The sequence below is a fragment of the Flavobacterium sp. LC2016-23 genome, assembly GCF_009674775.1.
In the GTDB taxonomy this organism is placed as follows: domain Bacteria; phylum Bacteroidota; class Bacteroidia; order Flavobacteriales; family Flavobacteriaceae; genus Flavobacterium.
In genome coordinates this window covers 1-115343 of sequence record NZ_WKKE01000018.1, presented here as the reverse complement: position 1 = coordinate 115343, position 115343 = coordinate 1, and the positions used below count along the sequence as shown (strand labels likewise).

Genomic DNA, 115343 nt, shown 5'->3' with positions numbered 1-115343 from the left:
TTGGTAAGGCTGTTGGAACGTCTTTCATGGAGTGAACAGCAATGTCAACGTCTCCATTAATCATGGCAATGTCCAGCGTTTTGGTAAAAATTCCTGTAATTCCAAGTTCGTAGAGCGGTTTGTCCAGAATAATATCACCTGTTGATTTTACAGCTATAATTTCGGTTTTATATCCTAAATCGTTTAACTTTTTTTCGACAGTATGAGCCTGCCAAAGTGCTAATTCGCTATCGCGAGTTCCTATTCTAATAACTTTTTGAACCATATTATTTTTGAAATCCCGGAAATGAAGGAACTTTATTTTAAACTATTTATGACAGATTGATTTTATATTTTTCTTCGACTGGTGAAGGAGTATTTTTGGGCGCAAGCTGTCCTATTTGAAATACTTTTTCAATAAACTCAATACTTTCATCTAATGAAGTATTTTCATTTTTTAAGTGACTTGCAAAGTGATTTGTTATTTTCTGAATGATTCTGGAGCTTATTAAATCAGCCTGAGCCTCATCAAAATTAGTTGTTTTCTTTTTTTGAAAAGCCAGTTCACCGGCTACAATATCATTTAGTTTTGCTTTTAAAGCATGAATAGTAGGGGCATATTTTCGACCATTTACCCAGGTATTCAATTCTAATTTCATATCCTCAATAATAGCTTCGGCAGCAGGAATATGCTGTTTTCTTCTTTCAAGGGTGTCATCTGTAATTTGAGACAAATAATCCAGATGTATTAAAGTGACTCCCGGTATTTGTTCTACATCGGGATTTACATTTCTTGGAATGGATAAATCCAAAATCAGTAAAGGTTTCTTTAAATTCAGTAATGTTTTGTCGATCGTTGGATTTTGGGCTCCTGTAGCTACGACCAATATATCTGCCTGCTGTATTTCTTCCTGTAAATTGGCGTAATCTTTTACAATAACATTTAATTTTCCGGCCAATTTTTCGGCTTTGTTTTTTGTTCTGTTAATAAGAGTGATATGGCCGTTTTTGGTATGTTTTACTAAATTTTCGCAGGTATTTCTGCCTATTTTTCCTGTTCCGAATAATAAGATGTTTTTGTTTCCAATGTCTTCTACATTTCGGATAATATATTGAACTGATGCAAACGAAACGGATGTTGCACCAGAAGAAATTTCAGTATCTGTTTTGATTTTTTTGCTCGCCTGAATCACGGAGTTTACTAAACGATCCAGGAAAGTATTTACTAAACCTTCTAATTTGCTGTGATTAAAAGCGTTTTTAATCTGGCTGATGATTTCAAAATCACCGAGGATCTGGCTGTCTAAACCTGTTCCTACGCGAAACATGTGGTTGATAGCTTCCTGATTTTTGTATATGTAGGCAACTTCTCTAAATTCTTCTACGGAACCATTGCTGTTTTCGCAAAGCAATTTGATTAATTCATATGGATGATTGGCAAAACCATAAATTTCAGTTCTGTTACAAGTAGAAGTTACAATTAATGATTCGATACCTTCCGATTTGGCTTGTACCAATAAATCAGATTGTGCCTTTGTATCTAAACTAAATTTTCCTCTAATAGTGGCATCTGCTTTTTTATAACTTAAACCTAATGCGTAAAAAGTGGTGGTTCTGGACATGTTAAAATTTTCCATATTATGCTTTCCTTAAAAAGTTCAACAAAATTATTACTAACTAATTTATAAAAACAACGCTAGAGGTACTTTTTATATCGCTATGGAATAAATTGATTCAAAATGGCATTCTAAATAGTATTTTTCGCCATTAATAATGATATCAAGCATTCAATAATATCTTATATATACTTATTCTAAATAATAACCTTGTTTTTGTCTGAAACGATATCAGAAAAAATATCGCTATGGGTTCGGTTTATGCAATCGTGATTATAAATGATTCACTTTCATATTATTAATAAGTGTATTTATAATCAGGTATGGCATATTAAATAAAAACGCTACCCGGAACAGGTAGCGTTTTTGAGAAGAAATTATTTTTGAACAATTGGAGTTCTCAATGATTCTAAAACAGCAACAATATCAGTATAAAGTTCTGTATTAGAAGCAACACCATTTGCATTGGCTGCAGCGCCTACGTAACCTTCGAATTTTGTATAATCCGCACTGCTTGATTTTGTTCCCATACGAGGGTTTGTTGCAGGATTATGTGCCGCTGTCATACTCAAACCGGAATATGTATTTACAGCATTTGTACCTCCCGTGTTAAACGAAAAGAAATCAGTCAGATTGTCTGATAATTTAGCAATATTAGTTGCCTGGGTATTCCCTGTTTCTGCTAATAAAGGAGCAAAATGTGCTTGCAGATTTCCTGCAGCATTAGACTGAACGTCAGCAACAATTAATCCTATAGTTGAATTGACTACTTTACGGAAACTTAAACGTCCCTGTTCGATCATCTGACCTGAGTTATCAGGGTCGGCAACCATTTTAGTTCCGCCCAGGCGCTCATAAATTGATGCTTTTACAACCGGTGGTGCCGGAGCGTCATCGTCATTGCTACTGCAGGAAGTCAGAGTTGCTGATGCAACGAGTAATACACTAAGTGTAATTTTAGAATAAATTTTCATAATACTAATATTAAAGGGTTAATTAAAAAATTGATTTATTTTCTGAGATAATTTGTAGCTCAAACTATTTTGGTCCATAGGACAAACTTCTTTATTCGCTAAATCGGCGGGTAAAATATAACGCTGTGCGTCGTAAGGTCTTTTCGCCATTAGCTGGTCATATACTTTTTTAGAACTAGTGACTTTATTGTTATGGAAGTAAACAACCACATTTCTTTTAACGATTATGGAATCTGAGGTTAATCCTTTAATAGATCTTAAATCAGAACAAATTTGTCTGGCCTGAACAGAATCTATATTTGTTTTAAAGTCAATCCGGCTTACTTGCAGATTTGGAGTTTCGTAAACAGCAGGTTTAGCCGTAATAATGTGGAAAAGAAGAATGGCGAAAAATAAGACAGTAATTATCAATCCCATCCAAAGTCCTTTTTTTATTATTTTGTTGATTTTCATAAAGCTGATTTTTAAAATGATTGGATTTTAAAAACTATATACGGGTACTCTTTTGGCTTGGTTTTATTTAAAAGCAGTAAAACGTTAGTTTAGAATAATTTTAAATAACTAAAACGTTGTAAACTGAAGTAATTTTAGAATACTCTGGCCAGATTAAACCCGAAAAAAACATCTCCTTTTGTCCAGTCTCCGGTTGTTCTTCCAAGATATCCGGCTTCATCAATTGCCTGAGAACTTGTAAAATGCATTTGAAAAACGTGTCCGCCGGTTTCTAAATCAAAACCAATAGATAATGGGTTTTTGTAAAGAGAATTTGCTGCCCTGTTTAAGTGTGCGGCATAATCAATATTTAACGACCAGCGTTTCGCAAATTTATATCTCCCTCCGAAGCCTACGGCGTATTGGGAATTACTTTGCTCGGTGTCTTCAACAAAATTTTCATGAAAAAATGTGGGAACGATTTCCAAAGAGAGTCTTTCAGAAAATTTTCTGGAAATTAACAGTTGCGCCACATAAGTCAGCCTGTTTTCAAATTTAAGCTTTGGATAAAGGCTTTCTTTTAGTGTGTTGTTAATAGACAGAGCGTTAAAACCGGCAATAGCAACAGGAAAACCGTCTTTTATCTGAGGAAACAAAGTGTATTTTGTTGCAAAGTCATAAGCAAATTCACTTCTGGCTGCACTTACGTTAAGTCCGTTGGTTAATCCGTAGATGAATTTTATTTGAGTATTGGCATTATCCAGTCCGTAGAAGCCTTCGAAACCATCTTTTACAGAACCAAAGCGGTGCGCAACAACAAAATACAAATCTCCTTTTGCCGCCAGTTTTGTAGATTCCAGATTAACAATTTTCAGGGCTTTAAAGGCAGATGTTACCTTTTCTTTTGTAACGGGCGTCTCTACTCCGGACAATAAATCGTCCTGGGAATAGGTTAATAATGGAAATAAAAATAATAATAGAATTAGCTTTTTCATGAGGTTAGTTTTAAATTGTTATTTGTTTTTTAGTGTACAATTGAAGATTGATCTATTTTAAATTCCTGCAACAGTTCATCATATCCTAAAAAACGTCCTTTGATTTTTAGCATTTTACCAGATGTAACATCTTTTGGCAAACGGTTTTTGAATGTTGCAAATATTTTTCCGCCCAAAACAATTCCATTACCAGTGGTATCAATAGTGGTTACTTGTGCGGTCAGTTCAATCGTTTTGTCCTGGTATTTGAGGTAAGCCAGGCTATCATTCGAGGTAAATTCTTTTTCGAGTCCGGAAACGGTCACTACATAATCTGCAGTTTCTGATTCGATATCCCGGTGCCCTTTGTACGTGTAGACGTAAACCGAAATTCCAAGTAAAAGGAAAAGGGAGATTGCTAGAAGTATTTTTTTTGTCATGGCAGTTTTTTTTAGTGCTTGAGTTTATCTACGTTAAAAAATACCTATTGGATTTAAATGATCAAATATGCCCTCTCAAAAATCTAGATCATTCATTTCAACGTATATGTTTTCGAAATGATTCTATGAACTGTAAAATCATTATTCTTTATAAACTAAAAAACCAATCATTATGAATTTAAAAACACTCTTCGTCGGTTTATCATTAGCTTCAGTTCTTGTGAGCTGTACGGATGATAATCCAAGTACTTTAATTGACACTGCTCCAATTAAAGGTTTGGCCACATACAATCAGAATGTGAAATCTATTATTGACAACAACTGTGTGGTATGTCATGCAACAGTTCCTAAAAATGGAGCCCCTATGTCTTTGGTTACCTATGACCAGGTGAAAAATGCAGTTTTAAATCGTGGCTTGCTTACCCGGATTTCTTTAGAAAACGGCAATAGTTCGTTAATGCCACAAGGCGGACCGAGATTGCCACAAACGACCATAGATGTCATTGCAAAGTGGCAACAGGATGGATTATTAGAACAATGATCTATAATAAAAACATGAAAAAAATCACACTGATACCAATGTTATTGGCTTCATTCATCGTCTTTTCGCAGGAAAAAATGTTAACAAAATCAGGGACAATAACTTTTGAAGCTTCAGTCCCTTCTTTTCAGCCAGTTGTGGGGACCAATAGTAACGTAACTTTTGTTTTAAATCCGGTAACAGGAGAAATTGCAAGCCTGGCTTTAATGAAGGGATTTCAGTTTGAAATGGCCTTGATGGAAGAACATTTTAATGAAAATTATATGGAAACAGATAAATATCCCAAAGCCATTTTTAGAGGACAAATAGAAGGATTTGATGCTAATAAGCTGACGGAAGATTATAAAGATTATACCATAACAGGAAAATTGGAACTTCATGGTAAATCTAAAGATGTAAATGCTACTGCAAAAATTACCAAAACGAGTTCCCGAATTACCATTATCTCAGATTTCGGAGTAAATGCCAGTGATTTTAGTATTCCTATTCCATCGCTTATTAAGTATAAACTTGATGATAAAGTCAAAGTTCAGATGATTGCTGTTTTAAAACAGGGCTAAAACAATTAGATTTTAAAAACAAATCCAATTAATTGTAAATGTTCCTGAGGATAAGTAAAACTTGAGGTTTCAATCCGGATAGCCTGGAAATAAAGCGATTGTAGCTCATGCCGTTGAAATGAATAAAATGTCTGAAAAGAATTTAAAATTAAAAACATGAAAAAAATCATACTCATAGGAATGCTATATGTTTCTGCAATTGGCTTTTCACAGCAAAAAATGATCAGTAAATCCGGAAAGATTACTTTTGAAGGCTCCGTTCCTTCTTTTGAAGAAGTTAAGGCAACAAATTCTTCCGTTACATTTGTTCTGAATCCTGCAACGGGAGAAATTGCAAGCCTTGCTCTGATGAAAGGATTTCGATTCAAAGTCGCTTTGATGGAAGAACATTTTAATGAAAATTATGTTGAAAGCGACCAATATCCAAAAGCAACATTTAAAGGGAAAATAGAAGGATTTGATTTAAACAGTTTAGCAGCAAATCCTAAAGATTTTACTATAAAAGGAAAATTAGAACTTCATGGAAAATCTAAGGATATTACGACTACAGCAAGAATAAGCAAGTCGGCATCGGGAATCAGTATTACGTCTGATTTTAGTGTGAATGCCAGCGATTTTAATATTGCAATACCATCTCTGGTTAAAAGCAAGGTTTCTAATAAGATAAATATTCAAATTGATGCGGTTTTGAAATAAGGCCTCAAAACAATAAAGATTTTATAAATTTAGGAGCAAGTAAACAATAAACCATCAAAAAGATTTAATTTTGAAAGGTAATTATTCGTTTTAGTAAAAAACGACACTAGTAACCTGAATAAATTAAATCAAAAATGGAGGAAGAAATAAAAATTGAAGACGACTTTACGCTGATCCGTTTTCAAAACGACAGTTCAGAACCTTTTTTTGCTCAGCGTGAAGTGGGTAGTGGTTTAATACAGTTTCATTTCGGACTAAAAGGCAATGCCAAATTTTTGTTTAATCAGGGCAATTATGCTTTAGAGCTGAAGGAGGAAAAATCACTTCTTTTGTACAATCCACAAAAAGAGCTGCCGCTTAATTTAGAATTAACCCCAAATTCCTGGGTGATTTCAGTTATTGTATCAATCAAAAAATTTCACGCATTGTTTTCTGCAGAAGCCGATTACATTACATTTTTAAGTGCCGACAATAAAGATAAAAAGTATTATAACGAAGGGAATATCAGTCCTTCAATGTCTATTGTACTGAGTCAGTTGTTTCATTATAACCTGCATCCGTCTATAAAAAACCTCTATTATAAAGGAAAAGGATATGAATTGCTGAGTTTGTACTTTAACAGAACCGAAGATCCGAACGCAGAACAATGTCCGTTTCTAATTGATGAAGACAATGTTTTGAAAATCAGAAAAGCCAAAGAAATCATTATCGCCAATATGGCTGAACCGCCTGGTTTACAGGAATTGGCTGATGAAATTGGCCTGAATCTGAAGAAACTGAAAATGGGTTTCAAACAAATTTATGGCGATACGGTTTATGGTTTCTTGTTTGATTACAAAATGGATTTCGCCAGAAAATTACTCGACAGCGGTTCTTATAATGTAAATGAAGTGGGATTGAAAATAGGGTATAGCACCGGAAGCCACTTCATTGCGGCATTCAAGAAAAAATTTGCCACCACTCCAAAAAAATACCTGATGTCGATTAATACGAATGTTTAGTATTTTTATAAATAATATTTTGTTTCTCGCAGATTTTGCAGATCGAGCAGATTTATTGTAGAATACATTATAAATAAACGGTGATCTATTCAGCTTGATTTTTTAAAATCTGCTTTATCTGCAAAATCTGCGGGCTAATTTTTAAACCAACTATTCATTCTTTAGTAATAACAGATGTAAAGCCTATGAAATCAATTTTTGATATGCAGCAATAAGTAAAAAGTAATAATTATCATATTTCCAAAACGTATTATCAAATACTTTTGGCGAAAATTAACCTAACAAATGCTTAAAGCCTAAAGCTTAAAGCCTAAAGCAAAAAAATAATGAAAGGCGTACTATTAGTAAATTTAGGATCTCCCGAAAGTCCAACCCCAAAAGACGTAAAACCGTATTTAGATGAATTTTTAATGGATAAATACGTGATCGACGTTCCGTATTTATTGCGGGCTTTATTAGTTCGAGGGATCATTCTGAGAAAAAGACCGGAAGAATCCGCACATGCTTATGCAAAAATCTGGTGGGACGAAGGCTCTCCGCTAGTCGTTCTTTCTGAAAGAATGCAGAAAAAAGTACAGCCTTTGGTAAATGTACCGGTGGCACTGGCCATGCGTTACGGAAGTATGACCATCGAAAAAGGGCTTCAGGAATTACATGATAAAGGAGTTACAGAAGTAATGCTTTTCCCTTTATATCCGCAATATGCCATGGCTTCTACTTTGACTATTCTGGTGAAGGCTGAAGAAATCAGAAAGAAGAAATTTCCACAAATGACTTTTACGGATGTTCCAGCCTTTTACAACAAACCGGATTATATTAAGAACCTGGCCGATTCCATTCAGAAACATTTAACCGGATATGAATACGATCATTTATTGTTTTCGTATCACGGAATTCCCGAACGCCATATTCGTAAAACAGATATAACCAAATCGCATTGTAAGATTGACGGTTCTTGTTGTAATACGCCATCTCCCGCACATGATTTTTGTTACCGTCACCAATGTTACGAAACCACAAAACAAGTGGTAAAGTTATTAGGACTTCCGGCTGATAAATACAGTCTGACTTTTCAATCCAGATTAGCAGGAGATAAATGGCTGGAGCCTTATACCGATATTGAAATTGATAAGATGCCGGCAAAAGGAATCAAAAAACTGGCAGTTGTAACACCGGCTTTCGTTTCGGATTGTCTGGAAACACTGGAAGAAATTGCTATGCGCGCCAAAGAAGATTTTGAGGCAAACGGAGGCGAAGAGTTCCTGGCTGTTCCATGTCTGAATGACGACGACGAATGGTGCCAGACCGTTAGTAACTGGATCAACGACTGGGCTAAATAAGAAGAAAGAAGAAAGAAGAAAGAGAAAAGAGAAAAGAGTAAAGAGTAAAGAAGAAAGAATCACTTGATGGAATATTATAACTACTTAAAATCACTGCATCTTATTTTTGTAATCACCTGGTTTGCAGGGTTATTTTATATAGTGCGTTTGTTTGTGTACCAAATTGAAGCCAGTGAAAAACCATCACCGGAAAAAGAAATTTTACAGGCGCAATACAAAATAATGACATATCGTTTGTGGTATATTATTACCTGGCCATCCGCAATTTTAGCGAGTATCTTTGCTTTCTGGATGCTGTTTTTTACTGACCTTGGAAACGCATGGCTTAAAATGCCCTGGATGCACGTAAAATTGTGTTTCGTGTTTTTGCTGTATTTGTACCATGCAAAGTGCCATCAGATTTTCAGGCAATTACAAAAGGATGAGGTGAAATATTCCAACAATTTTATGCGTTTATGGAATGAAGGCGCCACGATAATATTATTTGCAGTTGTTTTTTTAGTAGTCTTAAAAAGCGCCATCAACTGGATTTTCGGCGTAATTGGAATCTTTTTGTTCTCCATTATCATTATGCTGGGTTTTAAATTTTATAAAAGAATTAGAGAGAAAAAATAGTTTTCAGTCGCAGTTTTCAGTCTCAGTTTCCAAGCTGTTGCTGAAAACTGCGACTGCGACTGAAAACTAAAATATATGTTAAACAACTTCAAAATGTCGATGCTTTCCTTGCGTACCAGGATTTTCCTGTCGATGATTGTATTGATTGTTGTGGCATCTTTTTTACTGGCTTCCATTTCGATTATTCAATTTAAAAACGAAGCCAAAGAATACCATCAGGAACGACTCGAGCGTAAGGAAAATGCGGTAAAAGAACACATTAACTACGTGCTTTCCACTACAACATATCCGCTGAAAACCGGAAATCTGGATTTGATTTTTAAAGATAAAATCCATGAGTTGGCCCAGATTCATAAAATTGAAATTAATATTTACAGCCTTGACGGTAAGCTCCTTAAATCTTCTAAGGAATCTTTTGCCGTCGACAAAGCGCCGCCGCCCATTCCGGAGTATATCCTGAAACTGGTGCGGTCATCCATCGAAAAACGTTTTGTAGATATTAAAACGATCGACGGTGTTAAAAACAGGTCTTCCTATAGTCTGATTAAAGATGAAAAGTTCAAGCCGCTTGGAATTTTAAATCTCCCGTATTTGGAAGATGACGGTTATTATGACAACGAATTGAATACGTTTTTAATCCGTTTAAGTCAGGTGTATTCCTTCATGCTTCTGGTTGCCTTTGCGTTGGCTTATTTTCTGTCGACGTACATCACCAAATCCTTAAAAACAATTTCAGACCGACTCGAAGAAACCAATCTGGATCAGAAAAATGAGAAGATTGTTCTCGAAGCCAATAGTAAAGAAGTAAACTTCCTGATTAAAGCCTACAACGGAATGGTGGATAAGCTGGAAACCAGTGCGGTCAAACTAGCCCAAAGCGAACGTGAAGAAGCGTGGCGGGAAATGGCGAAACAAGTAGCCCACGAAATTAAAAATCCGCTTACCCCAATGCGTCTGACGGTGCAGAGTTTTCAGCGAAAATTTGATCCGACTGCTCCCGATGTAAAACAGAAACTAAATGATTATTCCGAAACATTAATCCAGCAGATTGATACGATGACAGCGGTCGCTTCGGCATTTTCGAATTTTGCCTCGATGCCCGCCCAGCAAAATGAAACCTTAAATGTGGTTGAAGTTGTCGAACTTTCATTGGATATTTTCAATGAAGATTATATTGTTTTTGAAAGCGAAGAAGAAAATATCATCTCCAAAATGGATCGTACACAATTGATCCGTATTATTACCAATCTGGTTAAAAATGCCACTCAGGCCATTCCCGAAAGCCAGTTTCATAAATCGATTGTCGTGACGGTAAAACGCAGAAACAATAATGTCGAGATTGCTGTAAAAGACAATGGCATCGGAATTCAGAAACTGGATACAAGCCGGATTTTTGAGCCAAAATTTACCACCAAAACCAGTGGAATGGGCCTTGGACTCGGAATTATAAAAAACATTATCGAAAATTACAAAGGAACAATTACCTTTGAATCAACTTACGGAAAAGGAACCACATTCAGGGTTTCCTTACCGATCACAAACTCTTAAATTCAGCGTCATGAACTACGAAAATCTTTTAATCTCAATCGAAGAAAAAATTGCAACCGTAACAATAAACCGACCTACTAAACTAAATGCTTTAAACAAAGCCACAATCAGCGACCTGAGTAAAGCCGTAAAATTGTTGGCGAAAAATGATGACGTTCGTGTGATTATCATTACCGGAAGTGGTGAAAAAGCATTTGTGGCCGGAGCTGATATTTCAGAATTTGCCAATTATACCATTGTTGAAGGAGCACAATTAGCAGCTGAAGGACAAGAAACATTATTTGACTTTATTGAAAATTTAAAGAAACCCGTAATTGCTGCCGTTAATGGTTTTGCATTAGGCGGCGGATTAGAACTGGCAATGGCCTGTCATTTCAGGGTAGCTTCAGACAACGCTAAAATGGGATTGCCGGAAGTAACTTTAGGATTGATTCCGGGGTACGGAGGAACACAGCGTCTGCCTCAGTTAGTGGGTAAAGGCCGTGCGATGGAAATGATTATGACCGCAGCGATGATTTCGGCAGAAGAAGCCAAACAATACGGTTTGGTGAACTACGTGGTACCTCAGACCGAACTTTTGGAATTTACGAAAGGAATTGCCCAAAAAATCATTAAAAATGCCCCGTTCGCGATCAGCAGAGCGATAAAAGCCATTAATGCCAACTACAAAGACGGAAAGGATGGTTTTGATACGGAAATAAAATCTTTCGGAAAATGTTTCGGAACACAGGATTTTAAAGAAGGAACAACAGCCTTCTTAGAAAAACGTAAAGCTGAATTTACAGGAAAATAAAGTTTATACCACAGAGTTACACAAAGATTTCACAGAGATTCACAAAGGAAAAATTTTAATACAAAGCTTTGTGTAACTTTGCGAAATCTTTGCGCAACTTTGCGGTACAACAACCCAGGCTGCTCAAGATTAAAAAACTTAGAACCTTAGCATCTCAGAACCTTAGAACTTTAAAAAATGTACGAACCTATATTTGCTCTTTTTTGCGAACGCGTCAGAGAAAGCATTCAAGCCGGCACTTTTGCCAAACTCACTCTGGCAAAAACCATTGGTGATACCGAGATTAAAAATATCTATTTTCGTTTGGTATTAAATGAAGACAATACTTATTCAATTTCACTCACGACTCGTTATAAAACCGAAGAAATAGAAAGTATTCACACTTTAGACGAAGCGCTATTGGTGTTGGGAACTTACATTAAAAATCCGTTTTTGACCGCTTTGTTGTTTACCACAGATAATGATGTGACTTTTAAAGTAAACAAAAAAAACGCAGGAAGTATTATCGAACAAGAGCCGACATTTAAAAATGCTTCGCCAGTAATGCTGGAAATGATAGAGAAGGGGATTGTTTAATATCAGGGATTGGTTGTAGGAGCTAATCCCGCTATCCGTTACAATCTTTTGTGGCGAACCCCGCCACAAAAGGATTTCCACTGCTATCGGGGCTAGAATGCACCTGGTTTGTCAGGCTGAGCGAAGTCGAAGTCCGGCGAAGTAACTCCACAAAGCTGCATTCGACTTCGCTCAGTCTGACAAAAAAATAAAATATTCGTGATTCTCTGTGTAATACTTCGCGAATTTCCGTGAAACAACCCTCTAAACCAGCTTCACAAACAAATTTGAAGCGATTTTATTAGAAATAGACAGTTCTCTGCTGTCCACTTTTATTCGTAACGATAAATCGAAAGATTCCTTAGAAATAAATTCGATTTTTGATCCCAAAGCAATTTCCTGTTTGTCCAGGTATTTCAAAAACTCAGAAGAGGTATCTTTTACACCCACACAAACTCCGGTTTGTCCTTCGTTTAATTCAGAAAGCAGGTATTTTTCGATTTTCACAATGCGTCCGTTCGCATCCGGAATCGGGTCACCGTGCGGATCTTCGGTAGGATTGCCCAGAAAATCATCCAAACGGTTAATCAGTTGTTCCGATTTAATGTGTTCGAGCTGTTCCGCAATATCGTGAACCTCGTCCCAGGAGAAATTTAGTTTTTCAACCAGAAAGACTTCCCATAAACGATGCTTTCGAACAATCATTTTTGCAGCCAGTTTGCCATTTTCTGTCAAAGACACCCCTTGGTACTTTTTATAATGAACCAAATCTTTCTCCGCCAGCTTTTTAAGCATATCCGTAACCGAGGAAGCTTTCGTTTCCATCATTTCGGCAATAGCGTTCGTACTCACTTCCGAATCATTAGAAGTAGTAAGGTGATATATCGATTTTAGATAATTTTCTTCTGAAAAAGTCATTTTGTGAGGTTCTAAGGTTCTGAGTGACTAAGGTTCTAAGATAAAGCAGCAAAGGAAAAAACCTCAGCAACTTAGTAACTCAGAGCCTTAGCCCCTATTTTTTAACAATCAACAAAGGTATCGAAATTTTATGTCTCAATTTATCTACCGTTGTTCCAAATAAAATATCTTTTAGTCCGGTGTGGCCGTGGGTTCCCATGACCAATACATCAAAATTACCGGCATTGATAATCTTCGGAATCACGGTGTTGGGTTTTCCAAAACCGAGTTCTGTTTTGATCGTGAAGCCTTTCTGCGAAAGCATTTCTTGATATTCTAATAATAATTTTTCATCGATAGTAGTTTCATGATCGTCGACATGACCTCCGTACATTAAAGCACCAACAGTCTCTACAATATGAATTAAGGTATACTGTGCCTCAATTCCGCCCAATTCAAAGGCATTGTTTAGTGCCGCTTCATCGGCTTTGGAAAAATCTACCAAAATAGCGATGTTTTTCTTAGTGTAAGTTTCTCTTGGGGCATATTTTAATTTTAAATGGTGAGGGGAATGATTCTCGATATTGGATTTGGCCCTGGCGATAAAAGGTTTTGCAATAATATATAACAGCAAAGCTAAGAAGCCAAAAGCAAGCGGAACCACCGTAAACCAAAGAATCAGCGGATGACTGGAGCTTTCCAGCCAGGAAGTAATTTCGTCATACACTAACTTTGCATTCAGGGAAACAATGATAAGAGCAATAATCCAGGCTGCGATCTGGGTAATTCTTGAAATATGGAAACCTTTCATTTTGGTTTTATCGCTCACAAAATGGATCAGCGGAATAATCGCAAACCCCAGTTGTAAACTCAAAATAACCTGACTCAGGATCAATAATTTTCCGGTTACGCTTTCCCCATAAATCAAAATCACGATAACCGCAGGTACAATGGCGATTAAACGGGTGATGATTCTTCGCACCCATGGCTGAATCCGTAAATTCAGATACCCTTCCATAACAATTTGTCCGGCAAGAGTTCCTGTCACTGTCGAACTTTGTCCTGCCGCAATTAAGGCCACCGCAAATAAAACCGGCGCCCATTTCGTTCCGAGCAAAGGTTCTAGAAACTGATGTGCATCCTGTATTTCGGCAACTTCAAACATTCCGTTTCTGTAAAAAGTGGCTGCGGCCAGAATCAAAATAGCGGCGTTGACAAAAAAGGCAAGGTTTAAAGCAATAGTGGAATCTATAAAATTGTATTTCAAAGCTTGTTTGATTCCCGCGGGAGTTCGGTCGAATTTGCGGGTTTGCACTAGTGAAGAGTGCAGGTATAAGTTGTGAGGCATTACCGTTGCACCAATAATCCCGATAGCGATATACAAAGCAGCGGAATTTGGCATGGATGGAATAAGTCCGTAGAGCACTTTGTCAAGCTCCGGTTCTGCAAAAATCATTTCAAAAATGAATGAAAATCCAATAATCGCGACCAGAACAATTATAAAAGCTTCCATTTTACGGATGCCTTTGTTAATCAGGAAGAGTAATAAAAAAGTGTCCAAAACCGTAATCAAAACACCTTCAATCAGCGGAATATCAAAAAGAAGATTGATTCCGATGGCCATTCCTAAAACTTCAGCCAGATCACAGGCCGCAATTGCAATTTCGGCAAGAAAGTATAAAATGTAATTGATAAACTTCGAATACGTTTCCCGCGAAGCCTGTGCTAAATCCCTTTGCGTTACAATTCCCAGACGGGCGCTTAAACTTTGAAGCAATAAAGCCATTAAATTACTCATCAGCAAAACCCATAGTAAGGAGTAACCAAACTGGCTTCCTCCCGCAATGTCTGTGGCCCAGTTTCCGGGATCCATGTATCCTACGCTTACTAAATAGGCCGGACCTAAAAAGGCTAATATTTTTCTGAATCCTGTTTTTTTATGCTCTGTTGCAACCGATTGGTGAACTTCTTCTAAAGATTTGGTCATTGTAGAAATGTTGTTTGAACAAATATAACGATAAATTGCATTCGCACAACAATATTTTTAGGCAAGTCTAAAACTTAAATGTTAGAATTTAAACAATTCGGGCACAAACCTGAAAGCGTAAAATTGATGTCGTTAACTTTATAATTATGAGGAATAATATAACTCGGCTTTACACTTTCCAGACAAGTTATCTCATGACAATTTTCACAACTGAAGTGGGCATGATTATGCATCGTTACCGGATGCGAATGATGGCATTTTGCGTACTTAACAGTGCCGTCAAGATCTACAATTTTATGTACGATATCGTCAGTTACTAATCGATCTAAGATTCTGTAAATCGTGACGCGATCGCATAAATCAGCTGTTAATTTATGTATTTCGGAGTGCGAAAGCGCTGTTTTAGATTTGCTGAGAATCTCTGTAACGGCCGTCTTTGCTGTAGTATTTCTTGTAACTTTCATGTTAAATGAATTAAATTTTATTATTGCAACAAAGTTGCAATTGAATTTTTTATGTATATTTGCAACAAAACTGCATTAAGCAAATATACATGATATGAAGAAAACGGCAACATCCCTTTATGATATTTTAGGAATTTCAAGCGCGACCATTTGTCTCTTGCATTGTTTGGTTTTTCCATTGCTTACCGTTCTTCCTTTAGGTATAAGTCATAATCCGTTTATTGATTTGATTTTTGCCATTATCGGAGTATTTGCAATTCTCAAAAGTATTAAAAAATCAAATCTGTTAGTGATAAGTATTATGATCATTTCAATGGCATTGATCTGGATGAGTGTTTTGAGTGAACTTTTCCTGGAAATTCATTTGAATCTAATATGGGCAGGAGGTGCAGGAATGATCATTGGACATTTTTTAAATTATAAATCACATAAAAAATAGAGATTATGACAGAGCAGACAAATTTTGAAGTTATCATTATCGGCGGAAGTTACAGCGGACTTTCGGCAGCAATGAGTCTCGGGCGTTCTTTACGCAACGTTTTGGTTATTGACAGTAGTTTGCCCTGTAACAGACAAACGCCTCATTCTCATAATTTTATTACACAGGATGGTGAAGAACCTGCCGTTATTTCGGCGAAAGCCAAAGTGCAGGTTAATTTTTACGACACCGTTCAATTTTACAGCGGATTGGCAGTAAGCGCGACTAAGACTGAAAACGGATTTACAATTGAAACAGCGTCCGGAAAAATCTTCACTTCTAAAAAACTATTGTTCGCAACAGGTGTAAAAGATCTGCTTCCGGAAATTGATGGTTTTGCGGAATGTTGGGGAATTTCCATTATACATTGCCCGTATTGTCATGGCTATGAAGTAAAAGCCGAAAAAACTGCTGTTGTTGCCAATGGCGATATAGGTTTTGAATATGTCAAGATGATTTCGAACTGGACCAAAGATCTGTGGCTGATCACAAATGGTAAATCAACATTGACATCTGCACAAACAGATACTCTGAAGAAACATAAAATTGAAATTATCGAAGAAGAAATCGCTGCTGTAGAACATACGAAGGGGAATATTGAGCAAATTATCTTTAAAAATCAATCAAAAATTAAAGTCAAAGCGCTGTATTTCAGAGCCCCTTTTAAACAACATTGCCTTCTACCGGAATCTTTAGGCTGCGAATTAACGGAACAGGGTTTATTGAAAGTCGACGGTTTTCAGAAAACTACCATTTCAGGAGTATTTGCCAGCGGTGATTGCCACATTCAGGCAAGATCTGTAGCGATGGCGGTTTCTTTCGGTTCTTTTGCCGGAGCGATGATCAATAAAGAGCTTATTGACGAGGTTTTTAATATTTCAATCTGTCCGGTTTAGTAACCCTTTTTGTATAGCCCATAGCTTCAGCTAGGGGAAACTTTTTGTATACCCCCTAGCTTCAGCTAGGGGAAACGGTGAATTGTGAAAAGGGCTTTAGCCAAATCTGCAAAATTTGCTAAGGACTTTTTGTTTTCGATTTTATTTTCATCCCGCTGGAGCTGGACATTATTCAACCTTAGAAAAATAGGAATATAACATATTGATTTAAATAGAATTAAAAATTATAGTTTTAAAATAATTATTTGTCAAATTTAATTTTTAGTTTTGTCTAAATTTAATTTTAAAATAATGAAAAAACTATTTTTGATATTGCTGTTGTTTGTTTTGCAATATTCGTTTGCACAGGAAACCGCTGTTATTTCAGGATATATCTCAGGTGAAGGTCAGAAATTGCAGTTGGCAAACATTCACTTAACAGGAACAAAACATAAAACAGTTACAGATAGTTTAGGATATTACAAATTAGAAAATATTGCTGCCGGAAGTTATACTATCCAGATTTCTCAAATGGGTTTTCAGACCCTGAAAAAGAAGATAGAGGTGCTGAAAGATTCTATTCAATCGTACGATTTTGAATTGACGGATAATGAAAATCAGCTGAACGAAGTGGTGGTTTCCGGAACGCTGAAAGCCGTAAAACGATTGGAAAGTGCTGTTCCGGTTGAGGTTTATTCGCCGGTTTTCTTTAAGAAAAACCCAACGCCAAGTATTTATGAAGCGCTTCAAAACATCAATGGTGTCCGGCCTCAGCTCAATTGTGGTGTTTGCAACACGGGTGATATTCATATTAACGGACTCGAAGGCCCTTATACGTTGGTTTTAATTGATGGAATGCCGATTGTGAGCAGCCTTTCAACGGTGTATGGATTGTCGGGAATTCCGAATTCTCTGGTCGAACGCATCGAAATCGTAAAAGGCCCGGCATCTTCTTTGTACGGAAGTGAAGCGGTGGGCGGCCTGATCAATATTATTACCAAAAATCCAACGAATGCGCCGCTGTTTTCTGCTGATGTTTTTTCTACAAGTTATCTGGAAACAAATGTTGATTTGGGAATGAAATTCAATCCCACGAAAAAAGCGACCACACTTTTGGGGATTAATTACTTTGATTACAATCAGGTTGTAGATAAAGATAAAGATGGTTTTACGGATGTAACACTGTCGGAAAGAATTTCGGTTTTTAATAAATGGAGTTTTTTACGCGAGAATAATCGTTTGTTTACCATCGCAGCCCGCGGAATGTACGAAGATCGCTGGGGTGGAGACGTGCGCTGGAAAAAAAAGTACCGTGGCGGGGATGAGATTTATGGCGAAAGTATTTATACTAAAAGAGGGGAACTGATTGGGAGTTATCAATTGCCTTTTGAAGAAAAACTGATGCTGTCGTTTTCCGGAAACGTGCATTATCAGGACAGTCGTTATGGAGCTACTTCCTATATCGCCAATCAAAAGATAGGTTTCCTGCAACTGACCTGGGATAAAAAGATAGGCCGAAATGATTTTCTTGCCGGAATGGCTAATCGATATTCCTATTACGATGATAATACTACCGCTACAAAAGAAGCCGAAAGTACCTGGCTGCCGGGAATTTTTGTTCAGGATGAAATTACATTTTCTCCCAAAAGTCAGGTGTTGCTGGGAATGCGTTACGATTACAATTCCATTCATGGTTCTATTTTAACACCACGAGTGGCGTACCGTTGGAAAAAGAGTGATAATACCATTTTCCGCTTAAATGCAGGAACAGGATTTCGTGTAGTGAATTTATTTACCGAAGATCATGCAGCGCTTACGGGTTCGAGAGATGTGGTGATTAAAAGTGATTTAAAACCGGAACAATCGGTGAACGCGAATCTGAATTATATTCAGAAAATAAACTTTACCAACGGAACTTTTATCGGAATTGAAACGACGGCCTTTTATACGCGATTCAGTAACAAAATTATATCCGATTATGAAACAGACCCGAATAAAATCATTTACGACAACATTAAGGGTTATGCGTTAAGTCAGGGAATCAGCACCAATGTTGATCTTAATTTTCCTTCGGGATTGAAGTTTATTGTCGGAGCAACTGTTCTGGACAACAAAAATGTGGAAAACGGAGTTTCCCAAACGCCTTTTTTAACCGAGAAATTCACTGCAACCTGGAGTGTGTCATACAAGATAGAGTCGATGAATTTATTATTGGACTATACCGGTAATGTTTATAGCCCGATGAAGCTGCCTTTATTGAGCGATTTAGATCCAAGAAGCCCGAAATCACCCTGGTACAGTATTCAGAATATTCAGTTTACATATTTCGGTTGGAAGAATTTTGAACTTTATGGCGGAGTGAAGAATCTTTTAAACTTTACACCCAAACAAAACAATCCGTTTCTGATTTCCAGAACCAATGACCCTTTTGACAAAAACGTGCAGATTTCGGATGGGACGGCTATTGGCATGAAGGGTAATGTAGTTCCAAAAGGCCAAATCGTCGATACTCCGGATAATCCGTATGGTTTGACTTTTGACACGACTTACGTTTATGGTCAAAATCAGACCATTCGTGGGTTTTTTGGATTGCGATATACTTTGAGATAAATATTTTTTGCCACAGATTACGCTGATTAAACGGATTTTGTTTAAGTTTTTGATAAAGATTTGTCAGGCTGAGCGGAGTCGAAGCCCCCCGTTCCAATTTACAAGCCTTCGACTTCGCTCCCGATGACATCGGGTTTATATCATTGAAAGTAGTGGTAAAAACAAATAAACAACGAATGAAAAAACTAACCTTAATACTCTTCTTTTTAGGAATTTCGGCAACAGGATTCTGCCAGCTCAAAGCGCGATCTTTTGAGGAAGTCGATAGCTTGCAGCACATTCAAAAGAAAAAAACAATCGTTTTCATCCATACCGACTGGTGTCAGTTTTGCCAGAGAATGAAAAATACCACTTTCAAAAATCAGGAAATCATAGAAAAACTGAATCAGGATTTTTATTTTGTGGATTTGAATGCTGAGGAAAAGCGAATTATTACTTTTCATAATCAGACCTTTAATTATCGGCCATCGGGCAATAATGTTGGTGTTCATGAATTGGCTTTGCAATTAGGAACGATGAACAGTCAAATTGTATATCCGGTTTTATGTGTTTTGAATGAGAAAAACGAGATCATTTTGCAGTACAGCAATTATCTCGAACCTAAAGATTTTAATCTTCTTTTAGAAAAATTGAAAGAATAAAATTTGTTATTTTTGAAAATGCAATCCTCACAAATCAAACATTTCAATTATATTTTCACCGGAACAGGTTTAGCTGCATTGATGACGGTTTATAAAATGGCAGTGTCCGGAAAATTTTCCGATAAATCTATTTTACTATTAGACGAAGATCCGAAAAAGACCAATAACAGAACCTGGTGTTTTTGGGATCAGCAAGAATCACTTTGGAATTCGATAATCTCTAAAAAATGGGATTCGGCTTTATTTGTCAATGAAGATTTTAAACGCGATTTAATTTTGAAGCCTTACCGTTACAACCAAATTCGTGGACTCGACTTTTATAATTTTGTTTTCGAAACGATTTCAAAGCAATCCAATATTACTTTCCTTAACGAAAAAGTAACCGATATCAACGAACTCGAAACCCATGTTTTTGTGGGAACGGAAGCGAACCGTTATACTTGTGATTCTTTATTCAACAGCATTTATACCAAAGGTTTTGCATTAAATCAAATCAAATATCCAGTCTTGCAGCAGCACTTTGTCGGCTGGTTTGTAAAAAGTAAATCCGAAATCTTTCATCCGGAACAAGCTACTTTTATGGATTTTTCGGTAGAACAAAGAGGAAATACACGTTTTATGTATGTTTTGCCCATTTCTAAAACAGAAGCCTTAGTAGAATATACGCTGTTTTCTGAAAATCTTCTTCCCGTAGCAGAATACGAAAATGAGATTCAGATCTATTTGAGAAACCTCGGAGCTGATCAATATGAAATTACCGAAAAGGAGCAGGGCAGTATTCCCATGACCTGTTATCCTTTCTGGAGGAAAAACACCAAACGCGTTTTAAATATCGGTACAGCGGGTGGCTGGACCAAAGCGAGTACGGGTTATACGTTTAAAAATTCTGATAAAAAATCATCAGCATTAGTCGAATTCCTGCAAAATAATCTTTCCCCAAAAATGGCTTCATTTCATCAAAAAAGCAGGTTTTGGTTTTATGATTTGTTGCTTTTGGATATTCTGTACCGACATAATGAATTAGGTAGCCGCATTTTTTCATCTTTATTCAAAAAAGGAAATCCTCAATTGATTTTTAAGTTTTTAGATGAAGAAACGAATTTATCGGAGGATTTTCTGGTGATTTTAAAATGTCCTAAAATCCCTTTTATTAAGGCATTGTTTCGGGTATTATTCAAATAAAAAATCTATTTCGCGCAGATTTGCAGGATTAAGCGAATTATAATTTATTAGCATCTGAGTCAAAAAAACGGCGCAATCTACCAAATTTGAGCCCGAAATTTTCGACAATTATATTATCAATCATACTATAACAAAACTTTATACTTCAAATTAAGTAGTTGCGAGTAAACTTTGTAACTTTGCAGTTCAAAAGTAAAATTTAAAAATAAAGAAATATGTATCCAGAAGAAATGGTAAAACCAATGCAAGCTGAATTGACTGCTGCAGGTTTTCAAGATTTACATAGTGCTGACGCCGTAGATAACGCTATCAAAGCTGAAGGTACCACTTTGGTTGTTGTAAACTCTGTTTGTGGTTGTGCTGCAAGAAACGCACGTCCGGGAGCAAAAATGAGTTTAGAAGGCGCTAAAAAACCAGATCACTTAATTACAGTTTTTGCTGGAGTTGACAAAGAAGCGGTTGATGCTGCAAGACAACATATGTTCCCTTTTCCTCCATCATCGCCTTCTATGGCTTTGTTCAAAAACGGAGAATTGGTTCACATGCTAGAGCGTCACCACATCGAAGGCCGCCCTGCAGAATTGATTGCTGAGAACTTGCAGGATGCTTTTAATGAGTATTGCTAATAAGGTACAAAGAGGCAAAGGTACAGAGGTACAAAGATTTTAAAAAGCACTATTAATTTAGTGCTTTTTTTGTTTTTAATACTATCGTACTTAAAACCTTTGAACCTTTGTTACTCTGTCCCTTTGTACCTTTGTACCTAAGAAAACCTTTGCAACTCAGAACCTTTTTCATACCTTTGCACCTCAAAAAATATTTTCTTAACTTAAATTAGTTTATAGCATGCAACTGTATAACACTTTAAGCGCAGAAGAAAGAGCCATCATGATCGATGATGCCGGTAAACAACGACTAACGTTGTCTTTCTATGCGTATGCCAAAATTCAAGATCCCAAAAAATTTCGCGATGATTTATTTGTAGTCTGGAATGCACTCGATGCTTTAGGCCGAATTTACGTGGCCAAAGAAGGAATAAATGCTCAGATGAGTATTCCTGAAGAAAATTTGGAAGCCTTTAGGGAAACTCTTGAAGTGTATGATTTCATGAAAGGCATACGACTAAATGAAGCGGTAGAACATGATGACCATTCCTTTTTAAAACTCACCATTAAAGTGCGTGATAAAATCGTTGCTGACGGTTTAAACGACGAAACTTTTGATGTAACCGACATAGGCGTTCACCTGAAAGCCAGGGAATTCAACCAAATACTTGACGATCCAAACACGATTGTTGTTGATTTTAGAAACCACTACGAAAGTGAAGTGGGACATTTTAAAAACGCGATTACTCCGGATGTTGAAACGTTCAGGGAGAGTTTGCCCATCATCAACGAACAGCTTCAAAATCATAAAGAAGACAAAAACCTGGTGATGTATTGCACGGGTGGAATTCGTTGCGAGAAAGCAAGTGCTTATTTCAAACATCAGGGCTTTAAGAATGTTTATCAGTTAGAAGGCGGAATTATTAATTACGCCAAACAACTAAAAGAAGAAGGTCTGGAAAGCAAATTCATCGGGAAAAACTTTGTATTTGATAATCGTCTTGGCGAAAGAATTACCGAAGATATCATTTCGCAATGCCACCAATGCGGAAAAGCTTGTGACAACCACACCAATTGCGAAAACGACGGATGCCATTTGTTGTTTATTCAATGTGATGAATGTAAAGCAGCTATGGAAAACTGCTGTTCTACAGAATGTCTGGATATTATTCACCTGCCTTTGGTGGATCAGGTTCGTCTGAGAACCGGAAAACAAGTGGGGAATAAGGTCTTTAGAAAAGGAAAATCTGAAAATCTAAAATTCAAACATTCCGGGGAATTAGCGGATACAGTTTTGGCTGCAGCTGAAAAGAGCGAAGCTAAACCAGCTGATATCCGTCAGAAGATAAAAGTAAAGAAAGCCTTGCTTGGAAAAGCGGAGCATTATTACGTAAAAGCAAAAGTGGGTCAATTTACAGTTGAAAACCAGACGCTGCAAATTGGCGATAAAATTTTAATTTCCGGACCAACAACTGGTGAGCAGGAATTGATTTTAGGCAAAATGATTGTCAACGGGGCTGAAACCACCATAGCAAATATTGGTGACAAAGTAACTTTTGAAGTTCCTTTTCGTATTCGTTTGTCAGATAAGTTGTATAAAATTGTAAATTAGCAGAAATTTTGCTAATTTATTTATTTTATGTCACAATCCTTTACCAAATTATGGATTCATGCAATTTGGGCAACGAAACATCGTCAAGAATTAATTGATTTTTCAATTGAGAAGAGGATGTACGATTTTATTTGGCAAGAGTTAACTGAACTCGGATGTCCAGTTAGAATCATAAATGGAATGCCAGATCATGTGCATGTTTTGTTTTTACAAAATCCACAAAAAACTATCTCAGATATCGTGAAGCAAATAAAAGGAAGTTCTTCTCATTTTATAAATAGAGAAGAACTTATCCTTGAAAAATTTGCATGGCAAACTGGCTATGCTGCTTTTTCTGTTAGCGAGTCTCAGTTGGATGCTGTTTACTATTATATTAAAAATCAAAAACAACATCATCTAAAGAAAAATGGTCAAGATGAATTTGATGATTTTGTACAATTGCATGGTTTGGGTAATAAATGATTGCTCATTGACACGTTTCCCGTGGTTGAAACCACGGGCTACATTTCAAACATTGCTAGAGAAAAACATTGCCTTCGGTTTCAACCGCAGGACGACAAGTATCTCTATTAGTATTATAGGTTTGGTAAGGGGATTATTAAAAATGCCAATTGACACGTTTCCCGTGGTTGAAACCACGGGCTATATTCTAAAAACATTGCTGGAGAATAACATTGCCTGCAGTTTCAACCGGAGGACGAAAAGATATCCATTAGGATTATAGGTTTGGTAAGGGGATTATTAAAAATACCAATTGACACGTTTCCCGTGGTTGAAACCACGGGCTATATTTCAAACATTGCTTGCGGTTTCAACCGCAGGACGAAAAGATATCCATTAGTATTATAGGTTTGGTAACTGGATTATTAAAAATGCCAATTGACACGTTTCCCATGGTTGAAACCACGGGCTATATTTCAAACATTGCTAGAGAAAAACATTGCCTTCGGTTTCAACCGTTGGAACACAATATCAATAAAAATGACAAGAGCCAACAAAATTGAACTCATGGCTCCCGCAGGGAACTTTGAGTCGCTTCAGGCTGCACTTGATAATGGTGCAGATTCCATTTACTTTGGAGTAGAACAACTCAACATGCGTGCCCGTTCGACAGTAAATTTCACCATGGATGATTTACCTGAAATCGCCAGTCGCTGTGAAGCTAAAAACGTAAGAAGTTATTTAACACTGAACACTATAATTTACGATCATGATTTATCTGTCGTAAAAATCCTTTTAAACAAAGCCAAAGAAGCCAATATTACCGCAGTGATTGCTTCTGATCAGGCTGTAATTGCAATGGCAAGGAATATTTCGATGGAAGTTCACATTTCAACACAACTGAATATAACGAACATCGAAACCATAAAATTCTATAGTTTATTTGCCGACACAATGGTTTTAAGTCGGGAATTGAGCTTGCGTCAGGTAAAGAAAATCACCGGTCAAATTGAGAAAGAACAAATAAAAGGTCCGAATGGGAATTTAATTGAAATCGAAATTTTTGGTCATGGTGCTTTGTGTATGGCAGTTTCCGGGAAATGTTATTTGAGTCTGCATTCGCATAACTCCTCTGCAAATCGTGGCGCTTGCAAACAAAATTGCCGTAAAAAGTATACTGTAATCGATCAGGAGACTGGTTTTGAAATCGAATTGGATAATGAATATATGATGTCTCCAAAAGATTTATGTACGCTCGATTTTCTGGATCAGGTTATCGATTCCGGAATTCAGGTTTTGAAAATTGAAGGTCGTGGCCGTGCTCCGGAATATGTAGCAACAGTTATAAAAACGTACAGAGAAGCAATTGATTGCTATTATGATAAATTATTCACCAAAGAAAAAGTCGAAGTTTGGATGGAAGCATTAAGTACTGTTTACAATCGTGGCTTTTGGTCGGGATATTATTTAGGACAGGAATTGGGAGAGTGGAGTGATATTCCGGGTTCTGCTGCAACTCAAAAGAAAGTTTACGTTGGAAAAGGGACGCATTACTTTCCAAAAGCTGAAGTGGGGCAATTCAAAATTGAAGCTTATGATATTAAAGTCGGTGATAAAATCCTCGTAACTGGTCCAAGTACCGGCGCTCAGGAAATGGTTATAGAAGAAATGTTTGTTGGAGATGTGTGGGTTGACAAAGCAACAAAAGGAGATGATTGTACCTTCAAATTGCCTTTTCGAATAAGGATGTCTGATAAATTATATAAAATTGTAGAAGCGTAATGGTAATCGTAACACTGCAAAGAGATAAATGTATTGGTTGTAATTATTGTGTCGAAATGGATCCGGTACATTTTCAAATGTCCAAAAAAGATGGAAAATCGGTTTTGATTCATTCGCAAAATGCAAAAGGTTTTTATACATTAAAATCTCCCAATCATATTACTGTCGAAAGTTTTGAATTGGCCGCAAAGGCATGTCCGGTGAAGATTATTACGGTCAAGGAGACTTAGCAATAAAAAAAGAAACCCTGTTTTGTATCATTACAAAATAGGGTTTTACTTTCTCTCTAAAACTTGTTTGGTTATTAAATACCAAATTTGGCATCAATGTTATGCTTTTCGGCATAAGCTTTTGCAACATTCATCAATTTTGTAAACTTGGCATCAATATCGTTTTGAGTGGAGGCATCAAAATCTGCTATTGCTTTTTGTATTTGTTCAGTTGAGGCCTTTTCGTCTTTCATTTTGGCAATCGGCAAATATCCTTCTTTTTCTTTAGCAATCGCATAAGTGAATAGATCCTTCGATGCCTGAAGAAGCGCTCTATTATCATCATTTTCCTCTATTTCTTTAATTTTGTTCAATTGAGTTTCTAAATTGGTGATATCAAATTTAAAGTAATCATAATAAGAAGAAGCAACCATGTTTTTTTTGCTCTCCTCATAGATCTGAGGTTCAGAATCCAGTTTAAAATTGATGTCCTTACTGCCAAAGCGTGATAATAAATTAGAATTTAAAGCAGCTATATCAAAAGTTTTTTCGGGCGAATGGTCTGTACAGGAAATAGAAACCATACTTGTGGTGATTACTATTAAAAGTAGCGTAACGGTATTTAAGATTTTTTTCATTTTTAAGTTTGTTTGTTATTTATCCTTTTAAGATTTTACTTTTCTCAGCATCAAATTCTTCTGCTGTCAAAATTCCGGCATCTAATAACTCTTTAAGATCCAGTAAGGCTTTTTTCTTTGCCTCCATTGAATTTGAAGTATCGGCTTTTGGTGCGTCTGTTTGAGAAGTTGTATGTATTGGATTCACAACTGTTCCTGAAGGCGCAAATTTCAGAATCAGCTCTGTAATCTCATTAAAACCTTTTACATTTGAATAATCAATTGCTTTTTGCTCTTTTACGTTTACAATGGAAGCATCGGCTTTATTTTCAAGTAAATATTTTACAACATCTTTTTTTCCGTTTGCCGCGCTGTAATGCAAGGGTGTATTTCCGGATTCGTCCTGTATGTTGATATGGGCACCAGATTCGATAAGCAGTTTTACCATGCTTAAATTGCCTTTTTTAGTAGCCACATGCAAAAGGCTTTCGCCGCCATAAGTATAACTGCTGTTCAGCGTAAAACCGGATTCGTTAGAAATGTTGGAGGCACTTAACACCCAGTCCAGATAATCATTCATAGATGAGGTATCGCCGGCCACTGGCTTACTGTAATTTACATCGACGCCGTTTTCTAAAAACAAAGCCACAATTTCCTTTTGGTTATTCGCGCAGGCGTACCAAATTGGAGAATAGCCATTGTTGTTGGATGTAAACACAGCTGCACCTCTCTCAACCAAAAGTTTGGCCAGCATTCGATTGGTTTCGTAGCAGGCAATCAAAAGAGCATTTTCGCCAGCGTGATTTGCATGGTTGATGTCGGCACCATTATCCAAAAGCAGGGTCACCATTGGAATCGATTTGGTGTAGCAGGCGTAAAGCAAAGGTGTGTTTCCTTGTTTATCGGTTACATTAATATCTGCTCCTTTATCTAACAGCAATTGAATAATTTCCCGGTTTAATTTCGCTGAAGCCAATAATAGCGGACTTTCTCCATTGTTATTCAAAAGATTAACATCGATACCTTCTTCAAGCAACTTTGTTGCAATTTCAATTTGAGCAGTTTGAACAACCAAATGTAAAAGACTGTTTCCGTATTTATCATTTTTGGTAATTTCTGCACCATTTTCCAATAAGTGCAATGCCGTTTGTTTCTGTTTTTGCAGACAGGCAAAGTACAAAGGGGTTTCTCCCTCATGATCTTCGTAGTTAATATCGGCACCATCTTCAGTTAATATCTTTACAATGTCCAGGTATCCTCTGTGGGCGGCATAATGAAGTGCAGTTCTCCCTTTTTCATCGGTATATTTTACATCGACTTCTTTATTTTGAAGAAGTAGTTCGGCTATTTTTCGGTTGCCGTTTTCGCAGGCAATTATAAATGACATTGACATAGAATCTTGATTTTATATAAGTTTAGGCTTTCATTAAAAGTTCAACAGTCTTAATTTTCAGATTATCTGCAGAAGCGAGTGTAATAGCATTTTCGTCTTTATCATTGGTGATATCTTTGTCTGCACCATTTTCCAAAAGTAATTTTACCTTTTTGTAGATTTCTTTTGCGGCTTCGGCATCGTAATTTACATTGTAAGCGCAGACTTTATGCAAAATGGTATTTCCCTGATTGTCCTGCTCGTTAACATCAATAGATCCGCTGTCCAATACCGATTTTAGAATACCTGATTTTTTCTCCGCAATATAATCCAGGCCTGATTTTGGATTTCCGTAATAGTGCGCACAGTGATTTAAGTCGGCACCATCTGACAATAATCTCTGAAGTGCATTCAGATCATTGTCTGAATCAGACATCATTCGGATAAATTCGGTCAGCAAGGTTCTTCCGTCTTTATTGATAGTATTGAAATTGGCTGATGAAGATGCTGCCAAAAGTTCATACATCGGAATAGAAAACTGTTCGCCAACTGCATAATAAAAGGAACTGTTTTGCTGATTGTCTGTTTCGTTAGGGTCAGCTCCATTTTCTAACAGCAATGGAATATATTCCTTTTTGTTTCTTTTAACGGCATACATCAATGGTGTAGTGCCTACCACATTTTTTTCATTAATGTCAACACCGTTTTCCAGTAGTATTTTAATATATTCCTCTCCTTTTTCGGCATTTAGGGAATAGTTGTTTACGATTTTATGAATGAAATTCTCCTGTGCGTTGTTTTTATATGTAGCATTACAGCCAAAATCTTCTATTAAGCTTTTAATTACTTCCGGAACAGCTTCTTTTTCGATACAATATCCCAATAAAGTCTGATCGCTGATTTCATCGTTACTATTGTCAACTTTCGACATTATTTCTTTGAAAAAGGAAATAGATGCTGCATCATTTTTTATATTTCTCGAAAGAGAGTTGAATATTGATTTGTCAAAACTGTCCAGTTCGTAAATATCAGTCTCGATAAAACCCGCTTTTATCAGTCTGTCAATGAAATCCATTTCTTTGGCTTCAATAATTTTGGCTGTGATTTGAGAAAAATTATTTTGAAGATATTGCCCGTTAAAGTTTTCGCCGTTATTCAGGGATTCTCTGGCCTCGTCAAATTTTCCCTGAAAAAGGAAATTTTCAATCTGGTTTTGTGTTTGCATTTGCATTTGATATTTAAAAATGATGATAATAGTTTGCTTTGTAATTATTGACTTCACAAACGATGCTGTAAGACAAAACATAAAATTCGTAAATATATTTCAGGATAAAAATTAAAAATCACAGTTTAAGTGGTAAAAGCAACAGAATAAGTTTTTAGACATTAAAATTTCCTAATTATGCTACTGTCGAAAGTTTTGAATTGGCCGCAAAGGCATGTCCGGTGAAGATTATTAGGTAAAAGAGACTTAGAAATTGTGTTCTGAAATATGATTAGAAAGCCTGTTTTGCAAAATGTAAGACAGGTTTTTTTATTTAACACCCCTTTAGTTTTAATCGTTAAATAGCAAACTAAAAAAAATACTATCTTTACCGATCAAACGTTTATGAACTTAAGTCGCTTTTTTGCGACACTACATATAGAATTATGGCATGTACAAGTTGTTCAACCTCAGATGGTGGTGCACCAAAAGGTTGTAAAAATAATGGGACTTGCGGCACCGATAGCTGCAATAAACTGACGGTTTTTGACTGGCTCGCAAACATGAGTCCGTCTAATGGAGAGGCAATTTTTGATTGTGTTGAGGTACGTTTCAAGAACGGACGAAAAGAATTTTTCAGAAATTCAGAGAAATTAACCTTAAGTATCGGTGATATTGTAGCAACTGTTGCATCACCGGGACATGATATTGGAATCGTTACTTTGACAGGCGAATTGGTAAAAATTCAAATGAAGAAAAAAGGCGTGAATCACGAAAGTAATGAAGTGCCGAAAATCTATAGAAAAGCTTCCCAAAAAGATATTGATATCTGGTCTGTGGCGCGTGAACGTGAAGAACCGATGAAGGTTCGTGCCCGTGAACTGGCCATTCAGCACAAACTGGAAATGAAAATCTCCGATATCGAGTTTCAGGGAGACGGATCAAAAGCAACTTTTTACTACACCGCAAACGACAGGGTCGATTTCAGGCTTTTGATTAAGGATTTTGCAAAAGAATTCAGTACAAGAGTCGAGATGAAACAAGTTGGTTTCCGTCAGGAAGCGGCACGTCTGGGCGGAATTGGTTCTTGCGGAAGAGAACTTTGCTGTTCAACCTGGTTAACCGATTTCAGAAGCGTTAATACTTCAGCGGCACGTTACCAGCAGCTTTCACTGAACCCTCAGAAATTAGCGGGACAATGCGGAAAATTAAAGTGCTGTCTGAATTATGAGCTTGATACTTATATGGATGCCCTGAAAGATTTTCCGGATTACGATACCAAATTAGTAACCGAAAAAGGAGATGCCATCTGTCAGAAACAGGATATTTTCAAAGGTTTGATGTGGTTTGCGTACACGAATAATTTTGCAAACTGGCATGTGTTGAAAATTGATCAGGTCAAAGAAATTATGGCTGAAAACAAACTGAAAAATAAAGTTTCTTCTCTGGAAGATTTTGCTATAGAGGTTATCTTAGAACCTGAAAAAGATTTTAATAACGCGATGGGTCAGGAAAGTCTAACCCGTTTTGATCAGCCAAAAAGAAAGAAAAAACCAAACCGCAAACGCAAACCAAATGCTGAAGCTGCGATTGTGGCAACTCCAAACAAACCTCAGGCAACTCCAAACCAAAACAAGCCTGCCGGAGGAAATTCAAATAAAGGAAATAATCCAAACAAAGGAAACAGGCCGAATAATAACAAGCCAAATCAATCGAATAAAGCTAATAATTCGAATGACAATAAGCCGGCAGAACCTAGAAAACCTATAATTATTACTAAAAATGAGAATAAAAAATAGCGGAATTCTTATTTTGGCAGCGATACTTCTTTTTTCCTGTGATAAAAAAAGAGTATTTGATGAATACAAATCTGTTGGCAGTGCCTGGCACAAAGACAGTGTTGTTACTTTCGACCTGCCAGTTCTGGATTCTACGAAAAAGTACAATTTGTTTGTAAATTTGAGAGACAATAACAATTATCCGTTCAATAATTTGTTTTTGATTGTAGCTATTGAGACACCAAGCGGATTTACGAAAGTGGATACCTTAGAATACCAGATGGCAAATCCGGACGGGACGTTGTTAGGAAACGGTTTTACAGACATAAAAGAAAGTAAACTGTATTACAAAGAAGATGTAAAGTTTAGAGGGAAATATAAAGTACACATCAAACAAGCCGTCAGGGAATCAGGTAAGATTCCGGGTGTTCAGGCTTTGGAAGGTATTACAGACGTAGGTTTTAGAATAGAACAAAAAGATTAGACGAATATATTTATGGCTACTAAAAAAAACAATCAAACCAATAGTGTTAAAGACATTAACTACTATAAAAATAAATTCTGGCGAATTTTTGCTTATACGTTATTAGGCATTTTAGCTTTCTTTTTATTTGCTTCATGGGGATTATTCGGTTCCATGCCTTCTTTTGAAGATTTAGAGAATCCGGATTCTAATTTAGCTACAGAAATCATCTCTTCAGACGGAGTGGTGATCGGTAAATATTTCAAGACCAACAGATCGCAGCTTAAATATTCAGATCTGCCAAAAAGTTTGGTCGAGGCGTTGGTTGCTACCGAAGATGCCCGTTTTTACGAGCATTCAGGAATTGACGGACGCGGAACTTTAAGAGCTGTTTTTACCTTAGGAACAAATGGAGGAGCAAGTACCTTAACACAGCAGTTAGCAAAACAATTGTTTCATGGAGAAGGATCTAAATTTCTTCCTTTCAGGATTGTACAAAAAATAAAAGAATGGATTATTGCAATTCGTCTGGAAAGACAATATACAAAAAATGAAATTCTGGCGATGTACTGCAACGTCTATGATTTCGGAAATTATTCAGTTGGAGTAAGTTCTGCCGCACAAACCTATTTTTCGAAAGACCCGAAAGATTTAACAATGGACGAATCGGCTATTTTGGTTGGAATGTTCAAAAATTCAGGATTATACAATCCTGTTAGAAATCCGGAAGGGGTGAAGAACCGCCGTAATGTGGTACTTTCTCAGATGGAAAAAGCAAAAATGATTTCTTCTGCTGAAAAATTAAGATTGCAGGCTTTGCCAATTGCCTTAAAATTTAAACTGGAGAGTCATCGTGAAGGAACAGCTACCTATTTCAGAGAATACCTTCGTGATTACATGAAAAAATGGGTTGCTGAAAATAAAAAACCCGATGGTTCGGATTATGATATCTACAAAGATGGTTTAAAAATTTACACAACTATCGATTCCAGAATGCAGCAATATGCTGAAGAAGCCGTTTCTGCACACATGAAAAACCTGCAGCAGCAGTTTTTTATTGAAATGAAAAACAATAAAAATGCTCCCTTCGTAAACATTACCAAAGCAGAAACAGATCGTATTATGATGCAGGCCATGAAGAATTCTACGCGCTGGGCAATCATGAAGGATATGGATAAAAGTGAGGATGATATTATCAATTCATTCAAAGTAAAAACGAAAATGCGCATATTTACGTGGAAAGGCGAACGCGATACTACGATGACTCCACTGGATTCCATTCGTTATTACAAACACTTTTTACAATCAGGTTTAATGGCGATGGAGCCTCAAACCGGAAATATAAAAGCCTGGGTTGGGGGAATCAATTATAAATATTTCCAGTACGATCACGTGGGTCAGGGAGCAAGACAGGTTGGTTCTACTTTTAAGCCGTTTGTGTACGCTACTGCAATCGAACAATTGAATATGTCTCCTTGTGATTCAATACTTGACGGACCGTTTATGATTCATAAAGGACGTCACCACGTAACGGAAGACTGGGAACCAAGAAACTCGGACAACAGATACCGTGGAATGGTTACCTTAAAACAAGGTTTGGCCAATTCTATCAATACCGTTTCTGCAAAATTAATTGACAGAACAGGTCCTGAGGCTGTTGTTGAATTAACAAAGAAATTAGGAGTAAAAACAGAAATCCCGGTACAGCCTTCAATTGCATTAGGTGCTGTTGATATTACGGTTGAAGACATGGTTGCTGCTTACAGCACATTTGCAAACCAGGGTGTGTATGTAAAACCGCAATTTTTAAGCCGTATCGAAAACAAAAGCGGAGAGGTTATTTATGAACCGATTCCGGAATCACACGACGTTCTGAATAAAGACATTGCTTTTGCAGTAATCAAATTACTTCAGGGGGTAACGGAAACAGGCTCAGGTGCACGTTTACGTACACAGGGCGGAGGAAGCGGTGATAATCGCTGGACAGGATATCCGTACATGTTTACCAACCCGATTGCAGGTAAAACAGGAACAACACAAAACCAGTCAGACGGTTGGTTTATGGGAATGGTTCCGAATCTGGTAACGGGTGTTTGGGTAGGTTGTGAAGACCGTTCCGCACGTTTCAAAAGTTTGACGTACGGACAGGGAGCAACAGCTGCATTACCGGTTTGGGCTTACTTTATGAAACTTTGCTATGCCGATCCGACACTTCAGGTTTCAAAAGCTGAGTTCGAGCGCCCGGCTAATCTTTCTATAAAAGTAGATTGTTATACCAGACCTGCGGTTGTAAAAGATACGACACAAACAGAACAAAACACAGACGAATTCGAACTCTAGTTTAATTTCGTTTCTCCAATAAAAATCCTTTTGCACCTCCTGAATCCGGAAGAACAAAAGGATTTTTTTGTGATCTATGATGAGCTGTTCTGTGATTACTTTAGCAAGATCGAACTAAATTTGCCTGGGAAACAATAATCACGCAAAATCGCCAAGGAATATAACTTTGCGACTCTGCGTCTTTGCGTGAACCAAAAAATCTGTAATTGGTTTAATGAAGTCATGCTAAATATAAATCCAAAGATAGTTCACACAAAATAGCCAAGCAATCAACTCTGCGACTTTGCGTGAACCAAAAATCTCCCAGATCTGCTAAATCTGCGAGAGTTTTTCCTTGTGCGTAAATTAGTCTTTCCCAAGTTACGTTCTAATGAATAGATGAGGTTATTTTATTTCTTACGAAATCGTTATAATTTAATCTAAAAATCTTATTTTTATCAAAAATATACGATAATAAAGACCATTTGTTATGATTACAAAAAAAGTAAATAACGTTCAGGAAGCCATAGCAGGAATCGAAAGCGGAATGACTATAATGTTTGGTGGTTTTGGACTTTGCGGGATTCCCGAAAATACAATAGCAGCCTTAGTAAATACACCTATTTCTGATTTAACCTGTATCTCGAATAATGCAGGAGTGGATGATTTTGGACTTGGACTGCTTTTGCAAAAGAAACAAATCAAAAAAATGATTTCTTCTTATGTAGGAGAAAATGCCGAGTTCGAACGTCAGATGCTTTCGGGAGAACTGGATGTAGAACTGACACCACAAGGAACTTTGGCGGAACGTTGCCGTGCAGCACAGGCCGGAATTCCCGCTTTCTTTACACCAGCCGGTTACGGAACGGAAGTGGCTGAAGGAAAAGAAGCACGCGAATTCAACGGAAAAATGCACATTATGGAAGAAGCTTTCAAAGCAGATTTTGCCATTGTAAAAGCATGGAAAGGGGACGAAGCCGGAAATCTTATTTTTAAAGGAACCGCCAGAAACTTTAACGCCTGTATGGCCGGAGCAGGAAAAATTACTATTGCTGAGGTTGAAGAACTGGTGCCGGTGGGATCATTAGATCCTAATCAGATCCATATTCCGGGAATTATGGTACAGCGTATCTTTCAGGGAGAAAAATTCGAAAAGAGAATTGAGCAAAGAACGGTGAGAACAAGGAATTAGATAATTGAGATAATGAGGCAATTAGATAATGTTTAAAATTATCTAATTATCAAATGCTCTAATTGACACATTAAAAAATATGGGACTTAGTAAAGAAGATATAGCAAAGCGAATTGAGCAAAGAACGGTGAGAACAAGGAATTAGATAATTGAGATAATGAGGCAATTAGATAATGTTTAAAATTATCTAATTATCAAATGCTCTAATTGACACATTATAAAATATGGGACTTAGTAAAGAAGATATAGCAAAACGAATTGCGAAAGAAGTAAAAGACAGGTATTTTGTCAATCTTGGTATCGGGATTCCGACTTTGGTGGCGAATTATGTGAGACACGATATTGCGGTGGAATTCCAAAGTGAAAATGGGGTTCTGGGTATGGGACCTTTTCCTTTTGAAGGAGAAGAAGATGCCGATATCATTAATGCAGGAAAACAAACGATAACAACACTTCCGGGAGCCAGTTTCTTTGATTCTGCTTTTAGTTTCGGAATGATTCGAAGCCAGAAAGTAGATTTAACTATTTTGGGTGCCATGGAAGTTTCTGAAAACGGAGATATCGCCAACTGGAAAATTCCGGGTAAAATGGTAAAAGGAATGGGAGGCGCAATGGATCTGGTGGCTTCGGCTGAAAATATCATTGTAGCCATGATGCATGTAAACAAGGCCGGAGAATCTAAAATCCTGAAAAAATGTACTTTGCCATTAACAGGAGTAGGATGCGTTAAAAAGGTAGTAACGGAGCTTGCGGTTCTCGAAGTGACAGAAAAAGGTTTTAAGCTCTTAGAAAGAGCGCCAGGCGTTTCTGTAGAGCATATTATTGCTTCAACTGAAGCAGATTTAATAATTGAGGGAGAAATACCGGAAATGGTCCTTTAAATAAATACTTTGCTAAAATAAAAAACCGCCTGATTTCAGGCGGTTTTTGTTATTTATAAAGTTTTGTGACTTTGCATTTTGCACGAAACAAACCTTATAGAACCCTGAGGTTTAATTTTACAAATTAAAAGAAGCTCCTAAACTAAAAGTAGCCTGATTGTTTAAGTGGTAAAAAGGATCGTCGTTGTTTCCGTATTTTGCAATAGGAAATCCAAGCTCTGTGAAAACGCCAAATCCGTCCGTAAAGAAGTAACGACCTCCAACATGACCTCCGAAATTGTGTAACCCTATACTTAATCCAGGATATACATCTAATTGCTCAACGCCAATTACGCTTGATAAATTGGCATTAATTCTTGCTTTAGCATCAAAACGATCTTTGAAGTCTGCTCTAGAATCATTGTATACAGCTGTATTACCACGGTAAAAACCGGAAAAGTTGTCTACGCCCAATAAATAATTAGCAACAAAACCAAATGAGAAGTTTTCTCCTAATCCAAAATCCACAGAACCCTGAATTCCGGAACCACCATCTTGCAGATTAGCACCAACATTAACTTTCACATCACCTTTTCCTGTAAAAGCTTTTTGTGCTTGTGTGATTCCAAATGTTACTAAAAACAATAGTGTAATTACCTTTTTCATAAATTTTTTAAATTTTTAATTATTTCTAAAGTGCAAAAATAACTTTTTAGAAATCAATTCCTACCTCTTTCGTTAGAATACAGTTCGTTCAAAGGATCGCTTTGCCAAAATTCCTTGGTATCAACGTTCATAATCGTCAACGGACCTTTGAAGGCAGCGCCCGTATCCACATTCCAGACACAGGCTTTTTGTACCGGAACCGTTTTACCGATTCGGGTGACCGGTGTATGGCCAATATAAACTTCTTTGTAAACGGTCAAACGTTTTGGATAGTACAGATCGTCGGGTTTTAAATTCGGATCCAAAGCTAGTGCTGACTCCCAAAGGGTTCTGTCCCAGTAGAATAATTTAGAAAAGAATTCGTAGGTTACACCACTTAGATTTGTAAATCCGGCGTGGACAAATAAACGGTTCTGATCGTCCAGGTGATAATCCTGTAAAGATTCCAAAAAGGCAATGTGTTCTTTCTTTTTTTCTTCAGAAAGTTTGGAGTATCCTTCAACAGTAGCTTTTCCGCCATGTTTGTACCACATTTCTTCATCAAAGTCTTCATGTCTGTTTTCCAGCCAGTCCATTGCCAGCTGATCGTGATTTCCCCTGATGCAAATGCAGTTTTGTTTGCTTTTAAGGTCAATTAAAAAATCAATCACCTGCGTCGAATGACTCCAGCCGTCAACATAATCGCCTAAAAATATAAGAGTATCTTTTTCGGTAACATTCGCTTTCTCCAGCACTTGCTCAAGTGCTAGTAATCCCCCGTGTATGTCACCTATAACAAATGTTCGCATTTTGTATTATTTCGTGTAGGCAAAAATAAAGAAAATGATTTGTTTTACCCATTAAGTTAAGAATCTTTATAAATGTCAGAAAAAATCCTTTTTCGAAGTTTAATCTAAGTTTTGCTTTACAAAAAATACAGTCTTGAAGATAATTCCCGCTTTTTTCGCTTGAAATTTCAATTTAAAATGGGTCAGTTTTCGCTTTCGCACAGTAAAAAAAGGTCAAAAAAGTTATTTTTTTATATAAAATGTTAGTTTTCAGTACTGTAGTTGTTTAATCTGTAAGGCATTGTCAAACCTGAGATTTCTTGTTATTTTTAAGTGTTTTTACCCGTCTAAATGTTGTATTTTATCGATAAAAGGTAAATTTATCCGTTTAATTAACAAAATTTATATATTTTTATCACTCAAATAAAGTATTTACTTACATAATTTATTTGATGATTTTTAACCCCTTTTTAACTAACCAAAATTCAAAATTGCTTATGAAAAGTACATTACCCAGAATTGTAACAACAACGGTTGCTGCATTTGCATTTTCATTATCTGCATTCGCTCAGGAAACAGATAAAAGAATAAGTCAGAAAAGTTTATCTGAAAACGGAGAGCCAAGTTTAATTACTTTCAGTGACAAATCAACCTATAAAGGCTCTGATTATGATAAAGTATTTAAAGAACAATTGGCCCTGAAAGACAACCAGTCTTTTTCGAAAATTAAAAGCGAATCAGATCGCGAGGGTTTTACCCATGAAAAATTTCAGTTGTATGAACAAGGAATTAAAGTAGAATTTGCCAATTATACTTTGCATTCAAAAAATGGAAAACTACAGTCGATGAATGGCGAGTTTTACAAAATTGTAAATGCGAAAGTAAAACCGGCCCTTTCTGCACAGGAAGCTTTCAACAGGGCAGTCGCCCTTACCGGCGCTAAAACCTATCTTTGGGATTCGCCACAGGATGCTGCCGCAATGGATTATGCAAAGCCGAAAGGAGAATTGGTTTTCTTACCGGATATGGAAAACCAGGGCAAAGAACGAACTACTGATAAAGTTCGTTTGGCATATAAATTTGATATTTATGCCACCAATCCTTTAAGCCGTGGTGATTTGTATATCGATGCTGTTACAGGACAAGCCCTGTTTTATAATGCAACGATCAAACACCTTGGCGAAAACGTTCATGGAAAATCAAAAGCTGCTGCGAATGAAAACAGTGTAAATGCAAAAATGGCGGTTGTGGCTGCTAATGCGGCAACACGTTACAGCGGAACACAAACTATACAGACGACACTAAGCGGATCTTCTTATATTTTATCAGACGGAACGCGTGGAAATGGAATCCAGACGTACAACTCTGCGAGAACAGCAACGTATCCTACAACCAATTTTACCGATGCCGATAATAACTGGATCGAATACAATAACACCAATAAAGACAATGGGGCACTTGATGCACATTGGGGTGCTGAAATGACTTACGATTACTGGTCAGCAGTTCATGGCAGAAACAGTTATGATGACGCCGGAGCTAAAATTAAAAGTTATGTGCATTATAATCTAGTAGCTGCAGGTTACCCGAATAACAATAATGCCTTCTGGAACGGAAGTGTTATGACGTACGGTGACGGAACCGGAACCGGAGGATTTGATATCTTAACGGCTATGGACGTTGCAGGTCACGAAATCGGTCATGCGGTTTGTACGTATACCGCAAATTTGGCCTATCAAAAAGAATCGGGTGCGATGAATGAAGGTTTTTCTGATATTTGGGGAGCTTGTATCGAATACCGTGCTGCGCCTACAAAATCAACCTGGCTGGTTGGTGAAGATATCGAAAGAAGATCAGGACATTTGGCTTTGCGCTCTATGAGTGATCCAAATTCTGAAGGTCAGCCGGACACTTACGGAGGAACCTATTGGGTAAATGTAAATTGTACGCCGACTAACAATAATGACCAATGTGGAGTGCATACCAATTCGGGAGTATTAAATCACTGGTTTTATATTCTTTCAGTAGGTAAATCAGGAACAAATGATCTTGGAAATGCCTATAATGTTACAGGGATCACAATTGATAAAGCAGCAAAAATTGCGTATCGTTTAGAAAGCAACTACTTATCTGCGAACTCTACTTATGCGACTGCCAGAACTTACGGAATTCAGTCTGCTATCGATTTATACGGAGCAGGTTCAGCTGAGGTTATCGCAACAACCAATGCCTTTTACGCCGTTGGTGTCGGAGCAGCGTATTCAGGCGGATCAGGAGATACAACTGCGCCATCAGCACCGTCTTCTTTAGCAGCTTCAGGAACTACCGGAACAACGACCAATTTAACGTGGACTGCCGCTACAGATAATGTTGCCGTAACCGGATACGATGTTTATCAGGGAACTACTCTAAAAGGCACGGTTACCACAACAAGTTATACTGTAACAGGACTTACAGCTTCAACAGCTTATACCTTTTCTGTAAAAGCGAAAGATGCCGCTGGAAATGTTTCTGCAGCCAGTAACACTGTAAATGTGACAACATTGGCAGGTTCGGTGACCTATTGTACTTCAAAAGGGAACAGTGCTTCTGATGAACGAATTGGTAAAGTAGTATTTGGTACGATCAACAATACTTCTACAGGAACAACGGGTTACGAGAATCTGACAGCCATTTCTACAAATGCAGGAAGAGGAACAGCTTATACCATTACTATTACACCATCATGGACTTCTTCTGTGTACAGTGAAGGATATGCCGTATTTATTGATTACAACCAGGATGGAGATTTCTCTGACAGCGGAGAAACGGTTTGGACAAAAAGTGCGTCAACAACAACTCCGGTTTCGGGATCGATTACAATTCCTGCAACGGCAACACTTGGAACAACAAGGTTGAGAGTTTCGATGAAATACAATGGTATTCCAACAGCTTGTGAGAGTTTTTCTTATGGACAGGTAGAAGATTATTCCGTAAACATTACAGCTTCAGGAATAGTAGAAGTGAATGAAATCGCCATAGCTGATAAACTAAGTTCCGATATTACCTTGTATCCAAATCCTGTTGACAATGAATTGAATATTTCACTATCCGATAAAACGGGATCAGACTTTACAATCACAAACGCTTTAGGTCAAAGGGTAAGTTCAGGTCACTTATCTGAAAATCCAATTGATGTAAGCAAATTAAATACCGGAATCTATTTTATTGAATTCAATGGTGCTCAAAAAAGAGTTACCAAGAAGTTTATCAAAAAATAAGTTCTGTTTTTAAAATACTAAAGGCCTCGCAATTGCGGGGCTTTTTTTGTACCTAAAGTTTATAAAACTGCTTAAATTTGTACTATGTCTGAAACCCCTCCATATAGAAAAATTATCCATATAGATATGGATGCTTTTTATGCTTCGGTAGAGCAAATGGATAATCCTGCTTTACGCGGGAAACCTGTTGCAGTTGGAGGATCAGAGAATAGAGGAGTAGTTGCGGCAGCAAGTTATGAGGCCCGAAAGTTTGGTGTTCGCAGTGCCCTAAGCGGTGTTCTGGCCAAAAGATATTGTCCCGAAATTATCTTTGTCAGGCCACGTTTTGATCGATACAAGGAGATTTCGGGTAAAATTCATGAAATTTTTCATGACTATACCGATCTGGTCGAACCGCTTTCGCTGGACGAGGCGTATCTGGATGTCACCCAAAATAAAAAAGGAAATCCCAGCGCAAGTCTACTGGCCCAGGAAATCAGACTAAGAATTCTGAATGAAGTAGGTCTTACGGCTTCGGCGGGGATTTCGGTCAATAAATTTGTGGCTAAAATTGCGAGCGATATTAACAAACCAAACGGACAGAAAACAGTAAACCCAGACGAGATTCCGGCCTTCCTGGAAGAATTGCCCATTCGGAAGTTTTATGGAGTTGGGAAAGTAACCACCGAAAAAATGTACCAACTGGGTATTTTTACCGGAAATGATCTGAAAAGTAAATCGCAGGAGTTCCTGGAGAAACATTTCGGGAAATCCGGAACCTTTTATTATAAAGTGGTTCGCGGCATTCATAACAGCGAAGTTAAACCGTATCGGATAACCAAGTCTGTAGCGGCGGAACATACTTTTGATGTCAATTTATCGTCGGAAATTTTTATGTTAGAACAGCTCGAACGGATCGCTGTTTCCTTAGAAAAACGTCTGAAGAAACATAAGATTTCCGGAAAAACGGTTACGCTTAAAATCAAATACAGCGATTTTACACAACAAACCCGCAGCAAAACCTTACCTTATTTTATTTCAGACAAAAGTCTGATTATGGAAATAGTGGAGGAACTTTTATATCAGGAAAGAATGAAAGATTCCGTACGTTTGCTGGGAATTTCAATGAACAACCTGAACACAGAGGAGAAAAAGGCTGTTGTCGTTCAGTTGAAATTTGAATTTTGATACATTTAAAGAGCGTTAAATAGATTAGTTTTTTGTTTTGTGATGAAATTTCTCTCTACCTTTAGAGAAGACTTGTAGTCGCTATTAAATTATTGAGCATGAAAAAAGCCAAATTAGAAGAAATGTCCAATCATAATTCAGTTCCTATCATGGCGTGGGATTTTCATTATGAATATCTGAATGAATTGAAAGTTACTTTTACCGATTTAAAAAAAGTAAAAGAAATTTCGTCTCATTTTGCGTGGGATGAAGAGAACCTGAATATAGGCGAACGTCTTAAAGAAGAAGTTGTAGTGATTACGGACGTTAATATGAAGATTGTTTTCGCTTCCAGCGGCATAAAAAAGATGACAGGATATACTGAAAGTGAAGTCCTGGGAAAAACACCAAAGATGTTTCAGGGAGCAGCAACTTCTAAAACGGATTTAAAAGAAATAAGAAAAGCAATTGAACTGGAAATTCCATTTGAGAAAACCATCAAAAATTACAAGAAAAACGGTAAAATCTATATCTGCAGGATTTACGGTTCTCCGGTCTTCAACTTAAAAGGAAAACTATCGCATTATATCGCTTTCGAGAAGGAAGAATTAAGTGCGTGAGGGAGAAAAGTGATGAGTTATGAGTTTTAAGTTATGAGTAAAACGTGATTAGAAAATCAATACTTTTCAAAGATTAAAACAATAAAACCGCCTTTTGGGCGGTTTTATTGTTTTAATCTTTGCGAACCTAGCGTAAAGCCTTGCTACCTTGCGGTTAATAAAAACTATAAATTCTCAAAGAAATCATTCCCCTTATCATCCGTAATGATAAAAGCAGGAAAATCTTTTACCGTGATTTTACGAACAGCTTCCATTCCTAATTCTTCAAAATCAACTACTTCTACCTTCAGAATGTTATCCTGCGCCAAAATAGCCGCCGGACCTCCAATAGAACCCAGATAGAATCCACCATAGGTTTTGCAGGCTGTAGTAACCTGTTTAGATCTGTTTCCTTTTGCCAGCATAATCATACTTCCGCCATGTTTTTGAAATTCATCTACATAAACGTCCATACGACCGGCTGTTGTGGGTCCGAAACTTCCTGATGCCATTCCTTCAGGAGTTTTGGCAGGACCTGCATAGTAAACCGGGTGATTTTTGAAATACTCCGGCATTGGCTGACCGGATTCTAATAATTCCATGATTTTGGCATGCGCGATATCACGGGCTACAATTACAGTTCCATTTAGTTTTAAACGGGTTTTGATTGGATATTGCGTTAGTTTGGCTAAAATATCTGCCATTGGCATATTCAGGTCAATTTCAACCGGTGCTTCTAAATGTGGTGCTGTTTCCGGTAAGAACTGTTTTGGATTTACCTCTAATTGCTCCACGAATATGCCGTCTTTTGTAATTTTTCCTTTGATATTTCGGTCAGCAGAACAGGAAACTCCCAATCCAACCGGGCAGGACGCGGCATGACGCGGAAGACGAATGACACGCACGTCGTGCGTAAAGTATTTCCCGCCAAACTGAGCTCCGATAGCGCTTTCCTGGCAAATTTTCTGTACACGTTCTTCCCATTCTAGATCACGAAAAGCCTGACCGGCCATGTTTCCTGAAGTAGGCAAATGATCGTAGTACCCTGCAGAAGCTTTTTTAACGGCCCCTAAATTGGCTTCCGCCGAAGTTCCGCCAATTACCAAAGCCAAATGGTACGGAGGACAGGCTGAAGTACCTAAATCTTTTATTTTTTCGCGGATGAACTCATCCATTGCTTTATCGTTTAAAAGCGATTTTGTTTTTTGGTATAAAAAGGTTTTGTTGGCAGAGCCTCCTCCTTTCGCCATAAACAAGAACTCGTAAGAAGCTCCTTTTTTAGCATAAATATCAATTTGCGCCGGAAGATTCGAACCGGAATTCTTTTCTTCAAACATCGAAATTGGAACAATTTGCGAATAGCGTAAGTTACGTTTTTGGTAGGTATTAAAAATTCCTTTACTCAGCCATTCTGCGTCGTCGACACCGGTAAAGATGCTTTCTCCTTTTTTGGCCATTACGATGGCCGTTCCGGTATCCTGGCAGCTTGGCAGCTGACCTTCAGCGGCTACAGTAGCATTTTGCAGTAAGTTGTACGCCACAAAACGGTCGTTATCGGTCGCTTCGGGATCGTCTAAAATGTTACGGAGTTTTTGTAAATGCGTTGTTCTCAGCATAAACGAAACGTCAGTTAAAGCTTCTTCGGCTAATAATTCCAGACCTTTTGGGTCAACCGTCAGAATTTCGCGTTCTCCGAATTGTTCTACTTTTACAAAATCGGAAGTGATTTTGCGGTATTGGGTGTCATCCTTTAAGATGGGATAAGGATCCTGGTATATAAAATCAATCATTGCTTGTTTTTCTACAAAGTTAAAAATTATTTATTTTAGAAAGGATTTGAATAAGACCTCACTACATGTTATTGTATCTTGTGAAATTCATTAAAAGACATTTTTTTCTCAAAATAGGTTTTGCCTTCTGCGGTTAACAATTGTTTTGTCCAGTGCTGGTTTTTAAATTGAAAAACGATGGAATCAGAGTGTGTGGCGGTTCCCATGTCCTCATTGTCATCTTCAGGTTCAAATGCAACTCTTTTGCAATAGAAAGAATTGGTCTCTGATTTCCCGGTTGGAGCAGTGAATTCGACCCAGCTTCCCCAGCCGCTATCTGACATTGTATCCCATTCATATACCAGTTGGAGGCCTTTGTTTTTTAGATAATACAAGTAATTATTTTGTGTATAACCACAGGCAGGATAGCCGAAACTAACATGAATAAAAGAAGATTTTTTGTCTGCAGTGGAAGACAATCCGTACGATGCTCCCCATTCTGATCCTTTTTGATATCCTTCGATAGTTATTTTAGAAGAAACCGTTTTGGCTTGATCCTGATAAAAATCAAGCTGATACTGTTGGGTTATAATACTATCCTTATCTGCTTTTTGATTTAAAAGATGTGCAAGCATATAATTGTTTTTGGAAGTTTCGTCCCCTTCAGAAATTGAAATGGTATCTGTTTTTAAGAATTTCTCTTCCTTAACCAGCATAATTTCCGTTTTCTTTTCCGGGGCTATAACAGTTGCTTCAGTTGGTGTTTTCTCTTTTTGACAACCTGCCAGTAAAGCTAAAACAAATAGATATTTAACTTTCATGACTATTTAACACTAATCAGGTTAATGTCAAAAACAAGTACAGAACCACCCGGGATGCCTCCATAATCAAAGCTGCCGTATCCTAAACGGGCCGGTACGATCAGAACACCCTTTCCGCCTTCCTTAAAGAAAGGAATTCCTTCCGTCCATCCTTGTATTACTTGTTGTAAGCCAAATGTAGTGCCGGTATCAGGGCTCTGGTCAAAACCTTTTTTGGTTGTATAATAGCCTTTGTAAACAACGGTGACCGTTGAAGTTGCTGTTGGTTGTTTGCCTGTTCCGGGCTCAGTAATGATATAATACAAACCGGTAGCGGTTTTTTGGGCAGTCAGATTATTGTCAGCCAGATACTTTAGTATTTCGGCTTCATTTTTTTCGGTATAATCAATCGGAACTATTGGTTTATCGTCAATTTCGTTACTAACACAAGAAACAAAAAGGGTAAGGATTAGAGCAAATAAAGAATATTTCATTTTGGGTTATATTGTTTTTAAAAGGTTTGAATTAGTTCAGGATATGATGTTTAGAAAAACCAGCTGGCCACAAAAATGGCAGTAATCACACAAATTACGTCTACCAAAAGCATGGTGCCCAAAGCATAACGAGTGTTTTTAATATTTACTGAACCAAAATAAACGGCAATGACATAAAAAGTACTTTCGGCGCTACATTGAAAAATGCTGCTCAATCTACCCGTTAGGGAATCTGCCCCAAATGTATTCATAGAGTCAATTAAAAATCCTCTCGATCCTGCAGAACTAAAAGGGCGAAGCATGGCGACCGGCAAAGCATCCGTAATTTGTTTGTTGACACCCATATTCGAGAATACAAAAGCAATTCCATCACTGATAATTTCAAACAAACCGCTGTTTCTGAATAAGGAAATAGCCACCAGCATTCCCAAAACATAAGGGAAAATCGTAACTCCGGTTTTCACTCCGTTATTCGCACCTACCACAAACGCATCAAAAACGGTAGTACTGGCCTCGGTAAATTTCTTTTCATGACGCCATGAAAAGATTAATGTAAAAGCAATGATCGCGAATAAGATCAAACCGGAAAGATTAGAAGTAAAATAGTTTTTCCCAATTAAATCCAAATGATTCACGTACATCAGTAATCCAACAATAGCCGCGATTAATACCATTAAGGCAATAACCAGCGAAGCACTTTTGAAATTAATTTTCTGTCTGATTCCCACAATTAAGAAAGCGGCAATGGTACCAATAAACGAAGTAATAATACACGGCAGCATTACATCTGCCGGATTGCTGGCGTTGGCAGCAGCACGATAACCAATAATTGAAGTGGCGATTAAGGTAAGGCCTGAAGCATGTAAACACATAAACATGATCTGCGCATCACTGGCCCTGTCTTTGTCGGGGTTGATTTCCTGTAGACTTTCCATGGCTTTCAAACCAAACGGAGTCGCAGCAGAATCTAATCCTAAGAAATTTGCGGCAAAGTTCAACGTCATATAGGATATCGACGGGTGGTTTTTAGGAATACTCGGAAATACTTTTACAAACACCGGACTCAGTGCTTTGGCCAGTTTTCCCGAAGCTCCGGAAATGATTAAAAGTTCCATTAACCCGCAAAAGAAAGCCAGATAGGCAATAAGCGGCAGAATTAAATCGACCAAAGTGCTTTTACAGGTGGGTAATAAACCATCCGATTTTTGAAGACCGCTGTAGATTTTTACGGTTTTGTTTTTATAAACATAAGTGGTGTCGGCATTTAGCGTATCGCGGTTGATAATGATCGTTTGATCCGGTGCTTTTTTAATGCTGTCTTTGATAAAAGCAGGAAGTTGTTCGGCGTATTTTTCTGAAACCAGAATCGGATCGTCTTTTTTACCATTCAGAACATAATCAATAGTATACGTATTGGAGGTAAACAAACTGATTACAATAAAGGCAATCGACGAAATAAATATAGCTAACCAAAATCTACTTAATACCATAATTATATTTTTTTGTAAATGTAATTATTTAGCCATAATATGCGCAAAGATTTTAGTGCTGAAACACGAAGTATTTCTCAGAAACGCTAATCTTTTACTGAAAATTCAATTTATTCAATAATGATTTTGGTTTCCAGATACTTTTCGAAAGCGCTAAGGCCTTCCCATAAAATGGCTTTTTTATGATTTTCGGTTTCGTTAAAGAACTGTGTTTCTATTTTTGCATGGTCTTTTTTGATTGTTCTTTTCCAGGTTCCGATGGCTTTGCTGTTTTCCAGAATGACCGGTTTAAAAATTCCGTTATTCGTAAAAGCTTTCGACTGATGTTCCGGTAAAATCGAAGCTTGACGGGTCTTATAGGAAATCAGGATTTCATCAAAAGCGGGTAGAAAGTGTACACTTTCGCTGAAGCTGCTTTTAAGAGAAAGATGAGTTCCAAACCAGTACGTCTGATGATCAATTTCAACTGAGTTTAATTCTGATGCAATGGAGTTGAGTGCCAGTTTACAGGTTGTCTGTGGAAAACCGGACCACCAGGAAAAATCTGGCAGTGTTGCCGGACCGTGACTTTCAAAATAACGTTTCGCTAATTTTGCCAGACCTTCCTCTTTCGTCAATTTTGTTGTCGGTTTTGGGGCTTTCTCACTCAGTAAAGCATACGTCATTTGTTTTCCTTTCATTTTTCCGTTGCAGACCAAGCCTTCTAATTCTGCATACATCATGATGAGGACACCGCTTAAATAATAGTCACCGGAAACCTTTTTAAGATCAAGTTCCTGCATAATTTCATCCCGCGTTAAGTGATTGTTTCCGGCCAGTAATTTTTCGATAGCCGAATTAATCTTGTCGAACTCTTTTTCACCATAACCGTGCTTTTTGGTTTCCGCAAGAATAATACGTTTGACTTGTGGTCCCGAAACGTTCAGCATCCAGTAGATATCATCGGCAGAAACAAAATGCCAGGTTGGCCTGAGAATGTGTGTCCGGATGATTTTACCGGAATTAATGGCTTCTTCGATTTGTTTTTCAGTAGCATCACATCGCGAACCTATGGCCCATTTCGCCATGGCATAATCCTGCGCCTGCATAGCACCCAGATGATGCACAATTTGTTGCGGAGTATTTGCGCTTGTTTCTAAAAGCTTTTGCGAAGCAAGCCTGTAATGGGATATTTCCTGATGTGTCATTTTTTAAACCATATAAGTTATTGAAGTTCATTTAAGCTTTGTCCCTTTACAACTCTGCACCTTTGTCCCTTAGAATCTTAGCACCTCAGCACCTTAGAAACTAAAAAAGAACTAAACATGAATAATTTCATCGTCAATCAATAAATCTTCACGAAGTAAGCGCAGGAAAATCTGAGCAACGGCTATGGTATCTTTTTCGCAATAGGTCACAATCCGGTCAATGTCTTTTTCTACGTAAAATACATGAGCCACCTGACTGCCGTCGATATCACCTTTTGGCGAAGGAATCCCCAGTATTTTGGTTAATAGTTTTAAAGAAGTAAAATGCTTGTAATCACCAAACTTCCATAATTCCAGGGTGTCCAGATGGGGAACTTCCCAGGGCTTTTTTCCAAATAAATTAAGCTTGTTCGGAATCGCAATCTGATTGATAATCATGCGCCGCGCTATAAATGGGAGATCAAACTCTTTGGCATTATGACCGCACAGCAAATGCTGAGGCTGATTGAAGTGATTGTTCAGCAGATTATTGAAATCATGAAGAATCTTTTTTTCTTCCCCGAAAAAAGAAGTGACCCTGAAATTCCGGATATCGCCTTTGATGGTGAAATAACCCACGGAAATGCAGACGATTTTACCAAACTCCGCCCAGATGCCGGCGCGGTCGTAAAATTCTTCCGGAGTGAATTCCTCTTTTCGCTGATATTGGGTTTTATGATCCCAAAGAGATTGCATTTCGGCATCAAGCGAATTGAAATGCTCTTCTTCCGGAACCGTTTCTATATCCAGAAATAAAATATTGTTGAGGTTTATTTTTTCAATCATAATTTTTAACCACTAATTCCACTAATTTATTTTTATGAAGATACATAAATTTGATTTAAAAAGAAGGAAATATAGTACAATTTAAATCATTTCGGCTAATTTATGAAATAATATTTTTAAAACAGACTTTGTTGCTGGGTTGGGTTTTCATGTTCCAAAAGCCATTTTTTACGCCATATTCCTCCGGCATAACCCGTGAGCGAACCATTGGTGCCAATGACCCTGTGGCACGGCACTACAATCCAAAGCGGATTTTTACCATTTGCCGACGCAACGGCACGAATCGCTTTAATATCACCAAGCTTTTTGGTCTGGTCCATGTAACTGACTGTTTTTCCGTATGGAATTTCGAGCAGTGATTTCCATACTTTTTGCTGGAATTCCGTTCCTTTTGGATTTAGTTTGAAAGTAAAATCAGTTCTTTTGCCTTCAAAATATTCCTGTAACTGCCGAACGGCCTCTTGCAGCACTTCCGGAATTTCAGCAGAAAGTTCGCCTTCTTTTGTGACCGAAATAACCGATACGCCATTTACATCACCAATGATAGTTGTGATTCCGAGCGGAGATTCGATGTAAGCTGTCTGTTCCATTTTAGAGTAAAAGCATAAAGGCTTTCACAAAGTTCGCAAAGTTTTTGTTTTGAATCCTATAAGTGAGGCTAATAATTTTTCAGATCAAATTGATATGTTAAACTGGTTTCAATTTTTTCGCCTGAAATGGTCTTTTTAATCTGAGATTGCTCCGGGCTGAACTTGGGTAAAGGCAGGTTTAAAGCGATTGCTTTTCCGGTATAATAAATTTCACGGCTAGGATGGAAGGGCGCCACAGCATTAAAAACTTCTCCCCATTTTGACTGACGGATGATTTCGTAAATCAAACAAATACAATCCGTTTGATGAATTAAATTGACAGGAGCGTCCGGATTTTCAAGATTTTCTTTTCCCGATAAACTTTTCACAGGATGACGATCCTCACCGATTAAGCCTCCAAAGCGGATAATGGTAGTTTCGAAGTCCTGATTGTGTTGTAAAAGCGCTTCCGCCAAAAGCAATTGTTTGCCGCTTTCGGTATCGGGATTTGGGGTAGTTTGTTCCGTGACGATTTCATTTTCATTGCCATAAACCGAAGTGGAACTCACAAAAAGTACCTTTTTTACGGTAGATTGTTCGATAAACGGAATCAGGTTTTTGATTTTGGCGACAAAAACTTTCTTTTCCGTATCTGCATTGTTTCCGCGCAATTTTGGCGGAATGTCTATAATCAGCATTTCGCTTTTGGCTAAAAAACCAGTGATACTTTCAGAAATGCTTTCGCTTTCGAGTGTCACTAAAAAAGGATTTATCCCGCTTTCTGTCAGGATGGAAAGCTTGTTTTCTGAAGTGGTGGATCCGTTAACCGAATGTCCTTTTTCGATTAATTTTTTCGCCAGGGGCAAACCCAGCCAGCCGCAGCCTAAAATACTAATTTGTGTCATTTTTTTTTGAGGTACAAAGGGGCAAAGGTTCAGAGGGGCAGAGGAAAAGCTAAACTGAAAGCAGTCTTTTCTTCTTGTCTCTTTTCTTTGCGAAATTAAATTTCTACAAATTTAAGGTAAAACGAACTTTGTCTTTTCCTTTTCCGCCGATTCTGTGATAGAATTTAATGGCTCTTTCGTTAAATTGTGGTGTTTGCCATTGTATATTGGTGCAGTTTTTCTCTTTTCCGATTTGTTGCAGCTTTTCAATTAAAACTTGCCCGATTCCAAAGCTTCTGGCTTGTTCTTCCAGAAACAGACAATCCATATAGATAAAATCTGCGGCATCCCAGGTTGAATAATCAAAAGTATACGAAACGTAACCAATGATTATTTCGTTTATTGCAACTACGAGGCAATAAAGTTTAGGGTTTTCTGCGAAGATTGCTTTTTCTAATGCTTCTGCTTTTCCTTCGGGAGAAAAATCTGCTTTTTCAAATTCCGCGTGTTTTTGACATAAAACGATTAATTGGGGCAAATCTGTACGTTCGCAATTCCTTATTGAATATTCCATTGCAGGTTGATTTCGGTTTGTAAAAAGGTAATAAAATGATGAAAATAGTCCGGATAGTTTTCGTTTTCGCGGATCGCAATAAAATGCTTTCTCTTTAAGCCGTTTTTACCAATTTTAATGGCTTTTATCGGACTGGTCTTAAGATGGGGCAGCAAAGCCCATTTTGCCATCGACATGACGCCCATATCGGCTTTGACCATTTCGAGAGAAGCTTCTGTCAGAGGTAAGGGCGTAATTTTTTTCGGTGTTACTTTGGCCGGAGCCAGGAAAAACTGATGTATCGTAACCGTTTCCATAGGAAGGGAATGAATCAAAAGATGTTCAGTGACAAAATCTTCGGGAACCACATATTTTTTATAGGCCCACGGATGGTTTTCCGAGACTGCCATTACCATTTCGTCCTGAAAAAGCTCCAGGTATTTGATATTATTGTCTTTGATGGGATCGCTAATAATCGCAATGTCAATCGTATTGGCCAGTAAATTCTGGAGCGGAATATGAGTTGCTTCCGTCACGATTTTCAATTCGACATTCGGGTATAAAAGATGAAATTGCTTTAAAACCGACGGAAGCCAGTGGTAACTTGAAAAACATTCGGTACTAATCCTGATTTCACCGTGTTCGCCAAAAACCATTTGTTTGATCTGGGTTTCAGTTTGCGATAGTTTGTCGAGGATTTCATTGGCGATCTCATAGATTTTTTCTCCGGCTTTGGTTAGAACCAGTTTTTTATTCATCCTGAAAAATATGGGCGTGCCCAACTGATATTCAGCTTCCTTGAGCTGGTGGCTCAGTGCCGATTGTGTCAGATGAAGTTTATCGATTGCTTTGGTGATGCTTCCTTCTTCGACAATTGCTTTGATCAGTCGTAAATGACGTATTTCCATTTTTAGCGAATTTGTATACAAAGGAACAAAATTTTAAGATGGGTTTTCCATGAAAAAAAGTAATCAAGTTGATGAATTCTTTTCGTTTTTATGGTCTTCGTACTTCAGCTACTTTTGAAAAAATAAATCATTAAAACCTGAAAAAATGGAAACGCAGATTAAACATTATGAAAATAAACTAGCCTTCGAAATGGATCCTTCCGATTTGTTTGATGCCCTGAATAACGGTGAAAAAGTTATGGTAATTGATGCCCGAAAAGCATTTGGTTTCGAAGCAGAGCATATTCCTGGTGCAATTAATATTCCGCATCGTGAAATGAATGCTGAAAGTACCAGGCATCTGGACAAAGAAATTTTGTATGTCACCTATTGCGACGGAATTGGCTGTAATGCCTCCACAAAAGGAGCGCTGAATATGACGAAACTGGGTTTTAAGGTAAAAGAACTGATCGGTGGAATCGAGTGGTGGAAATTTGACGGTTATGCTACCGAAGGGACCAACGGTAAAAATTCAGGACTGAAAATAGAATGTGCCTGTTAAACAAAAAGGACAAACTTTAATTTTTAAAGTTTGTCCTTTTGCCTTTTTTTGCTAATTATAATTGAAGAAACGTTCTTATTCAGGTTTAACTACCGGTGTTAAAGTGTCTTTTGCAACAATGATACTGTCTTTTACCGGGGCAGGATCAATGGGTTTCAAAGGAGCGGTATATCTTTTTATTTTCTGTTGAATCAAAACAGCATCATTCAGCACAAAAGGTGTCGGCATCATCCAGTCACTTCTTGGTTTGATATTAAACAACGGATTAGTCATTAAATCAAACGAACTTTCAATAAGATCCATATCGAAAATAGAAGATTTATTGATGTAGAATTCTAAAACAAGCGGTTCGTTGCCTACCACGTAATAACATAAAATTTTGCTGTCATCACGTTCTAAACGATTTCCGGTTTGTCCTGAAGTCGAAACGCCATTGGCTTTAAAGTTGTAAAACGTCATTTTGGTGTTGGCATAAATGTCGTAACGGTTTACTTTTCGGTTGGGCGTTATTTTTATTTTTAAATACCTGTTATTGCCCACCACACTGTCTTTGATGAACGTTACCGTTGGTTTTGGCACTGCCACATTTGGAGCGATGGCACTGTAGGTAAATGCTGAATTGTATTTGCTGGTAATCGGAAGTGAATTTAAACCCACTGCTTTTTGATTGGTCTCTCCCAGATAGCTTTTGGTCCAGTCGTCTAAGTTGACATCATAAGTCGTCCATAGGGCCGAATTGGTGTTGGCGTTATAAACATACAATAAACTATTTGATTTTGCTTTCCCTTTTTCATAATCCGAGTGAATCCCTGCGTAAACGAAAAAGCCAATGGATATTCCAAAAAAGAGCATCGTCCAGATTCCTTTTTTCGAAAAAGCACCAAATATCGGGAGTAATAATCCAAATAATAAAACGGTGAGCACAGCACTTCCGTATAGTATTTTTAATCCTAAACCTACCGGAAACATTATTATAAAAGGCGCCACAATGGCTAAGGCCGGAATAGAAAATAATAAATTCAGTCCTAAACTGTAATGTTGTGTGATGACAAAAATTCCAAAAAGAAGAACTCCGAAATATACCGGAATAATCAGGAATCCGGCTCCTGTGAGGCTGTTGGCCAGAAAAGCATTGATGGCGATCCAGAGCAACAAGGGAGCTACGAAATGATTCATCGTTATTTTCCCTTCAGAAAAATGATGATAGAACGCAAAACAAATGGCGATACTAAGCGTTACAAAAGCACCAATGTAAGCATGACCATTATAGGTAAATCCGTTTAACAGGTCATTGTATTGCGGATACACTTCCAATAAAATTTTCCATCCTAAAAAAGTAACCAGCCCTGCTATAATCACAGAACCTAACAAAGGAACAAACCCCCTGAAAATTTCTCTGAAACTGATAACACGTTTTGCTTTTCCGATAAAAATGAAAAGGATTAACAGGCCTAAAGCAATGATGGTCATTGGCGCTACCCATGCAAAAGGATAACTTATAAAAAATCCGAAAGGAACATTAAAATAAACATTATCCTCAGTTGAAGCTGTTGCATTTAGATCGAAATTCGAAAAATATTTTAATAAAGGCATCAGATAAGTGCCCTGATGGGTCAGTGTTGTTTTATTGAGATGCTGAAAATCATCTTGCTGGGTGTGGTAATTGAAATGACCATCGATAAAGGCAAAATTAAAGCCCTGAATGTTTCCCTGCTCTCTGAAAACAGTCAGGTCGGTATCGTTTGGAAGCATTTTGTAAATGCTGTACATCAGTGAATTTGAAACCGGAAATTTTGTTTTTGCATTCGAAAACTCTTTTACAAGTGCTTCATTTCCTTTGTTGGTCTCCATGAGCATATAACTTGGCCCTGAAGAACCTCTGGCTTCAAAATTTAAAACCAGTCCGACGTCTTTTGCCCACGGATGCTTATCTACAAAGAGTGCCGCACCGTTTAGTCCTAATTCTTCGGCATCGGAAAAGAGAATAATAATATCATTTTTATGAGGCTGCTTCGCGTATAAAAAGGCACGGATACCTTCGAGGATCGTCGCAACTCCGGAAGCATCATCACTTGCACCTTTAGAAAACGAGTGTGGGGCACTGTCGTAATGGGAAAGTAATAAAAGTGCTTTTGAATTGTCTGTTCCTTTAATGCGGGCAAGAATATTCTTAGATTTTACTAAGAGCCCTTTTTTGTTAAGGGTGAATCCTTCCTGTGTAGTCGTCTCTAAACCGATTCTGTTCAATTCAAGTTTAAGATAATTGGCCACTAATTCATGATTTGTCGAGCCTACATAATGGGGTTTCTGGGCTATGATTTTGACTTGATTCAGTGCTCGTTCTGTAGAGAATTCTGCGAGGGCTTCTTCATTTTTAGAAACCCACTGGGGCATCATTGTGGCGTATATAATAGCTAAAATGGCTATGACACATAGAAAGGCTAGTATTGAAGTAGGATTTTTTTTCATTGTTGAATATACTAAATTTCTTTTTTTACGAGCATAAAATAATCATTGTCCAGAGCGCAATATCCCTGGTCATACAGGAAATAATAGGTATTGCCTGTTTTCGTCTGCAAAATATTAGTAAAAAAATCAAAATCAAAGCCTTTATTCAACATTTTATCTCTTGTTGCTTTTGATTTTCCTTCTGAATTGAGTTCCGACAAAATACGGTAATTTTTGCGTAATTTATTGTTTACATTGCGCATAAAATTATTCGTATCCTTATTTATTTTATTATTGTATGCATTGCGACAACTGTCGGAACAGAATTTTTTATCTTCCCGGCCTACAATTTTTTCGGAGCATTCGAGACATGTTTTCATGGCTGTTCTATTTTTCTAATTTCATAAAGGTCATTCCTTCTGTCCTTTAGAATGCGGACACTTCCGTGCTCATGGAGTTGTTTTAGGAGATTCAGATCAACGTCTACGATCAGAGTCATTTCTGTATTCGGAGTGGCTTCTGCTTTTATACCATTACTCGGAAAAGCAAAATCAGAAGGTGTAAATACCGATGCCTGTGCATACTGAATATCCATGTTGTTTACTTTTGGCAGATTGCCCACACATCCGGCAATGGCAACATAACATTCGTTTTCAATGGCCCTGGCCTGCGAACAATGTTTGACACGGGTATAAGCGTTTTGGGTATCGGTTAAGAAGGGTACGAACAAAATATTCATTCCTTCATTGGCCATAATTCTGGAGAGTTCCGGGAATTCGACATCGTAACAAATCAGGATTCCGATTTTACCGCAATCGGTATCAAAGGTTTTAAATTGAGATCCGCCTTTCATTCCCCAATGCTGTACTTCGTTGGGCGTGATGTGAATTTTGGTATACATTTCAGAAGTTCCGTCTCTTTTGCATAAAAAACCGACATTGTATAAATTACCGTTTTCAAGGTGAGGCATACTTCCGGTAATGATATTGATGTTGTACGAAATGGCAAATTCCTGAAACCTTTTTCGAATCGGGTCAGAATGGCGGGCCAATTCCCTGATGGCTTCTGCTTCAGATAAATGATTGTAATCGGCCATTAAAGGCGCAATAAAAAGTTCCGGAAATAAAGCAAAATCACTTCCGTAACCGGATACGACGTCAATAAAAAATTCCGCCTGCTCAAACAAAGCTTCGACGTTATTAAGCTGACGCATCTGCCATTGAATCAATCCCAATCGAATTACACTTTTTTCAAGATTAATCAGTCTTGGACTTTCATCATAATAAACGTTGTTCCATTCGAGAAGCACGGCAAATTCTTTAGATTCTTCATCGCCTTCCAGGTAATTTTTGATGATTCTTAAAACGTGAAAATCATTACTCAGCTGAAACGAAAGTACAGGATCGTGTAATTCTTTGTGTTTTACTTTTTCGATATAATTCTTGGGAGTCATTTTGCTGGCATACTGACCATAGTTCGGAATTCTTCCGGCAAATACAATTGCTTTTAGGTTCAATTGTTCGCAAAGTTCTTTACGGGCATCGTACAAACGGCGCCCTAAACGTAGACCGCGGTAATTCGGGTGAATAAAAACATCAATGCCGTATAGTATTTCTCCGTTTTTGTTATGAGTAGAGAACGTATAATCACCAATAATTTGTCTGTAGTTATGTCTTTTATCGACCAGTTTTTCATCCAGTATTAAGGACAGTGCTGATCCTACTACTACACCATCTACTAAAATAACCAGCTGGCCTTCGGGAAATATGGCGAGTAATTTTTTAATGTCTTTAGATTCCCAATACGAATTGGCCATTTCCGGATAGGACTCTATCATTGAGTTTTTCAATTGTTTGTAATCGACTAATTGTAAATTTCGCAATTCAACTTTGTTGATTTGTGTCTGCATATTAAAGGGTTTTCTCCGAATATACGAAATTATTACCATTTACAAACGCTTACAAATAATTACAACCGAAAATAATTATTACTTAATCGGATAATTCCTACTTTTTTTGTATTTTTGCCTATGTGAATTTGACTAGCGAATTCATTTTTTAACCTTAAAATTTTATACGCCATGAATGCAATGAAAAACAGAGTACAGCTAATTGGGAACGTAGGTAACGATCCGGAAATTAAAACATTGGAAAACGGAAAAAAATTAGCGCATCTGAACATCGCTACAAATGAGTACTACAAGAACGATAAAGGCGAGAAGGTAGAACAAACAGAATGGCACCGTGTGACCGCCTGGGGCAAAACAGCTGAAATTATTGAAAAATTTGTAGTAAAAGGAAAAGAAGTTGCTGTTGAAGGTAAGCTAACACACAGGAGTTACGACGACAAAAACGGAGAGAAAAAATTTATTACAGAAGTCGTGGTCAATGAAATCTTACTCTTAAGTAAATAATTCAAACCCGACAGGTTTTTAAAACCTGTCGGGTTTAGTTTTAATACGCTACTACAAAACGGATGCACCATTGCTATCAGTGGTCAGTATTTCGCTCATGTAATCGAAAAAGGGTCTCATGTTTATGCAGGTTTCCAGGGCCTGTTCTAAAAAGAGCGGACTGAGTACTTCTTTATCCGTAAAACGTCTGATGATTAAAAACTGTTTGTATCGAAGTAAGTCGATAGCCTCATGATTGATGTCAAATCCTTTTGGTGCTGTTTTAAGCTGTTCGCCTTGTAGAACTCCGAAAGTCTCAACAAAAGATTTGGAATGCAGTATTTTTTGCATCGGTTCCACATTATGTGCAAATTCGCTTCTGATGCGTTTTAAATCTGCTGCACTTGGTCCCCAAAACCCACCGGCGAAAAAACTGTTTCCTTCTTCCAGATGAAAATAATAGCCACCACGTCTTTCACTTGTTGCGCGGGTAAAGCTCCCGCCCCAAAAGGTTTTAAAAGGAGTTTTGTCTTTGGAAAAACGAATATCGCGATAAATTCGATAGACACTTTTTTTGCCGGAAGCTGTTTCTAAAACATCGGTTTTGGAAAGCTCCTGCAGCAAAGCACCTGCAAAGGTTTCAATATGATTTAATTCGTTGAGGTAGGTTGTTTTGTTGGCTTCAAACCAGGGTTTGTTGTTATTTGTTTTGAGCTGCTGTAAAAAATCAAGACTGGATTTGGGTATCGTAACCGGCTGTTTCATAAGTATACTATTTGCGTTTCTAAAAGTAGAACACGAATGTCATTTAAACTAAAAACCCACCAGATTTCTGATGGGTTTTTATATATTTTTTTAAGCAGTCTTTTTTATTAAGTCAAACATAGGACAACGGGAGCAACGTTTCTTTTCGCTCTTTTTGAATTTCTCACAACAGCTTGATTTGCAGTTTTCGATCTTCTTAATCTTATCAAGGATAGCAGCATTTTTCTTCTTCTTATCCTTCTTTTTGTCCTTGTCTTTAACTTTATCTTTCTTGCTCATAGTCTCTCAATTATAAAACGAGACAAATATAAAAGAATAAATGTTATTTTTATGTATTCTAAATAAACTTTAACTTTTTTTATTTTGGATTAATGGCAATTGAGCTTGTTACTGTTAATTGCTGAATATCACGATCAAACAAGTAAAGTCCGCCTTTATCATCACCAATTAAGTTGATTTTGTCAAGGATTGATTTAGCTGTAGCCTCTTCTTCGATCTGTTCTGCCACATACCATTGCAGGAAATTATGTGTAGCATAATCTTTTTCAGAAAAAGTGATGTGCACTAATTCATTAATCGATTCTGATACGAAAATTTCATGATTGTAAAGGGCTTCAAACATTTCCTTAAAAGTAGTGTATGATGTTTTTGGCGCTTTAAGATCCGTAATGGTAGCATGTCCGCCACGCTCGTTGATGTACTTAACAAGTTTAAGCATGTGCGCGCGCTCTTCGTCTGATTGAGTGTACATAAACTGAGCGATTCCTTCTAATCCGTGTACCTCTGCCCAACAAGCCATTGAAAGGTAAGTTTGCGAAGACTCCGCTTCAATTCTGATTTGCTTGTTCAGTGCTGTTTCTATATTTTTTGATAACATAATCTTGAGTTTTTTGTAAAGTTAAATAATTTTAAGGAATTTGGAACCTGATTCACTGTTGTCAGAAACAATTCAGATTCAGACTAAATACAATGAAATCAACTTATTTGAATGAAATGATGTCTTTTCTACCCTTAGCGGGATATGAAAAAATTGTCTTTATTTTAGTTATACCCGTCTGTAAACTTTAGCAGCTTGTATTGTTTGGCTGTGGTATCGAAATAGCCTAAGATGGAATAATCCTTATATTTCATGATGCTTTCTAATGCAATTTCTTTGTGCTTGTCCATAAATAAGTAAATCTTGTCTATTGCCAGAGACTGTTGTTTTTCAGCAGTAAATCCGAGTTTTTTATCCCAGATACTTTCAAAAAAGACTGTTTTGGTCTCAATGTCAGGGTAGTAAAAGCCTTCAAAACTCTGATTGGTTGTTTTACTGATTCCTCCAATGGTAATAAACAGATTTTTTTTGTTTTTAAATACGGAGATGCCCGTATCTAAGCCCGATAAATGCTGCAGGAATTTGGCGGTGTTTTTTAATTCTTTCGGACTGTAATTGTTTCTTTGGATTAGCAAAGGCGAATTTTTAAAAAGGATCGTGTCATTTTTGGAAACGGCAATGCTTTTTAAGACTTGCTGCGAATCCAGATCTTTTATATCAAACAAAAGTTCGTCTTCGTTGGCATTAATCTGATACAATTTGTTTTCGTGATAATAAGAGTTGGAGGATCTTGCTGCTTTTTTAGTAGTCGGTTGTACAAAGTCTTTTTCTTTGATCTCCAGATTGCTCAAATTAATATCGAAGAGTTGTGTCTTTTGAAGCGTCTGATCTAAAGTTAAAATGATGCGATCACTTAGGATATACATTTTAGTTTTACTAATCGTTGCAGACAGCGGATTGTATTCACCGGGTTCCATTTTTTCAATAGGGTTTTCTGCAAGAATCTCATTGAATGTTTTGGGTTTTGTTTTTCTGTCTATAAAAGTGAAAGGAGAAAAATCAAGCACTTTTTCTTCTACGATTCCATTTTTGAAGACATACAGAATCAGTTTTGGTCCCGTCTTATCCTGTGTCAGGAAGTTAAAGGAATTGTCTTTTTGATATGAGGTTACAATAGCCTGTGTTGTATTTGGATATTCAAATTTTAGCGCTTTCGAAGTTTTGTTTTCGAAATAATATTTGACAATTATAATGTTTTTTGCTGCTTCTGAAAACCAATACAAAGTTGGATTTCCGTCTTCACTAAAACTGTAGCCCATCAGAGACCTGTCATTAAAATACGTAGCCGGACCCGTAAACTGGTCCGTCAGGAATAACGCACTATTGTATTTTAAAATCGTAAAATTTCCCTGCGACAGCACAAAAACAAATACTTCGTGGGTCGAGTTGTTTTCGAAATTTAAAATCTGATCATTTTCGCGTATCCTTTTTAAATCCATAGGATAAGTCGTCAAGACCGTCTGGCTTAACAGAATCGAATTGTACAATACAGCTAAAAACAGAAATACTTTTCTCATATTTTTTAAGAATAAAATCAATTCAAAATCTTCGCCTGAATTCTCTTTAGGAATTCATCAGCTCCTGAAAATAGTCTACAAACTGACCCAGATGCAGACCGTCCATTAAACCATGATGCACATACACGGCCATCGAAATTGTTCTTTTTCCGGTTTCGGATGTCATCATTTTTCCGAAAGAAACTTTTGGACAGCTGTCCGGATACGTGAAACTGCGGGCATGTGTAAGCGATGTAAAGTTTAACCACGGTATTGCCGAAAAATGGATGACATTATCGTCTTTAAACTCACGGGTAAAAAGCCCGGTGGTATTTTGGATACGCTCGATTTCTTTTAAAGCCGTTTGTTCGAAAATTTTAAAATCAGGATCATATTCGATTAGTGAAAATCCGAAAGTGCCATCTTCACGGCCAATTGTGGCGGATGCATCAATACGATCGTTGATGTAAATCTCGTCTTCTGCAACTCGGTATCTGAAATTCTCGATTGCATTTACGGCAACCAGAGTTTTATGTAAGTAATAGATAAAAAAGGAAGCATTGAGGCTTTTTGCAGTTTGGTAGGCTTTTGTGCAATCGATCTCAACAGTGGCACCAAAAAAAGGTTCTTCCATCTGTTTGAAATGGGCAAAATGCTCTTTTCTGTTCCAGTTTTCTAAATCTAAAAGTGTTTTCATTAGGCTAAATTAGTAACCACTTCCGTGATTTTTTCAAATGAACTAAAATGTTCGTGTTCTACTTTATGACTGATTTTCTCATGTTCCCAAGTGGTATGAAACGGAATATGTACGGCATAACCGCCAATTTCCAAAACCGGTAAAACATCCGATTTTAACGAATTCCCGATCATCAGAAACTCGTGAGGCTGAATGTCTAAACGTCCCAGTAATTTCTTGTAATCAATTTGTTGTTTGTCTGACATGACTTCGATATGGTGAAAATAATGTCCTAGTCCTGAACGGTGCAGTTTGCTGTGCTGGTCTTTTAAATCGCCTTTTGTAGCCACGACCAGTTTGTATTTGCCGTGTAAGGCCTGCAGCGTTTCTTCGATTCCGTCAAGGAGTTCGATGGGTTTTTCGAGCAATTCTTTTCCGTATTCAATGATTTTCTGAATCACTTCAACCGGAATCGTGTTGTTTGAAATGTTCATCGCCGCCTCAATCATCGATAAAATATAACCTTTGATTCCGTAACCGTACAAAGGCAAATTCTGAATTTCGATTTTAAACAATTCCTGCGAAATGCCCTGATGCGAAAGATAATCTTCCATTAAGGCACAAAATTTATGTTCCGTTTCCTGAAAATACGGTTCGTTAACAAACAAAGTATCATCGGCATCGAAGGCGATTACTTTTAAATTTGGTATTTTGCTTTTATGTAACATGATGTTTTTTTGTTTCAGGTTTGAAGTTTTAGGTTTTTTTGCCACGAATTTCACGAATTTCACGAATTTTTTTTGCCACAGATTATAGAGATTCCAAAGATTTAAAAATAATTTGCCAAATCTGCTCGATCTGCGTGAGAACTTTTTTGCCACGAATTAGCACTATTTTTTTGCCTCTTCTGGTACCTATCGGAATAAATGATTTCAGAGATTAAAAAAAAATCTGCTCCATCTGCCAAATCTGCGAGAAAGCATTTTTAAAATTAATCTGCGTAAACCCGCCTAATCCGAAAACCAATTTCCAGTCTTAATTCTTAGAAAAGAACCTGCCCGGAGAAATTGTCTTATCGTAAAACGTAATCCGGATTCCGAAAAGCAAAATCATTCCGCCGAAAACCATTTGTAAAGTTATTTGTTCTTCTAAAAACAACCAAGCTAATATCGAAGTAATTACAGCCTGACTCAATAAACTTAACGAAACCCTTGTGGCACGCATGTGTTGTGTGGCATAACTGATCGAAAGCCAGGCGCACAACTGGCAGATTATTGCCTGAAGTACAAATACAAACCAGCCTGTATTGGAGAATCCCGTAAAAGTTTCATTCAATGCATAGCAAATAATTCCTAAATAAGCGCTGGAAGCCAGTAAACTAATCGTCATAAACGATAAAACATCAACATGGGAAAGCACATTTTTACTTACCAGAAGATAGATCGAATAGAAGATTCCGGACAAAACAGCAAACAGGAAAGCCTGATCAAAATTCAGTTCCAGAAAAAAACTAAAACCAACCAAAGTCACCATTCCGAATAATGAAACGACCGTTCCGATCCAGAAATTGGCAGCCGGTTTTGATTTCAAAAATAAGAAAGAACCAATTCCGACCCAAAGCGGCGATAAATTAGTTAACAAGGAAGCCTGCGTCGCACTTGAATCCTGAATGGCGATATTCCAAACCGCTACATCTGAGGCAAAGAGAATCCCGCTTAATGCTGCTAAAAGTGTAAATTTTAAGGTTGGAAGTTTAAAGTTCTTACTCAAAAGCACATAAGGCAAAAGCAAAACAACCGCAAAAAACATTCTGTAAAAAGCAGAAATCAATCCCGAAGCTAAACGCAATTTGATCAATATCGGAAAAATCGAAATACAAAGTATGCCGCAGATTAAAGCTAATCTTGGTTTGGTTAATTTCATTAGAAGAATGTTGTTAGACTTAAAAAGAGAGGAGGGAAAAATAAAAATAGCAGTTCAAATTATTTCTTTTAACCATTCTCTCATTTCTGAAATTACTTCATCATTAGTATAAAAATTCCCTTCTTTGATTTCATTCTGCCCTTTTTCTATAGCTGTCTTTTGTTCAGACGATAACTCATAGAAAGCTTTTTCACTCACATCCATAAAATTTCATTTAGACTCAAAATTAAGATTTATTTTCAAACAAAAATTGTTGAGGTAATTTAATAACGATTATTCCTAAAACAAAAATTCCCGAATTTTAGCTCGGGAATTTGTTTTTTAATCTGCAAATTTTCTAATAATGTACTGACTTCCTTTATTATCGTAATAGCCCAGATAATAGAAATTCCCCATTTTGAATAAGGTTTGCGAGGAAACATTTTTATTGTCGTCAAAGAACGTTCTGATTTTGTCGAATGCCAGCGGTTGTAACTGTCCCTCGACATGATTGCCTTCGGCGTCAAATAATCCTTCAATCTTAACCACTTTTCTGTTGCTGTAAGAATTAAAGCTTTCCATTGTCGGATTGAATACGGCTATAGAAACCAGAGCCCCGATTAAACCAAATGAACCCAAAGCTGCCTGACCGCCCGATTGCTGAACGGCAGAAACGCCTCCGAAAGTAATCAGGGTGTTTTGTCCTAAATGGTAACACGCAAGACCCGAGTGCAGATTGTTTATTTTTCGGATGAATTGTGAAGAGTTTTCCAGAATTCGTTTTCCTCCAAAATCTCCGCCTTCCTGGTAAATCTCCGAATTTTTAAAATTAATCGGGCTGGCCGAGTTCACCATATATTGTTTTAAAAGAGTATCGTTCAGGTCTTTTATGGTAAAGTAAAGCAGATCGGAAGAACCTTTTAACTGATATAATTTATTGTCAAAATAAAAAGAATTAGAGTTTAAATACGTACGGTCCCCACCTATAAATTGCTTTTTGACTATTTTCTCGAAAGCGGTAAATTCTTTTAAATCAACGATAATGACCTGAGTGTAATCTATATTGGTGTCAAGTGTTATGGTGATTTGTTTATTGCTGAAATAACATTTTCTTTTTTTCGAACCATCGGTTAGCGAAGTCGGGTTTTCAACTGTGATGTTCTCCAAGGAAAAAGGAACTTCGAAAGGAAGTAAGTTTTCGCCTAAAACACCATATAAATTCGATCTGGTATAATTTGAGGTGAAAAAATGAAATCCTTCCAACGGAATTATCTTGGAGGTGTAATTGCCCTCTTTGTCAAAAATGTGAAGTTTTAGATTGTTGCTTTTTTTGACTACCGATAAAATGTAAAAGTTATCGGATTCACTGAATTTTTGTAAAACCTTTTCCTCTTTTAAAACCAGCGTAAATTCTTTTGGAGTGATCGTACGACTTTTAAAATCATAGAGTTGCGAAATAATATTTTCGTAATCGTTTGACGACCAGAAAAGTCTGGTGTTATCATTCGAAATATTATAACCAATCATGTTGGTGTAGGTTTTTTTGTCCGGCCTTTCGGTAGAAATGCTGTCTGTAATTTGCATTTGTTCGTTGAGACGAAGTGCTTTTACTTTTACTTTGTCACTAACAAACAACGAAACTTCTTTTTTATCGTTGTTTATCGTTTGAAAAATGTCGCGATTGTTTTTTAAATCAAGTGAAGTTGAACTTACAACTTCCTGTGAAAAGGAGCTTAAACCAGCTAAAAAGAAAGAGGCTAAAAGTATTTTTCTGAACATTGACTGAGAATATTACGGTTTTAAATTTTTGTGCAAATATCCTATTTTTTTGAAAATAGTATAGGATAATTTTTCCAAAAGCAAAACGCGTGAATCAGTTAAGTGGTTCACGCGTTTCGGGTTGTTGTTTTTTAAGCAGTTAAACTTTTACAGGCTTTCTCGATTTGTTTGTCTGAGAAAGGCTCGAGTGCTTTGGCAAGCATTTTACTGGTTTTAATGCAGTTCAGCATTTTGGCCCGCAGGTCATGGTTATCGCCCATTTCAGTTTCCAGTAGCGCCTCGAAAATTTCGGACAAATGTTGGGGTTGTTCTCTAAATTCTCCTTCGAACCAAAGGTTAGAAAGGAAATTCGCCACGGATGGCATTACATCATGATGTGATGGTTTTTGATTTTCTTTAGTCATTATCGAAAATATTAAACGCACGAAACCCTTGCTTTAGGTGTGACTAAATATTCAAAGAATAGATTTAGGGCAGTTTCCTGCTCCAGCACCGTGGCAAGGGTTCGCTTATGTTAACTTTAATTAGTTTAATATAAGCCTTAAATATTTAGTCAGTTCAAACTTACAAAATATAAGTTTAACCCACAACAAAATACAAGAATATTCTTTCATTTAAAATTATCTAATTATCACATTCTCAAATTTTCTAATTAAAAAAATTAATTCACCGTCTCACCATTTGGTGCATCAGCATCGGGATTGATGAAAACCAGTTTTCCTTCTGCATTTGTAGTCATCAGGATCATTCCCTGGCTTTCTACACCACGCAACGCTCTTGGCGCTAGGTTGGCCAGAACAGAAACACGTTTTCCGATGATTTCTTCCGGTGTAAAGCTTTCTGCAATTCCCGAAACAATCGTACGAACATCAATTCCGGTATCTACTTTCAGGACCAGAAGTTTATTGGCTTTCGGCATTTTCTCTGCTTCCAGAATAGTTCCGACACGAATGTCCATTTTAGCGAAATCTTCAAACTGAATTAATTCTTTTTGAGGTTCCACTTGTTTGTTTTCGGCAAGATTGGCCGTTTTGGTAGCTTCCAATTTGTCTATTTGTTTTTGTATTTCTTCGTCTTCAATTTTAGCAAAAAGCAATTCGGCTTCACCAATCTGGTGGCCTTCCGGAATCAATTCTGAATTTTCAGCAACGTCATTCCATTTCAATTTTCCTTCGTTTTTAAGGATTCGGGATAATTTCGCAGCTGTAAAAGGTAAAAACGGTTCCGCCAATATGCTCAACGCAGCGGCAATTTGCAACGCCACATACATCTGCGTTTTTACTCGCTCCGGATTGTCTTTCATTACTTTCCACGGCTCTTCGTCGGCCAGGTATTTATTTCCTAAACGCGCCACATTCATCAATTCGCCCAAAGCTTCACGGAATCTGTAACGCTCTACCGAACTTGAAATCACGGCCGGATACGCTTTCAATTCGGCCAAAGCAGCTTCGTCAACTTCTGTAAATTCATTTGGCGTTGGAATGTATCCGTCGTAATATTTATTCGTCAACACCACCACACGGTTGATGAAGTTCCCAAAAATCGCTACCAGTTCGTTGTTGTTTCTGGCCTGAAAATCTTTCCAGGTAAAATCGTTATCCTTAGTTTCCGGCGCGTTTGATGTTAAGGCATAACGCAAAACGTCTTGTTTCTCCGGAAATTCTTCTAAATATTCGTGCAGCCAAACCGCCCAGTTTTTAGAAGTCGAAAGTTTGTTTCCTTCCAGATTCAAAAACTCATTCGCAGGAACATTGTCCGGTAAAATATAGCTTCCTTCGGCTTTTAGCATCGCCGGGAAAATGATACAGTGAAAAACAATATTGTCTTTCCCGATAAAGTGAACCAGTTTGGTGTCTTCGTCTTTCCAGTACGGTTCCCAGTCCTTTCCTTCGCGCAAAGCCCATTCTTTGGTTGATGAAATGTACCCAATTGGCGCATCAAACCAAACGTATAATTTTTTTCCTTCGGCACCTTCAACGGGAACATCAATTCCCCAATCCAGGTCACGCGTTACGGCACGAGGCTCGAGTCCGCCGTCAACCCATGATTTTACTTGTCCGTACACATTCGGTTTCCAGTCGTTTTTATGTCCCACCAAAATCCATTCTGTTAAGAAATCAGTATATCGGTCTAAAGGTAAAAACCAGTGTTTGGTAGATTTCAAAATCGGAGTTTCTCCGGTAATCGTCGATTTCGGGTTAATCAAATCCGTAGCATTCAGAGTCGATCCGCAATTTTCACACTGATCTCCGTAAGCTCCGTCGTTGCCACATCTTGGACAAGTTCCCACCACAAAACGATCCGCCAGAAACTGATTGGCTTTGGCATCATACAATTGCTCGGTTATTTCCTCAATAAAATCGCCATTATCATACAGTTTTCTGAAAAATTCCTGAGCCGTATCATGATGAATTTTAGCCGAAGTTCTGGAATAATTATCAAACGAAATTCCGAAATCAGCGAATGATTTTCTAATAATTCCGTCATATTTATCAATAACTTCTTGTGGTGTAATTCCTTCTTTTTTGGCTTTCATCGAAATAGCAACGCCATGTTCATCGCTTCCGCAAATAAACGCAACATCTTTTCCCTGTAAACGTAAATATCTCGAATAAATATCTGCAGGCACGTAAACCCCCGCCAAATGGCCAATATGTATAGGTCCGTTGGTGTAAGGCAAGGCTGCCGTAATAGTATATCTCTTTGGATTCTGTATCATATGTTGATATTAATTATTTTTTATTGGTCATATGTAATTCGCGCATGAAATCTTGTGTTTAAGGGCAATTTTGTCGTACGCTCATTTCATAACTCAATTTTATTGCCTGCAAAAATAAGCAATAGAATCGAGAATTTGTTATTTCACGGAGATTCACGAAGAAAAAGCGCAGAGATTCGCGAAGTTTTTTTAAAAGAAAGGGAAATTAATCACGCAGAGGCACAGAGGCGCAAAATTTTATTTAGCCACAGATTACGAAGGATTAAAATGGATTTTTCTAAATTAAATCTGCTCAATCTGCGGAATCTGCGAGAAACAAAAAAGCTTCGTCAAATCTTTGCGTGGGCTTTGACTTCGCTCAGCCGGAGAACCTTTGCGAATCTCTGCGAAAACCTCCGTGCAGCTTTGTGGAACGACTAAAATAGAACGAGTTTAAACTAGCCCTTCCGTTAAAAACTTCAAAATATATTTTGCAACCTTTGCAGTGAAAAAAACAAAGCTATGAGCAAGACAAAATTAATCATCAATAAAAACGGATCCATCAAAATTGAAGGTGATTTCGAAATAATGGATTCAGAAGGAACAGTTTACGGACTACAAGGCAGAAGCGCACTAGGTCTTTGCCGTTGCGGATTATCGGCCAACAAACCATTTTGTGATGGTGGACATCGTAATAATTTCGAGCACGATTCAGTTGCATTCGATTTACCGCCAATGAAAACGAACTAAGAACCGTTTCTGAAATATCATAAAAGCTGCATTTTTAATGTGGCTTTTTTTATTCTCTTTTTTGAAAAGATTATTCAATAATAATAAGTTAATTCCTTAAAAAAGTATATTATATTTACGGAAATTTTTAAAATATAGAGAATGAGAAAATTTACTATCGTAGTATTTTTTTTAAGTTTTGTTTCGGTTCAGGGTCAGGCACCAAGGGTTATTTCGAGTGATTGGATGGGTTTCAGCCAGACCATAGACATTCAGACTCCGGCCAAGAAAAAATTTAAACTGGTTGCTTCTGCAAAAGTAGAAACCGCAGAGCCTAAAGCCTGGGCGGGAATCTGGGCAAGAGTGAATAATAAAAATGATGAAGTCGGTTTTTTTGATAATATGGAAGAAAGACCAATCAAATCAAAAGACTGGCAATCGTATACCGTTGAAGGAATAATTGATGAGAATAGTAAATCTTTGACTTTTGGAGGATTAAGCTCGTATAATGGAAAGTTTTATTTTGATAAATTTCAGTTGTTTATTGAAAATGCAAAAGGTGTCTTTGAGCCGGTAACCATTTTAAATTCAGGTTTTGAAACGCCTGTAAACAATGGAGATATTCCGAAATGGAATTTAGGGACCTCTAAAGCAAAATTAGTTAAGGTGAAGGAATATAAGGTATATTCCGATAAATCAGCCGCCGATGGAAAAAATGCATTAGTACTGGAAGGGACGGGTATTGTCATAAAAGAAACCGGAAAAATAGGAAATGTGGAAGGCGCTTCACCCAAAATTGGCGATATGATTTCGATGCTGGAAGACCTTAAAGACCGTGTGGAAAGAGCCGTTAAAAACATGAATCAGTACGAGATTGATTATCTGCATGATGAGCAGGCCAACCGAATTGGTGCTTTGGTCATGCATTTGGCTGCAGCCGAAAAATACTATCAGGTTTTTACTTTCGAAAAAAGAGAATTTAATGAAGAAGAGAAGAAAATCTGGGAGGCCGCTTTAAACTTAGATCAGGGCGGACGAGATGAATTTAAAGGACATGACATTCAGTATTATCTGGATATTTATAATGAAGTAAGGGCCAAAACCATTTCAGAACTAAAGAAAAGAGATGATGCCTGGTTTGCCGAAGTTCAGATGAAATACGACATAAGTAACCAATATTGCTGGTTTCACGTGATGGAACATCAGTCCAGTCATTTGGGACAGATTTTGTTTTTGAAAAAACGAATTCGGCCGGAAAAGCAGGTACCTAAAATAGAAATGGGTATTAAACAATAAAAAATAGAAGAAGCTGCATCATTTAGTGCGGCTTTTTTTATGCTTTAAAAAGTTAAAAAATAGCCATCAGGTAAATGGTATTGAATTAATTATTTAATTTTAAAACCTTTATTTTGAGAGTATTTAATGTGGAATAAAAAACAATTTAATTGAAGGGTTTATGGAATATAAAAGGCTTCACATCGTTTTTCTTTTGCTTGTTTTTGCGGGTGAAGCGATAGCTCAGAACAAGATCAATCTTTTCTCGGAAATCAACTATAATTCTATTCCTTCGGTGAATCTGAACGAATATAAATCGGTTCAGGAACGGGATAAAAGAATTCAGAATCCCAATATTGCTTTAGGGGTCGGAATTTCGGGAGGTGGATCGAGGGCACAGTTTTTTAGTATGGGTGTGCTTTTGGGGTTAGAAGAAATAGGAGAAAATGATTCCCAACGTAATTTTTTAAACGAAATAGATTATTTCTCCACCGTTTCGGGCGGCTGTTATTCAGCGGGTTATTATTTAACAATCCTCAAAAATAAACTGCAGCACGACAATTGTTCCTTCAATGAGTTTTATTTCTCTAAAGCAGATGCTTACAAATCAGATGTAAATAAATCGGCATCACTTTTCTCTCTTCTGAATAACAGCAGAAACGAAAAAGGAGAAAAAATATCAATGACGCAGCGTTTAGACCTGGAGGTTTTGCAATACGACAGTTCCAATCCTGAAAATCCGGATAAGTTCAAAAGCCAAATGCTGTTGTCGGATTTCTTCATTCCAAAAGAGAGTAAAAAAACACCCGAATTGCCTGTGCTGGTGGCCAACGGAACCGCCTATAACAATGGCGAAAGATTTCCTTTTATGCCGCATATTATCAGGGGTTTAAAAATAAATGCATCACTGGCTCCCAATAAGTCTTCCCTTCCTCTGGATAAAAACGAGATCAGTAATGGTTATGATTTTCCGCTCACGTATGCGATCACAGCCAGTTCTGCTTTTCCGGGGGTACTGCCCAAAACCAAATTCGGAATCAAAGGCCAGGACAAAATATTATGTGTGATCGATGGCGGTGCTTCCGATAATATGGGCTATCAGACCTTAATTGAACTGCTGCACAATGATGAGAAAGTCGATAATAAAAACAAAAAAGCACTTTTTATAGATTGTTTAGGGCAAGGGAAGAAGGAACCTTACATCAATGACACCAAAATCAAATTGATTTCCTTGTTGGAAACGGCTTCTTTGTATACCGTTCAGACCCGATACATTACTTTTGAAAATGATGTTGAAAATGTGCTGGAGAAGTATAAAATTCCGGTTTCCAATTTTCAGGTCATTGGCTTTACAACCTTACGCGATTATCTTTTGAAACTAAACAAAGATCAGGATTATGAAGATCTGGTATTGCAATTAAAAAACACGGATGATGAAGAGAGCAGCTGGTTGAAATTGTATGTTGAGTTTAGAACCAAACTGATTAAAAACTTTGGTACTGAAAGTTTCAAAAAAGACAAAAATGGCGAAGTAATGCTGTCCAGTTTAGACAAAGAAAAATTTAAAAATTTTGGTGCCAGTGAACTTTTGATGTTGTACGAATATGCAGCCCATGTGGAAACAAAACTAAAAACAACTCCCGAAGAAAAAGAAATGTTATTGCTCTCTGGGCGTTTTGCTGCTTTTGTAAAAACGAAGGAACTGAAAGAACTATTGGTTGAACAGAAATAATTAAAACCCATTTAATATTGCTCTGATAATCCAAAGAAGCACGATCAGGAGCAGGAAAGAAAATTGAACTTTATTCACCTTTTGGTTTCCGAACTTCCGAACCAGAAATCTGTCGACAATGACGGCGAATAAAACCAATATCAGGCTGAATAAAATATAAATCCCCAGTAATCCGTCCTGCGCGGAATTTCCGGCAATCAATAATATAGCGTAAACAGTACCGGCAAGGATGGAAAGTATTCCCAGGACATAAAACAGGGTTGGTTTTTTTAGCAGTGTATTCATTTGGTTAGTGTTTTATCTCTTTGAAAATTACTTTTGTTGTTTTGATTTTTAATAAGTTAGCGAATAGTTTTATGAAATTACGGAGAATAATTTTAAATTTCGTTTTTATAGAAATGACAAAATTGTGCATAAAAGCAATTTAGGATTTCTTTCGTCTGTTATTTTACCCGAAATTTGCACCAAACTCCTTAAAATAAATTCAAATGGAATTCGGCAGAATCATTATTTCAGAAACCGCGGCAAACAGCGAAAATCCTCAGGACGTGATCAATTCTAATATTTCGGTGATCAACCTGATGCGTGAGGAAAAAATAGACGACGACCTGATTCACGAAGATGCCTTGATGAGTTATTATCTGGATTATTATACTTCACAATATACGGAAGGCAATTTTTCGCAATTCGTTTACAATTCACGCTGGAATAAAGAACTGAATGAACTGATAGAAGAAGGCCTCGCTTTAATTGGCGCTGAAAAACATTTAGAATTGTTTCAGACACAAGCCAAAAGAGTGCGATTGCTGAGTAGTGTCAAGATTGATAAATTCCTGAAAGGAAAACTGGAAGGCGTCAACCCAACGAGAGATTTGCTAAACAACGATACTTTCTTTGAACTGGAAGAAAATCTGGTGACACTGAACGCCGGTTTCCTAAAATCCCATCCCGATACCGAAGTGCTTTCGGTGGACGAAATGTTCGCGGTTTTAGAGGAATTTGTGGGACATGAAATTAAAAGGGAATAGTTTTATTTCGACCCTTTTTTCAAAGAAAAACTACAAAGCAGCACAGAATTGAATCTAAATGGCAAAGAAATTCTGTGTTCGTTTCAATTTGCCCTGTGAAATTCGCTTTTACAGGTAACTTTGTCCTTATTCTTAACAAACATTTCCTTAAATTTGCTTCCTTTATATAAAAATAAAATAGTTACAAAAATCAAGCTATGTTACAAATCGCATTTATTAGAGAAAATCAGGAGAAAGTAATCAAGGCTTTGGCAAAACGAAATATCGATGCCAAAAGTGTTGTTGAAGAAGTGGTTCAATTAGATGAAAACCGTCGTGCTGCGCAGGTAGAATTAGACAATGTTTTATCTGAATCTAATAAATTATCCAAGGATATTGGTGAATTGATGAAAGCCGGAGAGAAATCGAAAGCAGCAATCTTAAAAGAAAAAACAGTTTCCTTAAAAGAAAAAAGTAAAGAATTAGGCGAAAAAGCAGAAGCTCTGGCTGTCGAATTAACCAATAAATTATATACGCTACCTAACCTTCCGGCTGATATTGTTCCTGAAGGAAAAACGCCGGACGATAATCTGAATGTTTTTGAAGAAGGTGAAATCCCGGTTTTGCACGAAGGCGCACAGCCTCACTGGGAGCTGGTAAAAAAATACGACATCATTGATTTTGAACTGGGTGTGAAAATTGCCGGTGCCGGATTTCCCGTTTACAAAGGAAAAGGAGCCCGTCTGCAACGTGCCTTAATCAATTACTTTTTAGATAAAAATACAGCTGCAGGATACAATGAAGTTCAGGTGCCGCATTTGGTAAACGAAGCTTCAGGGTACGGAACAGGACAATTGCCGGACAAAGAAGGACAAATGTATCATTCTACGATTGATGATTTGTATCTGATTCCAACCGCTGAGGTTCCGGTGACGAACTTGTTTCGTGATGTTCTTTTGAGCGAAAGCGAATTGCCGGTTTTACATACGGCTTACACACCATGTTTCCGCCGTGAGGCAGGTTCTTACGGAGCACACGTTCGTGGACTGAACCGTTTGCACCAATTCGATAAGGTAGAAATTGTGCGCATCGAACACCCGGACAATTCCTATAAAGCGCTTGATGGAATGGTCGAGCACGTAAAAAACATTCTGCAGGAATTGAAATTGCCTTACCGAATCTTGCGTTTGTGTGGTGGTGATATGGGTTTCACTTCTGCTTTAACGTATGATTTTGAAGTGTTTTCTACCGCTCAGGACCGTTGGTTAGAAATTAGTTCCGTTTCTAACTTCGAAACTTTTCAGGCCAACCGTCTGAAATTGCGTTTCAAAGACAAAGATGGGAAAAACCAGCTGGCACATACCCTTAACGGAAGTTCATTGGCTTTGCCAAGAGTTCTGGCAGGAATTTTGGAAAATTACCAAACACCGGAAGGAATCGTAATTCCGGAAGTTTTACGTCCGTACTGCGGATTTGATATAATAGATTAATTCAGTTTACAGTTTATAGTCGCAGTATTCAGTTAGCAAACTGCGACTGTCAACTGCGACTGAAAACTAATAACTGCGACTCAAAAAGATTTTCAACAAAAACCAGAAATATGAAAAACATTTTTATCTATATTCTTTTGTTGTGGTCTGGTTTTGCGTTTGCACAAAATGAGCAACTGGCTCAATATTACTACGATAAAGGCGATTTCGAAAAAGCAAAAGTCAGTTACGAACAGCTTTTAAATTTAGCCCCGTCCAATACCCAGTATTTTTTAAGAACCATCGACTGTTACCAGCAATTGCAGCAATTTGATATTGCCCAAAAAGCGATTCAGGAGAGATACAACCGATACAAACAAGGTGTTTTTCTGGTTGAATTGGGTTACAACTTTCAATTGCAGAAAAATGAATCCAAAGCCAAAAGCTATTACGATCAGGCTATTGAAAAAATCAGAACCAATTCGAATGATGTTTACGGTATCGGAAATTCCTTTGAAAAAAAGGTTTTGCTCGAATATGCCTTAAAAGCCTATCAGACCGCAATGGAAGTGCAGCCGAATTACAATTTCAATTTTCAGATCGGAATGTTGTACGGCCAGCTGGGAAAGACCGATCAAATGATCGACCTTTTACTGACGGAATCCTTTAAGAATCCACAGAATGCCAATTTAATTCAGACACAGCTTTCCCGTTTTATGAATGGAGAAACCGATAATACAGGTTTCAAAGATGCGATGCGAAAAGCATTAATCCTAAGAACGCAAAAAGATCAGGATGTGTTCTGGAACCATTACTTAAGCTGGTTTTACGTGCAGCAGAAAGAATTCGGAAAGGCTTTTATCCAGGAAAAAGCCATTTATAAAAGAGAACCCGAATCCCTGATGAGTATTGTGAATCTGAGTCAGTTTGCACTGAATGAAAACGATACCGAGACCGCTACTGAGATTCTGAATTTTATTCTGTTAAATACCAAGGATTTAGATTTGCTGATTCAGACCAATGCCAGTCTGATGGAAATTAAAATTGAAAAAGCTCAGGAAAAAGACTATCCGGCTATCGAGACCGAGTTACAACAATTGCTGACTACCTATGAAATCACTCCTTTTACCGTATCTTTGCAAATAATTCAGGCGCACTTTCTGGCTTTTAATTTGAAAAAACCGGAAGAAGGCAAAGCAATTATAAAAAGAGCCTTAGAGCTAAACCTGAATGAGTATCAACAGGCAGATGCTAAAATGGAACTGGGTGATATTTTGCTTCTGGAAGAAAAGTTCAATCAGGCGCTGATTTATTATTCCCAGATTCAGCTGGATTTGAAGAATGATGTGATGTCGCATGAGGCGAGTCTGAGGGCTGCCAAAACAAGTTATTACAAAACTGATTTTGAATGGGCTTTGAAACAGTTTAAAGAATTAAAATCAGCCAATACACAGTTGATTGCCAATGACGCTCTTGAATATTTTTTACTAATCAACGACAATACCGCTGCCGATTCAACGCAAACGGCACTGAAACAGTTTGCGAAAGGTGATTTTCTGATGTACCAAAATAAGAAACTGAAAGCTATTGCTCAGTTTCAGGGTATTCTGAAAAATTTTAAAGGACAGGAAATTGAAGCTGTTACAATGTTGCGTTTAGGAAAAATATACGAAAGCCAAGCAGATTATACGGCTGCTTTAGGCCAGTATCAGCAAATAATTGACAATCACAGTGACGGAATTTATGTAGATGAGGCGTTATTCTTTTCGGCAGAAATTTACAACGACGAATTGAAAGATACAGAAAAGGCAAAGCCTTTATATGAAAAAGTGATTTTTAACCATCAGGATAGTATTTACTTTGTTGATGCCAGGAAAAAATACCGCGAGTTAAGAGGAGACAAGAATTTATAAAATTAGAATTCTTAGATTTCAGACTACTTAGATCTTTAGACTTTTCTAAATAATCTAATAATCTAATAATCTAACAATCTAAGAAATCTAACAATCTAAACAGAAAATGATTATTTACAACGTTACGACCAACATACACGAAAGCGTTCACGACCAATGGTTAAAGTGGATGCAGGAAAAACACATACCGGAAATTTTAGCCACACAAAAATTCTCTTCAGCACGAATTGTGAAAGTTTTGATTGAAGAAGAAATGGGCGGCATTACGTATTCCGTACAATATGTTACCGACAGTAAAGAAACTTTAGAGCAGTTTTACATCGAAGATGAACCGGAATTTCACAGGGAAGCTTTGGGATTGTTTGCAGATAAAATGCTTTCTTTCAAAACGGAGCTGGAAGTTATTTCGGAACATTAAGATTAAGTTTTCAGTCCCGGTTTTCAGTATCATTAAAAAAGAAAATTATGGAAATTCGATTTCAAACTAAAGAAGAAAGTAATAAGCAACAACAGGAAGATTTTCTGAAGTTGTCTAAAACGGAAAGATTTTATAGTTTTTTAAGATTAAGTGAAAGAGTAAGCCGATTTCCCGTAAAAAATAAAGAGGATAGAAACAAAGATAATTTTCTGATTGTTATAAAATCGAGTTAGTATGTCAAAATTATGGGATCAAAACATTGATGAGTTTATTACTTTGGCAAGCAAACATAAGGTAAGGATGCTTATGGTTGGCGGTGGAGCTGTAAATTTTCATGGCTATCAGAGACATTCAGCAGATGTGGATTTTTGGATTGACACAACAGATGACAATTTTAAAAAATTGGTGCTTGTTTTTAATGAAATGGGATATGAAATCGATGATTTCCCCGAAAATGTAAAAAAACAGCAGCAAAACATCTCAATTAAGTTCTCCCCGGTTGATTTGAACTTGGAATTAATTACCAGATTTTCGGTAAATAAAACTTTTGATGAAGCTTTTATTGATAGTGAAGAGGTGATTGTAAATGATAAAACATTTTTAAAATGGAATGTTTTGTCTTTAGAAGATTTAATTACAAGTAAGATTAAAGCAAACAGAGCAAAGGATTTGTTAGACATTCAACAGTTGAGAGAGATTAATAAAAAATAAATGAGATTTCCGGATTACCTGATATTTCGAAAATCTAACAATCTTAGGATCTGACAATCTAAGAATCTAAAAAAAGACAATGGAAAAAGTAAAAGCCAAAAAACATTTAGGACAACACTTCCTGAAAGACGAAAGTATCGCCAAAGCAATTGCAGATACTTTAAGTTTAAAAGGATATGATGAGGTTTTAGAAATAGGACCGGGGATGGGTGTGTTGACTAAATATTTGCTTGACAAACCAATTAATACCCATGTCATCGAGATTGACACGGAATCTGTGGTGTATTTGGGTGAAAATTATCCGAAATTAAAAGATAAAATTATCTCTCAGGATTTCCTGAAATACAATATAAAAGAAGTGTATGAAGACAAGCAGTTCGCTATTATTGGAAACTTTCCGTATAATATTTCGACTCAGATTGTTTTCAGGACTTTAGAACTTAAACATCAGATTCCTGAGTTTTCAGGAATGTTTCAAAAAGAAGTGGCAGAACGAATCTGCGAGAAAAAAGGCTCAAAGGCTTACGGAATCTTATCCGTTTTAGCCCAGGCTTTCTATGATACAGAGTACTTGTTTACTGTTGACGAAAATGTTTTTATTCCTCCGCCCAAGGTGAAATCGGGTGTGATGAAAATGACCCGAAAGGAAGATTACAGTCTTCCTTGTAGCGAAAAGATATTTTTTACAGTGGTAAAAACGGCTTTTCAGCAAAGACGAAAAACATTACGTAACAGTTTGAAAACATTAAATTTATCAGATGATCTTCGATTAGACCTTATCTTTGATAAACGTCCGGAGCAGCTTAGCGTAGACGAATTTATTGTTTTGACTCAAAAAATAGAAGCCGATGGAGTTCAAAGTTAGTAAAGATTTAATCCAGCAGTTAGAGGAGCATATTGTTAATAAAAACGACAAGGAACTTGAAGTTTTATTGAATGACCTGCACCACGCAGATATCGCCGAAATCCTTGACGAACTGGATTTTGACGAAGCAACTTATATTTTTAAGGTTTTAGATAGCGATAAAACAGCCGAAATTCTTCTGGAATTAGAAGATGATTTGCGCGAAAATATCTTAAGCCGACTTTCACCTAAGGAGATTGCGGAAGAACTTGATGAGCTGGAAACCAATGATGCCGCAGATATTATCGCGGAGCTGTCACAGGAAATTAAAGCAGAGGTAATCTCGGAATTAATTGACGTTGAGCACGCAAAAGATATTGTCGACTTATTGCGTTACGATGAAAATTCCGCCGGTGGTCTGATGGGAAAAGAGCTTGTTAAAGTCAATGAAAACTGGAATGTGCTGACCTGTGTGAAAGAAATGCGTATTCAGGCTGAAAACGTATCAAGAGTACATTCGATTTACGTGGTCGATGACGAAAACCGCTTAAAAGGAAGGCTTTCACTTAAAGATTTACTGACCACCTCGACCAAAACACAAATCGGAGATATTTATATTCGAAAGCTTAATTTCGTAAACGTAGATACCGAAGATGTTGAGGTAGCCCGTATCATGCAAAAATACGATTTGGAAGCCATTCCGGTTGTAGATGAACTGGGGCGCCTGGTGGGCAGAATTACCATTGATGATATCGTTGACGTAATCAAGGACGAGGCAGACAAAGATTACCAGTTGGCAGCGGGTATTACCCAGGACGTAGAATCCAATGACAGCGTTTTGGAGTTGACCAAAGCACGTTTGCCGTGGCTTTTAATCGGAATGGTAATCGAAATTGTGGCTTCTTTTGTGTTGAAAGGAAATGAAGCTACCTTTCAAAAATATTCAACTTTAATTATTTTCGTGCCACTGCTTTCGGCAACAGCCGGAAATATTGGTGTTCAGGCTTCGGCAATTGTCGTTCAGGGTCTGGCCAACGGAACTTTGAAAGAATTCAGCCGCGGCTATTTCAGCAAGGAGATTTCAGTATCGATGATTTCGGGAACTATTATTTCATTGCTTTTATTAGGCTATCATTCGGTGATGTATCAGCAGTATTTAGTGGGAATCGCGATTTCAATTTCGATGATTGTAGTGATCTTATTTGCTGCAACTCTGGGAACTTTAGTGCCGCTTTTTCTTCATAAAAACAAAATTGATCCTGCCATTGCAACAGGACCTTTTATTACTACGACCAATGACGTTTTTGGAATTATGCTTTATTTTGGAGTAGCCAAAATGATTCTTGGGTTTTAAGTTTTGCAACAAATTAATAGATTACAGTGATTTAAGATCTCTAAAATCGGTGTAATTTGTGGCTGAAAAAACGGGCTATTAATCAGCTAAAAAACAAGCAATGAAAGTACACATCATAGGAGGAGGAAATCTTGGGGTTTCTATAGCCCTGGGAATTGCAAAATTCTCCAAAAATAATCAGGTAACCGTTACAAGACGAAATACATCCAGTATCGAATATTTATCAGAACACGGAATTACCGTTTCATCCGATAACAAACACAATATTCAGGAAGCCGATGTGGTGATCCTGACCATAAAACCCTATCAGGTTGATACAGTACTGGCAGAGATTTTACCGGTAATCAAAAATAAAACGATTGCTTCGGCAGTAAGCGGGTTGTCGCTTGATGTCCTTCAGTCCAAAACAAACAATGAATATCCGGTAATCCGGATTATGCCCAATATTGCGGCTCAGTTTGGAGAATCAGCAACCTGTATCTCTTTTCCGGAAAAAGATCGTGAAAAAGCATTGCCCATAGTGGATCTGTTTCAGGATTTAGGTACAGCTCCGGTAATCGATGAAAAATTGATGGATGCAGCCACTGTTTTAGGTGCTTGCGGTACTGCGTATGCTTTGCGTTATATTCGTGCCTCTATGCAGGCAGGAATCGAGATTGGATTCGATTCGAATACGGCTTTGGCAATTGCTGCACAAACGGTAAAAGGAGCGGCTAAAATGTTGTTAGAAGAAAAAGTACATCCGGAACAATTAATCGACCGTGTAACAACGCCTCAGGGCTGCACCATTGTAGGGTTAAACGAAATGGAACACAATGGATTCAGCTCGTCCCTAATCAAAGGAATCAAAACTTCCCTGAAGCAGATTAAAGGATAGCGTTAGTGAAATTCCAATATTTAAAAATTCCAAATTCCAATCTGATTATCAAATTGGAATTTGGAATTTATTTTTTGGAATTTAAATTTTTAATCAGTCGGATATATTTTGCACCGCACTCTGAAATCTTCGTATATGAATTCATCGAGTTGCCATAATTCTGAATCGTCAGGGTATCTTTTACATAACTTGCGTCGATCCCGACAGGAATTTCAATCTCTTTAGCGGTCTTTTCCGGATTCGAAACAGAATCTGTTTCCTCTTCGTTACTAATGTCTCCTTCGTAATCGTCCCATTGGATTCCTTGGAGGGTTACATATTTTTCACCCGATTCATTTTGGGCTACAGTGGCTTTACCGTTTAATTTTCTTGTGTTTGTCTGAAGAAAATAGGCATAACCGTCTTTCGTTTTTGTAATTTGTATAGATAGATCACATTCGTTAGAAGTATAAACTCCTTCAATTGCTTCGGTACTTTTTTGAGCTTGAAGAGTCGCTGTGTTTTTAGTTTGTTCTTGTGGGATGGTGGCTGTTTTGGGTTTATCACTGCAGGCCGTAATAAGAAAAAAGGAAATTACCAGCGCTATTAGGTTTTTTCCTGGATTCATATTTTAGATCGTTTTTTCTTTTGTTTTAGAATGTATTTTAAATAACAAAAACCAAATAAGCCCGCAAGAATTGAGGCAATTAAAATGGCAATTTTAGAAAAAATGATCGTTTCAGGATCTTTAAAAGCTAAAAGGGTAATGAAAATTGACATCGTAAAACCAATGCCGCCCAGCATTCCGGCGCCTAAAATATGGGACCATTTTAGTTCTTTTGGCAAAGAACAAATTCCGGCACTAACCCCAACAAAAGAGAAGAGTAAGATTCCCAGAGGTTTTCCGACAACCAGGCCTAAAACAATTCCGAATGTATTCGGGTGACTTAAACCTTCGTGCCAGTCCGGTTTTATGGCGATGCAGGTGTTGGCAACAGCAAACAAAGGCAATATAAAAAAGGCCACAGGTTTGTGTAAATAGTGCTGTAGTTTATAAGAGATTGATTTTTCGCCGCCATCCCCAAACGGAATAACAAAAGCCAATATGACTCCGGTTATCGTAGCATGAACGCCGGAATTTAGCATAAAGTACCACATGGCGACCCCTCCGATTAAATAAGGAAGCAGGTGGTAGACTTTTTTACGGTTCAGAATAAATAGAATCCCCCAAATCCCTAAGGCAATGGCAAGGTTTACGAAAGAAATGGATGTCGTATAAAAAACGGCGATCACAATTATAGCTCCCAGATCATCGATGACTGCAAGGGCCGTTAAGAATATTTTTAATGATGCAGGAACTTTGCTTCCTAAAAGCGATAAAATTCCAATAGCAAAAGCAATATCGGTAGCCATCGGAATTCCTGCTCCGTTTTGGGTTGCGGTGCCAAAATTCAAAGCCAGAAAGATTGCTGCAGGAATAAACATTCCTCCAAATGCTGCCATAATAGGTAATGAAGCATTTTTGATATTCGATAATTCACCGTGATAAATTTCACGTTCCAGTTCTAAACCAATGAGTAAAAAGAAAATAGTCATCAAACCATCATTAATCCAATGCGTTATGGAATGATGTCCCAGATCTTTCTCCCAAAATGAAATATATTCCGTCTGAAAAGAAGAATTGGCTAAAAAAAGAGAGGTAATGGTAACGAAAAGTAAAAGGAGGCCTCCTGATTTTTCGTTTTCAAAAAAGGCTTTAAAAGTTTTGGTTAATTTCATTTTTAAGTGTACTATATTATGCTAATGAAAATTCGACAGCTTTCTTTGCATGAATTTCAGCAGTGTTAAATAATTCAGCGTCAGTGTATTCATTGGTGATTAATAATTCGATCTCGGTGCAGCCCAATATTATTGCTTCGGCTCCTTTATGAATTAAATCAGTGATTATTTCTAAAAAGATATTTCTTGAATCTGTGTTTATGATTCCTTTTACTAATTCTTCATATATAATGTGGTGTATATCGGCTCTTTGTTTCTCGTTTGGAATCAGGGTTTCGATTTTATGTTTTTCGAATAAACGAACTTTAAAAAAATCCTGTTCCATAGTAAACGACGTACCCAATAAGCCTATTTTTTTTATACTTTTCTCCTGAATCTTTTCGGCAGTGGCATCAACGATATGCACTAAAGGAACTGATACATTTTTTTCTATCGCATCCGATACTTTGTGCATCGTGTTGGTGCACAAAACAATAAAATCAGCACCGCCTTTTTCGAGTTTTTGTGCCGCGTCAATCATCAATTGTGCTAATTCCTCCCAGTTTCCTTCTTTTTGTAATACTGCAATTTCATTAAAATCTACGGAATACAGCAGTAATTTAGCTGAATGGACACCGCCCAATTTTTCCTGAACGGTTCGGTTTATTATCTGATAATATAAAGAAGAGCTTTCCCAAGACATTCCTCCAATCAAGCCAATTGTTTTCATATTCCGTTTTATGCGAATTTACGCCTTTTTTGGGGAATTACTTTTGTCAAAATGATAAACGGCAATTTTTTTGTTACTTTGTTTTCATAATAAAGTTTTAATTTATGAGCGCAAAAATTCTACATATCGATAGCAATCACCCGATACTTTGGGGACAATTAGAAGAAGCCGGTTTTGAAAATCATGCCGATTTTAAATCTTCTAAAGAAGAAATCGAAAACAAAATTCAGGAGTATAACGGAATCGTCATCCGAAGTCGTTTTAAAATCGACAAAACATTTCTCGATAAGGCAACCAATTTACAGTTTATTGCCAGAGTGGGCGCGGGTTTAGAAAGTATTGATTGCGAGTATGCCGAAAGCAAAGGAGTGCATCTGATCGCTGCTCCGGAAGGTAATCGCAACGCTGTTGCAGAACATACGCTGGGCGTAATTCTGTCTTTGTTCAATAATTTAAACCAGGCTGATGCTGAAATAAAAGCCGGACACTGGAACAGGGAAAGCAACCGCGGACATGAACTCGACGGCAAAACCGTGGGTATTATTGGTTATGGAAACATGGGAAAAGCGTTTGCTAAAAAACTCCGCGGATTTGAAGTTAATGTGCTGTGTTATGATATTTTGGAAAATGTCGGAGATGAAAATGCGACACAGGTTTCATTGCAGGAATTACAGCAAAAAACAGATGTTCTGAGTTTACATCTTCCGTGGACTCCGGAAACAGATAAAATGGTGAACACCAATTTTATAAATGCTTTTGCAAAACCCTTCTGGATTATAAATACTTCGCGTGGTAAAAATATTGTGACGGCAGATTTAGTAGAAGCCATGAAAGCTAAAAAAGTCCTGGGAGCAGGTCTTGATGTTCTGGAATACGAAAAGTTATCTTTTGAAACCCTTTTTCAGGAGAATAACACGCCGGAAGCCTTTCAGTATTTACTCGAATCAAAAAACGTTTTGTTAACACCACATATAGCCGGATGGACATTTGAGAGCCATGAGAGACTGGCACAAGTAATCGTGGATAAAATAAAAGCTGTTTACCATATTAATTAACTTTAATTTTAGATTTAAATAACGAGCGTTTTCTTCTAAATATTCTATTAAAATTAGTTTTATTTGTTAATTTTTAATAATATTGTTTCTGGTTTTTGAAGAATTAATCTAAATAAGATTGTCTTTGAGAACCGGGGAGTAACCGAAAATCCTTACGAGTAGGAATTAACTTAACTAATATTGTTTATTATGATTGAATGGTACAAAAAAGTGGTTTTTGAAAACTATGCAAACTTTAAAGGACGCGCCAGAAGAAGCGAGTATTGGTATTTTGCGCTTGCTAACGGAATAATTTCTATTGTATTAATAGTCCTTGGAGCTATAATTGGAGGAATTTTTGGAGATGCAGTGACCGGAGGAATTATCGGATATGCTCTTTTCGGTCTTTACACTCTGGCTACTTTTATTCCTACTTTAGGTGTAGTGGTTAGAAGATTGCATGATGTTAACAAAAGCGGCTGGTTCTATTTTATTGCATTCGTGCCTTTCATTGGTGGTATTTGGTTGCTTATTTTGTTTGTTACAGAAGGGGACAGAGGAACAAACCAATATGGACCAGATCCTAAAAATGAAATCGAAGAAATTAATGAAATTGGAAAAGTTGAAGTACAATAATTAAATCATATATATAATGGAAAACACAAAACCAGAAGCTTGGAATGCGCCATCAACGCCAAGACAAGAGAATAAAAAAGTTGTTGCAGGTGTTCTTGCTATCTTATTAGGAGGACTAGGAGTTCATAAATTTATATTAGGCTATACGCAGGAAGGAATTATTCAATTAGTGATAGGCATAGTTTCTTGTGGAGCAATTAGCGGTCTAATTGGTTTAGTAGAAGGAATTATTTACTTGACAAAAACAGACGAAGAGTTTTACCAAACGTATCAGGTAGGTAAAAAAGGCTGGTTCTAAAACATAAAAAATCCCATCTGCTATAGCGATGGGATTTTTCTTTTAATATAAGTTGATTTCAAATTTTATAAAACAAGAATATGGAAAATACCCAATCAGAGTTTGGAGTGATCAAACAAGAGAATAAAAAAGTTGTATCTGGAATTTTTGCAATTTTACTTGGCGTTTTAGGAATTCATAAGTTTTATTTAGGATATACCAAAGAAGGCGTAATTCAGCTTCTTTTAGGGCTGTTGTGTGGCATTGGAGGACTTATAGGGCTTATTGAAGGCATTATTTATCTGACAAAGACAGATGAAGATTTTTACCAAACGTATCAGGTTGGTAAAAAAGGCTGGTTCTAAGCATAAAAAAAATCCCAATTGGCTAATACCGATTGGGATTTTTTCTTTTATGTAAAATCATTTTAATTGACATCTTCCTTTTCAGATAGTTTACGCTCTAATTCTATTTGAAACTCTTCAATAACAGGTTTCATAGTACTTTCCGGAATATCTGCGATTCGGATGTACATTAGGCCGTCTATGGCATTATTGAACAAAGGATCGACGTTAAAAGCCACCACCCGTGCATTCTGCTTGATATACTTTTTAATCAAAACAGGCAAACGTAAATTACCGGGCTCCAATTCGTCAATAATTTTATCAAATTTATTCAGGTCAGATTCAGCTTCATCAAAAATAAAGTCTTTGTCTGCGTCTTTCAGTTTTACCTTGTATGCTTTCTTAGGATGTATGTACTGCGCAATATAAGGATCGTAATAATTGGATTTCATAAACTCAATCATTAAAGATTTTGAGAAATCAGAAAACTGATTACTAATACTTACACCGCCTAACAGAAATTTGTGTTCCGGATAACGCAGGGTTGTATGAATGATTCCTTTCCATAACAAGAACAAAGGCATTGGTTTTTGCTGATAATCCTTGATGATAAAAGCACGTCCCATCTCGATCGATTTGTGCATCATATCGTGTAATTCAGGCTCAAATCGGAACAGATCATTAAGGTAGAAACCTTCAATGCCAAATTTTGGATAAATCTCAGAACCCAGTCCCATACGGTAGGCACCTGCAATTTTTTTGGTTTCATCATCCCATAAGAACATATGGTGATAATATTGATCGAATTTGTCTAAATCTATAGATTCATTCGTTCCTTCGCCAACTTCACGGAAGGTAATTTCGCGTAAACGGCCAATTTCATGCAGTATGTTCGGAACCGCTTTGGCTCTTGCAAAAAATACTTCGTAGTTTTTACTTTGTAATAAACGGCAATCGCTGTTTCTTAAAGTATTTACTTCGTCAATCATTGCGGATTCACTTGCCGGCGTAACGATTTTTTTGGGTGCTTTTGGTATTTTTAAACTTGCTGTATCAAGCAGTTTGCTGTCCTTCTCAAAAGGATTGGCCAGCATATAGGTTTTCTTTCTTAAAAATTCCGAGTATTCTTCAAACGATTCAATTTCGTTTTGCTCGTTTACAGAAATCGGTTTACCAATACGAACTTTAATGACGCGGTCTTTTTGCGTAAGCAGTTCAGAAGGTAGTTTTGCGGTACGTAAAGTGTCATCAATTTTAGAAAGCCAGTAAAATAATCTGCTGTTTTTAGCGTGAAAATAAATCGGTACAACCGGAACTTTTGCTTTTCTGATTAGTTTCAGGGCTCCCTCTTCCCACGGTTTATCTACTACTAATTTTCCATCCTTATACGTTGAAACTTCACCTGCAGGAAAAATCCCCAATGGCTTGCCATCGCTTAAGTGACGCAGGGTTTCCTTAATTCCGACCACACTTGATTTAGCATCTTTGTGGTTTTCAAAAGGATTCACCGGCATGATGTATTTTTTGAGCGGAACAATGCGGTGCAGTAAAAAGTTGGCAATAATCTTGAAATTAGGCTCTCTTTCAAGCATTAATTTCAATAATAAGATACCGTCAATCCCTCCCAACGGGTGATTTGAAATAGTGATGTAAGCACCATCCTTTGGCAAACGCTTTAAATCTTCTTCGGGGATTTCGAATTTAATTTCCATTTCATCCAAAATTCCGTTTAAAAACGCAACATCCTCTAAATGTTTATTGTGGTCATAAATCTTATTGAGGGTAGAGATCTTTAGAACCTTCATAAGCATCCAGCCGGAAAAAGTACCTAATACTCCGTACTTGTCAACATTTATTGCTTTTGCAACTTCTTTCGCGGTAACTAAACCCATGTACTATTTTTAATTTATTAGAGCAGCGAACAAAGATAACAAAAAACTCTACTTTTTACTGTTTCAAACACAAACTTTCCACTTTTTTATTACATTTGAAATCCTAAAAAAAAACTGGAATGAAAATTATTTCTTATAATGTAAACGGAATCAGAGCCGCAATTTCAAAAGGATTTATCGATTGGCTGCAACATGCCAGTCCCGATGTTATTTGCCTTCAGGAAATAAAAGCCACACAGGAGCAGATTCCTGTAGAAGCTATTACTGCAGCAGGTTATCCGTACCAATACTACTATCCTGCAACAAAAAAAGGGTATAGCGGTGTGGCAATTTTGTCTAAAACAGAACCTAATAATATCGTTTATGGAACCGGAATTCATCATATGGATTTTGAAGGTCGTAACCTTCGTGCCGATTTTGACGACTGTTCCGTAATGAGTTTGTACCTTCCGTCCGGAACCAATATCGAAAGGCTGGATCATAAATTTATGTTTATGGATGACTTTCAGACGTATATCAACGAGCTGAAACTGACCATTCCTAATTTGGTAATCTGCGGGGATTACAATATTTGCCATGAAGCGATAGACATTCATGATCCGGTTCGTAACAAAACCGTTTCCGGATTTTTACCGGCAGAACGCGCCTGGCTGGATGGTTTTATGAAATCCGGTTTTATTGACAGTTTCCGTCATTTCAACAAAGATCCGCATCATTATTCCTGGTGGAGTTACCGCGCCGGAGCCCGTGGAAACAACAAAGGGTGGCGTATCGATTACAATCTGGTGAGCGATTCTTTGCAACACCGACTGAAACGAGCTGTTATTTTACCGGATGCCATTCATTCCGATCATTGTCCGGTTTTAGTTGAAATCGAATAATTTTGGTATTGTTCTTGTTACGAAAATAGTGGTCTGAATTTATCATTCTGAGCTTTAGTAAATAAAGAACTTTGTACTGCTTGCCTTTTTTTCTGCATAACAAGAAAAAGGATATCTCCCGGTAGCTATCAGGACTATCAGAAGTAGTATATTCGGCAGACATCAAATTATAAAGTATTAAACGCCCCAAATAAAAAGTAAATAAAATGATTAAAAAAGCCTCAATCGGACTGTTAGTTTTAGCTTTATCCGCTACTTCTTGTGTTTCTAAGAAAATTTACAACGATCTTGAATCGAAATATTCAGATCTTAAAAAAGAAAACCGCTCTATTGCTGACGAAAATTCCGATTTAAAGAAATCGAAAAATCAGCTGGAACTGGATCGTGATAAACTGACCAAAGATCTGGCCAGCACAAAATCAGATCTTGAAAAACAAAAAGCCGATTTGGCTGCTGAACAGAAAAAGTACAAAGTTCTTCAGGATTCGTACAATGCTCTGGAAAAAAACAGCAACGATGCGCTGGAAAGCAACATGAACAAGAATCGTGAATTATTGGCGCAATTAGAAGCAAAATCTAAAAAATTAGCCGAAGAACAAGCCCGTTTAGATAAAACAGCAAGCCGCTTAAATGAACTGGAAGTAATGATTGCCGCCAAAGAAGCAGCAATGAAAAAACTGAAAGAAACGTTATCGAAAGCCTTAAATGGTTTCGAAGGAAAAGGTTTGACAGTGGAACAAAAGAACGGAAAAGTATATGTTTCTATGGAAAACAAATTGCTTTTCAATTCGGGAAGCTGGGCGGTTGGAACCGAAGGAAGAAAAGCAGTAGTGGAATTGGGAAAAGTATTAGGAGATAATCCTGATCTTTCTGTTTTGATCGAAGGCCATACCGATGATGATCCGTACGCAGGTTCAGGACCAATTGCAAACAACTGGGATCTGTCTACCAAAAGAGCCACTGCCATTGTAAATATCCTAAGCGAAAACACTAAAATCAACAAACAAAAACTAACGGCAGCAGGACGCAGTGAATTTTCACCACTAGCCAGCAACGCTACTCCGGAAGGAAAAGCCAAAAACCGCAGAATCGAGATTATTCTGACTCCAAAATTAGATGAAATCGCAGAGATGTTGAATAGTATAAATTAAGTTACTAAGCTTCTAAGGGGCTTAGGCTCTAAGATGTATGGGCTCAGAGTTTTTAAACTTTGAGCCTTTTTTATTAAAGAAAACAATGCTTAGTATCTCAGAATCTTAGCAACTCAAAAAATCTTTATCCTTTTTTTAACTTTTGTCGAATTTTCATTTGAAGAATCCCGTTGTATCTTTGAAGCTTCCTATTCAAAAGAAAAACTTAGAATCTTAGCAGCTCAGTACCTTAGAACCTCAAAAAAACAAATGAAATACACAACACTACCCAATACCGATATAAAAGTCAGTAAAATCAACCTTGGCACAATGACTTTTGGTCAGCAAAATACAGAAGGCGAAGGACATGCCCAAATGGATTATGCACTCGAAAGAGGCGTTAATTTTTTTGATACTGCCGAAATGTATTCGGTTCCGGCACGTGAAGAAACGTACGGAAGTACAGAAAAAATTATAGGAACCTGGTTTAAAAAATCAGGAAATCGCGATAAAGTAGTTTTGGCATCAAAGATTGCGGGGCCAAACCCCAATTTCACCTATATGCGTGATAAAATTGATTTTTCTCCGGAAAGTATTAAATACGCTTTAGAAAATAGCTTAAAACGCCTTCAGACTGATTATATCGATTTGTATCAGATGCATTGGCCGGAAAGACCAACCAATTATTTTGGACAACGCGGTTTCAAAGATCACGATGCAGTCTGGGAAGATAATTTCAGGGAAGTGCTGGAAACTTTTGACGGACTAATTAAAGAAGGAAAAATAAAACACATTGGGGTCTCCAATGAGAATGCCTGGGGAATGATGCGTTTTCTGGAAGAAAGCAAATACCAGAATCTTCCGCGAATCAAAACCGTTCAAAATCCGTATAATTTACTGAATCGTCTTTTTGAAGTAGGTTCTGCCGAAGTCTCAAAGTACGAAAACGTGGGATTATTGGCTTATTCTCCTTTGGCATTTGGTGTTTTAACGGGTAAATTTTTAACCGGAGAAGCACATCCGAATGCGAGAATTAATCTTTTTCCGCAGTACACACGTTACAATAGCGATCAATGTACGCAAGCGGCAAGATTGTATCAGGAAATCGCTCATAAACATGGTTTAACGTTAACGGAGCTTGCCATGGGATTTGTGCTGCAGCAGCCATTTTTGACAAGTGCTATTATCGGTGCTACAACACTGGAACAATTAAAAGAAAACATCGATACAATAGATGTGTTTTTATCCAAAGAAATCCTGACTGAAATAGCAGCAGTTCAGGCAATAATTCCGGATCCGGCTCCATAATCTGGTTTAAGAATAAATGCGAATTCCACAAATTGTCACAGGTTAATACGTGATAATTTGTGGAATTTTTTATTAAGGTAATTGTAGCAATTTGTGATAATCAGCGTAAAAATATTGTACTTAAAGATCAAATTCATCACCTACAGCCAAAGAATCAGCCGGAACAGCTGTTGAATCAGGAGCTTTGATTCTTAATAGCGAACGCGCATTTCCGGAGATATAAACGGGCAGCTGACCAATGGTATCTTCCGGAATTAAAAGCCCTCTGCGAAACATTAAATTCTTTAGGAATTTTTGATTTTTCAAGGCATAATCCTTCAAATTTCCTTCGTCATTAAACTGATACATGAATTTTCGGGGCTTCGGAATAATAGTGGCCAGATATAAACACTCGTCTACATTTAAAGCAGAAGGGCTTTTCTGGAAATAAAAATGACTCGCTTCGCCAATTCCGTATACATTGGGTCCCCATTCAATAATATTAAAATACACTTCCAGCATTCTCTCTTTGCTTACAATCCGGTTGTTTTCTAAAATGTAAACCAGTAGAATTTCTTCCAGTTTACGCGAAACTGTCTTTTCGTGGGTCAGGAAAACATTTTTAATCAATTGCATGCTGATGGTACTGGCACCACGGGAGAATTTTTTGGTTCGGATATTCTTTAGGATCGATTGTTTAAAAGCTTCATTGATAAAACCACGATGCGAAAAGAAAGAAGGATCTTCAGTCGTCAGTACACATTTTCGTAAATACGGCGAAATCTGATCCAGCGGGGTATAATTCGGATTGGCATTTCCAACCAAAACAGGGCGCTGCAATACATTTTGTATGATCGCACGATATACAAATTCGCCATTCAGTTTGTTCAGGTCAGCCTCCCCGTATTTTGTGATTCTTAAATCTTCCTTGTTTAGTTTACTGTCGAAAACCAGCGTATTTGGTTTGTTTTTATTGAATTTGAAATCTAATTTATAATCAAAATTTCCGGTAGCTTCCATTCCCTGAAAATGCGTAAATAATCCATCAGGCAGCGAAACGATAAAATCCTGAGCTTTCATTTTAGGAATGTTCACTTTTAAAGTGTAAACCGTATCTTTCCCGGTATTGTAAGAGACATAAGGCTTTACTTTTATTTTGTTCAGCTGCATGCTCGAAGTGCTGTCAATCGAGATAAAATCGTCGCCTAATAAAAATCGGTAATCAAAACGCGCATTTTTGATCACAACATCTTTGCTGGCAATTTTCGGGTGGTTTATCTTTAAGTTCGAAATAGAAGTATAGCCGTCAATATGAAGTTCACTGCCATCTTTATCAATGTTTGCTACATTTAAGCGTATTGAATCAAAGCTGGCTTTCAGATTGTAACGCTCATCGAGATACGGCACTTTTATGGCACCGGTATCCAGATTGAAAAAACGGATATCTGCTTTTTTGTTTCTCGGATCTGCAAATCCTTTTATTTTCCAGCGCTGATCAAAATCTTTGCTTTGAACATGAAGGCTGGTTTCAAGTTGTTTGTTGTTTAATACAAGCTTATTTACGGCAATAGACGTTTTTTTACCATTGTCGTCAATTTTGAAATTCAAATTCTCCAGCTTCATATCCGTTGGAACCAGATTCAGCAATTTCGATATAATGCGGTAAGCAAAAGTGGCATACTTGCGCTTTTCATTTGTATCGGTTTCGGACTGATCTCTTTTCAGGAAAGCATCAAAATTGCGGATTTTTCCTTTTTTGACTAATTGAATATAGCCGTTGTTGACTTTTAAGGTCCCGATCTGAACATCGCCAATCAATAAACTCGAGAGACTGATACTGGTTTCGATTTTTTCGATATTAAAAAGCGTGTCGGCATTTTTAGGAACCAAAATCACATTGGTCAGCCTGATACCCGATAGTCCGTCAAATGTGGCCGACTTTACAGAAAAAGTACTGTTGTAATCAACGTTCATTTTGTGGGTTACTTTGGCAATGGCCTGTTTAAGCAGGGAATCGCGGAAAAAGTAAAATCCTGAAAAAAGCACTGCCAATACCAGGGCAAGTATTAAGAGTGCTTTTACTATTTTTTGTTTGGGGAATTTCATAAAGTAGGTTTTATAAAAAATTAACCAAAAAGAATACTGGCTACATCTTCAATTTTAGCCACAAGTTCAATTTTGATTCCTGCGTTTTTTAAAGCAATTTTATTGTATTTGGAAACAAAAATCGTGTTGAATCCTAATTTTTCGGCTTCCTGGATTCTTTGGTCCACACGATTTACAGGACGAATTTCTCCGGATAGACCGACTTCACCCGCAAAACAGAATCCTTTGGTGACCGGAATATCTTCGTTGGAAGATAAAATGGCAGCCACAACGGCTAAGTCTATGGCGGGATCGTCAACCGAAATTCCACCGGTTACGTTTAGAAAAACGTCTTTTGCCCCTAAACGAAATCCGGCTCTTTTTTCTAAAACGGCCAGAATCATGTTCAGTCTTTTAGCGTTGTAACCCGTTGTGCTTCGCTGTGGCGTTCCGTAAACGGCTGTGCTTACAAGCGATTGTATTTCGATCATCAGCGGACGCATGCCTTCCATGGTGGTGGCAATGGCCGTTCCCGACATTTCTTCGTCTTTGTGCGAGATTAAAATTTCTGACGGATTGCTTACTTCGCGTAAACCGCTTCCCAGCATTTCGTAAATTCCAAGTTCGGCAGTAGATCCAAAACGGTTTTTTAAAGCACGTAAAATTCGGTACACATGATTTCGGTCGCCTTCAAACTGTAAAACGGTGTCCACCATATGCTCCAGGATTTTAGGCCCGGCAATGTTTCCGTCTTTGGTAATATGCCCGATTAAAATAACCGGAATATTGGTTTCTTTGGCAAATTTGATCAGTTCGGCAGTAGTTTCCCTGATTTGGGAAATACTTCCGGCAGTGGACTCGATGTAATCGGTATGCAAAGTCTGAATCGAGTCAATAATGACAATTTCAGGTTGTATGGCTTCGATTTGCTTAAATATATTTTGCGTTTTTGTTTCCGTTAGTATATAACAATTATCGCTGTTGGGTGTGATTCTTTCAGCACGCATTTTTATTTGTTTCTGGCTTTCTTCACCGGAAACATAAAGCGTTTTATAGGGTAACTTTAACGAGATTTGCAGTAAAAGGGTACTTTTTCCAATTCCTGGTTCTCCTCCTAAAAGGATTAAAGATCCGGGAACAATCCCACCACCCAGAACACGATTTAATTCGCCATCAGTAGTATCCATACGAATTTCCTGAGTCGAGTCAATTTCGTTAATTTTTAACGGACGCGGAGCTTTGCCGCTTGAAGTAGGTTCACTTTTCCAGGCTACTTTTTCCTGCTTCTGGATAATTTCTTCAGCGATAGTATTCCATTCTTTGCAGGCATTGCATTGTCCCTGCCATTTGGCATACTGGGTTCCGCAATTCTGACAAAAAAAAGAAGTTTTAACTTTCGACATTATTTAGTGGTTTTTGCAAGCGTATTCATCTCGTCGATTTTCTCGTACATTACATCTTTATTCAAATCTCCAATGGGCTCCATTTGGGAAGCATTCTGGTATTTTTTGGAGGCTCTTTTCGGGTCGCCCATTTTTTCATACATCAATCCCAGTTCGTATTCTCCTAACATCGCTTTTGGATAATTTACATTTCCAATTTCAGCCATTTTACCTAATTCATCATAGGCATTCTTTTTCAGGATAAGGGTTTCTATGATTTTGAAATCGCTCATTCTTACCGGAATCTGCACCCCGAGGACTTTCGACATAACATTATATTTATTCTCCAGATAATCAGCATAACCTGTTTCCAGTACGGCAATTTTACTATTGTATTCGGCAGAATCTATAGGTCTGTAGACTTCAAATATTTGGTATAAGGCGCTTGGTATTGCATGTAAAACCTCCGTATAATGGGTTGTGCCCTTAAACAATTCGTACTTATAATTCACTAACGGATTGTTGGCAATCTTGATGTTGCTGTCTAACTTTTCAATAGGTTCTTTGATTTTTTTATTGTCACCGTCTGCTACAGACAGGTAGTAAAATAAAGGTTCTGTTACTTTGGCGAATTTTTCAGGGATTCGGACTTCCATTTTATTGGCAAGTTCGGGGCTGAAAGAAATGTAAGCGTTAAAAAGAGGTTGTTCCTTGTATAAATAGAAATTGATGAAACTTGCGGTTACATCATGCCCGGCAATAATCCGGAAAGGCGAAGTACGGTATTTCTTTTCGACATACGGAACCAATTCGGAACCAATAAATTCAAAAAAATCTGCTCCTTTTTCAAAAGGGAGTCCGGTGTTCTGGTCAATTGTGGTATCGTCTTCGCGTTCGTCGTTTTTATTTTGATGAACACCAATGATGATCACTTCAGGTAAATCTCCCCAATAAGAGCCATAACTTAAAGCTCCGGAGAAAGGATCGAATAAATAATCGCCGTCTAATAAATATAAAACCGGATATTTTTTTTCAGGATTGGCTTCGTAAGAGGCAGGAAGTCCAATAGTTATTCTTCTTTCCTCTCCAAGTTTCTCGGATTTAATGTTGTCAAATTTTTTCTGTGAAAAAGCAGAAATTGAAATTAAAGTAAGTAGTAAGTAAACTTTTTTCATGATTTGGGATATTTCAGTGAATTAAAAGTATTGAAATAGTGTAGCAATATAACACTTTATTTGCTTTTTTATTATTTTGGGATTTTAAAAATAGCAATACCGTATTCTACTTAATATTTACTTTGAATGGGGTAAAAAGAATCTTCCTTGGCAAAAATAATTTTGTCAATCAGGGAAGAAATAAGGTGTAAAAGAAAAACTTAGGTTAACGAATTGTCGTTTTCATTAGGGAAAATGATCCATGGTTTGAAGGTTTTAGCTTCTTCAAATTCCAGGGTGGCATAGGATATAATGATAATAATATCGTCTTTTTGAACTTTTCTGGCTGCAGGACCGTTCAGGGTAATTTCTCCTGAATTCTTTTCTCCTTTAATAGCATAAGTTTCAAAACGTTCGCCATTATTAATGTTCACAATAGCTACTTTTTCACCTTCAATAATGTTTGAAGCTTCCAGTAAGGTTTCGTCAATAGTAATACTGCCAATATAATTTAAATCGGCTCCCGTTACTTTTACACGATGAATTTTTGATTTTATAACTTGAATTTGCATGGTGCAAAGGTAAATTAATTTAATGAAATGGTATCAATCAGTCTTATAGAATTAACAAATACCGCTATAAATGCACGGTATTTTTTATCGTTACTTTTATGATCTATAGGTAATAATGTAGATTCATCAGCAATGACAAAATATTCGAGTTCAAATCTTTCGTTGTTTTTGAAAGAATTTTCTACAAATTCTATGGTTTCCTGTGGCGTATGTGTCCGGAAGATTTCTTTTGCTTCTGTTATCGTTTTATAAATAATTGCCGCTTCTTTTCTTTCAGCAGCAGTTAAACGTTCATTTCGGGAACTCATTGCGAGTTGGTTTTCTTCTCTGAAAATCGGACAGCCTACCACATTTACGGGCATATGGTTCTTTTCGACCATTTTTTTGACAATTTGTAATTGCTGGAAATCTTTCTCTCCAAAGTAGGCATTTGTTGGTGTTACAATTTCAAATAAACGTTTTACAATTGTTCCGACGCCGTTAAAATGTCCGGGTCTGAATTTTCCTTCCATTTGATTTTCCAGTCCGTCAAAATCAAAATTCTGGGAAACGGTATTTCCTTCGTAAATATCTTCTACAGAGGGCGCGTATAAAATCATTTTGTCACTCAGAACGCGCATTTTCTTGATGTCTTCTTCGATGGTTCTGGGATATTTTGCCAGGTCTTCAGGATTGTTAAACTGAGTAGGATTGACGAAAATACTCACTACGGTATCGTCGTTTTCTTTAAGGGATCTTTGCATTAAAGCCAGATGCCCTTGGTGTAAAGCGCCCATTGTTGGTACAAACCCGATGGTCGAATTTGTGGTTTTGATAGTTTTCAAATAAGCTATCAAAGCTACTTTACCGTAGAAAATATGCATGGCGGTATTATTAAAATTTAGTGCAAACATAATATATTAGTTAATAACTGCATAAATTTTTGTAATTTTGCAACGTTTTTATTACCAAAAATTAAGTAAAATACTATTATGAAAGATAAGAGGATATTATATGTATCATCTGAAGTCGTGCCTTATTTGGCTGAAAATGAGGTTTCTTTAATGTCTTATGACGTTCCGAAAATGATCAATGATCAGGGAGGACAGATAAGAATTTTCATGCCAAGATATGGAAATATCAACGAAAGAAGACACCAATTACATGAAGTTATTAGACTTTCAGGAATGAATTTGGTAGTGAATGATTTAGATATGCCATTGATTATCAAGGTAGCTTCAATTCCGAAAGAGAGAATTCAGGTATATTTTATTGATAACGATGAATACTTTAAACGTAAAGCAACTTTTGCCGATGAGGAAGGGGTTTTGTATCCTGACAATGACGAGAGAGCTATCTTTTTTGCTAAAGGTGTTGTAGAAACAGTAAAAAAACTCAATTGGGTTCCTGATATTATTCACGTTCATGGTTGGTTAGCGGCTATGCTTCCGATTTACATGAAACATTATTACAAAAATGAAGCTTTATTTTCTGAAACCAAAATTGTGACCTCTGTTTATGGTCAGTCTTTTGATGAAAATCTGGATTTAGAAATGATTAATAAGGTGAAGTTTGATGGTGTTCCGCATGAAGCTGTAGCAGATTTGGAAGTGCCAAATTATGAAAACGTACTAAAGGCGAGCATCTTACATTCTGATGCCGTAATTATAGCATCACCAAACGTATCTTCAAGTTTAACAAAATTTATAGAATCTTCAGGAAAACCTTTTTTACCTTTCGCCACGAAAGATGCATTCGCAGAAGCGTATACAAATTTCTACAAAAGTATGGGTCTTTAAATTTTAACATTATTATAAAACATGTATAATACTTCTTTTTTTAAGAAAATTCTATTAATAGCAACTGTTGTTCTTTTATATTCTTGTGACAAAGATTTTAACGCCATTGGCGATAATTTGATTGGTGATGACCATTTCGGATTAGAACCTGAGAAATATGATGTTGTGGCTTACGATCAGGAAATTTCCCCAATTCAGTCAAACGGATTGATAAATAATGCTTTAGGTATTTATGATGATAAGGTTTTTGGAGCCAGAACGGCAAGTTTTGCGACTCAGGTTTCACTTGAAAGTTACGCGCCTTCTATTGGTTCGGACCCGCAAGTAGTAAGTGTTCAGCTTACTATACCTTATTTTAGTCATGCTGTGAGTACGGATGCAACAACTGGAGATACTACTTATAAATTGGATTCTATTTACGGTAAACCCGAAGATAAATTTATTAAGTTAAGTGTTTTTGAATCGGGAGTTCAGATGCGATCTTCTTATTTTGATAATGGTTCTCAGTTTCCGCAGTTATATTATACGAATCAAAATGCCGATTTTGATAAATTTAAAATAGAGACGGCTGGGGATAAACGTTTAAATAATAACAATAATGTTAAAGCAGAGAATGATGAGTTTTATTTTAACCCAACAGAACTTAAGGATGAAACAACAGATGCTAAAACAGGTGTTAAAACGACAACGAGAGTTGCTCCGCAAATGCGTTTAAATCTGGATAAGACGTTCTTTCAGACTAAAATATTAAATGCGTCTGCTTCGGTGCTTTCTGCAAGCGATGTTTTTCAGCAATATTTTAAAGGGTTGTATTTTAAGGTCGAAAAATCAGGATCCAGTGCAGGTAATATGGCTTTAATGGATTTTTCTAAAGGTAAGATTACCATAAAATATACCGCTAAAACTGATATTACAACTGATGCAGAGACGGTAAGAGAGGACAGAACTGTGGTGATTAACTTGACGGGTGCAACGGCTAGCTTGCTTGACGATGTTAAAAATCCGATATATCAAAATGCACTAACAGATCAAAATAAAACAGATGGTGATGAATCTCTTTATTTAAAAGGCGGGCAGGGTTCGCTTGCCGTTATTGAGCTTAACGCTTTTGGTTCGAAACTGGCAGAAATCAGAAATAATAAATGGCTGGTTAATGAAGCTAATTTAGTTTTTCATATCGATACAGATAAAATGGCCGGGGTGTATGAGTCTAAAAGAGTTTATCTGTATGATTTAACGAATAACACGCCTATTTTAGATTATTTGACAGACGGAACCGGTAGTGGAGCGGCACTTGGAAAAGTAGTTTATAGTGGTATAATCAATATTGATGCTACGAGTAAAAGAGGAACTACTTATAAAATCAGGTTAACAGATCATATTCGAAATATTATAAAGAGCACTACAGCAGTTAATGTTAAATTAGGTTTAGTTGTTTCAGGAGATATAAACACGGTGGCTACCAATAAATTAAAGTTAAAAAACACCGTTATTACAGATGCACCGAGAGCATCAGTTTTGAGTCCGTTGGGAACTATATTGTTTGGAGGAAAATCTACAGTTCCGGACAATAAAAGACTGAAGCTTGAAGTTTACTACACGAAACCAAATTAATAAATATATATGTGTGGAATTGTTGGATATATAGGTCACAGAGAGGCTTATCCCATTATTATAAAGGGATTAAAGCGTCTTGAATACAGAGGATATGATAGTGCGGGTGTCATGTTATATGATGCAGAAACAGGTATAAAGCTTTGTAAAACAAAAGGTAAAGTTTCAGATCTTGAAGCTAAGGCAAAGAATGATTTAACTACAAACGGATCTATAGGGATTGGTCATACACGTTGGGCAACTCACGGGGTACCAAATGATGTGAATTCTCATCCTCATGTTTCGAATTCGGGAGAATTGGTCATTATTCATAATGGAATTATTGAAAATTATGCTCCCCTTAAAGAAGAGCTGATTAAAAGAGGATATACTTTTAAATCGGATACAGATACAGAAGTATTGGTGAATTTAATCGAAGAGGTTCAGAAGAAAGAAGGGATTAAGTTAGGTAAAGCAGTTCAGATTGCTTTAAATCAGGTTGTAGGCGCATACGCAATTGCGGTATTTGATAAGAAAAACCCAAATGAAATTGTTGCTGCAAGATTAGGTAGTCCATTGGCTATAGGTGTTGGAGAAGGGGAATTTTTTATTGCTTCCGATGCTTCACCTTTTATTGAATATACTTCAAATGCTATTTACCTGGAAGATGGTGAGATGGCAAATATTAGACTACACAAACCTCTTAAAGTTAGAAAAATAAAAGATGATTCTTTGGTTGATCCTTATATTCAGGAACTTCAAATGAATTTGGAGCAGATTGAAAAAGGTGGTTATGATCACTTTATGCTCAAAGAAATTTATGAGCAGCCAAGTGTAATTAAGGATACCTACAGAGGAAGACTTCATGCGAATGAAGGTATTGTTCAGATGGCTGGTGTTGAGGATAATCTTGAAAAATTCCTGAATGCTAAACGAATTCTGATTGTTGCCTGTGGTACATCATGGCATGCAGGATTAGTAGCTGAATATATTTTTGAAGAGTTTACACGTATTCCTGTAGAAGTAGAATATGCTTCTGAATTCAGATACCGTAATCCAATCATCAATAAAGACGATGTCGTTATTGCTATTTCTCAATCCGGCGAAACGGCAGATACTATGGCGGCTATTAAACTGGCTAAAGAAAATGGTGCTTTTGTATTTGGAGTTTGTAATGTGGTTGGTTCTTCTATTTCAAGAGAAAGCCATGCAGGTGCTTATACACATGCCGGTCCTGAAATTGGAGTAGCTTCAACAAAGGCCTTTACAACTCAAATTACAGTTTTAACGATGATCGCCTTGAGATTAGGTAAGGCTAAAGGAACGCTTTCAAATACAGATTATCATACGTACCTTCAGGAATTAGAAATAATTCCGGAGAAAGTAGCTGAGGCACTGGAAACAAACGACCGAGCAAAAGAAATCGCTGCGGCTTTTAAAGATGCTCCGAACTGTTTGTATTTAGGACGAGGTTATAATTTCCCGGTTGCTCTTGAAGGAGCGCTAAAACTTAAAGAGATCTCTTATATTCATGCTGAAGGGTATCCTGCTGCTGAAATGAAACACGGTCCGATCGCCCTTATTGACGAACACATGCCGGTTATTGTTATTGCGCCTAAACAGGGTCATTATGATAAAATTGTAAGTAACATTCAGGAGATCAAATCAAGAAGCGGTAAAATTATCGCTGTTGTAACCAAAGGTGATACGCAGGTTAGGGAATTGGCAGATTATGTAATTGAGATTCCTGAGACCTCAGATGCATTATCGCCGTTAATTACTACTATACCATTGCAATTGCTTTCTTATTACATTGCTGTAATGAGAGGCTGTAATGTAGATCAGCCACGTAATCTGGCAAAATCGGTTACTGTAGAATAACATATTTAAAATGTAATAGTTTTAGAAAAGCGAGATTTAGGTCTCGCTTTTTTTATGCTCTTGTTTTTTTAGCATTTTTCTTGTAAGGATTAAGTTATTGATTATTTTCGCTGCTTAAATCAGTAAATTGTAAAAAAAGATGAAGGGAATTATTACAGCAGTATTTTTAGTAATGACTGTAGCAGGTTTTTCGCAGCAATTAACCTATAGAAGTGGTGGAACTGTTTATGAAGGAGAGAACAAATTATCATCCGAACAGGTACGATCGGTTTTGGGTAATAATAGAGAAGCCTTATCTCTTTATAATGCCGGAAGAAGCAAAAAAACATGGGGTAATGTCCTTTTTTATGGGGGAACAAGTCTTGTGGTGGCCAATTTAGTGGTCGGTTTAACCAAAGACGATACTTCAGTATCGTATCCTGGTAACGGATACTATCCTTCGGTTACGTCTAAGCCCACAAGTTTTACAGCGGCAATTATTGGAGGTGCAATGATTATTGCCTCAATTCCAATAAAAATCGGTTATCCAAAAAAGATTAAATCAGCTATTGCAAAACATAATGACGGTTTAGTGCAAAATTATAAACCGGCTACTAAAACAACTTTGGTAGCAAGCACCAGTCAGATTGGTTTAAAAATTGAATTTTAATGTAATTTATTAGCCTTTAATGATTTACCTAAAATGATTGTTATTTCAATTGTATGCTGTCTTTAGATAGAAATACCGTACTTATAATGAATGTTAAAAAAGCGAGATTTAGGTCTCGCTTTTTTGTATTGTCAAATTTTTTTTACTGCCCCTGTATTTTTAGTAAATCCGCAATTTTTCCTTCAAAAATAATATGTATGCATAGTAATTGAAGTATTGAAGGTTTGATATTTGATTTTAATTTAATAAAATCAATTGAGGAATAGTTAAAATATAACTTAAAAACATGGTAAATATGAATTTTATTTAACGTTTTTTTATACATATCAAAATTATTTGTATTTTGGTAGGATAAACTAACAAAAAAAACCAACCAAATGAGACTCTATTTGCTAATTATGTTGTTTTTCTGCGGAATTTCCTTTGCGCAGAATACAATTACTGGTTCTGTTACCGATAGTAACAAACAATCTATTCCGGGTGCTAACGTTAATGTCGTGGGAAGTTCAACCGGAGCTTCTACTGATTTTGACGGGACCTTTAAACTGAGCACTTCTGCCAAGCCGCCTTTTGCTATTAAGGTTTCGGCAGTAGGTTTTGAAACTAAAACGATTAACGTTACCTCGTTAAATCAAAATCTTGATGTTGTTTTAAAAAGTGAAGAAACTAAGTTAGATGAAATTGTCGTTTCGGCTTCCAGAACTCCGGAAAGAGTACTTGAATCTCCTGTAACTATTGAAAGAATGGGAATTCAGGATATTAAAAAGACAGCTTCACCTACTTTTTATGATGGTTTGGAAAATTTAAAAGAGGTACAGATGAATACCAGTAGTATGTCTTTTAAATCAATTAATACAAGGGGTTTTGCTACAGTAGCCAATACCCGTTTCATGCAGTTGGTGGATGGAATGGATAATTCATCTCCTCTTCTGAATTTTGTTTTAGGAAACCTGATTGGTGTTTCAGAAATAGATGTTCAAAGCGTTGAGTTACTGCCGGGAGCATCTTCTGCTTTGTATGGAGCGAATGCTTTTAACGGAATTTTATTTATGAATAGTAAAAGTCCATTCGTTTATCAGGGCGTATCTGCTTATTTTAAATATGGAATGACGTCGCAAGAGGCTGCGGGTACCAATAATTACTATGATTTAGGGGTTAGATTTTCGCACGCTTTTAATAAGTATTTTGCGGCTAAAGCAAATTTCACCTATATGGAGGCTACAGATTGGTATGCTACAAATTATAACGATAAAACAGTTAGCGGAATCGACAGAAGTAATATTAATTACGATGGAATAAATGTATATGGGGATGAAGTTTCGACGAATATAAAAGGAGTTGGTCAGTCTCTGGCTGCTTTAGGATTGATTCCTGCTGCCGCTGTAAATTTATTGCCTAGTACCAATGTCAGCAGAACAGGTTATAATGAAACTGATCTTACCAATAACAAAGCGGGGAATACTAAAATTGATTTTTCATTCCATGGAAGACCTTTTGGTGATGAAAGATTAGAGATTATCTGGCAAAGTAAATTTGGAACGGGAAATGCGGTTTACCAGGGAGCTAACAGATATTATTTAAATGACTTTTTTATGCAACAGCATAAACTCGAATTTAAAGGAAAGAATTTTTTCTTAAGAGGTTATACTACTACAGAAGATGGCGGACATTCTTATGATATGGTTTTTACAGGAATTAATGTCAATAGAAAATGGAAAGATGACAGAACGTGGTTTGGTCAGTATGCCGGAGCCTATGTTCAGTCTACTTTAGCCGGGATGACGCCGGAAAATGCTCATGCGGCTGCAAGAGCAACAGCAGACACAGGCCGCCTTTTACCTGGAACGCTGGCGTTTAAAAACGCTTTCAATCAGGTAATTGCCGATGAAAGTGTACTAACAGGTTCAAAGCTGGTTGATAATTCAAGAATCTATCATTCAGATGCGAACTATAATTTTAAAGACATCATAAAATTTGCTGAAATTCAGGTTGGAGGATCTTTCAGATTGTATGAATTAAACTCTCACGGCAGAATCTATACGGATGCCGATGGTCCTATTAATTATAATGAATATGGAGCCTATACGCAGCTAGCGAAAAAATTCATGGACGAAAGACTAAAATTTACAGGATCTATTCGTTATGATAAATCAAAAAATTTCGACGGAAATTTTTCTCCTAGATTGTCTCTTGTCTATTCTGCAGGAGAAAGAAAAAATCACAACTTCAGAGGTTCGTTCCAGACTGGTTTCAGAAACCCTTCCACTCAGGATCAATACATAGGATTTAATGTAGGGAGTGCTGTATTGTTAGGTTCGGCGCCGGATAACTTGGTGCGTTACAGAGAGACATTACCTGTCTCTACTGCTGTAGGTCAGGCTTTTGCAGGCGGTACAACGGTAGTAATGGATGGTTTGAAAGCCTATGGTAATTCGTATACAGCAAGTTCAGTGAATGCTTTTAGTGCATTGGCAGGAAGTGATCCTGTAGCCGGTGCCGCATTGCTTAAAAAGACCAATGTAAATTATGTGAAACCGGAAGAAGTTAAGGCATTTGAAATTGGATATCGTTCTTTTGTTAAAGATGTTTCTGTAGATCTTAATGCGTATTACAACGTATATAACAATTTCATTGGGAATCTGAATGTAGTGGCACCTTACTATGGTACAGCGCAAGATGCGCCTAATCCTGCAGCAGGTCCGACAAATCCTGGCGCGCAAACGCTGCACGCACTTCAAAATGGAAATTACAGAGCGTATCAGTTGTATACGAATACAGATGTTGAAATTAAATCATTTGGATTTGGAGCGGGTCTATCTAAGAAAATAATTGCAGATTTCGAATTGGGAGTAAATTACAATTATGCTCAATTTGATTTTGATAAAGCAAAAGATCCAAGTTTTGAAGCTGGTTTTAATACACCAAAACACAGGGTTAAGGTTTCTCTTGGTAATGAAAAATTGTTTAAGAATTTCGGATTTAATGTTAGCGGAAGATGGAATAGTGAGTATACATGGGAATCAAGCTTTGCTGATGGTATAATTGAATCAGCTACCGTAATCGATGCTCAGATTAATTATGGAATTCCAAAATTAAAATCAGTTTTTAAATTAGGAGCTTCAAACATTGGAGGAAAAGAATATACTCAGGTAATTGGTGCAGGGTTAATTGGTCAGCAATATTTTGCATCCTGGACAATCAATCCTTAATTAAACGATTTTAAATAAAACAATAGTATTATTTACTTTTCTAAAAGAAGAATTAGAAAGTAATAATTTTAAAATATATAAATTATGAAAAAGAATTTAAAATGGCTTTTACTGGTTTCGTTGACCTTTATGGCCTGTAATAGCGATGATGAGGCTGTAGTGGTGGATTCATCTAATGGAGCACCTCTGACCGCCGGTACAGCTAATTTTTCTAAATATGTTGCTTTAGGGAATTCTTTGACTTCAGGTTTTAGTGATGGATCGCTTTTCAAAAGAGGCCAGGAAGGATCATATACCAATATTATGGCACAACAATTTAAATTAGTAGGAGGAGGAGAATTTAAAATTCCATATACAAATGATAATGTTGGAGGGCTGCTTTTTGGAGGTCAGGTAAATCCTGCTTTCGGTCCGAGGTTATTTTTTAACGGAACAGCTCCTGTTCCTGTAACAGGTGCTTCTACGACGGAAGTTTTTAATGCGGCCGTTGTCGCTGCAGGGCCTTACAATAACACAGGTGTTCCGGGTGCAAAAAGTTTTCATTTGTTGTCTCCCTCTTATGGAGCAGCGGCTGGTTTGGCAAACGGAACTGCAAATCCGTACTATGTGCGTTTTGCTCCAAACGGAACAACTTCTGTCCTGGCTTATGCAATGAGTCAGACGCCAACATTCTTTTCTTTATGGATAGGAAATAATGATGTTTTAGGATATGCTACATCAGGAGGAGATGGTACAAATCCGATTACTCCGGCTACAGGTGCGCCGGGAGTTGGCTTTGATGGTACATATAATGCTCTTGTTACTACATTAACTTCTGCAGGAGCTAAAGGTGTTGTGGCTAATATACCTTATGTTACTTCGATTCCGTTTTTTAAGACTGTTCCTTACAATCCATTAACGGTTTCGGTTTTGGGAAGCGGTAATGCTGCTGTTGGAACAGCTACTATAAATGCACTTAATGCCCAGCTTTACGGACCTTTGAAAGATGCATTGGCTTATCTTGGAGTAACCAACAGAATTCAGTTACTATCTCTTACCGGAGCAAATCCATTATTGATAAAAGATGAATCTTTAACGAATTTATCAGCGCAGCTTACAGCTGTATTTACACCTTCACTGGGTGCGCAGACAGCTGCTTTTTACGGGGCAGTTTTTGGACAGGCACGTCAGGCTACTGCTGCTGATTTGGTGCTTCTGACTACACAATCGGCTATTGGTGCGGCTCCTACTGCAGCAAATTCCGGAGTTGGGTTTGCTCCGCCGGCACCTTTAAATAAATTTGGAATCACATATCCGTTGCAGGACAAATATGTTTTAATCCCAACCGAGATTGCAGAGCTGAAGGTGGCAACAGATGCTTTTAATGCAACGATAAGTGCGGCAGCAACCGCAAAGGGTCTTGCTTTTGTTGATGCTAATGCAATTATGGATCAAATTGATAAAGGGGGAGTTGTGGCAAACAACTATACTTTGGCGTCAACCTTTGTAACGGGCGGGACTTTTTCTTTAGACGGGATTCATCCTTCCCCGAGAGGTTATGCTTTTATTGCCAATAAATTTATAGAAGCCATTAATACTAAATACGGTTCCAATTTAAAAGGAGTAAATGTGGGTAATTATCAGGTGCTATATCCTGCAGTTCTTCCATAAAGATATTTTTTTTTTAGTGAGAGAGCCACTCGTTTAAAAAATGCAGTGGCTTTTTTATTTAACTAAAAAATTACCAATTTAGATATTTGAGACCTGAGTTTTAGGAATCAAACAAAAACATAGTATTTTTTCTAAAAAAAATATTGATTTTATATTTTAAAAAATTATCTTTGCGCTCTGAAAAAAGAGGTATTTTCGATAAACCTAAATAGCTATTTAATAAATACATAAGTAATGTCAAAAGTAATAGGAAAAGTTGCTCAAATCATTGGACCAGTAGTTGACGTAGTTTTCAACGGTAAGGATGTTGAACTTCCAAAAATTTATGATTCATTAGAAATCACAAAAAAAGACGGAACATTGTTAGTTCTAGAAGTGCAATCTCACATTGGTGAAAACACAGTTCGTACTATCTCTATGGACTCTACAGACGGTTTGTCAAGAGGATATGAAGTAGTTGGAACTGGAAATCCAATCCAAATGCCAATCGGTCCGGATGTATATGGAAGATTATTCAATGTAATTGGAGATGCAATTGATGGTTTAGGAAACTTGCCAAAAACAGGGGAAAACGGTTTGTCTATTCACAGACAAGCACCTAAATTTGAAGATTTATCAACTTCATCTGAAGTTTTATTTACAGGTATTAAAGTAATCGATTTGATTGAGCCTTACGCAAAAGGGGGTAAAATTGGATTGTTTGGTGGTGCCGGTGTTGGTAAAACAGTATTGATTCAGGAGTTGATCAACAATATCGCAAAAGGTCACGGTGGACTTTCAGTATTCGCAGGAGTAGGGGAAAGAACACGTGAAGGAAATGACTTGCTTCGTGAGATGTTAGAGTCAGGAATTATTAAATACGGTGATGATTTCATGCACTCTATGGAAAATGGAGGATGGGATTTATCTAAAGTAGATATGCCAGGAATGAGAGAGTCTAAAGCTACTTTCGTTTTCGGACAAATGAATGAGCCTCCTGGAGCTCGTGCACGTGTGGCACTTTCAGGATTATCTATAGCGGAATATTTCCGTGACGGAGCCGGAACTGATCAGGGGAAAGACGTATTGTTTTTCGTTGATAACATCTTCCGTTTTACACAAGCAGGTTCTGAGGTATCAGCACTTTTAGGACGTATGCCTTCTGCAGTAGGTTACCAGCCAACTTTGGCAACAGAGATGGGTGCTATGCAAGAGCGTATTACTTCTACAAACAAAGGATCTATTACATCTGTACAGGCGGTTTACGTTCCTGCGGATGATTTAACTGACCCGGCACCGGCAACAACGTTTGCTCACTTAGATGCTACAACAGTATTGTCTCGTAAAATTGCTGAGCTAGGTATTTATCCAGCGGTTGACCCGTTAGATTCTACTTCAAGAATTTTGACTCCTCAAATCTTAGGAAATGAGCATTATGACTGTGCACAAAGAGTAAAAGAAATTCTTCAAAAATACAAACAATTGCAGGATATTATCGCGATCCTAGGTATGGAAGAGTTATCTGAAGAAGATAAATTATCTGTATCAAGAGCACGTCGTGTACAACGTTTCTTGTCTCAGCCGTTCCACGTAGCGGAACAATTTACAGGTATTCCTGGAGTTTTGGTTGACATTAAAGATACTATCAAAGGATTCAACATGATTATCGACGGTGAATTAGATCACCTTCCGGAAGCAGCTTTCAACCTGAAAGGTTCTATTCAGGATGCGATCGAAGCAGGAGAAAAAATGTTGGCGGAAGCATAATCAAGTTTTCAGTATTCTGTCGCAGTATTCAGTACTGAGACTGATAACTGAGACTGTAAACTAAAAAATATGACTTTAGAAATAGTATCACCAGAAGCAAAATTATTTTCAGGAGAAGTAACTTCAGTTACATTGCCTGGAGTTGATGGAAGCTTTCAAATATTGAATCATCACGCTCCTATTGTTTCTATTTTAGAAAAAGGAACTATTAAAATTGTGGCTCCGAGCTTCAGTTTTTCTAAAGAAGTAGCGGGTAAATTCACGAAAGTAAATGACCAGACTTATACTTTGGATATTGTGTCAGGTACTATCGAAATGAAAGACAATAAGATAATTGTTTTAGCAGACTAAAATAATTTGAAATAAATTTTAAAAGCCATTCGCCAAAGCGAATGGCTTTTTTTTATTTTTGAAAAATGAAAAATAATAAGAAGTCTGAAATTTTAATTTCACAAAAGAAAAGAAGTTGGTATGAATTAGTACTGGCAGCTGTGTTTTATGGTGTTTTTATCTATTTATTAGGAATTGTGATTTATGTAGTTTATTTAGGTATTCCTGTTGTCACTTTTATCAAGCTTCTGACTTCACTTGTTTCCGTGGGTGGTTTCTGTTTTGGTTATGGATTGATTTTCTCTGCAACAAAGGATATTATTATAAATGTTACTGACAGTATTATTATAACTAGATATGTGGTTGGGCCATTCTCGTATGATGTAAAATCGAAGGTAACAACGTTTGAATATGTTTCTTTTTTTCTGGATAAATGGGGTGAATATGCTACGAATCTCTGGTATGTGAAAAACAGACATTATAAGATGTGCAGCTTTAAAAGTAAAGAATCTGCATATCAGTTTTGTTTAGATCTTTCGACTAAGCTAAATATCGATATTCTTGATGCAACTGAAAAAGGAAACTTTAAATGGATTGAAAAAGACAAACTAAAATAAATCTGCTTTTTTAATTTCATAACTTTGCTTTTATGAAATTACCTGAAAACCTTATTCACAAACTTGAAAACAGAAAGCAGAATAATTCGTTAAGACAATTACCAAGTTTTAACAATCTTGTTGATTTTTCTTCTAACGATTATATTGGCTTTTCGAAATCGGAATCTGTTTTTAAGCAGGCTCATCATTATCTAATAGAAAACGATATTATTCAGAATGGCGCAACAGGTTCGCGATTAATTTCAGGTAATCATTCGCTTTATCAAATTGCCGAATTGTTTATTGCAGATTTTCATGGCTCAGAATCGGCTTTAATTTTTAATTCGGGTTACGATGCCAATGTTGGTTTTTTTAGCGCTGTACCGCAAAGAAATGATGTTATACTTTATGATGAACTGAGTCATGCTTCTATTCGTGACGGAATTGTATTGTCGAATGCCAAATCGTACAAATTTAACCACAATGATTTTGAAGACCTGGAACGTCTTGTTGTGAAATTTCCGGATACCACTATCTATATTGTCACCGAAACCGTTTTTTCTATGGATGGCGACAGTCCGAATTTAGAAGAGCTGGTGGCGCTGTCAGAAAAGTACAACTGTTTCCTGGTTGTGGATGAAGCACATGCTTTAGGGGTTTTTGGTGATAGGGGCGAAGGACTAATGCAGTATCTGCAATTGCACAATCGCATTTTTGCACGTATTATGACATTTGGAAAAGGTTTGGGCTGTCATGGCGCTGCCGTTTTAGGAAGTTCAGATCTGAAGCAATATCTGGTCAACTTTGCCAGAAGCTTTATTTATACCACAGGATTATCTCCGCATTCCGTTTCAACCATTTTAACTGCCTATCAGCATTTGGAAACCGAAAAAGAAACGATTGAAAAATTACGTCAGAACATTGTTTTTTTTAATCAGCAAAAAAACATTCTTGGCTTAAAACCCATGTTTGTCAGAAGCAAATCTGCGATCCAATCGGCAATTGTTCCCGGAAATGAAAATGTAAAGCAATTGGCCGGACAATTACAGGATAAAGGGTTTGATGTAAAACCCATACTCTCTCCAACAGTTCCGGAAGGACAGGAACGACTTCGTTTTTGTATCCATAGTTATAATTCGGAGGAAGAAATTAATCAGATTCTTGAATTACTTAGAGATTTTGTGTATTAAGGCTTTTTATAGTGTTGTCAGCCTGAGCGAAATCGAAGCCCGTTCCCAAAGGCCAGCCTTCGACTTCGCTCAGGGCGACATTCAAATTGTTAAATCATCCTGTTTTATTTATTTTTGTATACACATAAAATATCCGTGACAATCTGCTTGATCCGCTACATCTGTGAACTATTTAGAAATTTGTTTTTAAAATAACTTGTTCTTTAAGTGCTGATATTCCTCACTTTAAAAAAAAAGTTTAAAATTTTTTGTAACGTTTTGGTTCTTTAATTACTTACGAGTCGTAATCAAAATAACTAAAAGCATTATGAAAACGCAATCCGCTTTCTCAAAACAAAATAGCTTCAATTTTATTTTTGTCATTCTTACTTCGGCTGGATTTGGATATGCTTTAGTAAATCAGTTTTTATTAGACAAACCTAATCTGGGATTTCTTGTTCAGATGGCATTTTTAAGCATTGCTTCTGTTGCGTCATGGCAGCGAAATAAGAAACGTAATTAAAAGAGGAGTTTTCAATCATTAAATCAATCAACTTTAATCAATCAATCAAAATGAAAAATGTATTCAAATTAGCAGTAGCAGTAGTATTATTTGTTTTTAATGGTGCAATCAGTGCCCAAACAGTTTCTCCAAAATTAGAAAACTCACTTTTGTGGGAAGTATCAGGGAAGGGCTTAACAAAACCTTCTTATTTGTATGGAACGATTCATATGATTTGCGGACCGGATTATTTTCTATCTGAAAAAACAAAGAAAGCATTTGATGCGTCAAGTAAATTAGTTTTAGAAATTAATTTTTCTGATCCTAAGGAAATGAGCGATATGCAACAAATGGCAATGGGCAAAGAACCTTTAAGTAAAAGATTAAATCCGGAACAATTGTCTAAATTAGATGCCATTTTAAAGAAGACATCCGGAATGACCGTTCAGCAGGTAGATGCTTTTAGTTTAATGACTGTGATGAGTTTAATTTCGATGAAATCTTTTGGCTGTAATGATCTCAAACTTTACGAAATGGAGTTTATTGAAAGCGCTAAGAAAAAAAGCCTGAAAGTTGAAGGACTCGAAACGGTTAAATCGCAATTTGAAAGTTTTGGAAAGGCTTACGCTGATGATGAAATGATCGCAATGTTAGAAGAATCAGATGTCGAGCAAACAAAAATGCTGGTTACAAATTATAAAAAGGAAAATTTAGAAGAGTTATATAAGAATACAACTTCTGAGAGTATCATGAATGCCAAGGCCAGAAAATATATGCTTGACGAAAGAAATCAGAATTGGGTTGAACTTTTGCCGGAAATGATGAAAAAGGGAAATCTGTTTGTGGCCGTAGGAGCAGCACATTTGGCTGGTGAGGAAGGAATAATTAATTTACTTAAAAAAGCAGGATATACTGTAAAACCAGTAATGAATTAGCACTATTTTGAAAGAGAAAGAATTTTTAAACCGGATAGAAAGTCATAAAGGAATCTTGTACAAAGTTTCTAAGATGTACATGAATAATCAGGATGATCAGCAGGATCTGTTTCAGGAAATTGTCTGTCAGCTTTGGAAATCGTATGAATCCTTTAGAAACGAAAGCCAATTTTCAACCTGGATGTACCGTGTGGCAGTAAATACTGCGATCGTATTCCTCAAAAAAGAAAAACGGAAAGTAGACAAATACGAAATTGCTTCAGAGAATATCAAGGATGATGAAGGTGATTCCCATATTAAGGAAAGTCAGATCGATCATTTTTATAAAGCAGTTCAGAAATTAGGAAAAATTGACAAAGCTATTATTTTCTATCAGTTAGAAGGGTTTTCTCATAAAGAAATAGGGGATAATTTAGGGATTAGTGAAGGAAATGCCAGAGTGAAATTAAACAGGGCAAAAGAAAAATTAAAAGAAATAATAAAAAATCAGGGATATGGATTTTAACGATATACAAAATGCATGGAATAACGAAAAAGGTGAAAATGTCGTTCTTCCGAATAATTTAGAAAAAATACAATCGGCAAATACGCCATTGGATAAAATTAAAAAAAATCTGAAGAACGAATTTATTTACCAGATTCTATCAATTGTTTTTATGGGGTTTATTCCTATGGGATATGATTTTTCGGCAAAAGGGGTTGCTTTATATTACCTGCTGTATAGCATTTTTGTAGCCGTTTGCATTTATTACCTGGTAAAGCTTTACTTGTTTTATAAAAGACTTAATACAGTGACCCTTAAAACAAAAGACAATTTGTATGAAACGTATTTTGATATCAGGCTTAATATGGAGTTATATAAAACCTTTGGATTTGCCTTAACGCCTTTTCTAATCCTTTATTTATTTGGTTTTTTCTACTATAAATTTTCTGAGATTCCCGGTTTTTTTGCAACAGAGATTACGAATTTTCAATTAATAATTGTTTTTTCAATTGTAGTTTTTGTCATGCTTTTTATGGGTGTTTCGCTGGAATGGTGGGTTCACAGGTTTTACGGCAAATTTGCCAGAGAAATCAAGGACGTTATTGACGAATTAAAAGAGGAATAATAAATACAACCCATCGTAATTGATGGGTTTGTTGTTTTTATTGGTATTTTTGCGGAGAATATTACACAGAGATTCGCACAGAAGATGCAGAGATTCACAAAACAATTTATTCTTTGTGTTCCTTGTGTTTTTCTTTGTGAATCTCCGGGAAACTAGAATCTATGAAAATATTTATAACAGGAATTTCAACAGATGTTGGTAAAACAGTAACATCAGCAATAGTAGTTGAAGCTTTAGAAGCGGATTATTGGAAACCGATTCAGGCGGGAGATTTAGACAATTCGGATAGTCACAAAGTAAAATCTCAGGTTTCGAATTCAAAATCTCAATTTTACCCAAATACCTATCAACTAAATACACCGGCAAGTCCGCATCTGGCGGCAGAGATTGACGGAATTACAATCGATTTAAAACAAATAAAAGAACCAAAAACGGAAAATCATCTGGTAATTGAAGGTGCCGGTGGAATTTTTGTTCCATTAAATGAAACACATTTAATCATCGATCTGATTCAGCCGGATTATAAGGTAATTGTAGTTTCAAGACATTATTTAGGAAGCATCAATCATACTTTGTTAACGGTGGAAGCAATTAAAAACCGCGGTTTTGAAGTCTCAGGAATTATCTTCAGCGGAAGCGAGAACAAATCTACAGAGGATTTAATTTTAAATAAAACCGGAATAAAATGCATTGGCAGAATCGATGAGGAACCTTATTTCGATCAAAATGTAATTCTGGAATACGCCGATTTATTTCGACATAATTTGTTGTCGTTAGAGAAATCCAAAATCTAAAATCAGAAATCTACAATAGTATATCAGATGACCTTATCAGAAAAAGACAGCCAATATTTATGGCATCCATACACGCAACACAAAACGTCACAAACTCCAATTGCGATTACAAGAGGAGAAGGCGCTTTGCTTTGGGATGAGAACAATAAAGAATATATTGACGCTATTGCCTCGTGGTGGGTAAATCCGTTTGGGCATAGTAATAAAATGATTGCCGATGCGATTTACAAACAATTGACCACCTTAGAGCATGTTTTGTTTGGAGGTTTCACACACGAACCGGCTATACAAGTAGCCGAAAAACTGATGGAAATCTTGCCCAAAAATCAGCAGAAAATTTTCTTTTCAGATAACGGTTCAACGGCCGTAGAAGTAGCTATAAAAGTGGCATTGCAGTATTTCTTCAATAAAAATGAAAAAAGAACCACAATAATTGCTTTCGAAAATGCTTTTCATGGAGATACTTTTGCCGCAATGGCAGCAAGCGGAATCTCTTTTTATACGCAGGCTTTTCAGGGAATGTTTATAGACGTAGTCAGAATTCCGGTTCCTGTGAAAGGGCAGGAGGAAGTGAGTTTTAAAGCCTTGAAAACAGTGATCGAAAGTCATAATTGCGCCGGGTTTATTTTTGAACCTCTAGTACAGGGAGCCGCCGGAATGGTAATGTATGAACCTGAAGCACTGGCAACTTTAATCGAAATTTGTAAAGAAAATAAAGTTTTAACTATTGCCGATGAAGTCATGACGGGTTTCGGTAAAACCGGAAAAACTTTCGCAATGGATTATGTTGCTGAACAACCCGATATGATCTGTTTGTCGAAAGCCCTGACCGGAGGAACAATTCCAATGGCCATTACGACTTTTACGCAGGATGTTTTCGATGCTTTTTACGATGACGATATCAACAAAGCATTATTTCACGGCCATACCTTTACGGCAAATCCTACGGGTTGTGCAGCAGCTTTAGCAAGTATTGATTTATTGCAGACAGCGGAAATGCAAAATAACATTCAGCGCATAAACGCAAGTCATTTAAGGTTCCAAAAAAAAATTGAAAATCATCCAAAACTCATTACGGCCAGAACACTTGGGGTCATTTTTGCCGTTGAAATAAAATCGGATGCTGAGGAAAGTTATTACGGTTCCATGCGTACCAAACTGTATAATTTTTTTATAGAAAAAGGAGTGGTTTTGAGGCCGGTGGGAAACATTGTTTACATTTTGCCTCCTTATATTATGACCGATGAACAGCTTCATAAAGTGTATGCTGCAATTGAAGAAGCGATTGAAATGGTTTAAAATTTTCAACAGATTTTCCCGATTTTTCGGATTCAGGATTAAAAAATCTGCTATATCAGTTTTATCGGTATCATCAGTGTGCCATCTTTCACAAAACTTCGCGAACTTTGCGATTAAAAATTTACAACATTGAATAAAAAAATAGCAATAACAGCCTTCTCTTCTATTTCTCCATTGGGGAACACCGAAGAGGAAGTCTGGAAAAATTATCTTAACGGTCAACATTGCTTTACAAGGCAGTTTTTAGATCAGCAGGAAACGTCTGTAGCTGCTTTAGGTACTGAATCGGATCAAATGGTAACGGCAGTTCGCGAATCGGATATTAAATATAAGTTTTTGGATAATTCTGTTCTGTTTGCTTTAACGGCTTCACGAAAAGCAGTTGAAAAAGCCGGCTGGAATAAAGAGGATATCTTTGGAATAAATATTGGTTCTTCCCGTGGTGCTACCGATTTATTTGAAAAGCATTACAAGGAATATATCGATACCGGAAAAGCACAAACTTTAGCTTCTCCAACAACTACATTAGGCAATATCTCTTCCTGGATTGCGCATGATTTACAAAGTGTCGGCCCTGAAATTTCACACTCGATTACTTGTTCGACGGCGCTTCACGCTCTTTTAAATGGCGTTGCGTGGTTGCGGTCCGGAATGGCAGATAAGTTTTTGGTGGGTGGAAGTGAAGCCCCTTTGACAGATTTTACGATTGCTCAGATGAGAGCTCTAAAAATATATTCCCGTATTGATCAGAATGAACAAGCCTGGCCGAATCTTGCTTTTGATTTTGAAAAGACGCAAAACACCATGATCCTGGGGGAAGGAGCAGCTGTTTGTTGCCTGGAAGTCGGAAAAAAAGAAAATGCTATAGCGTATGTGACAGGTGTTGGTTACGCTACTGAAATTTTAGAACACAACATTTCTATATCCGCAGAAGCCGATTGTTTTCAGAAGTCTATGAAAATGGCACTGCAACAGACTAACCCGGAGGAAGTTGATGTTATTGTAATGCATGCCCCTGGAACCATCAAAGGAGATTTGACAGAATTACGCGCTATCGAAAAAGTTTTTGGGGCTAAAATTCCATTATTAACTACCAATAAATGGAAAATCGGACACACTTTTGGCGCTTCCGGAATACTAAGTTTAGAATTGGCGCTGTTGATGATGCAGCATGATACTTTTATTAATGTCCCTTTTGCGGAAGTGCAGAAGCAAACAAAACCATTAAAAAAAATATTGATTAACGCAGTAGGTTTTGGAGGTAATGCCGTCAGTATCCTGATTGAAAAAGCGTAGCTTAGTTCTGTAAGCTGAATCATAAGAATAAAAAAAACCATTCGCCGCGGCGAATGGTTTTTTTATGGACTAAACAAATTGTTTCTGTTTTATTGAAATATAATTTTCTTAGTGGTTGTATGATCATTGTCTAAAGTAACTTTTACCAGTAAGACCTGATTGGATGACTGCAGATTTGCTATTTGCAACTCTGT

Annotated in this window: 112 protein-coding genes (1 of these 112 running past the window's edge); 64 read left to right on the top strand and 48 right to left on the bottom strand. The window is 37.1% G+C overall.

Translation table 11 applies throughout. The features are described from left to right. The 6 genes from hemC to GJU43_RS16225 all read right to left on the bottom strand — a co-directional run. Positions 1-265, bottom strand: partial view of a hydroxymethylbilane synthase gene (hemC, locus tag GJU43_RS16250; RefSeq protein WP_154341933.1) — the 5' portion only. 662 nt of this gene lie to the left of the window's left edge; the window shows 265 of its 927 coding nt (coding positions 1-265); it begins with the start codon at positions 263-265; its stop codon lies off the left edge, out of view. 46 nt (positions 266-311) lie between these two features. Continuing rightward, positions 312-1616, bottom strand: coding sequence for a glutamyl-tRNA reductase (gene hemA, locus GJU43_RS16245; protein ID WP_154341931.1), 1305 nt, complete (start codon positions 1614-1616; stop codon positions 312-314). A gap of 356 nt (positions 1617-1972) precedes the next feature. After that, positions 1973-2569, bottom strand: coding sequence for a hypothetical protein (locus tag GJU43_RS16240; RefSeq protein ID WP_154341929.1), 597 nt, complete (start codon positions 2567-2569; stop codon positions 1973-1975). Between the two features lie 18 nt (positions 2570-2587). After that, entirely contained in the window at positions 2588-3022 is a 435-nt protein-coding gene (locus GJU43_RS16235) for a hypothetical protein (RefSeq protein ID WP_154341927.1), read from the bottom strand. Between the two features lie 134 nt (positions 3023-3156). Continuing rightward, positions 3157-3996: a DUF5777 family beta-barrel protein gene (locus GJU43_RS16230; RefSeq protein WP_154341925.1), complete on the bottom strand. Its 840-nt coding sequence runs from the start codon at positions 3994-3996 to the stop codon at positions 3157-3159. Positions 3997-4025: 29 nt separating this feature from the next. Next, complete coding sequence (locus GJU43_RS16225) at positions 4026-4415, bottom strand: hypothetical protein (protein WP_154341923.1); 390 nt, start codon at positions 4413-4415, stop codon at positions 4026-4028. A gap of 220 nt (positions 4416-4635) precedes the next feature. Between GJU43_RS16225 and GJU43_RS16220 the strand changes: the two genes are divergently transcribed. From GJU43_RS16220 to GJU43_RS16180, 9 genes are all read left to right on the top strand, one after another. Next, positions 4636-4956 carry a hypothetical protein gene (locus GJU43_RS16220; RefSeq protein ID WP_370455650.1) on the top strand — a complete coding sequence of 107 codons (321 nt, stop codon included), beginning with the start codon at positions 4636-4638 and terminating at the stop codon, positions 4954-4956. Positions 4957-4970: 14 nt separating this feature from the next. Further along, on the top strand, positions 4971-5516 hold the full coding sequence (locus GJU43_RS16215; RefSeq protein ID WP_154341919.1) for a YceI family protein: 546 nt from the start codon (positions 4971-4973) through the stop codon (positions 5514-5516). A gap of 156 nt (positions 5517-5672) precedes the next feature. Next, complete coding sequence (locus tag GJU43_RS16210) at positions 5673-6212, top strand: YceI family protein (protein ID WP_154341917.1); 540 nt, start codon at positions 5673-5675, stop codon at positions 6210-6212. A gap of 134 nt (positions 6213-6346) precedes the next feature. Then, a complete protein-coding gene (locus GJU43_RS16205; protein WP_154341915.1) occupies positions 6347-7213 on the top strand; it encodes an AraC family transcriptional regulator in 867 nt (288 codons plus the stop codon). 326 nt (positions 7214-7539) lie between these two features. Continuing rightward, the gene (gene hemH / locus GJU43_RS16200) at positions 7540-8553 is read left to right on the top strand and encodes a ferrochelatase (RefSeq protein ID WP_154341913.1); all 1014 of its coding nucleotides are present in this window, start codon (positions 7540-7542) and stop codon (positions 8551-8553) included. A 66-nt stretch (positions 8554-8619) separates the two neighbouring features. Next, positions 8620-9168: a CopD family protein gene (locus tag GJU43_RS16195; protein ID WP_154341911.1), complete on the top strand. Its 549-nt coding sequence runs from the start codon at positions 8620-8622 to the stop codon at positions 9166-9168. A gap of 132 nt (positions 9169-9300) precedes the next feature. Beyond that, positions 9301-10716, top strand: coding sequence for an ATP-binding protein (locus GJU43_RS16190; RefSeq protein WP_154341984.1), 1416 nt, complete (start codon positions 9301-9303; stop codon positions 10714-10716). Positions 10717-10726: 10 nt separating this feature from the next. After that, the gene (locus GJU43_RS16185; protein WP_154341904.1) at positions 10727-11509 is read left to right on the top strand and encodes an enoyl-CoA hydratase/isomerase family protein; all 783 of its coding nucleotides are present in this window, start codon (positions 10727-10729) and stop codon (positions 11507-11509) included. Positions 11510-11686: 177 nt separating this feature from the next. Further along, on the top strand, positions 11687-12085 hold the full coding sequence (locus GJU43_RS16180) for a hypothetical protein (protein ID WP_154341902.1): 399 nt from the start codon (positions 11687-11689) through the stop codon (positions 12083-12085). A gap of 243 nt (positions 12086-12328) precedes the next feature. On the opposite strand, the gene GJU43_RS16175 is transcribed toward GJU43_RS16180, so the two are convergent. From GJU43_RS16175 to GJU43_RS16165, 3 genes are all read right to left on the bottom strand, one after another. After that, positions 12329-12982 carry a metal-dependent transcriptional regulator gene (locus GJU43_RS16175; protein WP_154341900.1) on the bottom strand — a complete coding sequence of 218 codons (654 nt, stop codon included), beginning with the start codon at positions 12980-12982 and terminating at the stop codon, positions 12329-12331. Between the two features lie 94 nt (positions 12983-13076). Further along, positions 13077-14948 (bottom strand): Nramp family divalent metal transporter, encoded by a 1872-nt coding sequence (locus tag GJU43_RS16170; protein ID WP_154341898.1) that lies wholly within the window; start codon positions 14946-14948, stop codon positions 13077-13079. A gap of 74 nt (positions 14949-15022) precedes the next feature. Continuing rightward, positions 15023-15412 (bottom strand): Fur family transcriptional regulator, encoded by a 390-nt coding sequence (locus GJU43_RS16165; RefSeq protein WP_154341896.1) that lies wholly within the window; start codon positions 15410-15412, stop codon positions 15023-15025. 94 nt (positions 15413-15506) lie between these two features. On the opposite strand from GJU43_RS16165, the gene GJU43_RS16160 reads away from it, so the two are divergent. The 10 genes from GJU43_RS16160 (at position 15507) to GJU43_RS16110 (ending at position 25868) form a co-directional block, all read left to right on the top strand. Then, entirely contained in the window at positions 15507-15851 is a 345-nt protein-coding gene (locus GJU43_RS16160; protein WP_154341894.1) for a MerC domain-containing protein, read from the top strand. 5 nt (positions 15852-15856) lie between these two features. Further along, entirely contained in the window at positions 15857-16786 is a 930-nt protein-coding gene (locus tag GJU43_RS16155) for an NAD(P)/FAD-dependent oxidoreductase (protein WP_154341892.1), read from the top strand. 291 nt (positions 16787-17077) lie between these two features. Continuing rightward, positions 17078-19375, top strand: a complete 2298-nt coding sequence (locus GJU43_RS16150) for a TonB-dependent receptor (protein ID WP_154341890.1) — start codon at positions 17078-17080, stop codon at positions 19373-19375. A 176-nt stretch (positions 19376-19551) separates the two neighbouring features. Further along, a complete protein-coding gene (locus GJU43_RS16140) occupies positions 19552-20016 on the top strand; it encodes a thioredoxin family protein (protein ID WP_154341888.1) in 465 nt (154 codons plus the stop codon). A gap of 18 nt (positions 20017-20034) precedes the next feature. Next, on the top strand, positions 20035-21198 hold the full coding sequence (locus GJU43_RS16135; RefSeq protein WP_154341982.1) for a lycopene cyclase family protein: 1164 nt from the start codon (positions 20035-20037) through the stop codon (positions 21196-21198). Positions 21199-21413: 215 nt separating this feature from the next. Further along, a complete protein-coding gene (locus GJU43_RS16130; protein WP_029271207.1) occupies positions 21414-21824 on the top strand; it encodes a BrxA/BrxB family bacilliredoxin in 411 nt (136 codons plus the stop codon). Positions 21825-22044: 220 nt separating this feature from the next. Beyond that, a complete protein-coding gene (locus tag GJU43_RS16125) occupies positions 22045-23415 on the top strand; it encodes a rhodanese-related sulfurtransferase (protein ID WP_154341886.1) in 1371 nt (456 codons plus the stop codon). Between the two features lie 27 nt (positions 23416-23442). After that, positions 23443-23877: an IS200/IS605 family transposase gene (gene tnpA, locus GJU43_RS16120; protein WP_154341884.1), complete on the top strand. Its 435-nt coding sequence runs from the start codon at positions 23443-23445 to the stop codon at positions 23875-23877. Positions 23878-24396: 519 nt separating this feature from the next. Next, positions 24397-25638, top strand: a complete 1242-nt coding sequence (locus GJU43_RS16115) for a peptidase U32 family protein (protein WP_154341883.1) — start codon at positions 24397-24399, stop codon at positions 25636-25638. Next, the gene (locus GJU43_RS16110) at positions 25638-25868 is read left to right on the top strand and encodes a ferredoxin (RefSeq protein WP_154341881.1); all 231 of its coding nucleotides are present in this window, start codon (positions 25638-25640) and stop codon (positions 25866-25868) included. Before GJU43_RS16115 ends, GJU43_RS16110 begins: the two co-directional genes overlap by 1 nt. Positions 25869-25942: 74 nt before the next feature. On the opposite strand, the gene GJU43_RS16105 is transcribed toward GJU43_RS16110, so the two are convergent. Genes GJU43_RS16105 through GJU43_RS16095 form a run of 3 tightly spaced genes read right to left on the bottom strand, consistent with a single transcriptional unit; the run spans position 25943 to position 29061 of the window. Next, complete coding sequence (locus tag GJU43_RS16105) at positions 25943-26485, bottom strand: hypothetical protein (RefSeq protein WP_154341879.1); 543 nt, start codon at positions 26483-26485, stop codon at positions 25943-25945. Between the two features lie 19 nt (positions 26486-26504). After that, positions 26505-27851 (bottom strand): ankyrin repeat domain-containing protein, encoded by a 1347-nt coding sequence (locus GJU43_RS16100; RefSeq protein WP_229655067.1) that lies wholly within the window; start codon positions 27849-27851, stop codon positions 26505-26507. A 28-nt stretch (positions 27852-27879) separates the two neighbouring features. Further along, the gene (locus GJU43_RS16095) at positions 27880-29061 is read right to left on the bottom strand and encodes an ankyrin repeat domain-containing protein (protein ID WP_154341875.1); all 1182 of its coding nucleotides are present in this window, start codon (positions 29059-29061) and stop codon (positions 27880-27882) included. 425 nt (positions 29062-29486) lie between these two features. Here GJU43_RS16095 and GJU43_RS16090 point away from each other — a divergent pair, with 425 nt between their 5' ends. The 5 genes from GJU43_RS16090 (at position 29487) to GJU43_RS16070 (ending at position 35673) form a co-directional block, all read left to right on the top strand. After that, positions 29487-30839, top strand: a complete 1353-nt coding sequence (locus tag GJU43_RS16090) for a regulatory iron-sulfur-containing complex subunit RicT (protein ID WP_154341873.1) — start codon at positions 29487-29489, stop codon at positions 30837-30839. Further along, positions 30823-31302, top strand: coding sequence for a gliding motility lipoprotein GldH (locus GJU43_RS16085; RefSeq protein WP_127338885.1), 480 nt, complete (start codon positions 30823-30825; stop codon positions 31300-31302). Before GJU43_RS16090 ends, GJU43_RS16085 begins: the two co-directional genes overlap by 17 nt. A gap of 12 nt (positions 31303-31314) precedes the next feature. Continuing rightward, complete coding sequence (locus GJU43_RS16080; protein WP_154341871.1) at positions 31315-33621, top strand: penicillin-binding protein 1A; 2307 nt, start codon at positions 31315-31317, stop codon at positions 33619-33621. Positions 33622-34090: 469 nt separating this feature from the next. Continuing rightward, complete coding sequence (locus GJU43_RS16075; protein WP_154341869.1) at positions 34091-34792, top strand: CoA transferase subunit A; 702 nt, start codon at positions 34091-34093, stop codon at positions 34790-34792. A 224-nt stretch (positions 34793-35016) separates the two neighbouring features. Further along, positions 35017-35673: a 3-oxoacid CoA-transferase subunit B gene (locus GJU43_RS16070; RefSeq protein ID WP_154341867.1), complete on the top strand. Its 657-nt coding sequence runs from the start codon at positions 35017-35019 to the stop codon at positions 35671-35673. 117 nt (positions 35674-35790) lie between these two features. On the opposite strand, the gene GJU43_RS16065 is transcribed toward GJU43_RS16070, so the two are convergent. Further along, a complete protein-coding gene (locus GJU43_RS16065; protein WP_154341865.1) occupies positions 35791-36318 on the bottom strand; it encodes a DUF6646 family protein in 528 nt (175 codons plus the stop codon). A 53-nt stretch (positions 36319-36371) separates the two neighbouring features. Beyond that, positions 36372-37106 (bottom strand): metallophosphoesterase family protein, encoded by a 735-nt coding sequence (locus GJU43_RS16060; protein WP_154341863.1) that lies wholly within the window; start codon positions 37104-37106, stop codon positions 36372-36374. 476 nt (positions 37107-37582) lie between these two features. On the opposite strand from GJU43_RS16060, the gene GJU43_RS16055 reads away from it, so the two are divergent. From GJU43_RS16055 to GJU43_RS16045, 3 genes are all read left to right on the top strand, one after another. After that, complete coding sequence (locus GJU43_RS16055) at positions 37583-40345, top strand: M4 family metallopeptidase (RefSeq protein ID WP_154341861.1); 2763 nt, start codon at positions 37583-37585, stop codon at positions 40343-40345. A gap of 84 nt (positions 40346-40429) precedes the next feature. Further along, positions 40430-41512 (top strand): DNA polymerase IV, encoded by a 1083-nt coding sequence (gene dinB / locus GJU43_RS16050; RefSeq protein ID WP_154341859.1) that lies wholly within the window; start codon positions 40430-40432, stop codon positions 41510-41512. A 98-nt stretch (positions 41513-41610) separates the two neighbouring features. Then, complete coding sequence (locus GJU43_RS16045) at positions 41611-42111, top strand: PAS domain-containing protein (protein WP_154341857.1); 501 nt, start codon at positions 41611-41613, stop codon at positions 42109-42111. A 164-nt stretch (positions 42112-42275) separates the two neighbouring features. Here the strand turns inward: GJU43_RS16045 and GJU43_RS16040 are convergent, their stop codons facing one another. The 10 genes from GJU43_RS16040 to GJU43_RS15995 form a co-directional block, all read right to left on the bottom strand. Continuing rightward, complete coding sequence (locus GJU43_RS16040) at positions 42276-43880, bottom strand: fumarate hydratase (RefSeq protein WP_154341855.1); 1605 nt, start codon at positions 43878-43880, stop codon at positions 42276-42278. Between the two features lie 68 nt (positions 43881-43948). Continuing rightward, complete coding sequence (locus tag GJU43_RS16035; protein ID WP_154341853.1) at positions 43949-44680, bottom strand: hypothetical protein; 732 nt, start codon at positions 44678-44680, stop codon at positions 43949-43951. Positions 44681-44682: 2 nt separating this feature from the next. Beyond that, entirely contained in the window at positions 44683-45153 is a 471-nt protein-coding gene (locus GJU43_RS16030) for an FKBP-type peptidyl-prolyl cis-trans isomerase (RefSeq protein WP_154341851.1), read from the bottom strand. Positions 45154-45203: 50 nt separating this feature from the next. Continuing rightward, entirely contained in the window at positions 45204-46643 is a 1440-nt protein-coding gene (locus tag GJU43_RS16025) for a nucleoside recognition domain-containing protein (protein ID WP_154341849.1), read from the bottom strand. 110 nt (positions 46644-46753) lie between these two features. Next, entirely contained in the window at positions 46754-47830 is a 1077-nt protein-coding gene (locus tag GJU43_RS16020; RefSeq protein WP_154341848.1) for a winged helix DNA-binding domain-containing protein, read from the bottom strand. Between the two features lie 111 nt (positions 47831-47941). Continuing rightward, positions 47942-48655 carry a 3'-5' exonuclease gene (locus GJU43_RS16015; RefSeq protein ID WP_154341846.1) on the bottom strand — a complete coding sequence of 238 codons (714 nt, stop codon included), beginning with the start codon at positions 48653-48655 and terminating at the stop codon, positions 47942-47944. A 116-nt stretch (positions 48656-48771) separates the two neighbouring features. After that, positions 48772-49245, bottom strand: a complete 474-nt coding sequence (locus GJU43_RS16010) for a methylated-DNA--[protein]-cysteine S-methyltransferase (protein WP_154341844.1) — start codon at positions 49243-49245, stop codon at positions 48772-48774. A 68-nt stretch (positions 49246-49313) separates the two neighbouring features. Next, on the bottom strand, positions 49314-50129 hold the full coding sequence (locus tag GJU43_RS16005) for an NAD(P)H-binding protein (RefSeq protein WP_154341842.1): 816 nt from the start codon (positions 50127-50129) through the stop codon (positions 49314-49316). A gap of 103 nt (positions 50130-50232) precedes the next feature. Then, complete coding sequence (locus tag GJU43_RS16000) at positions 50233-50682, bottom strand: GNAT family N-acetyltransferase (protein ID WP_154341840.1); 450 nt, start codon at positions 50680-50682, stop codon at positions 50233-50235. Beyond that, entirely contained in the window at positions 50667-51569 is a 903-nt protein-coding gene (locus GJU43_RS15995) for a LysR family transcriptional regulator (protein ID WP_154341838.1), read from the bottom strand. Before GJU43_RS15995 ends, GJU43_RS16000 begins: the two co-directional genes overlap by 16 nt. 145 nt (positions 51570-51714) lie before the next feature. On the opposite strand from GJU43_RS15995, the gene GJU43_RS15990 reads away from it, so the two are divergent. Further along, complete coding sequence (locus GJU43_RS15990) at positions 51715-52110, top strand: rhodanese-like domain-containing protein (RefSeq protein WP_154341836.1); 396 nt, start codon at positions 51715-51717, stop codon at positions 52108-52110. A 75-nt stretch (positions 52111-52185) separates the two neighbouring features. Here the strand turns inward: GJU43_RS15990 and GJU43_RS15985 are convergent, their stop codons facing one another. The 3 genes from GJU43_RS15985 to GJU43_RS15975 are packed head-to-tail and all read right to left on the bottom strand — an operon-like array spanning position 52186 to position 56467. Then, entirely contained in the window at positions 52186-54579 is a 2394-nt protein-coding gene (locus tag GJU43_RS15985; protein WP_154341834.1) for a M28 family peptidase, read from the bottom strand. Positions 54580-54590: 11 nt separating this feature from the next. Beyond that, positions 54591-54938 (bottom strand): hypothetical protein, encoded by a 348-nt coding sequence (locus tag GJU43_RS15980; RefSeq protein ID WP_154341832.1) that lies wholly within the window; start codon positions 54936-54938, stop codon positions 54591-54593. After that, a complete protein-coding gene (locus GJU43_RS15975; RefSeq protein WP_154341830.1) occupies positions 54935-56467 on the bottom strand; it encodes a carbon-nitrogen hydrolase family protein in 1533 nt (510 codons plus the stop codon). Before GJU43_RS15975 ends, GJU43_RS15980 begins: the two co-directional genes overlap by 4 nt. A gap of 171 nt (positions 56468-56638) precedes the next feature. Here GJU43_RS15975 and GJU43_RS15970 point away from each other — a divergent pair, with 171 nt between their 5' ends. Beyond that, positions 56639-56971 carry a single-stranded DNA-binding protein gene (locus GJU43_RS15970; protein ID WP_154341828.1) on the top strand — a complete coding sequence of 111 codons (333 nt, stop codon included), beginning with the start codon at positions 56639-56641 and terminating at the stop codon, positions 56969-56971. A 51-nt stretch (positions 56972-57022) separates the two neighbouring features. Here GJU43_RS15970 and GJU43_RS15965 read toward each other — a convergent pair whose 3' ends face one another. The 11 genes from GJU43_RS15965 to metG all read right to left on the bottom strand — a co-directional run bounded on the left by GJU43_RS15965 (position 57023) and on the right by metG (position 67164). Beyond that, entirely contained in the window at positions 57023-57715 is a 693-nt protein-coding gene (locus GJU43_RS15965; protein WP_154341826.1) for a DUF2461 domain-containing protein, read from the bottom strand. 90 nt (positions 57716-57805) lie between these two features. Further along, positions 57806-57994: a hypothetical protein gene (locus tag GJU43_RS15960; RefSeq protein ID WP_154341825.1), complete on the bottom strand. Its 189-nt coding sequence runs from the start codon at positions 57992-57994 to the stop codon at positions 57806-57808. A gap of 79 nt (positions 57995-58073) precedes the next feature. After that, positions 58074-58592: a ferritin gene (locus GJU43_RS15955; protein ID WP_154341823.1), complete on the bottom strand. Its 519-nt coding sequence runs from the start codon at positions 58590-58592 to the stop codon at positions 58074-58076. A gap of 164 nt (positions 58593-58756) precedes the next feature. Continuing rightward, on the bottom strand, positions 58757-60109 hold the full coding sequence (locus GJU43_RS15950; protein ID WP_154341821.1) for a hypothetical protein: 1353 nt from the start codon (positions 60107-60109) through the stop codon (positions 58757-58759). Between the two features lie 46 nt (positions 60110-60155). Further along, the gene (locus GJU43_RS15945) at positions 60156-60785 is read right to left on the bottom strand and encodes a chloramphenicol acetyltransferase (protein WP_154341819.1); all 630 of its coding nucleotides are present in this window, start codon (positions 60783-60785) and stop codon (positions 60156-60158) included. Next, positions 60785-61492, bottom strand: a complete 708-nt coding sequence (locus tag GJU43_RS15940) for an HAD family hydrolase (RefSeq protein WP_154341817.1) — start codon at positions 61490-61492, stop codon at positions 60785-60787. Before GJU43_RS15940 ends, GJU43_RS15945 begins: the two co-directional genes overlap by 1 nt. Before the next feature lie 307 nt (positions 61493-61799). After that, a complete protein-coding gene (locus GJU43_RS15935) occupies positions 61800-62687 on the bottom strand; it encodes a DMT family transporter (protein WP_154341815.1) in 888 nt (295 codons plus the stop codon). A gap of 54 nt (positions 62688-62741) precedes the next feature. Continuing rightward, on the bottom strand, positions 62742-62891 hold the full coding sequence (locus tag GJU43_RS15930; RefSeq protein ID WP_154341813.1) for a hypothetical protein: 150 nt from the start codon (positions 62889-62891) through the stop codon (positions 62742-62744). 117 nt (positions 62892-63008) lie between these two features. After that, positions 63009-64445: a hypothetical protein gene (locus GJU43_RS15925; protein WP_154341812.1), complete on the bottom strand. Its 1437-nt coding sequence runs from the start codon at positions 64443-64445 to the stop codon at positions 63009-63011. A 131-nt stretch (positions 64446-64576) separates the two neighbouring features. Next, on the bottom strand, positions 64577-64849 hold the full coding sequence (locus GJU43_RS15920) for a hypothetical protein (protein ID WP_154341810.1): 273 nt from the start codon (positions 64847-64849) through the stop codon (positions 64577-64579). 257 nt (positions 64850-65106) lie between these two features. Continuing rightward, a complete protein-coding gene (gene metG, locus GJU43_RS15915) occupies positions 65107-67164 on the bottom strand; it encodes a methionine--tRNA ligase (RefSeq protein WP_154341808.1) in 2058 nt (685 codons plus the stop codon). A gap of 501 nt (positions 67165-67665) precedes the next feature. On the opposite strand from metG, the gene GJU43_RS15910 reads away from it, so the two are divergent. The 3 genes from GJU43_RS15910 to GJU43_RS15900 all read left to right on the top strand — a co-directional run bounded on the left by GJU43_RS15910 (position 67666) and on the right by GJU43_RS15900 (position 70879). Beyond that, positions 67666-67893, top strand: a complete 228-nt coding sequence (locus GJU43_RS15910) for a CDGSH iron-sulfur domain-containing protein (protein ID WP_026984188.1) — start codon at positions 67666-67668, stop codon at positions 67891-67893. A gap of 141 nt (positions 67894-68034) precedes the next feature. Continuing rightward, positions 68035-69168, top strand: a complete 1134-nt coding sequence (locus tag GJU43_RS15905; protein WP_154341806.1) for a DinB family protein — start codon at positions 68035-68037, stop codon at positions 69166-69168. 160 nt (positions 69169-69328) lie between these two features. Beyond that, the gene (locus tag GJU43_RS15900; protein ID WP_154341804.1) at positions 69329-70879 is read left to right on the top strand and encodes a patatin-like phospholipase family protein; all 1551 of its coding nucleotides are present in this window, start codon (positions 69329-69331) and stop codon (positions 70877-70879) included. On the opposite strand, the gene GJU43_RS15895 is transcribed toward GJU43_RS15900, so the two are convergent. After that, complete coding sequence (locus GJU43_RS15895; protein WP_154341802.1) at positions 70880-71164, bottom strand: hypothetical protein; 285 nt, start codon at positions 71162-71164, stop codon at positions 70880-70882. A 203-nt stretch (positions 71165-71367) separates the two neighbouring features. On the opposite strand from GJU43_RS15895, the gene GJU43_RS15890 reads away from it, so the two are divergent. The 8 genes from GJU43_RS15890 (at position 71368) to proC (ending at position 79472) form a co-directional block, all read left to right on the top strand. Further along, positions 71368-71907: a DUF4375 domain-containing protein gene (locus GJU43_RS15890; RefSeq protein WP_127338921.1), complete on the top strand. Its 540-nt coding sequence runs from the start codon at positions 71368-71370 to the stop codon at positions 71905-71907. A gap of 197 nt (positions 71908-72104) precedes the next feature. After that, on the top strand, positions 72105-73376 hold the full coding sequence (gene serS, locus GJU43_RS15885) for a serine--tRNA ligase (protein WP_127338922.1): 1272 nt from the start codon (positions 72105-72107) through the stop codon (positions 73374-73376). A 110-nt stretch (positions 73377-73486) separates the two neighbouring features. Continuing rightward, positions 73487-75268 (top strand): tetratricopeptide repeat protein, encoded by a 1782-nt coding sequence (locus tag GJU43_RS15880; RefSeq protein ID WP_154341800.1) that lies wholly within the window; start codon positions 73487-73489, stop codon positions 75266-75268. Between the two features lie 106 nt (positions 75269-75374). Next, positions 75375-75686 carry a DUF4286 family protein gene (locus tag GJU43_RS15875; RefSeq protein WP_154341798.1) on the top strand — a complete coding sequence of 104 codons (312 nt, stop codon included), beginning with the start codon at positions 75375-75377 and terminating at the stop codon, positions 75684-75686. A gap of 234 nt (positions 75687-75920) precedes the next feature. Continuing rightward, positions 75921-76397: a nucleotidyl transferase AbiEii/AbiGii toxin family protein gene (locus GJU43_RS15870; protein ID WP_154341796.1), complete on the top strand. Its 477-nt coding sequence runs from the start codon at positions 75921-75923 to the stop codon at positions 76395-76397. A 79-nt stretch (positions 76398-76476) separates the two neighbouring features. Next, positions 76477-77262 carry a 16S rRNA (adenine(1518)-N(6)/adenine(1519)-N(6))-dimethyltransferase RsmA gene (rsmA, locus tag GJU43_RS15865; protein ID WP_154341794.1) on the top strand — a complete coding sequence of 262 codons (786 nt, stop codon included), beginning with the start codon at positions 76477-76479 and terminating at the stop codon, positions 77260-77262. After that, entirely contained in the window at positions 77246-78595 is a 1350-nt protein-coding gene (mgtE, locus tag GJU43_RS15860; RefSeq protein WP_127338928.1) for a magnesium transporter, read from the top strand. Before rsmA ends, mgtE begins: the two co-directional genes overlap by 17 nt. 100 nt (positions 78596-78695) lie before the next feature. Next, on the top strand, positions 78696-79472 hold the full coding sequence (gene proC / locus GJU43_RS15855; protein WP_154341792.1) for a pyrroline-5-carboxylate reductase: 777 nt from the start codon (positions 78696-78698) through the stop codon (positions 79470-79472). Positions 79473-79539: 67 nt separating this feature from the next. Here the strand turns inward: proC and GJU43_RS15850 are convergent, their stop codons facing one another. The 3 genes from GJU43_RS15850 to GJU43_RS15840 are packed head-to-tail and all read right to left on the bottom strand — an operon-like array spanning position 79540 to position 81939. After that, positions 79540-80079: a hypothetical protein gene (locus GJU43_RS15850; protein ID WP_154341790.1), complete on the bottom strand. Its 540-nt coding sequence runs from the start codon at positions 80077-80079 to the stop codon at positions 79540-79542. Further along, positions 80076-81230 carry a Na+/H+ antiporter NhaA gene (gene nhaA / locus GJU43_RS15845; RefSeq protein ID WP_154341788.1) on the bottom strand — a complete coding sequence of 385 codons (1155 nt, stop codon included), beginning with the start codon at positions 81228-81230 and terminating at the stop codon, positions 80076-80078. Before nhaA ends, GJU43_RS15850 begins: the two co-directional genes overlap by 4 nt. Before the next feature lie 16 nt (positions 81231-81246). After that, entirely contained in the window at positions 81247-81939 is a 693-nt protein-coding gene (locus tag GJU43_RS15840) for an aspartate/glutamate racemase family protein (protein ID WP_154341786.1), read from the bottom strand. 104 nt (positions 81940-82043) lie between these two features. On the opposite strand from GJU43_RS15840, the gene GJU43_RS15835 reads away from it, so the two are divergent. The 4 genes from GJU43_RS15835 to GJU43_RS15820 all read left to right on the top strand — a co-directional run bounded on the left by GJU43_RS15835 (position 82044) and on the right by GJU43_RS15820 (position 84251). Further along, positions 82044-82994 carry a 2-hydroxyacid dehydrogenase gene (locus GJU43_RS15835; RefSeq protein ID WP_154341784.1) on the top strand — a complete coding sequence of 317 codons (951 nt, stop codon included), beginning with the start codon at positions 82044-82046 and terminating at the stop codon, positions 82992-82994. A gap of 189 nt (positions 82995-83183) precedes the next feature. Continuing rightward, positions 83184-83609 (top strand): DUF805 domain-containing protein, encoded by a 426-nt coding sequence (locus GJU43_RS15830; protein WP_154341782.1) that lies wholly within the window; start codon positions 83184-83186, stop codon positions 83607-83609. 16 nt (positions 83610-83625) lie between these two features. Next, positions 83626-83907 (top strand): TM2 domain-containing protein, encoded by a 282-nt coding sequence (locus GJU43_RS15825; RefSeq protein WP_154341780.1) that lies wholly within the window; start codon positions 83626-83628, stop codon positions 83905-83907. Positions 83908-83987: 80 nt separating this feature from the next. Further along, a complete protein-coding gene (locus GJU43_RS15820; protein WP_154341779.1) occupies positions 83988-84251 on the top strand; it encodes a TM2 domain-containing protein in 264 nt (87 codons plus the stop codon). A 62-nt stretch (positions 84252-84313) separates the two neighbouring features. Here the strand turns inward: GJU43_RS15820 and GJU43_RS15815 are convergent, their stop codons facing one another. Beyond that, positions 84314-86122 carry a lysophospholipid acyltransferase family protein gene (locus GJU43_RS15815; RefSeq protein ID WP_154341777.1) on the bottom strand — a complete coding sequence of 603 codons (1809 nt, stop codon included), beginning with the start codon at positions 86120-86122 and terminating at the stop codon, positions 84314-84316. Between the two features lie 119 nt (positions 86123-86241). Here GJU43_RS15815 and GJU43_RS15810 point away from each other — a divergent pair, with 119 nt between their 5' ends. From GJU43_RS15810 to GJU43_RS15800, 3 genes are all read left to right on the top strand, one after another. After that, positions 86242-87003 (top strand): exodeoxyribonuclease III, encoded by a 762-nt coding sequence (locus GJU43_RS15810; protein ID WP_154341775.1) that lies wholly within the window; start codon positions 86242-86244, stop codon positions 87001-87003. A 206-nt stretch (positions 87004-87209) separates the two neighbouring features. After that, complete coding sequence (locus tag GJU43_RS15805) at positions 87210-88154, top strand: OmpA family protein (RefSeq protein ID WP_154341773.1); 945 nt, start codon at positions 87210-87212, stop codon at positions 88152-88154. Between the two features lie 249 nt (positions 88155-88403). After that, entirely contained in the window at positions 88404-89441 is a 1038-nt protein-coding gene (locus GJU43_RS15800; protein ID WP_195760057.1) for an aldo/keto reductase, read from the top strand. Positions 89442-89561: 120 nt separating this feature from the next. Here GJU43_RS15800 and GJU43_RS15795 read toward each other — a convergent pair whose 3' ends face one another. The 5 genes from GJU43_RS15795 to panC all read right to left on the bottom strand — a co-directional run bounded on the left by GJU43_RS15795 (position 89562) and on the right by panC (position 95506). Continuing rightward, entirely contained in the window at positions 89562-91526 is a 1965-nt protein-coding gene (locus GJU43_RS15795; RefSeq protein WP_154341771.1) for a transglycosylase domain-containing protein, read from the bottom strand. Between the two features lie 20 nt (positions 91527-91546). Continuing rightward, positions 91547-92908, bottom strand: coding sequence for a DNA repair protein RadA (gene radA, locus GJU43_RS15790; protein ID WP_154341769.1), 1362 nt, complete (start codon positions 92906-92908; stop codon positions 91547-91549). Further along, complete coding sequence (locus GJU43_RS15785; RefSeq protein ID WP_154341767.1) at positions 92908-94062, bottom strand: alpha/beta hydrolase; 1155 nt, start codon at positions 94060-94062, stop codon at positions 92908-92910. The genes radA and GJU43_RS15785 overlap by 1 nt, the downstream gene beginning before the upstream one ends. 200 nt (positions 94063-94262) lie before the next feature. Continuing rightward, positions 94263-94613, bottom strand: coding sequence for an aspartate 1-decarboxylase (panD, locus tag GJU43_RS15780; RefSeq protein WP_017495920.1), 351 nt, complete (start codon positions 94611-94613; stop codon positions 94263-94265). A gap of 14 nt (positions 94614-94627) precedes the next feature. Beyond that, positions 94628-95506 (bottom strand): pantoate--beta-alanine ligase, encoded by an 879-nt coding sequence (gene panC, locus GJU43_RS15775; protein ID WP_154341765.1) that lies wholly within the window; start codon positions 95504-95506, stop codon positions 94628-94630. 78 nt (positions 95507-95584) lie between these two features. Here panC and GJU43_RS15770 point away from each other — a divergent pair, with 78 nt between their 5' ends. The 17 genes from GJU43_RS15770 (at position 95585) to GJU43_RS15690 (ending at position 115149) form a co-directional block, all read left to right on the top strand. Further along, positions 95585-96391: a glycogen/starch synthase gene (locus tag GJU43_RS15770; protein ID WP_127338952.1), complete on the top strand. Its 807-nt coding sequence runs from the start codon at positions 95585-95587 to the stop codon at positions 96389-96391. Between the two features lie 21 nt (positions 96392-96412). Beyond that, the gene (locus tag GJU43_RS15765; RefSeq protein ID WP_154341763.1) at positions 96413-98005 is read left to right on the top strand and encodes a DUF4270 domain-containing protein; all 1593 of its coding nucleotides are present in this window, start codon (positions 96413-96415) and stop codon (positions 98003-98005) included. Positions 98006-98014: 9 nt separating this feature from the next. Further along, on the top strand, positions 98015-99865 hold the full coding sequence (gene glmS, locus GJU43_RS15760; RefSeq protein ID WP_154341761.1) for a glutamine--fructose-6-phosphate transaminase (isomerizing): 1851 nt from the start codon (positions 98015-98017) through the stop codon (positions 99863-99865). Positions 99866-100004: 139 nt separating this feature from the next. Further along, a complete protein-coding gene (locus GJU43_RS15755; RefSeq protein ID WP_154341759.1) occupies positions 100005-100514 on the top strand; it encodes a hypothetical protein in 510 nt (169 codons plus the stop codon). A 377-nt stretch (positions 100515-100891) separates the two neighbouring features. Beyond that, on the top strand, positions 100892-103723 hold the full coding sequence (locus GJU43_RS15750; protein WP_154341757.1) for a TonB-dependent receptor domain-containing protein: 2832 nt from the start codon (positions 100892-100894) through the stop codon (positions 103721-103723). 84 nt (positions 103724-103807) lie between these two features. Beyond that, positions 103808-105373 (top strand): G-D-S-L family lipolytic protein, encoded by a 1566-nt coding sequence (locus GJU43_RS15745; protein ID WP_154341756.1) that lies wholly within the window; start codon positions 103808-103810, stop codon positions 105371-105373. A 234-nt stretch (positions 105374-105607) separates the two neighbouring features. Beyond that, on the top strand, positions 105608-107119 hold the full coding sequence (gene atpD / locus GJU43_RS15740; protein WP_047777068.1) for a F0F1 ATP synthase subunit beta: 1512 nt from the start codon (positions 105608-105610) through the stop codon (positions 107117-107119). A gap of 69 nt (positions 107120-107188) precedes the next feature. Beyond that, complete coding sequence (locus GJU43_RS15735) at positions 107189-107470, top strand: F0F1 ATP synthase subunit epsilon (protein WP_154341754.1); 282 nt, start codon at positions 107189-107191, stop codon at positions 107468-107470. A gap of 65 nt (positions 107471-107535) precedes the next feature. Next, the gene (locus GJU43_RS15730) at positions 107536-108066 is read left to right on the top strand and encodes a hypothetical protein (protein ID WP_154341752.1); all 531 of its coding nucleotides are present in this window, start codon (positions 107536-107538) and stop codon (positions 108064-108066) included. A 32-nt stretch (positions 108067-108098) separates the two neighbouring features. Continuing rightward, on the top strand, positions 108099-109235 hold the full coding sequence (locus GJU43_RS15725; protein WP_154341751.1) for a pyridoxal phosphate-dependent aminotransferase family protein: 1137 nt from the start codon (positions 108099-108101) through the stop codon (positions 109233-109235). A gap of 307 nt (positions 109236-109542) precedes the next feature. Further along, positions 109543-109737 (top strand): hypothetical protein, encoded by a 195-nt coding sequence (locus GJU43_RS15720; RefSeq protein WP_154341749.1) that lies wholly within the window; start codon positions 109543-109545, stop codon positions 109735-109737. A gap of 50 nt (positions 109738-109787) precedes the next feature. Then, positions 109788-110651, top strand: coding sequence for a TraB/GumN family protein (locus tag GJU43_RS15715; RefSeq protein ID WP_154341747.1), 864 nt, complete (start codon positions 109788-109790; stop codon positions 110649-110651). Between the two features lie 4 nt (positions 110652-110655). Continuing rightward, the gene (locus GJU43_RS15710; RefSeq protein WP_197984822.1) at positions 110656-111156 is read left to right on the top strand and encodes an RNA polymerase sigma factor; all 501 of its coding nucleotides are present in this window, start codon (positions 110656-110658) and stop codon (positions 111154-111156) included. Next, on the top strand, positions 111146-111760 hold the full coding sequence (locus GJU43_RS15705) for a hypothetical protein (RefSeq protein ID WP_154341745.1): 615 nt from the start codon (positions 111146-111148) through the stop codon (positions 111758-111760). Before GJU43_RS15710 ends, GJU43_RS15705 begins: the two co-directional genes overlap by 11 nt. Before the next feature lie 161 nt (positions 111761-111921). After that, positions 111922-112554: a dethiobiotin synthase gene (gene bioD, locus GJU43_RS15700; RefSeq protein ID WP_154341743.1), complete on the top strand. Its 633-nt coding sequence runs from the start codon at positions 111922-111924 to the stop codon at positions 112552-112554. Positions 112555-112581: 27 nt separating this feature from the next. Beyond that, the gene (bioA, locus tag GJU43_RS15695) at positions 112582-113853 is read left to right on the top strand and encodes an adenosylmethionine--8-amino-7-oxononanoate transaminase (protein ID WP_154341741.1); all 1272 of its coding nucleotides are present in this window, start codon (positions 112582-112584) and stop codon (positions 113851-113853) included. Between the two features lie 129 nt (positions 113854-113982). Continuing rightward, positions 113983-115149, top strand: a complete 1167-nt coding sequence (locus GJU43_RS15690; RefSeq protein ID WP_154341740.1) for a beta-ketoacyl synthase N-terminal-like domain-containing protein — start codon at positions 113983-113985, stop codon at positions 115147-115149. The last annotated feature ends 194 nt before the right edge of the window (positions 115150-115343 follow it).

Coding starts and splice junctions, on each gene's coding strand:
- hemA (WP_154341931.1), bottom strand. CDS start 1,616: ATGGAAAATTTTAACATGTCCAGAACCACCACTTTTTACGCATTAGGT.
- GJU43_RS16240 (WP_154341929.1), bottom strand. CDS start 2,569: ATGAAAATTTATTCTAAAATTACACTTAGTGTATTACTCGTTGCATCA.
- GJU43_RS16235 (WP_154341927.1), bottom strand. CDS start 3,022: ATGAAAATCAACAAAATAATAAAAAAAGGACTTTGGATGGGATTGATA.
- GJU43_RS16230 (WP_154341925.1), bottom strand. CDS start 3,996: ATGAAAAAGCTAATTCTATTATTATTTTTATTTCCATTATTAACCTAT.
- GJU43_RS16225 (WP_154341923.1), bottom strand. CDS start 4,415: ATGACAAAAAAAATACTTCTAGCAATCTCCCTTTTCCTTTTACTTGGA.
- GJU43_RS16215 (WP_154341919.1), top strand. CDS start 4,971: ATGAAAAAAATCACACTGATACCAATGTTATTGGCTTCATTCATCGTC.
- GJU43_RS16210 (WP_154341917.1), top strand. CDS start 5,673: ATGAAAAAAATCATACTCATAGGAATGCTATATGTTTCTGCAATTGGC.
- GJU43_RS16205 (WP_154341915.1), top strand. CDS start 6,347: ATGGAGGAAGAAATAAAAATTGAAGACGACTTTACGCTGATCCGTTTT.
- hemH (WP_154341913.1), top strand. CDS start 7,540: ATGAAAGGCGTACTATTAGTAAATTTAGGATCTCCCGAAAGTCCAACC.
- GJU43_RS16195 (WP_154341911.1), top strand. CDS start 8,620: ATGGAATATTATAACTACTTAAAATCACTGCATCTTATTTTTGTAATC.
- GJU43_RS16190 (WP_154341984.1), top strand. CDS start 9,301: ATGATTGTATTGATTGTTGTGGCATCTTTTTTACTGGCTTCCATTTCG.
- GJU43_RS16185 (WP_154341904.1), top strand. CDS start 10,727: ATGAACTACGAAAATCTTTTAATCTCAATCGAAGAAAAAATTGCAACC.
- GJU43_RS16180 (WP_154341902.1), top strand. CDS start 11,687: ATGTACGAACCTATATTTGCTCTTTTTTGCGAACGCGTCAGAGAAAGC.
- GJU43_RS16175 (WP_154341900.1), bottom strand. CDS start 12,982: ATGACTTTTTCAGAAGAAAATTATCTAAAATCGATATATCACCTTACT.
- GJU43_RS16170 (WP_154341898.1), bottom strand. CDS start 14,948: ATGACCAAATCTTTAGAAGAAGTTCACCAATCGGTTGCAACAGAGCAT.
- GJU43_RS16165 (WP_154341896.1), bottom strand. CDS start 15,412: ATGAAAGTTACAAGAAATACTACAGCAAAGACGGCCGTTACAGAGATT.
- GJU43_RS16160 (WP_154341894.1), top strand. CDS start 15,507: ATGAAGAAAACGGCAACATCCCTTTATGATATTTTAGGAATTTCAAGC.
- GJU43_RS16155 (WP_154341892.1), top strand. CDS start 15,857: ATGACAGAGCAGACAAATTTTGAAGTTATCATTATCGGCGGAAGTTAC.
- GJU43_RS16150 (WP_154341890.1), top strand. CDS start 17,078: ATGAAAAAACTATTTTTGATATTGCTGTTGTTTGTTTTGCAATATTCG.
- GJU43_RS16140 (WP_154341888.1), top strand. CDS start 19,552: ATGAAAAAACTAACCTTAATACTCTTCTTTTTAGGAATTTCGGCAACA.
- GJU43_RS16135 (WP_154341982.1), top strand. CDS start 20,035: ATGCAATCCTCACAAATCAAACATTTCAATTATATTTTCACCGGAACA.
- GJU43_RS16130 (WP_029271207.1), top strand. CDS start 21,414: ATGTATCCAGAAGAAATGGTAAAACCAATGCAAGCTGAATTGACTGCT.
- GJU43_RS16125 (WP_154341886.1), top strand. CDS start 22,045: ATGCAACTGTATAACACTTTAAGCGCAGAAGAAAGAGCCATCATGATC.
- tnpA (WP_154341884.1), top strand. CDS start 23,443: ATGTCACAATCCTTTACCAAATTATGGATTCATGCAATTTGGGCAACG.
- GJU43_RS16115 (WP_154341883.1), top strand. CDS start 24,397: ATGACAAGAGCCAACAAAATTGAACTCATGGCTCCCGCAGGGAACTTT.
- GJU43_RS16110 (WP_154341881.1), top strand. CDS start 25,638: ATGGTAATCGTAACACTGCAAAGAGATAAATGTATTGGTTGTAATTAT.
- GJU43_RS16105 (WP_154341879.1), bottom strand. CDS start 26,485: ATGAAAAAAATCTTAAATACCGTTACGCTACTTTTAATAGTAATCACC.
- GJU43_RS16100 (WP_229655067.1), bottom strand. CDS start 27,851: ATGTCATTTATAATTGCCTGCGAAAACGGCAACCGAAAAATAGCCGAA.
- GJU43_RS16095 (WP_154341875.1), bottom strand. CDS start 29,061: ATGCAAACACAAAACCAGATTGAAAATTTCCTTTTTCAGGGAAAATTT.
- GJU43_RS16090 (WP_154341873.1), top strand. CDS start 29,487: ATGGCATGTACAAGTTGTTCAACCTCAGATGGTGGTGCACCAAAAGGT.
- GJU43_RS16085 (WP_127338885.1), top strand. CDS start 30,823: ATGAGAATAAAAAATAGCGGAATTCTTATTTTGGCAGCGATACTTCTT.
- GJU43_RS16080 (WP_154341871.1), top strand. CDS start 31,315: ATGGCTACTAAAAAAAACAATCAAACCAATAGTGTTAAAGACATTAAC.
- GJU43_RS16075 (WP_154341869.1), top strand. CDS start 34,091: ATGATTACAAAAAAAGTAAATAACGTTCAGGAAGCCATAGCAGGAATC.
- GJU43_RS16070 (WP_154341867.1), top strand. CDS start 35,017: ATGGGACTTAGTAAAGAAGATATAGCAAAACGAATTGCGAAAGAAGTA.
- GJU43_RS16065 (WP_154341865.1), bottom strand. CDS start 36,318: ATGAAAAAGGTAATTACACTATTGTTTTTAGTAACATTTGGAATCACA.
- GJU43_RS16060 (WP_154341863.1), bottom strand. CDS start 37,106: ATGCGAACATTTGTTATAGGTGACATACACGGGGGATTACTAGCACTT.
- GJU43_RS16055 (WP_154341861.1), top strand. CDS start 37,583: ATGAAAAGTACATTACCCAGAATTGTAACAACAACGGTTGCTGCATTT.
- dinB (WP_154341859.1), top strand. CDS start 40,430: ATGTCTGAAACCCCTCCATATAGAAAAATTATCCATATAGATATGGAT.
- GJU43_RS16045 (WP_154341857.1), top strand. CDS start 41,611: ATGAAAAAAGCCAAATTAGAAGAAATGTCCAATCATAATTCAGTTCCT.
- GJU43_RS16040 (WP_154341855.1), bottom strand. CDS start 43,880: ATGATTGATTTTATATACCAGGATCCTTATCCCATCTTAAAGGATGAC.
- GJU43_RS16035 (WP_154341853.1), bottom strand. CDS start 44,680: ATGAAAGTTAAATATCTATTTGTTTTAGCTTTACTGGCAGGTTGTCAA.
- GJU43_RS16030 (WP_154341851.1), bottom strand. CDS start 45,153: ATGAAATATTCTTTATTTGCTCTAATCCTTACCCTTTTTGTTTCTTGT.
- GJU43_RS16025 (WP_154341849.1), bottom strand. CDS start 46,643: ATGGTATTAAGTAGATTTTGGTTAGCTATATTTATTTCGTCGATTGCC.
- GJU43_RS16020 (WP_154341848.1), bottom strand. CDS start 47,830: ATGACACATCAGGAAATATCCCATTACAGGCTTGCTTCGCAAAAGCTT.
- GJU43_RS16015 (WP_154341846.1), bottom strand. CDS start 48,655: ATGATTGAAAAAATAAACCTCAACAATATTTTATTTCTGGATATAGAA.
- GJU43_RS16010 (WP_154341844.1), bottom strand. CDS start 49,245: ATGGAACAGACAGCTTACATCGAATCTCCGCTCGGAATCACAACTATC.
- GJU43_RS16005 (WP_154341842.1), bottom strand. CDS start 50,129: ATGACACAAATTAGTATTTTAGGCTGCGGCTGGCTGGGTTTGCCCCTG.
- GJU43_RS16000 (WP_154341840.1), bottom strand. CDS start 50,682: ATGGAATATTCAATAAGGAATTGCGAACGTACAGATTTGCCCCAATTA.
- GJU43_RS15995 (WP_154341838.1), bottom strand. CDS start 51,569: ATGGAAATACGTCATTTACGACTGATCAAAGCAATTGTCGAAGAAGGA.
- GJU43_RS15990 (WP_154341836.1), top strand. CDS start 51,715: ATGGAAACGCAGATTAAACATTATGAAAATAAACTAGCCTTCGAAATG.
- GJU43_RS15985 (WP_154341834.1), bottom strand. CDS start 54,579: ATGAAAAAAAATCCTACTTCAATACTAGCCTTTCTATGTGTCATAGCC.
- GJU43_RS15980 (WP_154341832.1), bottom strand. CDS start 54,938: ATGAAAACATGTCTCGAATGCTCCGAAAAAATTGTAGGCCGGGAAGAT.
- GJU43_RS15975 (WP_154341830.1), bottom strand. CDS start 56,467: ATGCAGACACAAATCAACAAAGTTGAATTGCGAAATTTACAATTAGTC.
- GJU43_RS15970 (WP_154341828.1), top strand. CDS start 56,639: ATGAATGCAATGAAAAACAGAGTACAGCTAATTGGGAACGTAGGTAAC.
- GJU43_RS15965 (WP_154341826.1), bottom strand. CDS start 57,715: ATGAAACAGCCGGTTACGATACCCAAATCCAGTCTTGATTTTTTACAG.
- GJU43_RS15960 (WP_154341825.1), bottom strand. CDS start 57,994: ATGAGCAAGAAAGATAAAGTTAAAGACAAGGACAAAAAGAAGGATAAG.
- GJU43_RS15955 (WP_154341823.1), bottom strand. CDS start 58,592: ATGTTATCAAAAAATATAGAAACAGCACTGAACAAGCAAATCAGAATT.
- GJU43_RS15950 (WP_154341821.1), bottom strand. CDS start 60,109: ATGAGAAAAGTATTTCTGTTTTTAGCTGTATTGTACAATTCGATTCTG.
- GJU43_RS15945 (WP_154341819.1), bottom strand. CDS start 60,785: ATGAAAACACTTTTAGATTTAGAAAACTGGAACAGAAAAGAGCATTTT.
- GJU43_RS15940 (WP_154341817.1), bottom strand. CDS start 61,492: ATGTTACATAAAAGCAAAATACCAAATTTAAAAGTAATCGCCTTCGAT.
- GJU43_RS15935 (WP_154341815.1), bottom strand. CDS start 62,687: ATGAAATTAACCAAACCAAGATTAGCTTTAATCTGCGGCATACTTTGT.
- GJU43_RS15930 (WP_154341813.1), bottom strand. CDS start 62,891: ATGGATGTGAGTGAAAAAGCTTTCTATGAGTTATCGTCTGAACAAAAG.
- GJU43_RS15925 (WP_154341812.1), bottom strand. CDS start 64,445: ATGTTCAGAAAAATACTTTTAGCCTCTTTCTTTTTAGCTGGTTTAAGC.
- GJU43_RS15920 (WP_154341810.1), bottom strand. CDS start 64,849: ATGACTAAAGAAAATCAAAAACCATCACATCATGATGTAATGCCATCC.
- metG (WP_154341808.1), bottom strand. CDS start 67,164: ATGATACAGAATCCAAAGAGATATACTATTACGGCAGCCTTGCCTTAC.
- GJU43_RS15910 (WP_026984188.1), top strand. CDS start 67,666: ATGAGCAAGACAAAATTAATCATCAATAAAAACGGATCCATCAAAATT.
- GJU43_RS15905 (WP_154341806.1), top strand. CDS start 68,035: ATGAGAAAATTTACTATCGTAGTATTTTTTTTAAGTTTTGTTTCGGTT.
- GJU43_RS15900 (WP_154341804.1), top strand. CDS start 69,329: ATGGAATATAAAAGGCTTCACATCGTTTTTCTTTTGCTTGTTTTTGCG.
- GJU43_RS15895 (WP_154341802.1), bottom strand. CDS start 71,164: ATGAATACACTGCTAAAAAAACCAACCCTGTTTTATGTCCTGGGAATA.
- GJU43_RS15890 (WP_127338921.1), top strand. CDS start 71,368: ATGGAATTCGGCAGAATCATTATTTCAGAAACCGCGGCAAACAGCGAA.
- serS (WP_127338922.1), top strand. CDS start 72,105: ATGTTACAAATCGCATTTATTAGAGAAAATCAGGAGAAAGTAATCAAG.
- GJU43_RS15880 (WP_154341800.1), top strand. CDS start 73,487: ATGAAAAACATTTTTATCTATATTCTTTTGTTGTGGTCTGGTTTTGCG.
- GJU43_RS15875 (WP_154341798.1), top strand. CDS start 75,375: ATGATTATTTACAACGTTACGACCAACATACACGAAAGCGTTCACGAC.
- GJU43_RS15870 (WP_154341796.1), top strand. CDS start 75,921: ATGTCAAAATTATGGGATCAAAACATTGATGAGTTTATTACTTTGGCA.
- rsmA (WP_154341794.1), top strand. CDS start 76,477: ATGGAAAAAGTAAAAGCCAAAAAACATTTAGGACAACACTTCCTGAAA.
- mgtE (WP_127338928.1), top strand. CDS start 77,246: ATGGAGTTCAAAGTTAGTAAAGATTTAATCCAGCAGTTAGAGGAGCAT.
- proC (WP_154341792.1), top strand. CDS start 78,696: ATGAAAGTACACATCATAGGAGGAGGAAATCTTGGGGTTTCTATAGCC.
- GJU43_RS15850 (WP_154341790.1), bottom strand. CDS start 80,079: ATGAATCCAGGAAAAAACCTAATAGCGCTGGTAATTTCCTTTTTTCTT.
- nhaA (WP_154341788.1), bottom strand. CDS start 81,230: ATGAAATTAACCAAAACTTTTAAAGCCTTTTTTGAAAACGAAAAATCA.
- GJU43_RS15840 (WP_154341786.1), bottom strand. CDS start 81,939: ATGAAAACAATTGGCTTGATTGGAGGAATGTCTTGGGAAAGCTCTTCT.
- GJU43_RS15835 (WP_154341784.1), top strand. CDS start 82,044: ATGAGCGCAAAAATTCTACATATCGATAGCAATCACCCGATACTTTGG.
- GJU43_RS15830 (WP_154341782.1), top strand. CDS start 83,184: ATGATTGAATGGTACAAAAAAGTGGTTTTTGAAAACTATGCAAACTTT.
- GJU43_RS15825 (WP_154341780.1), top strand. CDS start 83,626: ATGGAAAACACAAAACCAGAAGCTTGGAATGCGCCATCAACGCCAAGA.
- GJU43_RS15820 (WP_154341779.1), top strand. CDS start 83,988: ATGGAAAATACCCAATCAGAGTTTGGAGTGATCAAACAAGAGAATAAA.
- GJU43_RS15815 (WP_154341777.1), bottom strand. CDS start 86,122: ATGGGTTTAGTTACCGCGAAAGAAGTTGCAAAAGCAATAAATGTTGAC.
- GJU43_RS15810 (WP_154341775.1), top strand. CDS start 86,242: ATGAAAATTATTTCTTATAATGTAAACGGAATCAGAGCCGCAATTTCA.
- GJU43_RS15805 (WP_154341773.1), top strand. CDS start 87,210: ATGATTAAAAAAGCCTCAATCGGACTGTTAGTTTTAGCTTTATCCGCT.
- GJU43_RS15800 (WP_195760057.1), top strand. CDS start 88,404: ATGAAATACACAACACTACCCAATACCGATATAAAAGTCAGTAAAATC.
- GJU43_RS15795 (WP_154341771.1), bottom strand. CDS start 91,526: ATGAAATTCCCCAAACAAAAAATAGTAAAAGCACTCTTAATACTTGCC.
- radA (WP_154341769.1), bottom strand. CDS start 92,908: ATGTCGAAAGTTAAAACTTCTTTTTTTTGTCAGAATTGCGGAACCCAG.
- GJU43_RS15785 (WP_154341767.1), bottom strand. CDS start 94,062: ATGAAAAAAGTTTACTTACTACTTACTTTAATTTCAATTTCTGCTTTT.
- panD (WP_017495920.1), bottom strand. CDS start 94,613: ATGCAAATTCAAGTTATAAAATCAAAAATTCATCGTGTAAAAGTAACG.
- panC (WP_154341765.1), bottom strand. CDS start 95,506: ATGTTTGCACTAAATTTTAATAATACCGCCATGCATATTTTCTACGGT.
- GJU43_RS15770 (WP_127338952.1), top strand. CDS start 95,585: ATGAAAGATAAGAGGATATTATATGTATCATCTGAAGTCGTGCCTTAT.
- GJU43_RS15765 (WP_154341763.1), top strand. CDS start 96,413: ATGTATAATACTTCTTTTTTTAAGAAAATTCTATTAATAGCAACTGTT.
- glmS (WP_154341761.1), top strand. CDS start 98,015: ATGTGTGGAATTGTTGGATATATAGGTCACAGAGAGGCTTATCCCATT.
- GJU43_RS15755 (WP_154341759.1), top strand. CDS start 100,005: ATGAAGGGAATTATTACAGCAGTATTTTTAGTAATGACTGTAGCAGGT.
- GJU43_RS15750 (WP_154341757.1), top strand. CDS start 100,892: ATGAGACTCTATTTGCTAATTATGTTGTTTTTCTGCGGAATTTCCTTT.
- GJU43_RS15745 (WP_154341756.1), top strand. CDS start 103,808: ATGAAAAAGAATTTAAAATGGCTTTTACTGGTTTCGTTGACCTTTATG.
- atpD (WP_047777068.1), top strand. CDS start 105,608: ATGTCAAAAGTAATAGGAAAAGTTGCTCAAATCATTGGACCAGTAGTT.
- GJU43_RS15735 (WP_154341754.1), top strand. CDS start 107,189: ATGACTTTAGAAATAGTATCACCAGAAGCAAAATTATTTTCAGGAGAA.
- GJU43_RS15730 (WP_154341752.1), top strand. CDS start 107,536: ATGAAAAATAATAAGAAGTCTGAAATTTTAATTTCACAAAAGAAAAGA.
- GJU43_RS15725 (WP_154341751.1), top strand. CDS start 108,099: ATGAAATTACCTGAAAACCTTATTCACAAACTTGAAAACAGAAAGCAG.
- GJU43_RS15720 (WP_154341749.1), top strand. CDS start 109,543: ATGAAAACGCAATCCGCTTTCTCAAAACAAAATAGCTTCAATTTTATT.
- GJU43_RS15715 (WP_154341747.1), top strand. CDS start 109,788: ATGAAAAATGTATTCAAATTAGCAGTAGCAGTAGTATTATTTGTTTTT.
- GJU43_RS15705 (WP_154341745.1), top strand. CDS start 111,146: ATGGATTTTAACGATATACAAAATGCATGGAATAACGAAAAAGGTGAA.
- bioD (WP_154341743.1), top strand. CDS start 111,922: ATGAAAATATTTATAACAGGAATTTCAACAGATGTTGGTAAAACAGTA.
- bioA (WP_154341741.1), top strand. CDS start 112,582: ATGACCTTATCAGAAAAAGACAGCCAATATTTATGGCATCCATACACG.